Below are 113,753 nucleotides of genomic sequence, written 5' to 3'. Positions count from 1 at the left end.
ATCAACAGGGCTTTGTGGGTGGTCATGGGGGGCGTTCTCCTGGGGTCAAAGGTGCTTGAAGGATGTTGACCCTTGAGGAGATAAAAAAAGCCATCGGGTTTGCAATTTAATTGGCCAGGGGCGACGCCAGGCTGCTTTCCTGTAAGCGCGGGCAAGCCAGCGCCTACAGTTGGATCGCTAGATACCCATCAGCGCGCAATCAGCTTTTGTGCAACTTGCTCATCAACTGCGCCTCAGCCTGGGTCAAGCCGCACGACTGCGTCAGCTCATCCACGGTCGCGCCCATGCCGACCAGCTTCGCCGCCTGGGCAAAAGACAGGCTGGACGGATCGCGCTGTTCAATCTGCGCCAGCTTGTCCGGCAACGGCCCGAGGATCGCGCGCAGTTCATGCACCTCATCCCCGACCCGCACCGCACTTTGCTGGAAGTGATCGACGCGCTTGGCCAACTCGACCACGCGCCGATCACGCACGGCATCGCGTTCGGCCTGTTGCACCGCCCACTCGCGTTGCTGGCGCACATAGCGCAGCAAAAACGCCAACGTCCCGGCCCACAACAGGGCCAGGACGATCACCGCTGCTTCAAGGAACAATCAGATGTTCTCCAGATCCGACCATTCTTCTTCGCTCATCATTTTGTCCAGCTCGACCAGAATCAGCAGTTCGCCGTTCTTGTTGCAGACGCCCTGGATGAACTTGGCCGACTCTTCGTTACCCACGTTCGGCGCGGTTTCCACTTCCGATTGGCGCAGGTAAACCACTTCGGCCACGCTGTCGACCATGATCCCGACCACTTGCTTGTCGGCCTCGATGATGACGATGCGGGTGTTGTCGTTGACTTCGGTCGGTATCAGACCGAAACGCTGGCGGGTGTCGATCACCGTCACCACGTTGCCGCGCAGGTTGATGATGCCCAGCACGTAGCTTGGCGCACCCGGAACCGGAGCGATTTCGGTGTAGCGCAGCACTTCCTGCACGCGCATGACGTTGATGCCGTAGGACTCGTTGTCCAGTTTGAAGGTAACCCATTGCAGGATCGGATCATCCAAACCTTGTGCGGACGCTGACTTATTCATACCCCTGACCCCTTCAAATGCCGTTGGACACGGCGTGTGTGCTTCTTTGGCCGCACAACCGTGCGGCCGATCTTGTTCAATTAACTGCGTTGCTGGCCCGGCATCGACTTGACCGCACCGCTGGCGATCAACTCGGCCAGTTCGGCGACGTCGAGCAACGCGCACATGTGTTCGATCACGGTGCCCGCCAACCAAGGGCGCTGGCCCCGTTGGCTGCGCCATTTGATTTCATTCGGGTCCAGGCGCAACGAGCGGCTGACTTGATGCACGGCCAGCCCCCACTCGTAGCCTTGCACCGAAATCACGTATTGCAAGCCCTGGCGGAAATCATCGCGGTAGCGGTCGGGCATCACCCAGCGCGCGGTGTCCAGCACCTTGAGGTTGCCGGCCTGGCTGGGCAGGATGCCAAGGAACCACTCCGGTTGCCCGAACAGCGGTGTCAGCTCCTGGCCTTCCAGGGAATAGATCGAGCCCAGGCACACCAGCGGCACCGCCAGGGTCAACCCGGCGACGTCGAACAGCAGGCATTCGAACGGCTCGGCGGCCCACGCCGGGCGGCCGTCGCCGGTGACCGGCGGCGGCGTGATGCTCGGCGGCAGGTGGACTTCAACCACCGGCTCGACCACCACGGGTGCGACCGGCACAGGCGCAACCACTACAGGCGCAACCACGACCGGTGGACTCGGCACCATCACCTGCGCATCACGCGCCTGTTCTTCCAGCACCGCCAACTGGAATTCATCCAGTGTGCTTTGTGCGTCTACGGCGGGTTCGAGGACCAGCAGCGGTTCCGGCAGTTCTTCCTCGGTCGCGTCCTGCAGCAGGGCATCCAGGTAGGATTCCAGTGCCAGTTGCGGCCGCGTCTTGACCTTGAGTTCGACAGGACGGTTCATCACGCCACCTGCGCCACAAGCTGTTGCGACAGCAGGTGCTTGAGCAGCGCGCGGTACGCCAGCACGCCGCGACTTTTACCGTCGAACTGCGAAGGGGTCAGGCCGGCGCGGCTGGCGTCGCGCAGGCGCGTGTCCACCGGGATATAGCCTTGCCAGATGGTGTCCGGGTAGGCATCGCGCAGTACGCGCAAGGTGCCGAGGGACGCTTGGGTGCGGCGATCGAACAACGTCGGCACGATGCTGAACGGCAGCGCCTGTTTGCGTGAGCGGTTGATCATCGCCAGGGTGCTGACCATGCGTTCCAGGCCCTTGACCGCGAGGTGCTCGGTCTGCACCGGGATCACCAGCTGCTGGCTGGCCGCCAGGGCGTTGACCATCAGCACGCCGAGCAACGGCGGGCTGTCGATGATCGCGTAGTCGAAGTCCTGCCACAGTTGCGCCAGGGTCTTGGCGATCACCAGGCCCAGGCCGCTCTGCCCCGGCGACTGGCGCTCAAGGGTGGCCAGGGCGGTGCTCGACGGCAGCAGGGAAATGCTTTCATTGCTGGTGGGCAGCAGCAGTTGCCCGGGCAGATCGCTCGGCACGCTGCCCTTGTGCAGGAACAGGTCGTAGCAGCTGTGCTCCAGCGCGTCCGGGTCGTAGCCGAAATAGCTGGTCATCGAGCCGTGGGGGTCCAGGTCGACCACGACCACGCGCTTGCCCGCCTCGGCCAGCAAGCCGGCTAAGGCGATGGAGGTGGTGGTCTTGCCGACTCCACCTTTTTGATTGGCAACTGCCCAGACTCTCATTCGGTTGATTCCTCCCGGCGGGCACAGGCGCGACCGAGACAGTGCATAGGTTATTGAGCCGGTGACGGAGAATTGACGGAGCTTTGCCGTACCGGCGGCTTTGCAAGGGCCGGTGCAGTTTGTGTGCCAGCCCGCTTCAATGCCGCGTCCGGGGTTGCATTTGCCGTGCCGGTGCCGGTCAGGCTGCGGCGCACATCCAGGTTGCGCGAGACCACCAGCACCACCCGGCGGTTGCGGGCGCGGCCTTCCGCCGTGGCGTTATTGGCTACCGGCTGGAACTCGCCGTAGCCGACCGACGCCAGGCGACCGGGGTTCACGCCCTGCATCGCGAGCATCCGCACGATGCTGGCCGCCCGGGCCGACGACAGCTCCCAGTTGGTCGGGTACTGCGCGGTACTGATGGGGATATTGTCGGTAAAGCCTTCGACGTGGATCGGGTTTTCAAACGGCTTGAGGATCGCCGCCACCTTGTCGATGATGGTGAACGCCTGGTCGCTGGGCATGGCATCGGCGCTGGCGAACAGCAGGCTCGAATTGAGCTCGATCTCCACCCACAACTCATTGCCGCGCACGGTCATCTGGTTGGAGCTGATCAGGTCGCCGAACGCGGCGCTGATATCGTCGGCGATGCTTTTCAGCGGGTCGCCGGTGCCGCCCATGCCGGCGGAGGTCTCATCGCTGTCGTTGACCAGCGGCTTGGCCGGGGTCACGGTCTTGGGCCGCTCTTCGCCGATCGGGATCGGCTTGAGCGAACGATCGGCGTCGTTGAACACGCCGATCAGCGCTTGGGAAATGACTTTGTACTTGCCTTCGTTGATCGACGAGATGGAGTACATCACCACGAAAAACGCGAACAGCAAGGTGATGAAGTCCGCGTAGGACACCAGCCAGCGTTCATGGTTGACGTGTTCTTCAGGCTCGCGACGGCGACGGCTCACAGACGATTACCTCCGCAAAACGAATCACCTGCAGGAGCGAGCTTGCTCGCGAAAAATCCGAGAGCAACGCGTTCATCCAAAATGCCCGCGTCATCGGTGACGATTTTCGCGAACAAGCTCGCTCCTACACGTTTCATGTACATCAATCCATGAAGCCCTGGAGCTTCAATTCGATGGAGCGCGGGTTCTCGCCCTCGGCAATCGACAGGATGCCTTCGAGCAACATTTCACGGTAACGCGACTGGCGCAGGGCAATCGACTTGAGCTTGCTGGCCACCGGCAACAGCACCAGGTTGGCACTCGCCACACCGTAGATGGTGGCGACAAACGCCACGGCAATGCCGCTGCCCAGTTGCGACGGATCGGCGAGGTTGCCCATCACATGGATCAGGCCCATCACCGCGCCGATGATGCCGATGGTCGGCGCGTAGCCGCCCATGCTTTCAAAGACTTTGGCGGCGTTGATATCGCGGCTTTCCTGGGTGTAGAAATCCACTTCCAGGATGCTGCGGATCGCCTCCGGCTCGGCGCCGTCCACCAGCAATTGCAGGCCTTTGCGCGCGTAGCTGTCGGGCTCGGCATCGGCCACGCCTTCCAGGCCCAGCAGGCCTTCCTTGCGTGCGGTGAGGCTCCAGTTGACCACGCGGTCGATGCCGCCGGCCAGGTCGACGCGCGGCGGGAAAATAATCCAGATCAGGATCTGCATGGCACGCTTGAACGAACTCAAGGGCGACTGCAGCAATGCCGCGCCCACGGTGCCACCGATCACGATCAGCGCCGCCGGGCCGTTGGCCAGGGCGCCGAGGTGCCCGCCTTCGAGGTAGTTGCCGCCGATGATCGCGACAAACGCCATGGTGATACCGATCAGACTCAGTACATCCATCAGAGGCAGGCCTCCACCAAATGCCTGCCGATATCGTCCAGGCTGTAGATCGCGTCGGCCAGCTCAGCCTTGACGATGGCCATCGGCATGCCATAAATCACGCAACTGGCTTCGTCCTGGGCCCAGATCGCACTGCCGCCCTGCTTGAGCAGGCGCGCGCCTTCGCGACCGTCGGCGCCCATGCCGGTGAGCACCACCGCCAGAACTTTGTCGCCGTAGGACTTGGCTGCCGAACCGAAGGTGATATCCACGCAGGGTTTGTAGTTGAGGCGCTCATCGCCCGGCAGGATTTTGATCGCGCCACGGCCATCGACCATCATCTGCTTGCCCCCAGGCGCCAGCAGCGCCAGGCCAGGACGCAGGATGTCGCCATCCTCGGCTTCCTTGACGCTGATGCGGCACAGCTTGTCCAGGCGCTCGGCAAAGGCCTTGGTGAACGCGGCGGGCATGTGCTGGATCAGCACGATCGGCGCCGGGAAGTTGGCCGGCAGTTGGGTCAAGACCCGTTGCAGGGCAACCGGGCCGCCGGTCGAAGTACCAATGGCAACCAGCTTGTAGGCCTTGCGTTTCGGCGCCGGCGAATGGGCGCTTGGCGCAGGTGCTCGCGCGGGGGCCGCGGCAGGCCGGGCAACCGCTGCCGGCGCCGGGCGGCCGAACGCCGTGCTGGTGGGCGCCGCCGGAGCCGCGACCGGCGCAGGCGCCGGGGCGCTGAACAGGCTGCGACGGTTGCTGCGCGAAATGCTGTGGACCTTCTCGCACAGCATCTGCTTGACCTTCTCGGGGTTGCGCGAGATGTCTTCGAAATTCTTCGGCAGGAAGTCCACCGCACCGGCGTCCAGCGCATCCAGGGTGACCCGGGCGCCTTCGTGGGTCAGCGAGGAGAACATCAACACCGGGGTCGGACAGCGCTGCATGATGTGTCGGACTGCGGTGATGCCATCCATCATCGGCATCTCGTAGTCCATGGTGATCACGTCCGGCTTCAACGCAATGGCTTGATCAATCGCCTCTTTACCGTTGGTGGCCGTGCCGACCACCTGGATCGTTGGATCGGCGGAAAGAATTTCCGAGACGCGGCGGCGGAAGAAACCCGAATCGTCCACCACCAGGACCTTGACTACCATAAACACTCCGTTAGGCGGGGCAGGCAATACCGCCCTGCCCCACCAGAATCAAATACGCCGTGCGGCGTAACGCTTGAGCATGCTCGGAACATCGAGAATCAATGCGATACGACCGTCACCGGTGATGGTCGCACCCGACATGCCCGGGGTTCCCTGCAGCATTTTGCCCAAAGGCTTGATGACCACTTCTTCCTGGCCGACCAGTTGATCGACGACAAAGCCGATGCGCTGGGTGCCCACGGAGAGAATCACCACATGGCCTTCGCGCTGCTCTTCATGGGCGGCCGAGGCGACCAGCCAGCGCTTGAGGTAGAACAGTGGCAACGCCTTGTCGCGCACGATCACCACTTCCTGGCCGTCCACCACGTTGGTGCGCGACAGGTCGAGGTGGAAGATCTCGTTGACGTTGACCAGCGGGAAGGCGAAGGCCTGGTTGCCCAGCATCACCATCAGGGTCGGCATGATCGCCAGGGTCAACGGCACCTTGATGACGATCTTCGAGCCCAGGCCCTTGGTCGAGTAGATATTGATCGAACCGTTGAGCTGGCTGATCTTGGTTTTCACCACGTCCATGCCCACGCCACGGCCCGACACGTCGGAAATCTCGGTCTTGGTCGAGAAGCCCGGCGCGAAAATCAGGTTGTAGCACTCGGTCTCGGTCAAGCGGTCGGCGGCATCCTTGTCCATCACGCCACGCTTGACGGCGATACCGCGCAGGATCGCCGGGTCCATGCCTTTGCCGTCATCGGTGATCGACAGCAGGATATGGTCACCCTCTTGTTCCGCCGCCAGAATCACCTTGCCGTTACGGGACTTGCCCGCAGCTTCGCGTTCTTCCGGGGTTTCCACGCCGTGGTCGACGGCGTTGCGCACCAAGTGGACCAGCGGGTCGGCCAGGGCCTCGACAAGGTTTTTGTCGAGGTCGGTTTCTTCACCCACCAGTTCCAGGTTGATTTCTTTCTTGAGCTGGCGAGCCAGGTCACGAACCAGGCGCGGGAAGCGACCGAAGACTTTCTTGATCGGCTGCATCCGCGTCTTCATCACCGCGGTCTGCAGGTCGGCAGTGACCACGTCGAGGTTCGACACGGCCTTCTGCATGGCTTCGTCACCACTGTTCAGGCCCAGGCGCACCAGGCGGTTACGCACCAGCACCAGTTCGCCGACCATGTTCATGATGTCGTCCAGGCGCGCGGTATCCACACGCACCGTGGTTTCGGCTTCGCTGGCAGGCTTGTCGGCCGCGGCGGCGGCCGGGGCACGCGCGGCAGCGGCAGGAGCGGCGGCGGCCGGGGCCGGGGCCGGCTTGGCGGCAGCAGGTGCCGCGGCTTTGGCCGGTGCCGGTTTGGCCGCCACCGGGGCTGCCGTCGCCGCAGCGCCAGCGGCCACTTCGGCGAACTTGCCCTTGCCGTGCAATTCGTCGAGCAGGGCTTCGAATTCGTGATCGGAAATCAGCCCGTCGCCGGCAGGTGCGGCAGCGGCAGCAGCCGGTGCGGCAGCAGCCGGTGCGGCAGCAGTTGCGGCGACTTCCGGCAAGGCATCGGCCGCAAAGGAGCCCTTGCCATGCAACTGGTCGAGCAACGCTTCGAATTCGTCGTCGGTAATGTCGGTGCCGGCGGCGGCGGTGGCTGCCGGAACTTGCGAGGCACTCGCAGGTGCTTGCGCCTCAGCCGCAGGTGCAACGGCGTCGGCAGCGAACTGGCCCTTGCCGTGCAACTGATCGAGCAGGGATTCGAATTCTGCGTCGGTAATGTCTTCGCCGGTCGGCGCGGCGGGCGCGGCCACTGCAGCGACCGCTTGCGGCGCTTCGGCTTCGGCCTTGACCGCATTGAGGGAGTCGAGCAGTTGCTCGAACTCGCTGTCGGTGACATCCGCTTCGGCTTCGACCACAGGCTCCGGAGCCGCTTCCACCACCGGCGCGGCCGCGGTGTCGGCAGGTTCCGCCAGACGCGCCAGGGCGGCCAGCAGTTCCGGGGTGGCTGCGGTGATCGGGGCACGTTCGCGAACTTCGCTGAACATGCCGTTGACCGCATCCAGCGCTTCGAGAATCACGTCCATCAGCTCCGAATCAACGTGACGCTCACCCTTGCGCAGGATGTCGAACACGTTCTCGGCGATGTGGCAGCACTCCACCAGCTCATGGAGCTGGAGGAAGCCGGCGCCCCCTTTTACAGTGTGAAAACCGCGAAAAATTGCATTGAGCAGGTTCGCATCATCCGGTCGGCTTTCCAGCTCGACCAGTTGTTCGGACAGTTGCTCTAAAATTTCGCCGGCCTCTACAAGGAAATCCTGAAGGATTTCTTCATCGGCGCCGAAGCTCATGGGTGTGCTCCTTAGAAGCCTAAACTGGATAACAGGTCATCTACGTCATCCTGACCTGACATAACGTCTTCACGTTTATCGGCATGAATCTGCGGACCTTCACCCTTGGCGAGATGTTTTTGTGGATCTTTTTCCGAGAGGATCGCTTCGCGGTCATGTTCGATGCCGGCGAAACGATCGACTTGGCCTGCCATAAGCACCAATTTGAGCAAGTTGCTTTCCACTTCGGTGACCAATTGGGTCACGCGCTTGATCACCTGACCGGTGAGGTCCTGGTAATCCTGGGCGAGCAGAATGTCATTGAGGTTGCTGGACACCGTGTGGTTGTCCTGTTCGCTGCGCGACAGGAAACCCTCGACCCGACGGGCCAACTCACGAAACTCCTCAGCCCCCACTTCCCGACGCATGAAACGGCCCCAGTCAACGCTGAGCGCCTGGGCTTCATTGGCCATGCCGTTGACCAGGGGCGTGGCGTTTTCCACCAGGTCCATGGTGCGGTTGGCCGCCGCTTCAGTCAGCCTGACCACATAGGACAGGCGTTCAGTGGCATCGGTGATTTGCGAAATTTCTTCAGCCTGGGGCATGTGCGGGTCAATCTGAAAATTGACGATCGCACTGTGCAGCTCGCGCGTGAGCTTGCCCACTTCCTGATACAGGCCGCGGTCACGGGTCTGGTTAAGCTCATGGATTAACTGCACCGCGTCGCCGAACTGGCCTTTTTCAAGGCTCTCGACCAGTTGGTGAGCATGCTTTTTCAGGGTCGACTCAAAGTCCCCCTGTGACGTTTCTTTATGCTCCATAGCTCCCCCGCGATGGCATTAGCCGTGGATGCGTTCGAAGATTTTTTCGATCTTCTCTTTCAAGGCCAATGCAGTGAATGGCTTGACCACGTAGCCGTTGACCCCGGCCTGGGCGGCTTCGATGATCTGCTCACGCTTGGCTTCGGCGGTCACCATCAACACGGGAAGGCTGCGCAGTTTTTCATCGGCGCGCACATGGCGCAGCAAGTCGATACCGGTCATGCCGGGCATGTTCCAGTCGGTTACCAGAAAGTCGATGCTCCCGCTGTTGAGGATCGGAATCGCCGTAAGGCCGTCATCCGCCTCGACCGTGTTGGTGAACCCCAGGTCACGCAACAGGTTTTTTATGATCCGCCGCATCGTTGAGAAGTCATCAACGATGAGGATTTTCATGTTCTTGTCCAATTCGACCTCCAAGCAGTCTTAAAACGCGTCCAGCACCTGGACGCGCCATTTCAATCAACAGGCGTTACACAAAAAGGACTGCCCAGGGCACCACGAAACTCACCCGCGAAAACCAAGGGCCTCGCGGTAGTGTCTGCAGTGTCCCCACACTGCCTGTCAGCGCGCGCGCCACTCTCCCAGGCGTCCCCGCAAGCGGGCTGCGCACTGGCTGTGCAGCTGGCTGACACGCGATTCGCTGACCCCCAGGACCTCACCGATTTCCTTGAGGTTCAGCTCTTCGTCGTAGTACAGCGCCAACACCAGTCGCTCACGCTCCGGCAGATTGGCAATCGCGTCCGCCAGCGCCCCCTGAAAGCGTTCATCTTCCAAGTCGCGCGACGGTTCGAGATGAGCACTCGCGCCGTCCTCGTGCAGCCCTTCGTGTTCGCCGTCCTGCAACAGGTCGTCGAAACTGAACAGGCGGCTGCCCAAGGTATCGTTCAAAATCCCGTAATAATCGTCGAGACTCAATTGGAGTTCGGCCGCAACTTCGTGATCTTTAGCGTCGCGACCGGTTTTTGCTTCAATTGCACGAATTGCGTCACTGACCATGCGCGTATTGCGGTGTACCGAACGCGGCGCCCAATCCCCTTTACGCACTTCATCGAGCATCGCGCCACGGATACGGATACCCGCATACGTCTCGAAACTCGCACCCTTGCTCGCGTCGTATTTGGTCGATACTTCGAGCAGGCCGATCATGCCGGCCTGGATCAAGTCTTCGACCTGGACACTGGCGGGCAGGCGTGCCAGCAAGTGATAGGCAATGCGCTTGACCAACGGCGCATAGCGCTCGATCAATTCGCCCTGGCGGTCACGTGCCGAATTTTTGTAAAGGTTATAGCCGCTGGCTGTCATAGCACCGGTCCTGCGCTCGTCTGATGCACCAATCGCTCGACGAAAAACTCCAGATGCCCCCGAGGGTTGGCGGGCAACGGCCAGGTATCGACCTTCTGAGCAATAGCCTTGAACGCCAACGCGCATTTCGAACGAGGGAACGCTTCGTAGACCGCACGCTGCTTTTGCACGGCCTTGCGTACACACTCGTCATAGGGAACTGCGCCGACGTATTGTAAGGCGACATCAAGAAAGCGATCAGTGACCTTGGTCAACTTGGCGAACAGGTTGCGTCCTTCCTGCGGGCTCTGGGCCATGTTGGCCAGCACGCGGAAGCGGTTCATGCCGTAGTCGCGGTTGAGCAGTTTGATCAGGGCGTAGGCGTCGGTGATCGAGGTGGGTTCATCGCAGACCACCAGCAGGACTTCTTGCGCGGCGCGCACGAAGCTGACCACGGACTCGCCAATCCCGGCGGCGGTGTCGATCACCAGCACGTCGAGGTTGTCGCCGATATCGCTGAACGCCTGGATCAGGCCGGCATGCTGCGCAGGGCTCAAGTGGACCATGCTCTGGGTGCCCGAGGCGGCCGGCACGATGCGGATGCCTCCAGGGCCCTGCAGCAGCACATCGCGCAGCTCACAACGACCCTCGATCACATCGGCGAGGGTGTGTTTGGGCGTGAGCCCCAGCAATACGTCAACGTTCGCCAACCCAAGGTCAGCATCCAGCAGCATGACACGACGGCCAAGCTCTGCCAGGGCCAGGGACAAATTCACTGACACGTTAGTTTTCCCGACGCCACCTTTGCCGCCGGTCACCGCGATCACCTGTACGGGATGCATGCTGCCCATTTTAATTCTTTACCTTGTCTTGCTTAGACGCAGGCTACATGGCTTGGCCGCGTGAATCGCTTGCAGACCATCGATGTAGATACATTTCATGGTGTTCATGCTGCCTCAACCCACCCGCTTTGCCGGGTTGTGGTAAAGGTCAGCGAACATATCGGCCATCGCTTCCTCGCTAGGCTCTTCTTGCATTTGCACGCTGACGGCACGGCTGACCAGCTGATGACGGCGCGGCAGATGCAAATCATCCGGAATCCGCGGCCCGTCGGTCAGGTAGGCGACCGGAAGTTCATGACTGATAGCCAGGCTCAGCACCTCGCCCAGGCTCGCGGTTTCGTCGAGCTTGGTGAGGATGCATCCGGCCAGGCCGCAGCGCTTGTAGCTATGGTACGCAGCGGTAAGAACTTGTTTTTGGCTGGTGGTTGCAAGCACCAGGTAATTTTTTGCCTTGATGCCACGCCCGGCCAGGCTCTCCAGCTGCATGCGCAACGCCGGATCGCTGGCTTGCAGGCCGGCGGTATCGATCAGCACCACACGCTTGCGCAGCAACGGATCGAGGGCGTTGGCCAGGGACTGGCCCGGGTCGACATGGGTCACCGACACATTGAGGATGCGGCCCAGGGTCTTGAGTTGCTCCTGGGCACCGATGCGGTAGCTGTCCATGCTTACCAGCGCGATGTTCTGGGCGCCGTACTTGAGCACGTAGCGCGCCGCCAGCTTGGCCAGCGTGGTGGTCTTGCCCATGCCGGCAGGGCCGACCATGGCGATCACGCCGCCCTCTTCCAGGGGTTCGAGCTCCGGGGTGACGATCATCCGCGCCAGGTGGGCCAGCAACATGCGCCAGGCCTGGCGAGGTTCTTCGATTTCGGTGGTCAGCGCCAGCAGGTCGCGGGACAACGGGCCGGACAGACCGATGCGTTGCAGGCGACGCCACAGGTTGGCCTGTTGCGGCTTGCTGCCTTGCAGTTGGGTCCAGGCCAGCGAACCGAGCTGCACTTCCAGCAGCTCGCGCAGGCCGTTGAGCTCAAAGCGCATCGAGTCGAACACACGCTGGTCGACTGCAGCGGCCGGGGCAGGCGCGGCAGGACGCGGCGGTTCGATGAACGTCGGCTCGACCAGCGGCTCGGCGGCGGTCAGCGGCAGGCCGGCGAACAACTGGCGATTGGTGGTCGCATCGCTGTCGCCGCGCATGCTCAGTTCGGCCTGGGCCGAGACAATGCGCGAGGCCGTCTTGCGCAGCTCGTCTTCAAGCTCCATGTTCGGGACACGCGGGGCCAGCGCCGAAGGGGTGTAATCCAGGGCAGCCGTCAGCTCGACACCGCCGGCAATACGACGGTTACCGATAATCGCAGCGTCGGCGCCCAGTTCGTCACGTACCAGTTTCATGGCCTGACGCATATCGGCGGCGAAAAAACGCTTTACTTGCATAACCCACTACCTCAGCCGTTGGGCCCTACTGTCGCGACGATAGTCACTTGCTTGTTGTCAGGGATTTCCTGATAAGCCAAAACGTGCAAATTCGGCACTGCCAGGCGTCCAAACCGCGACAACATCGCCCGGACCGGGCCTGCCACCAGCAGAATCACCGGTTGGCCCTGCATTTCCTGACGCTGCGCTGCTTCGATCAACGAACGCTGCAGTTTTTCAGCCATGCTTGGCTCCAGCAGAACGCCCTCTTCCTGGCCCTGTCCTGCCTTCTGAATACTATTGAGCAATATTTGTTCCAACCTTGGCTCCAAGGTGATCACAGGCAGCTCAGACTCAATCCCTACAATGCTTTGTACGATAGCGCGGGATAATCCAACGCGCACGGCGGCCACCAACGCGGCAGTATCTTGACTCTTGGCGGCATTGTTGGCGATGGCCTCGGCGATGCTGCGAATGTCGCGCACCGGCACCTGTTCGGCCAGCAGCGCCTGCAGCACCTTGAGCAATTGCGACAGCGACAGCACGCCCGGCACCAGCTCTTCGGCGAGCTTGGGCGAGGCTTTGGCCAGCAAACCCATTAGTTGCTGGACTTCTTCGTGGCCGATCAACTCGTGGGAGTGCTTGTACAGAATCTGGTTGAGGTGCGTGGCGACCACGGTGCTGGCGTCCACCACGGTGTAGCCGAGGGACTGCGCCTGGCTGCGCTGGCTGACTTCGATCCAGACCGCTTCCAGACCAAAAGCCGGATCTTTGGCGGTTATACCGTTCAGCGTGCCGAACACCTGGCCCGGGTTGATCGCCAGCTCGCGGTCGGGGTAGATCTCCGCTTCGGCGAGGATCACGCCCATCAGGGTCAGGCGGTAGGCGCTGGGGGCCAGGTCGAGGTTGTCGCGGATATGCACAGTGGGCATCAGGAAGCCCAGGTCCTGGGACAACTTCTTGCGCACGCCCTTGATCCGCGCGAGCAATTGGCCGCCCTGGTTGCGGTCGACCAACGGGATCAGGCGGTAGCCGACTTCCAGGCCGATCATGTCGATCGGGGTCACATCGTCCCAGCCCAACTCCTTGGTTTCCTGGGCGCGGGCCGGCGACGGCAGCAGTTCCTGCTGGCGCGCGATTTCTTGCTGGGCCTTCACCTTGACCAAGTTCTGCTTTTTCCAGAACAGGTAGGCGCCACCGGCGGCCATCGCCGCCATGCTCAAGAACGAGACGTGGGGCATGCCAGGCACAATGCCCATGATCGCCATGATGCCCGCCGCCACGGCCAGCGCCTTGGGCGAGGCGAACATCTGCCGGCTGATCTGCTTGCCCATGTCTTCGGAGCCCGACGCACGGGTCACCATGATCGCCGCTGCTGTGGATAACAACAGTGATGGCAATTGCGCCACTAAACCGTCACCGATGGTCAGCAGGGCGTAGACCTTGCCCGCATCGCCGAAGGTCATGCCGTGCTGGAACATCCCGACCGCTATGCCGCCGATCAGGTTGATGAACAGAATCAACAGGCCGGCGATGGCGTCACCGCGCACGAATTTGCTGGCACCGTCCATGGAACCGTAGAACTCGGCCTCCTGGGCCACTTCCAGGCGGCGCGATTTGGCCTGGTTCTGGTCGATCAGGCCGGCGTTGAGGTCGGCGTCGATGGCCATCTGTTTGCCGGGCATGGCGTCGAGGGTAAAGCGCGCGCTCACCTCGGAAATCCGCCCGGCGCCCTTGGTCACCACCACGAAGTTGATGATCATCAGGATCGCGAACACCACGATACCGACCACGTAGTTACCGCCGATCACCACCTCGCCGAAGGCCTGGATCACCTTACCGGCGGCGGCGTGACCGTCCTGGCCGTGGAGCATGACCACGCGGGTCGACGCCACGTTCAACGCCAGCCGCAACAGCGTGGCGATCAGCAGAATGGTGGGAAACACCGCGAAATCCAGCGGCCGCAACGCATAGACGCAGACCAGCAGGACCACGACGGACAAGGCGATGTTGAAGGTGAAGAACACGTCGAGCAGGAACGGCGGCATCGGCAACATCATCATTGCCAGCATCACCAGCAACAACAACGGCACACCCAGATTGCCCCGCGAGAGGTCAGTCAGGGTGCTGCGGGCCGTGCTGAGCATTTGAGAGCGATCTACCACCGGTACTCCTCGCATCCTTGAAGCAAACTTTTGACGCCGGGAGGCGTCCTGGAGGCGCTATTGCAAGAAGCCTTCCAACTTTTGCTTGAGGTCACCGGATGAGGGAATTCATTTCAATTAAATATAGGCGTCCCCTTTTCACTTTTCGCCTCCGATCAGCCTCTCTGCCTGGATGGCCGAGTCCTGATGCCGGCCAGAAAAGACATTCGCTTGACTGGCTGGTGTGCGCTCAGTTTGAGGAGACTAGGCGCGGAGAGTGAACACCAGCGTATTAACTTGATAGTTTTCCGCGTACTTAAATATCAGCTTGGCGTTCGGATACACCGAGGGCTCAAGCTCATACGCATCCCACCCCCCTGTTTTTCTGTTTAGAGGGAGTTTTGTCGGACCCTTTGACTCTAAAGGAACACCGAAGGAGGCCTTTACGTCAGCCTGACTCATCGATAAAGCCAGCGGCAGTGGCAGTTTTCCACGATATACAGACTGCCCCTCTACAGCCTTAACAAGAGTGATATATAGAGTTTCCAGGCGTTTGGAGTCAGCTGAAAAACTCAACTCAACTCCATCCTCTGGTTCAATATCCAGCCAGTCCCTTCCCTTATAAAGCTCTTGTAGAGGCATATTGGGGATGACACCCTCTGAGACTAAGGATTCATAGGGGCGCCCCAGGCTTTTGATCCACAGTGCAATAGTTGTGGCGTCCATTAGTACCACCCTTGTTTCTGGTTGAGTTGATGTAATTGCTCTCGGGCCGCCTCAATTTCAGCTTCAGGATAGCCTTCATCCAGTAACCCGCTCTTGATCGCATCGACATTGCTATTAACAGCCGCCCGTAGGTCGGCGACATCTTTGGCTTGCTTGGCCCTGGTACTGCGCCCACCGTAAGTTTCACTATGCTTCTGGTGCACATGTGTCGGAATCGCGATGCCTGGAGCGTTCTTTAGATAATCCAACACCTGTTGACGCGGCATTTTGGCATCCAACTGAAGTAACGTTGCCTCCAGTACCTTTTGTGCAGGTATGTGGTCGATGTCCAGGCCATCTTTTCGACTCCGACTCATTAGATCGGCCGCGCGACCAACCTCCAACGGGCTAACCATAGGCTTGGCAAATACCAAGTACAGCGGCGACATACCCGAGTCAGCAGGAAACGTAATGATCGTGTCCTGCCAGGTAACATCCTCTGCATCCCGACCTGGGTAGTGACTGATTGCCGAATCTTGCCCCACCGCAACCGGATGAACGAACAAATTATCCAAGCGTTCCGGTGTACCCGGATACGGGCTCGGCGCACTGACCACCGGCCCGTTGTTCGGCGTCCAAGTGATGCTGATGCCATCTAGCACCGCGACCATCGCGCTCTTGTCCGCATTCCAACTGGCTTGCGCAACAGACACACGATCAGCGCCACTTTCAGGCTTGGTATGTATGCCGTAGACGCGTAGTTCACCTGATCCACCCTGGCGAAACTGAAACCGCACTCGCGTACTGGCCGAGCGCATACCTGCCAGTTGTTCCGGGGTGTAGAGCGTCGAATCACCCATATCCCTTGGCCAAAAAGCCAGCAGCACGAGGTTGAGTGCTGAATTGGCTCCGGCCAGTCCTCGTATGGCCCAGGCGCCCAGGTCGCTGCCGAGTGTTCCGGCGACCCTCCCGACAGCGCCCGCAGTGCCGGTCGAAGCCATGACGGCCGTGGTGCCAAAGTTTGTCGCGTGTTCAGGGCTGGTTCCTGCCGCCGTGGAACCGACCGGCACCGAAACGCATGACTTGGCGAACACACACGCATCAGCGGCACGATTCATTACGCCGGGGGTGGATAAGTTGGAAACGGGCGGGTTGGGGGTGTTTGGTCCGATCCAAGTGAAGGCGGTACGCTGGGGTTGTGTTTCGAACACCTGACACTTGAAGCGCTGGCAGGCGATCAGCTCCGGTGGCGGGTCGCATTTGCACAGACAGAGATCGCCCTCTAGCGCCGCTTGCTTGCCGCCCCAGTCTTCGTGCAGGTGAGGCCCAACGAGCGCGATGACGCCTTCAGTGCCGCATGCCGGACAAGCGACCCGGTCACCCTCCCTGGCGATCATTTGGCCGTTGAAGCTGGTGCGCTCCAGGCCACTGATCACTTCGCCGCCTGCTGTGGTCGTCGCGCCAGTGGTGATGTTGTAGCGCTTCACATCTGGCTCTCCACGCGACATCCAGGCTGTAGAAGACCAGGGAGGCCATCGTCGTCCGCGTACTCCACCACCTGATCCAGGTTTTGCAGGCTGCTGATCAGTGTGTTATCGGAGCTGTTCATGTCACTTCCTTTTTTTTGCGTGCAGAGGCCTCACACTCCATCGTGGTGTTGAGTCGTGCAGAGGGGATCGCGCCGGGAGTGGCGCCAGGAAGAGGCTGCTGAATGATGAAGGACCAAACAACTGACCGTTCGGCTAGGTGTTTGTAAAAACAGAAACTTCCGACAAGTGTTTGAGGTTGCTCCTAGGAAACTCGCTCTCTAGTCTCCGTACTTCGCTGCACACGCAGCGGGCGGGCGTCGCGGCCCATGTAAATTCAGGCGCAAAGTGCCATTGTCCGCTTTCAGTTGACGTTTTTTTATCGTCTACTGTGCGGCGCTATGGTGGCTGTGCGCGGGATACCTTCGGGTATGCCGGTTTCCTGATTCCGGTCCGCGAACCTGCGTACAGCTGCCACCCCATCGCATCGCGGCGATCAGTGGCAGCTCCACTTAAATCAGGAGCGTCACAATGGTTAAACCAACCCCAAATCCCCCGCGCGGCACCAATACCCCACCCACCGTGCTCATCGACGGCATCAGCACCGAAGACCTGCTGGTCAACCTCACCGAAACCCTGGCTCGCGCCCACGCCCTGACCTGCGACTTCGCCTTTAATCTGGAAGGATCACGGGCATCCAACCCAGTGATCGTTCCCGCCGGTGGGAACGATCAACTTTTGCTTCAAGGGGGCAGAGCGCTGAGGGGCGCGGCGAAGGGATGCTATCAGTGGCGATCTTTATACAGGACGCACATTCTCGGCCTGCGGGCCTTTTTGGCCCTGCGTCACGTCGTATTCCACTTTTTGATTTTCTTCCAAACTTTTGAAACCGGTGCCGGTGATTGCTGAATAGTGGACAAACACGTCCGTGCTGCCGTCGTCGGGAGAAATAAAACCAAACCCCTTCTCCGCGTTAAACCATTTCACAGTGCCCGTTGCCATGGCCGTTCTCCGTACACTTCAATTAAGAACTTACACAGGTGTCGTCAGATCAGTTGAATGTCGCATGCATAGATGCCCGCCGGTCGATGGATCATCCAAAACTGCACTTTCTGCCCCTCCGAAAGCAGGCATCCATCCGAACTGCACAGATCTACCAACACATCGTCTCCCCCACTATCCAACGCAATCGAACCCAATCCGGTCTGCTGGTCATAAGACTTAACCCGGCCTGTGAATAGCTGCATCGCCCCACTCCCGGCATTTTACTTCGCAGTACCTGAGGCAATAGAACCGCGAGAAGGCGAAAGTGACGACTGTCAAAGTTGACAGGTCAGGAAGGTTTACGACGAATGGCACGGTGCCAATTTGAACAGTTGGTCAGGAATCGCGCCGCAAATCCGGCGGAATCGGCAGGTCCTTGAGCGGATCGGGGCGCTTGCCTTTGCCCGCACGGTACTGGCGGATCTGGTAGACGTAGGCCAATACCTGGGCCACGGCCAGGTACAGCCCGGCGGGGATTTCCTGGTCGAGGTCGGTGGAGTAGAAGATCGACCGCGCCAGCTCCGGCGACTCCAGCAACAGGATGTCGTTGGCCACGGCGATTTCGCGGATTTTCAGCGCCGTGAAGTCGCTGCCCTTGGCCAGCAGCATCGGCGCGCCGCCCTTCTCCGGGTCGTACTTGAGAGCCACGGCGTAGTGGGTCGGGTTGGTGATCACCACGTCGGCGTCGGGCACCGAAGCCATCATCTTGCGCTGGGACATTTCGCGCTGCAGTTGGCGAATGCGCTGCTTGACCTCGGGGCGACCCTCCTGGTCCTTGTGTTCGTCGCGCACTTCCTGCTTGGTCATCAGCAGTTTCTTGTGGCTTTCCCACAGCTGGATCGGCGCATCCACGGCGGCGATCAGGATCAGCCCGGCGGCCATCCACAACGCACTCCAGCCCACCACTTGCACGCTGTGGATGATCGCCGACTCCAGCGGCTCATGGGCGATGCGCAGCAGGTCATCGATGTCGGAGGACAATACCACCAAGGCCACGAACAGAATCAGGATGAACTTGGCCAGGGCCTTGAGCAGTTCCACCAATGCCTTGGTGGAAAACATGCGCTTGAGCCCCGCCGCCGGGTTCATGCGGCTGAATTTTGGTGCCATGCTGCTCGCGGCGAACAGCCAGCCTCCAAGGGCGACGGGGCCGATCAGCGCGGCCAGGAGCAAGGTGATCAAAATCGGCTGCACCGCCAGGATCGCGATTTTCCCCGAATGCAGCAGGTACTGCCCCATGGCGCCGGGGCTGAGCAGCACTTCACGGGGCAAGCTGAAGTTGAGTTTCATCAACTCCATCAGGTCGAGCGCCAGGCCGCCGCCGTAGATCAGCAAGGCGCCGGCACCGGCCATCATCGTCGCGACGGTGTTGAGCTCTTTGGAGCGGGCAATCTCGCCCTTTTCCCGGGAGTCCTTTTTACGTTTCTCCGTGGGGTCTTCTGTTTTGTCCTGACCACTCTCGCTCTCGGCCATGGCTCAGCGCGCCCGTGCCAGATCACGTAAGAACTGCAAGGCGTCGCTCGCCAGCGGTTGATACTGATTGAGAATGTCGGCCATGCCGACCCAGAAAATCCCCATGCCCAACACCAGGGTCAACGGGAAACCGATAGAGAAGATATTCAACTGCGGCGCCGCGCGGGTCATCACCCCAAACGCGATGTTGACCACCAGCAGCGCGGTGATCGCCGGCAGCACCAGCAACAGCGAAGCGCCCAGCACCCAACTGAGGCGCCCCACCAGTTCCCAGAAGTGATTGACCACCAACCCCGAGCCGACCGGCAAGGTGGTGAAACTTTCGGTCAGCACCTCGAACACCACCAGATGGCCATTCATGGCCAGGAACATCAAAGTCACCAGCATGGTCAGGAACTGCCCGATCACCGCCGCCGACACGCCGTTGGTGGGGTCGACCATCGACGCAAAACCCATACCCATCTGGATCGAGATGATTTGCCCGGCGATCACGAATGCCTGGAAGAACAGTTGCAGAGAGAAACCCAGCAGCGAGCCGATCAGGATCTGCTCGGCAATCAGCATCAGCGCACTGAGGTCCAGCGCATTGACCGCAGGCATCGGCGGCAAGCCCGGCACCAGCACCACGGTGATCGCCACCGCGAAGTACAGGCGGATACGCCGTGGTACCAGGGTGGTACCAAACACCGGCATGCTCATCAGCACCGCCGTGACCCGGAACAGCGGCAAGATAAACGACGCCACCCAGGTGCTGATCTGGGTGTCGGTCAACGCCAGCAGCGATTGCATGCGGTCAGCCGATCAACTGCGGAATACTGCCGTACAGCTGCAGGATATATTCCATGAAGGTTTGCACCAGCCACGGGCCGGCGACAATCAACGTGACCAGCATCACCAACAGGCGCGGCAGGAAGCTCAGGGTTTGTTCGTTGATCTGGGTCGCAGCCTGGAACATCGCCACCAACAGGCCGACCAACAGGCTCGGCACCACCAGCACGGCAACCATCATCGTGGTCAGCCACAACGCTTCACGGAACAGGTCGACGGCAACTTCTGGGGTCATAGCCCTACACTCCGCCGAAACTGCTGGCCAACGTGCCGATGATCAGTGCCCAGCCGTCCACCAGCACAAACAGCATGATCTTGAACGGCAACGAGATGATCAGCGGCGACAGCATCATCATCCCCATGGCCATCAGCACGCTCGCCACCACCAGGTCGATGATCAGGAACGGGATAAAGATCATGAAACCGATCTGGAACGCCGTCTTCAGTTCCGAGGTGACGAACGCCGGCACCAGGATCGTCAGCGGCGCCTGGTCCGGCGTGGCGATGTCGGTGCGCTTGGACAGGCGCATGAACAGCTCAAGGTCGCTGGAGCGGGTCTGCGACAGCATGAAGTCTTTGATCGGGCCTTGGGCCTTGTCGATGGCGTCTTGCGCCGTGAGCTTTTCCGCGAGGTAAGGCTGCAGGGCTTGCTGGTTCACCTTGTCGAAGACCGGCGCCATGATGAACAGCGTCAAGAACAGCGCCATGCCCGTGAGGATCTGGTTCGATGGCGTCTGTTGCAGGCCCAGGGCCTGACGCAGGATCGAGAACACGATAATGATGCGGGTGAAGCTGGTCATCAGCATGACAAACGCCGGGATAAAACTCAGCGCCGTCATGATCAGCAGGATCTGCAGGCTGACCGAATACTCCTGGGCCCCGGCCGCATTGGTGCCGAGCGTAATCGCCGGGATCGACAACGGGTCGGCGGCGAACGCCAATGGCGCGGCCAGCCACAGCATGAGCGTCAATAAAACGCGCATTACTTCTTATCCTTCTGATCCTTGCCCAGCAACTCCATCAGGCGTTGGGCGAATTCTGGCGTGGCGGCTTGGGTCGGGGCGACGTTGACCGGGGTCTTGAGCACATGCAGCGGGGTGATGCGGCCGGGGGTGAGGCCCAGCAGGATCTGTTCCTCGCCCACCTGCACCAGCACCAGCCGATCACGCGGGCCGAGGGCGCGCGAGCCGATCATCTCGATGACCTGGGCGTTGCCCGGGCCAATGTTCTGCACCCGACGCATCAGCCAGGCCAGCACAAAAATCAGCCCGACCACCAGCAGCAGGCCCAGTACCAGTTGGGTCAACTGACCGCCGATACCGCTGCTCACCACCGGTGCCGCCGCCGCAGCCGCCTGCGCGACCGGCTCGGCCGCGAGGGCGCTCAATGGCAGCGCCAGCAACAGTCCCGCCATCGAATACTTCATGTCAGCGCAGCTTCTTGATGCGTTCGCTCGGGCTGATCACGTCGGTCAGGCGAATGCCGAACTTTTCGTTGACCACCACCACTTCGCCATGGGCGATCAGCGTGCCGTTGACCAGCACGTCCAGCGGCTCGCCGGCCAAGCGGTCAAGCTCGATCACCGAGCCCTGGTTGAGCTGCAGCAGGTTGCGGATGTTGATGTCGGTGCTGCCGACTTCCATGGAGATCGACACCGGGATGTCGAGAATCACGTCCAGGTTCGGGCCGTCGAGGCTCACCGGGTCGTTGTTCTTCGGCACGCTGCCGAATTCTTCCATGGGCAGGCGGTTACTGGCCGGCGCAGTAGAGGCATCGGCCGCCAGCAACGCGTCGATATCGTCCTGGCCGACATCGCCGGTTTCTTCCAGGGCCGCAGCCCATTCGTCGGCCAGGGCCTGGTCTTCGGCGGAAGTGTTTTCGTGTTCGGTAGCCATTACATGTCCTCGGCGGAGCAAACATTCATAAATAGGGGTGCATCAATACGGGTGACTCAACGCCGGTTGATCGGCTCCACCACTTGCAGCGCCAGGTTGCCCTTGTGGGAACCGAGCTTGACCTTGAACGACGGCACGCCGTTGGCGCGCATGATCAGTTCTTCCGGCAACTCGACGGGAATCACGTCGCCCGGTTGCATGTGCAAGATATCCCGCAGGCGCAACTGACGACGCGCCACGGTGGCGCTCAGCGGCACGTCGACGTCCAGCAGGTCTTCGCGCAGGGCCTTGACCCAGCGTTCATCCTGATCGTCGAGGTCGGACTGGAAGCCGGCATCGAGCATTTCGCGCACCGGCTCGATCATCGAGTACGGCATGGTCACGTGCAGGTCACCGCCACCGCCATCGAGTTCGATGTGGAACGTCGACACCACAATCGCTTCGCTGGGGCCGACGATGTTGGCCATGGCCGGGTTCACTTCCGAGTTGATGTACTCGAAGTTGACTTCCATGATCGCCTGCCAGGCTTCCTTCAAGTCGATGAAGGCCTGCTCCAGCACCATCCGCACCACCCGCAGTTCCGTGGGGGTGAATTCCCGGCCTTCGATCTTGGCGTGACGGCCGTCGCCGCCGAAGAAGTTGTCCACCAGCTTGAACACCAGTTTGGCGTCGAGGATGAACAACGCCGTGCCGCGCAATGGCTTGATCTTGACCAGGTTGAGGCTGGTAGGCACGTACAGCGAGTGTACGTATTCACCGAACTTCATCACCTGCACGCCGCCCACCGCCACGTCCGCCGAGCGGCGCAGCATGTTGAACATGCTGATGCGGGTGTAACGGGCGAAACGCTCGTTGATCATTTCCAGGGTCGGCATGCGTCCACGGACGATGCGATCCTGGCTGGTCAGGTCATAACTTTTGACGCTGCCGGGTTCGGCAGCCGTTTCGGTCTGTACCAGACCATCGTCCACGCCATGCAGCAGCGCATCGATTTCATCCTGGGACAGAAGGTCTTGCACGGCCATGTGGTGATCCTACTGCAATACGAAATTAGTGAAGAGCGCCTGCTCGACCACCACTTTGCCGAGCTCTTTCTGGGCCACTTCCTGCACGCTGGCAGTGACCTTCTGGCGCAGCATTTCCTGGCCCACCGGGGTGGCCAGGTTGTCGAAGCTTTGCGCGGAAAACAACATCACCAGGTTGTTGCGGATCACCGGCATATGCACCTTGAGCGCATCGAGGTCTGCCTGGTTACGCGCCAGCAAGGTGATGCTCACCTGCAGGTAGCGTTGACGACCGTTCTGGTTGAAGTTGGCGACAAAGGCCGGAAGCATCGGTTCGAAGATTGCCGGTTGCTTGACGTTACTGGCAGTTTCGGCGGCGGGCGCCGGTTTGCTCGCACTGCTGTGCATGATGTACCAAGTGCCGCCCACAGAGGCGCCGATGGCCAGGACCAGGGCCAGGACAATCAACAGGATAAGCTTGAGCTTACCCTTGCCTGCAGGTGCTTTTGCTGCGTCGTCGCTCTTCGCCATGCCAATAATCCGTCACTATTCGGGGATTCATAGATCTACGGAAAGGCAAGAGCAAGTGTTATGCCAGAGTTGTCAGGCAGCGCAGGACAGCGGCCATGCCACAGATCCATTGTGGGAGGGGGCTTGCCCCCGATAGCGGAGTTCCAGTCGACCGATCCGTTGACGGGCACACTGCCATCGGGGGCAAGCCCCCTCCCACCTTTGGATTGCGATCGACTCAGGCCAGGCTTAATGGTCGTGATCATCAGGGGCAAGCCCCCTCCCACACTCAGGCCGGTGTTGGCCCTGAATCAGGCGTAGTAGTCGACGGCGCTGGAGCCGATCACGGTGGACGTCACCGGCGCGACGGCCGCTGCCACGTCGGCGTGATCGGCAACGTCGCCGTTGTCACCCCGACCGCCACGGCCACTGATACCGTTCGCCTGGTTCTGTTGCTGTTGGCCCTGACCCTGGCCCTGCCAGCCGCGGGATTGGTCGGACACGTTGACGTCGACCTGCCCCATGCCCTGCTGGGCGAACATCTCGCGCAACCGGCCGGACTGGCTTTCCAGCGCGTCACGCACCACGGCGTGACCGCTCATGAACGTGACCTGGGCCTGCTGGTCCGCTGTCATGTTGACCTTGATATCCAGGCGCCCGAGTTCGGCCGGTTGCAGCTGGATCTCCGCCGACTTGAGGTTGGCGCTGGACAGGTACATCACGCGGTTGACGATTTCCTCGGTCCAGCCGCTCTGGTGCATGGCCAGCGGTGCGTTGGTCACCGGCGGCAACGCGTTGGCGGTTTTCGGCGTGGCGGCCTGGGTCAGCGCGGCCAGGCGGTTGGCGAAGTCATCGACACGGGTGTCGCTGCTGGCGCCCTTCAAATCCTTGAGGCCTTCTTCGATCAACCCGCCAAAGGTTTTGTCGCCACCCCGGTCGGTGCTGTCCTTGCTGGCTTGCTGATCCACCATGTTAGCCAGGCCCGTGGCGAAGTTCTGCGCGACAGTCGGCTGGTCCTGGGACGTCGGCGCGGCTTTCTGCGGCGTCTGGCTGCTGGCCGACACATGGCCGCCCTGCTCCATCGCCAGGCGTACCGCCGGCAAGGCGTCCAGAGGGTCGGCCGCGGGATCGAAGGCTGGCTTGGCCGCATCGGTCGCTGCCAACGGCGTCGTGACCAGCGGCTGGGCCTTGTCATCCTTGGCGGCGGCCGGGGCTGGCGTTTCCACCGGCACCGGCACAGCAACTGGCGTGACCGTGACAATCAACGCGGGGTCAACCACCGGCGCAACCGTCGGGTCTGCCGCAGGCTGCTGCGCCAGGGCGGGGTCGGCCGGCGGGGTTTGATCACTGCTGGCGCTGTCGGCCGGCTTGGCAGGCAAGGGTTTGCCGCTATCGGCAACCGCTGGCGTACCGGCGGCAGGTTTATCGTTGTTCGCGACAGGCTTATCGTTGCCGGCAACCGGCTTGGCACTCGCGTCGGCAGGCTTGTCGCGCGTGGGTTTGGCCGAGTTGTCGTCGGCCTTGGCCGAGGGCTTCGAACCTTGGCTGGCGAACACCTGAGCAAAGCCAGGGCCCTTATCCCGTGGCTCCGCAGCCGCCGCCGGTGGATTGGCGGCAGGCGCTTGAGGCTTGGCCGCGGAGGCAGCCTGAAGGAGCGAATTAGGGGCGACTGGCATAGGTAAGGTCTCCACTGCATGGGGATCGGGGATGCAGTATCAGGAGATAGAGCAAGAGTCGGGCCAGCTCCTATCGAAAAGCCGTCCCGCGCCTGAAATTAAAGCTGGAAGCGCTGGCGCTCCGACTCATACAGCGGCTTGACCAGCGCAAACTCATGATCGATCTGATCGACCAAGGCCCCCAGGTCCGCCGCCGCCTCGACGGACTCAACCTCCAGGCGCTGGCACAAGTGCGCCAACCGCACCGCCCCGAGGTTGCCACTGCTGCCCTTGAAACTATGGGCGATAAGCGCCAATGCCTTGGCATCGTCGCGCGCCTTGCGCAGCGCTTCGACGCGCTTTTGCGAATCATCGAGAAAGGTATCGAGCAACTTGGGGTACTCGCCTTCCATGACTTCCTGCAAACCCGATAACACGTCCGGGTCCAGATGAACCTCAACCACTTGTTCGCTCCTTGATCAAGAATCGGCGGATTATGCCAGAGCCTCCCAGCAAAACTCCACGCAGACGCTACGCCCGCCGTCGGACCAGCGTACATCGCTGCTCAGTTGCCGCACCAGGCTCAAGCCGCGACCGGACAGGCGGTCGACATCCAGCGGGCGCGCCAGTACCTGTTCCACATCGAACCCGGGGCCGCTGTCTTCGATGCGCAAGCTCATACTGCCGCCGGTAACGGTGGGCACCACCTGCACCTGCACGCGCACATAACCGCTGTTGAGCTGCATCAGCCGTTCGTTGCGCTCGCGGTAATACTGCGCGAACCCTTTGGCATCGCGCTTGAGCCGCGAGTCCAGGCCCAGCACGCCATGCTCGAGGGCGTTGGAATACAGCTCGGCCATCACGCTGTAGAGCGCCCCGCTCTGCTCGCGCAGGCCGTGGATCTCGAGCAGCAGTTGCAACAGATAGGGCAACGGGTTGTAACGCTTGAGGGTCTCGGCGCGGAATTCAAAACCCACCGACCAATCCAACGGGCACGACTGGCCGCTGTCGGCGTACAACGGCCCCGTCGCGCGCATCGACTGGCCGGCCTGCAGGGTGATTTCGACCATGCTCACATCATCCCGCACCTCACCGCGAAACGCCGCCAGAGCCTGCTCGATATCCTCGAACAGGCGGTCGGGCTCGCGATTGGCGGCAAACACCTGCTGCAAGCGCTCGGCGCCGAACAGCTGTTCGTTGGCGTCGGCGGTGTCCAGTACGCCGTCGGAGAGCAGAAACACGCGGTCGCCCAGGGCCATCGGCCAGACTTCGGTATGGTCCTCGAACGCCTGCGCCGACAGCACACCCAACGGCAAATGCCGTGACACCAACGGTGTCCGCTTGCCGGTGGCGACTTCATGTACATAGCCATCAGGCATGCCGCCATTCCAGACCTCCACCACGCGCCGCTGCGTGCTCAGGCACAACAGCGCGGCGCAGCAGAACATGTCCACCGGCAGGATGCGTTTGAGCTTGGCGTTCATCTCCCGCAGGATCTGCGTCAGCCCGTAGCCCTTGGCCGTCATGCCGTAGAACACTTCCGCCAACGGCATCGCGCCGACCGCCGCCGGCAGGCCATGCCCGGTGAAATCGCCGAGCAGCACATGCATATCACCCGCCGGCGTGTAGGCCGCCAACAACAAGTCACCGTTGAACAGCGCATACGGCGATTGCAGGTAACGGATGTTCGGCGCTGCGTTGATACAGCCGGAATGGGCAACCTTGTCGAACACCGCCTTGGCCACGCGTTGCTCATGCAGCAGGTAGTCGTGGTGCTTGGCGATCAGGTCGCGCTGCTGCAATACCGTGGCCTGCAGGCGGCGCAGGCGGTCCATCGCATTGATCTTGGCCGCGAGGATCAGCGGGTTGTAGGGCTTGGGCAAGAAGTCATCGCCACCGGCATCCAGGCATTCGGCCAGGGCTTCGCTTTGGCGCAGGGAGGTGAGGAAGATGATCGGCACCAGGGCTTCGCCCGCCAGTTGCTTGATCCGGCGCGCGGCCTCAAAGCCATCCATCACCGGCATCAGGGCGTCCATCAACACCAGTTGCGGGCGTTCGCGGGCGAACAGGTCGACCGCTTCCACACCGTTGCTGGCGGTGAGCACGTGGTGGCCCTGGCGCCGGATGATGGTCGACAGCAACAGCAAGTCGGTGGCGCTGTCTTCGGCGATCAGGACGGTCAGCGGTTCGAGGACCGGAGCCAGAGCGCTCAATTGATATCGAACAGTTTATCGAAGTTGGATATCGCGAGGATCTTGCGCACGTCGGAGCTGATGTTGATCACTTGGACTTCCGCATCATCGCCCCCGGCATGATCGCGCAGCAGCAGGAGCATGCCCAGGGCGGAACTGTCCATGTAGGTGGTTTCCTTCAGGTCGACCACGTACACGTCCGGCACCTTGTAGAAACGCTCGTAGGCCTCACGAAAGATCTGGTGGCTGCCGAAATCGAACCGGCCTTTGATTGCAATCGTCAACTTCGTCCCATCCAGGGATACTTCTGACACGACTGACATGTGACTGCTTCCTTGTCATGGGTCTAGATAGAAGGTGTAGCAGGCGAATGGGCTATGGGCAACACGGCGAATCAAATATGGGAGACAAGCCCCTTCCCACATTGAACAGCGGGCCTGGCGCTAGTAGGGATTCTGCCGCGGCAGGCGCTGGGACAGCTCGTCGAGCAGCTTCTGCTCGCGCTTATCCTCGATCGCCCGCGCTTCGTCGATGTAGCGCTGCACCAGCTTGCGCAAGCCTTCGACCCGGGCATACGCCTGCTGCCAGCTCTCGCGGGCCTTGTCGAGGTTGTTCTGGTGCCAGGCCAGGCTCTGGCGCTGCTGGCCGACGGCGGTCTCAAGTTGGTTGAGAAAGCCCTGGTAGCCCATCAGCCACTGGCCGGACACGCCTTTGGTGCCGCGCTCGATCCACTGCTGCTGGTACTCGCCGCGAAAGCGCTCCAGGTCGCCGAGCTTGCTTTCTGCCAGGCGCACCTGGCCCTGGAAGTAACCCAGGCGCTGGACCGCGGTTTTTTCGGCCTTTTCGGCCATGTCCACCACCGGGGCCAGGCGTGAGGAGCGGCTGCTGGCCATGGCTTAGCCGCCTGGCGCGGGGGCGAAGATGGACTGCAGGTGTGCTTCGCTTTCGCCCATGCTGATGTTGTCGTTGAGGCCCTGGCGCAGGTAGGTGACCAATTGCGGTTGCAGGGCAATCGCCAGGTCGGTCTCACGATCGCCACCGGCCACATAGGCGCCGACGCTGATCAGGTCGCGACTCTGCTGGTAACGCGACCACAGCTGCTTGAACTGCTGGGCGCGGGCCATGTGCTCGGGCGTGACCACCGATGGCATCACCCGGCTGATGGAGGCTTCGATGTCGATCGCCGGGTAGTGCCCCTCTTCCGCCAGGCGCCGCGACAGCACGATGTGACCGTCGAGCACGCCGCGCGCCGAGTCGGCGATCGGGTCCTGCTGGTCATCGCCTTCAGACAACACGGTGTAGAACGCAGTGATCGAGCCCCCGCCCGCCTCGGCATTACCGGCGCGCTCGACCAGCTTGGGCAGCTTGGCGAACACCGACGGCGGATACCCCTTGGTGGCCGGCGGCTCGCCAATGGCCAGGGCGATTTCCCGCTGGGCCTGGGCGAAACGCGTGAGGGAGTCCATCAGCAACAGGACGTTCTTGCCCTTATCGCGAAAATATTCGGCGATGCGCGTGCAGTACATGGCCGCGCGCAAACGCATCAGCGGCGCATCGTCCGCCGGGGAGGCCACCACCACCGAACGCTTGAGGCCTTCTTCACCGAGACTGTGCTCGATGAACTCCTTCACTTCCCGGCCCCGTTCGCCGATCAGCCCCACCACGATGATGTCGGCCTCGGTAAAGCGGGTCATCATGCCGAGCAACACCGACTTACCCACGCCGGTACCGGCGAACAGGCCCAGGCGCTGGCCGCGACCGACCGTCAATAAACCGTTGATGCTGCGAATGCCCACGTCCAGCGGCTGGCTGATCGGGTTGCGCTTGAGCGGGTTGATGGTGGGGCCGTCCATCGGCACCCAGTCTTCGGCCTTCATGCCGCCCTTGCCGTCCAGCGCGCGCCCGGCGCCGTCCAGCACGCGGCCGAGCATGCTCATGCCCATGGGCAGGCGGCCGGTATCGGCCAGCGGCACCACGCGGGCACCGGGGGCGATGCCCGCCAGGCTGCCAACGGGCATGAGGAAAATCTTGCTGCCGGAAAAGCCCATGACTTCGGCTTCGACCTGCACCGGGTGGTAGCTGTCGTCGTTGATCACCAGGCAGCGGCTGCCCATGGCGGCGCGCAGGCCTTCGGCTTCGAGGGTCAGGCCGACCATGCGCAGCAGGCGCCCTTCGAGAATCGGCTGGCCGGGCAACTCAGTGGCCTCGATATAACCGCCCAGGCGTTTGGCGAAGCTGGTGCGATCAAGGCGCATCGGCGGCGTCCAGGTCCACGCTCATGTCCGGTTCGGCCGGGTTCAGGAGCTGCTCGTGGACTTGATCCAGCAGCTGGGCCATGATCTGGCTGATGCGCGTTTCCACGGTGGCGTCGATGCGGCTGTATTCGGTCTCGACGCGGCAACCACCGGGCTGCAGATCGGCGTCTTCGACGATGCGCCAGGTTTCTTCATGGCGCTCGCGCAGGGCTTTGACCTGTTCGAAATCCTGCGGGTTGATGTGCAGCCGCACATTGCCGACGCCCAGGGGCAGCAGCTTGAGGGCTTCGCGCATGACGCTTTCGATCTGGCTGGAGTCCAGCACCAGCTCACGCTGGATCACCTGACGGGCGATGTGCTCGACCAGCCCGACCATGGCTTTTTCGATCTGCGAATCCTGCTCGGCGATGGGCTCGAACAGGCTGCCCATCAGGCGTTCGAGGCTGGCCAGCTTGACGCTCAAGGCGACCTCGGCTTCCTGGCGGACCTTGAGCGTGGCGCTGCGAAAACCATCTTTTTCGCCAGCGGCGAAGCCTTCGTTGTAGGCCTCCTGGCGGATGCTTTCCAACTCTTCCAGGGTCAGCGGCTGGACTTCCTCCAGCGGCACTTCTTCCATTTCCGCCGGCAGTTCTTCCACAGGCTCGGGTTCAGGCTCCGGCACATGCGGATCGAAGCTGGGCAACGACCAGATGTCGAACCCGCCCACGTCCCGCGCGCGAATCAGATCGCTGGGCGTCTCATCTTTGTTCGACATGCGAGGCGCCTTAAATCATTTCTTCGCCGCCCTTCCCGCCGAGAACGATTTCTCCGGCTTCGGCCATACGGCGGGCAATGGTGAGGATTTCCTTCTGGGCGGTTTCCACGTCGCTGACGCGCACCGGGCCTTTGGCTTCCAAGTCGTCGCGCAACAGTTCCGAGGCGCGCTTGGACATGTTCTTGAAGATCTTCTCCTTGACGCCCTCGTCCGAGCCCTTGAGGGCCAGTACCAGCACGTCGGAGGAGACTTCGCGCAACAGCGCCTGGATGCCGCGGTCGTCGACATCGGAGAGGTTGTTGAACACAAACATGAGGTCTTCGATCTGGCCGGACAGGGTGTCGTCGATCTCGCGGATCGAGTCCATCAACTGGCCTTCGACCGAGCTGTCGAGGAAGTTCATGATGTCGGCGGCGCGCTTGATACCACCCAAGGTGGTGCGCGAAGCATTCGAGTTGCCCGAGAACTGCTTCTCGAGAATCGTGTTGAGTTCTTTCAGGGCCGCCGGCTGCACGGTGTTCAGCGACGATACGCGCAGGATGATGTCCAGGCGCACTTTATGGTCGAAGTGGCCGAGCACTTCGCCAGCCTGGTCCGGGTCGAGGTACGCCACCACGATCGCCTGGATCTGCGGGTGCTCGTAGCGGATCACGTCGGCGACGGCGCGCGGTTCCATCCATTTGAGGCTGTCGAGGCCGCTGGTGTTGCCGCCCAGCAGGATGCGGTCGATCAGGCCGTTGGCTTTGTCTTCGCCGAGGGCCGAGGTGAGCATCTTGCGGATGTAGCTGTCGGAGCCGACACCCAGGCTGGTCTGGTCGCCGACGATCTCGACGAACTCGCTCATCACCTGTTCGACCTGCTCACGGTGAACGTTGCGCATTTGCGCCATGGCCACGCCGACCCGTTGAACCTCTTTGGGGCCCATGTGGCGCAGCACTTGGGCGGCGTCGGTTTCACCCAGGGACAGCAGCAGGACTGCGGCTTTGTCGACCTTGGTGAGTTTGGCAACAGCGGCTCGATTATCACTCATCTGCGTTAATCCACTCTTTCACGACCTGGGCCACACGGCCCGGGTCTTCTGCCACCAGACTCTTGATTGCGTTCAACTGAGCGTCATAGCCTTCGCTTGGGCTTGGCAACAGGATGCTTTGCGGGCCGCCGAGGCTGACGCGGTCGTTGGCCAGTTCGCCGTCCAGGCCGCCCATGCCACCCAACTCGACGTCGCCGCCAGCGAAGGCCGCCAGTTGTTTCTTGCCATTGCCGGTGATGTTGTTGAGCACCGGACGCAGTACGCCGAACACCAGCACCAGGATGAACAACACGCCCAGCACTTGCTTGACGATGTCCCAGAACCACGGCTGGGTGTAGAACGCCGCTTCGGCGATCACTTCGCCACGCTCGGCGGAGAACGGCATGTTGATCACGCTGACGCTGTCGCCACGGCTGGCGTCGAAACCGACGGCATCCTGCACCAGGCGGGTGAAGCGCGCCAATTCGTCGGCGCTCCACGGTGCGCGGGTGACGGCGCCGTCAGCGGCGTTGACCTTGACCTGGTCATCGACCACCACCGACACCGACAGGCGGTTGATCCGGCCCTGTTGCTGCTTGGTGTGGCTGATGGAACGGTCGAGTTCGAAGTTCTTGGTCGACTGGTTACGCTTGTCCGCCGGGTACGGAGCGAGCATCGGCTGGCCGGTGGCCGGGTCCATGATCTGTTGGCCGTTGGCGTCCAACAGTGGCTGGCCGGGAGCGATGGCGCCCGCGGTCGCGGCGGCGCCGCCGGTGGTTTGCGGTGCCGAGGCCGGGGCCGGCGGCTGGTTGCTCAGGGCACCCGGTACGCCTTGCGGGCCGTTGCTGGCGGTGCGTTGTTCGCTGGTGGACTGCTCGCTGCGCAGGGCCGGCTGGTCCGGGTTGAATTGCTCGGAGGTCGACTCGACAGCGCTGAAATCCACGTCGGCGGACACTTCAGCCTTGTAGCGGTCGTTGCCCAGCACCGGTTGCAGGATGTTGTGGACACGCTGGGTGAGCATGCTTTCCATGCGGCGGCTGTAGTCGAACTGCTTGCCGGCCTGGGTCAGCGCAGAATTTTCGGCCATGTCGGACAACAGGTTGCCCTTCTGGTCGACCACGGTGATTTGCGACTTGCTCAATTCGGGAACGCTGGTGGCCACCAGGTTGATGATCGCCAGCACCTGGCCAGGCTCCAGGGAGCGGCCGGAAAACAGTTCAACCAATACCGAGGCACTTGGCTTGCGCTCGTCGCGCACAAACACCGAACTCTTCGGAATCGCCAGGTGGACCCGCGCGCCCTTGACGTTATTGAGGCTGGAGATGGTGCGCGCCAGTTCGCCTTCCAGGCCACGACGGTAGCGGGTGGCTTCCATGAACTGGCTGGTACCCAGGCCCTGGTCCTTGTCGAGGATCTCGAAACCGATGTTGCTGTCGGACGGGGTCACGCCGGCGGCGGCCAGCTTCATGCGCGCCCGGGCGACGTCATCGGCCTTGACCAGCAGTGCCCCGGAGTTGGGCTCCACGGTGTAGGCGATGTCGGCGGCGGCCAGGGTTTCCATGATCTGCTTGGAGTCCATACCGGCCAGGCTGCCGTACAGCGGCCGGTAATCGGGTTGCTGCGACCACAGCACCACAGCAAAACCAATCGCCACGCTGGCCGCCAGGCCGACCATCAGGCCCACCTGACGCAGCATGGTCATTTCCGAGAGGTTTTCCAGGAACGACAGGCCAAACAGCGGCGGTTTGCCGTCTGTCTTGGCGGGTACGTTGTCCACGACTGCTTCTGCCATGACTTAAATCTCGTCCTTAAACCGGCATCTGCATGATGTCTTGATAAGCCTGGACCAGTTTGTTGCGCACCTGGGTCAAGGCTTGAAAGGACACACTGGCTTTCTGCGAAGCGACCATCACGTCGGTCAGGTCCACGCCGCTCTTGCCGATTTCGAACGCGGTCGCCAACTGGTTGGAGGCTTGCTGGGTGTCACTGACTTTGTTGATGGCCTGGCCGAGCATGTCGGCGAAACTGCTTTGGCCCAATTCCGGCGCTTGTGCGACGGATTTCGGTTGAGCCATGGCGTCCATTTGCATGGAGCGCATATCCAACATCAACCGATTGAACTCAATACCCTGGCTCATGACCTTCTCTCTCCGACGACCCGCAATTTTTTGACACTACGCAGCGGTTACTAGGGGTGGTAGCAACAAGGGTGCCAGCTCTGTATCAACCTGTAAGAAAAGGCGACAAAACTTGTCGGCCTTGTTACCGCTCAGATAGCAAACAGATAAGCTTCCACGTCCATCCCCGCATCCCGCATCTGCGCCAACTTGTAGCGCAGGGTGCGTGGGCTGATGCCCAGGCGCTCGGCCGCTTCTTTACGACGGCCGCGTTCGGCGCGCAGGGTGTCGATGATCATCTGGAATTCGCGGCGGCGCAGATCGTCGCCCAGGGCCCCGGCGGATTCGGCTTCGGCGACCAGCGGCGCGGGCGCCAGGCTCGGTAACGGCGCGGCGCCGCTGCCCATGGCCAGGCAGAAGTCCTGGGGCTGGATCAAGCCGCCCTGCTGCAGAATCAACGCGCGCTGAATGGCATTGTCCAGTTCCCGCACGTTGCCGGGCCAGGGGTAGCCGATCAGGCACGCCTGGGCTTCGGCCGACAGCCGCGCCTGGGCGTGCTTCATTTTTTTGACGTGGTTGTTCAGCAGGCGCTCGGCCAGCGGAATGATGTCCGCCGGACGTTCGCGCAGCGGGCGCCAGGCCAGGGGGAATACCGAGAGGCGGTAGAACAAGTCTTCACGAAAGCGCCCCGCCGCCACTTCACCCGCCAGGTCGCGGTTGGTGGTGGCGACCACGCGGATATCCAGCTGGATCGGCTTGCGCGCACCGACTCGCTCCACTTCACGCTCCTGCAGCACCCGCAGCAGTTTGGCTTGCAGACCCAGGGGCATTTCCGAAATTTCGTCGAGCAGGATGGTACCGCCGTCGGCCTGCTCGAACTTGCCCGCCTGGGCCGCGATGGCGCCGGTGAAGGAGCCCTTTTCGTGGCCGAACAGCGTGGCTTCGAGCATGTTGTCGGGGATCGCCGCGCAATTGATCGCGATAAAGGGCTGCTGGGCGCGCCCCGATTGCTGGTGGATATAGCGCGCCAGCACTTCCTTGCCGGTGCCCGACTCGCCGGAAATCAACACGGTGGAATCACTGCGCGCCACGCGGGCCGCGAGCTCCAGCAATTGTGCGCTGGCCGGCTCAAAAGCAATCGGGCCGTCTGCCTCGCCGGCTGGAATCACCCCCAGGGCATGCCGCGCCACCAGCTCGATCAACGCCTTGGGCTCGAACGGTTTGACCAGGTAATCCGCCGCGCCCTGGCGCATGGCATCCACTGCGCGCTCGACGGCGCCATGGGCGGTCATCAGCAGCACCGGCAACTGCGGCTGGCGTGCGCGCAGCAGCGCGAGCAACTGATGGCCGTCCATGCCAGGCATGTTCACGTCGCTGACCACCAGGCTGAAGGCCTCTTGCTCCACCGCCGCCAAGGCGTCCTCGGCAGAACCGACCGCCCGATAGTCATGGCCCGCCAGCAGCAGCGTGTCAGCCAATGCCTCACGCAGGGCACGATCGTCTTCCACCAACAGAACCTTGATAGCCATAGCCTTTTACTCCGCGCTTGCCGCGCATGAAAACAGCGGCAAGGTCATCAATGCACAAGTGCCACGCCCCAAGCGGGAACGCAGTTGCAATTCTCCCTGATGGGCGCGCGCCACGGCCTTGACCACCGTCAGGCCGAGGCCCGTACCGTTGGTCTTGGTGGTGAAAAACGGTTCGCCCAGGCGCTGCAGCACCTGCGGCTCGATACCGCTGCCGCTGTCGCTGATGCACAGGCGCAGGGTTTGCGCACGGGCGTACACATGTACCTTGAGCCGCGCACCGGGGCCGCTGGCCTGGGTCGCGTTTTCGATCAGGTTGAGCAGCGCGCCCACCAGGGTGTCGCGGTTGCACAGCAATTCGCCTTGGTGACTGTCGCACTGCCAGCGCACATTGGCGTCCTGCACATGGGTGGCGGCCGCCGCTTGCAACGCCTGCATCAGGCCGGACGGCGTGATGCGGTCGGTCAGCGGCAATTCGCCGCGGGCAAACACCAGCATGTCGCGCACCTGGTGCTCCAACTCATGCAAGCGCTCCTTGAGGCGTCCGGCAAAACGCTGGTGGGTGTCGGCGGGCAATTGCTCATCAGTCAAATGACTGGCGTAGATCAACGCTGCCGACAACGGCGTGCGGATCTGATGCGCCAAAGAAGCGACCATCCTACCCAGCGACGACAAGCGCTCATGGCGCGCCAGTTGGTCTTGCAGGTGACGGGTTTCAGTCAGGTCGTTGAGCAGCACCAGTTGACCGGGCTCCGCGTCCAGGGAGCGAGTGGCGATGGACAAGCGGCGCCCATCCTTGAGGGAGATTTCATGGCCGTCATCTTCACGCGGCGCGAAGCAGCGGCTGATCACATGGCGCCACAGTTCGCCCTCCAACGGCAGCCCGAGCAGGTCGCAGGCGGCCGGGTTGGCTTCGCGCACACGGCCCTGGTCGTCGATGACGATCACACCACCAGGCAACAGATCGAGCAGGTTCTGCAGACGGTTGGCCAGGCGCTCTTTCTCGGCCAGCTCTTCCATGCGCTGGGCACTGACCACCGCCAACTCGCCCTTGAGCTCGGAGACCCGCGCTTCCAGCAGGCTGTAGGAGTCGGTCAACTGGCTGGACATCTGACTGAACAGCGAGAACGCCTGCTCAAGGCCATGCCGGCTGAGCTGTTCGGCGGACGGGACAGGCCCCTGGAGTTCAGGGGCCGAAGGTAGTTGGGCGGCGTGGGGCATCATGCTCTCTCGCTTGGCTGACCGTCAGTTAAACGGAACGTTGCGAGGGCTGTAGCAATACCCGTGCCTAAAAAAATGCGCTTAGTTTTCAGTTAGTTGAAAAACAGGCGTCAATCATCTGCCTGTTCATCACCGTCTCGGCGGCTCATCCCGTACTTGCGCATCTTTTCCACCAGGGTGGTTCGACGGATACGCAGGCGCTCGGCCGCACGGGCGACGATGCCGTTGGCATCGTCCAGGGCTTGCTGGATCAACCCTTGCTCGAGGTTGCCGAGGTAGTCTTTGAGGTCCAGGCCTTCCGGCGGCAGCATCGCGTTGGCACCGAAGTCCGGGGTATGGCCGTTGAAGGCGATCCGCTCTTCCATGTCGCTGCGCAGGCTGTCCACCAGATGCTCGTCTTCTTCGTCGACGTAGCGGAATTTCTTCGGCAGCTCGACCACGCCGATCACACCGTAGGGATGCATGATCGCCATGCGCTCCACCAGGTTGGCCAGCTCGCGGACGTTGCCCGGCCAGCCGTGACGGCACAGGGACATGATCGCTGCCGAATTGAAGCGGATCGAACCGCGCTTTTCGTGCTCCATGCGCGAGATCAGTTCGTTCATCAGCAGCGGGATGTCTTCCACGCGCTCACGCAGCGGGGCCATCTCGATCGGGAACACGTTGAGGCGGTAATAGAGGTCTTCGCGGAAGCTGCCGACCTCGATCATGCTTTCGAGGTTCTTGTGGGTGGCCGCAATGATCCGCACGTCGACGCTCTGGGTCTTGTTGCTGCCCACGCGTTCGAAGGTGCGCTCCTGCAACACGCGCAACAGCTTGACCTGCATCGGCAGCGGCATGTCGCCGATTTCGTCGAGGAACAGGGTGCCGCCGTTGGCCAGCTCGAAACGCCCGGCACGGCTGGTGATCGCCCCGGTAAAGGCGCCCTTCTCGTGGCCGAACAGTTCGCTTTCGAGCAGCTCTGCCGGGATCGCCCCGCAATTGACCGGTACAAAGGGCCCGTCGCGGCGCTTGGAGTGATAGTGCAGGTTGCGCGCGACCACTTCCTTGCCGGTGCCCGACTCGCCGAGGATCAGCACGCTGGCGTCGGTATCGGCCACTTGCTGCATCATCTGGCGCACGTGCTGGATCGCCCGGCTGGTGCCGACGAGGCTGCGGAACAGGTTGGGTTCGCGGTGACGACCGCGCTCACGGGCCTGGTCGTACATCTCGCGATAGACCTGGGCGCGGTGCAGGGAGTCGAGCAATTTGCTGTAGCTGGGCGGCATTTCCAGGGCGGACAACACCCGGCGGCGCTGGTCTTCCGGCAGGTCGAGCGAAGAAATATCGCCCATCAGCAACACCGGAAGGAACTCATCCCAGGTTGACAGTGTCTTTAACAAGCCCAGAACTGCGCCAGGAGCGTTTACCGTCCCGATCAGCACACAAATGATTTCACGGCTCGAGGACAACGAGCTGACCGCCTGCTGCCAATCATGGCTACCGCAGGGCAGATTTTCTTCGCCAAGAAAATTTAAAATCACCGCTAAATCGCGGCGGCGGACGCTATCGTCATCAATCAGCAGAATTTTGGTTTCACGCCACATGCAATAGCAACTTCCCTAGTAAAACGCTCTGCCCAGAGTGCGGGCTATCTAGATGCCTGTAAGACTTCTTACCTTACTAGACGTCTGAAATCTGAAAACAGCACTAGTTAAGTCAAAAATGCTGGCACAGTCAAATATATGACGCGCCGTTCGGATTAACTGCGCCCGTTCAACCGAACAGATGGTAAACCTTTGACGCATTTTTCGCTTGGTTGATCTGCGACATCTCTTCGAAAATTGCCTGGCGCTCGCCCATCGTTACTTCAAGCAATTGCTGATACACCGCCAGCAGGCTCTCCAGCTTCTCCCGCAGCGCATCCTCGTCCACCGGCGCGTCGCTCAATACCTCATTAATCACCGCGCGGCAACCCAGATCCAACTCGCCAACCGCCTCCCAATTGCGTTCAGCCAGTGCGCCGATCAGAGCTTCGCGGGTTTCATCGATGCGTTGCAGTGCGTGGCTCATGATATTTACCTCAAGGCCTCAGGCCTTATTGTGGAGCGATGGCATCCCAGCCGGTCTTTACCGTAATCAGCAGGCGAGCGACTTCGTCGATCATCTCGACATCATTCACACGATTGGCCTCCACCAAACGGTTACTCATGTAATCATACAGTGCGTCCAACCGCTGCACGACAGCCGGATCTTCAGCCTTTTCCGGCTCAAGTCCGTCGCGCAGCCCTGAGATGATTTCGATCGCTTTGCCCAGCATCAGGCCCTTCTGGGCGATATCACCTCGGCTCAATGCGCCCTTGGCCTGTGCCATGCGGTCCAGACCGCCTTCCATCAACATCTGCACCAGACGGTGCGGGCTGGCTTCGGAGACCTGAGCATGGGAACTGACCTTTTGGTACTGGCGAAGGGCTCTCATCGGGTTCATGTTGCTACCTCGTTACTGGCGACAATCTAAATAGGTTTGCTTAACCAGTTATTCGACTGCGCTGCGAAATTCTTTAATCCAGACGTCAAGCGCCAGACCACCGGCGAACCTTTAGCGGGGCGCCGAAACGCCCCGCTTATCAGCTCGACTTCGGATTGTTCAGCGAGTTGAGCGTGGTCATGATGCTGGAGCTGCTGGAGTTGATCTGCGCGATCATGGTGTCCATCGCGGTGTACTTGGCCGTCAGGGATTTCTGCAAGGCATCCATACGCCGCGTCAGGTCATCCGTCTCTTTGGTCAAGTCAGTCAACTTGTTGTTGAGATCGGTGGCACGGGTCGCCAGGGTGCCCGTGGTGCCCACGTAGCTGTTGGTCGCCTTGTTCATGCGCGTGATCAAGCCAGTGTCGCCGGTGAACAGCTTGGCGATATCGCCTGCACCCTTGACCACCGCTTTGTTCCACGCTGTGTCGTCCAGGCTCAGCAGCCCGGTTTTCTGGTCGGTGGTGATGCCCATCTGCGCCAGACTGGTCATGGTGCCCGCACCGGAGCCGCTGGTCAGCTCGGAGCGCAGACTGTTCACCAATTGACGCATCGACGAATCACCCGTCAACGCACCGGCAGTGGTGGTGGACGCATCACCGGTGGCGGTGACTTTGGTCTGGGTATTAACGGCAGTCATCAGCGCGTTGTAGGCGGTGACGAAGGATTGCACCGAGGTTTTCAACGTGTCGGTGTTGCTCGCCACGGTGATGGTCGTCGGTTTGCTAGTGTCAACAGTGTCCAACAGATCCAAGGTCACGCCGCTGATTGCCGACGTAATCTTGTTGCTGGCGGATGACATCTGAACGTCATCGATGAAGTACTTGGCGTTGGTCGGCGCCGTGCCCTTGTCATACCCGGTGACCAGCTCCGAATCACCACTGAGGGTGATGTCGGTGCCTACGCCCATAGTGGACGAGGTCAGCACCAGGCGCGCGCCGTTGGAGTCACTCAGTACGTTGGCACTGATCCCTTTGGACGAGAGCTGCGTATTGATCGATTCGCGCACCTGTTGCAGGGTCGCACCGCCAGGAATCACCACGTCGTAGCTTTTATCCGACTGGTTGATCGTCAGCGTCTGGTCTTCGTCGGTGCTGTTGGCCTTGCCCGTCGCGCCGTCCGTATTCACTGCCGTGGTGACTTTCGAAGCGGTCGCCAGGTTAGAGACTCTCAACACGTACTTGCCGCTGGATGCGCCGTCACCCAGGGTGACCTTGGCGTTCTTCTCTTCCGAAGAAGACGCCGCAAGCCCGTTGAACGCGGAGGCATTGTTCAACTTGGTGATCGCCGACTGGTAGGCTTCCAGCGCCGTCTTGACCGAACCAACCGCCGACAACTGGACGGTAGCTTTTTTTTGCTCGCTGGTGATCTGCTGCTGTTTGGGTGCTTGTTCAGCCCCCACCAACGCCTTGACGATAGCCTGCGTGTCGTAGCCCGAACCTGGGCCGGAAATCGTTGAACTAGCCATTTGCCATTCTCCTTGTCCTGCAGCGGCTGATTTTTTGGCGCTTGTGCGCTCTGACCGCATTCAGAAACATGTTTCGTGCCAACTCAAGCCTTGCTATCAAACAACAGGCTGCTGGCATCGCTCAGGTTCTGCGCCAGCTTCAGCGCGGTCTCCGATGGAATTTGTCGAATCACTTCGCCACTGTCGGTGGCAATCACCTTGACCACCACCTTGCCAGTGCTGTCATCGATGGAAAAATCCAGGTTGCGCTGCGTAGCCTGCACAAACTCACGCATATCAGTTACCGCTTTTTCCAACGCCACGCGTTGCGGCTCCTCGGCCTTGGCCGGCTCACTAACGGCCGCAGGCTTGGCCTGAGGTGCAGATGCGCTGCTGGCCTGGGTGCTGCCAACCGGGTAAGACGTGTTCAGCTTGATGCTCATGTCCATGTCATCACCTCAAAACTGAAAAAACGGAAGGGCACGTCGTTAAACGCACCCTCCCGTTATTTAACCGCTGGCGCTATTACTGAAGCAGCTTCAGAACAGACGATGGCAGTTGGTTGGCCTGGGACAGGATCGCAGTGGAAGCCTGTTGCAGGGTTTGTTGCTTGGTCAGTTCAGCAGCTTCAGAAGCGAAGTCAGCGTCTTCTACGCGGCCTTTGGCAGCGGAGGAGTTCTGCGAAATGCTCTGCAGGTTGGCCACGGTGCTGGCGAAGCGGTTTTGTACGGCACCCAGCTGCGAACGCTGGCTGTCGATCTGCTGCATGGCGTCGTCCAGAGCCTGGATGGCCTGCTGCGAAGAAGCGGCAGTCAGAACGCTCAGGTCGGAAACGCTGGTTTCCATGGTGACGGCGGTTTTGGTGCCATTACCAGCAACAGTGGTCAGACCCAGTGCCGCAAGGCCAGTACCGGCGCTGCCGTCCTTGATGGTGATGTCTTTGTCAGCGAACAGGTTCAAGGTGCCGTCGGCGTTTTTGCTGGCCTGAACACCGGTGCTGGCGCTGTTGATCGAAGAAACGATCGCGTCAGAGGTGTCTCCCTTCTTGAACTTGACTTCAACGCCGTTCACATCGATCGAGGTATCAGCGGTCAGTTTGGCTTGAGTGGTACCAGCCGACAGACCCAGCTGCGACAGCGAACCAGACGAAGTGTTGGACAGCTTGATGTCATCACCGTTGCCCGAGGTCAGCTTGACACGGCCATCAGTGAAAGTAGCGGAAGCACCGTTAGCCGCGCCGCCAGCAGCGGTAGTCAGCTTGGTCAGAACGCTGGCCATGGTGTCATTCGCAGTCCAAGTCACGGCATTGCCATTGACCGAGATAGCACCGTCTGACTTGAGGTTGTCGTTGGAAGGAACGGTTGCCGGTGCGCCCAGCTTAAGCTTGGCCAAACCGTCTGTTGCGCCGACGACTGCCGAGGCACCCAGGACAATGGCGTTTTTCGAGGACAGAGTTACGATACCGGTAGCATCAGCAGTAGCAGTCACGCCGGTAGTTGCGGTTTGATTGTTGATCGCGGTCAGTGCAGCGGTAGCAGTAGCGACGCCGCCAGCTGTCACACCAAGGTTGATATCGACACCGTTGATGGTGAATGCGTCGGTAGCAACGGTAGCGGCTGCAGCACCAGTACCCGTCAGCTGTGCGCTATTGCCCAATACGGAACCGGTAGCGGTAGCAGCCAGACCCTTCATTGCAGCACCGTCTACAGCCGCTTCTTTGTAGTTACCCTTCAGCGCAGTCGAGCTGATGTCGGTCATACCGAACGAGATCGTCTCGTTGGCGTTGGCGCCGATCTGGAACGCTACGTTGCTGAACGAGCCGTCCAGCAGGTTACGACCACCGAAGGTAGTGGTACTGGCGATACGGTTCAGCTCGCCCACTTTAGCGGTAAATTCTTGCTGCAGGGAAACACGGTCAGCGTCGCTTTTATCACCGTTCGCCGCTTGCAGAGCGAGTTCACGCAGACGCTGCAGGGTGTTGGTGGATTCTTGCATCGCGCCTTCAGCAGTCTGGGCGATGGAAACACCGTTGTTGGCGTTGGCGATCGCAACGTTCAGGCCTTTGACCTGGTTGTTCAGACGGTTGGCGATCTGCATGCCGGCAGCGTCGTCTTTGGCGCTGTTGATTTTCAGGCCGGAGGACAGACGGTTCATCGACTGGCTCAGAGCGTCGGAAGCTTTGTTCAGGTTCTTCTGGACACCCAGGGAAGTGATGTTGGTGTTTACTGATAATGCCATGACAAAATCCTCGTTGATTGGATGCTTCGGCTTCCGGCCCTGGCAACCGCCGGGTGTGGCCTAGAGAACCTACGTAATAGTTATCGTCGTGGTAGCCGGTTGCTTGAGGAGTTTTTTGATTTTTTTTACTAGCACCGTGCCACTCCTTGTAATTCAAGGGCTTAGTCCGGCAAAAAGGCCTGATTTCATTGGTTTTTCTGGCGCCAAATAAAAAACGCCGATGATCGTTCGATCATCGGCGTCTTCATGCTTGAAGCGCGTGCAACCTATTCAGGTGTCACGGACGATAGAGAATCGCCGAGCCCCAGGACAGGCCCACCCCAAATCCGCTGATTGCCACGCGTTTCCAGGTGGAGTCCAGCGCGTGCTTTTCCAGCAGCAACGGAATGCTCGACGACACGGTGTTGCCGGTCTCGACCATGTCCTTGATGAACTTGTCCACTGGCGCATCTTCGAAACGCCGCGCCACGGCGTCGACGATCGCCGCACTGCCCTGGTGAATGCAGAAGGCATCGATGTCGTCGGCCTTGAGGTCCGACTCATCGAGCAGCGCATGCAAGTGCGCCGGCACTTTGAGCAAGGCGAAGTTGAACACCTGGCGGCCATTCATGAAGAACACGCCGTCGCTGACTTTCAAGTGCGGTGCGCCGGAGCCGTCGGTGCCGAACTTGGCCTTGCCGAGCAACCACGAGGCATCTTCACCCATCCAGGTCGCAGTGGCGGCATCGCCGAACAGCATGGTGGTGTTGCGGTCTTCCGGGTCGACGATCTTCGAATACGGATCGGCGGTGATCAGCAGGCCGTTCTTCAGGCCGGTGGCCTCCATGAAGCCCTTCATCGCGTAGATGCCATAGACGTAGCCGGAGCAACCCAGGGAAAGGTCAAAGGCGGCGACGTGAGTCGGCAGGCCGAGCTTGTCCTGGACGATGGCGGCGGTGTGGGGCAAGCCCTCTTCGTCGCCGTTCTGGGTGACGACGATCAGCGCGTCGATGGACTCACGCTTCAACTGCGGGTTGTTGGCAAACAATGCATTGACCGCTTCGACACACAGGTCGGAGGTCTCCTGCCCAGCTTCCTTGCGCGGCAGGAATGCCGACCCGATCTTGCCAATGATGAACTCTTCATCCTTGGCGAATTTGGCACCCTGGGCGTAATTATCGATCCCGTCGGCCGGCACGTAACTGGCGATGCTTTTTATGCCAATCATTGTGGCTTCCCAATACTAAATAGCTGGAGAACACCCCTCGGACGACGCCTGGAGTGCTGACAATAAAGGGGATAACCCCATGACAATTTCGCTGAAAGCCGCCCAGCAAGGACCCTGTGACGACTTATCCTTTTCATACGATACAGTGAAGATGCGCTTTATGACTCACAGGTCACTCAATTTTGTGCGGTTTGTGCAAAACCTTCAAAAAATTGCGAGCCAAAAATGACAACGGCCCAGCCTGTTTCCAGGGTGAGCCGCTGCGTGACCGCCAGCTGATTACATCTTATTGAACAGGCTCAACTGGGAAATTTTCACGAACGCCAGTTGCGATGCCTGCAACATGGTTTGCTGCAAACTCAGATTGATCGCGGCATCAGCGAAGTCAACGTTACCCAACGCGTTCATGGTCGTAGCATTCGCCAGGCTCAGACTGGTGTTCTCCTGAGTCTGGATATCCAGGCCGTTCAGACGTGCGCCAATGGAACCACGCACTTGGTCAACCTGGCCGTAGGCATTGGCCAGGTTGCCGATGGAGCGGGCGACCACATCCTTGAGTTCCTTCTGCGCAGCCGGATTACCGTCCGACGGTGCTTCAAGGGTTCTGCGCAAATGGCTGAGGGTGTCGAGCACGTTTTCGTTCTTGTTGCTGGTGGCTCCGATCGTAAACTGGTCGCCATCAGCCGGCGCCGGCGTGGTGGTCACGTCAAACGTCACGCCTGCGGCCGTAATCGAGGTATCGCCAACGGCCAAGGTGCCGTTGGCGATGGACTTGCTGTCCGCCGTGTACGGTTGTGCATAGACATCGTAGGCACCTGCCGCACCAAACTTGACGACCGCACCGGAGTTGGGAAAGGTGCTGGCGTAAGCCGTCTGGTTGGTCACCTGGCCGCCGCTCAATTGCGCCGTGGTCGGATTGCTTGGGGTACGCGAAACACTGAAGGTGTCCGGTTTGACCGACAGGCTGAACTCGCGATCCTTGACCAGTGCATCCGAGGGCGCACCCGGCGCCACGCCTTTGCCCAGGTCCAAGCCGATGTCGAACTTGACCCCGCGCAAGTTGATGGTCGAAGCACCTTCCTTGGTCGAGTCAAAAGTACCGTTGCCCGGAATCTCAGAGGTGATGTCGTTACCGGCGCTGTCGCTCACGGTGTACTGGGTGCTGCTGGTGAACGTCAGCTTATATGGCTGGCCATCGGCAAAGCTGCTGTTGTAGGTGGCCCCGGAAGCAACCAGACCCGCCGACACCGTCACCTTGTTGTCATCGACCGCAGGCGGCACAAGCACGCGCGTCGACTGGGTACGACCGGTGTTCGCCGAGCTTTCGAGCATGGTTTTCGCGGTATCCCCCATCGATATCGACAGGTTTTCCGCCACTTTCAGGCTCAAGGGCGTGTCATCACCCTGGTAACTGTAAGTGCCGTCATTGTTACGCAAGTAAGGCTGCGTATCGGTCTTGCTCCCGGAAAACAGGTAGTTACCGTTGGCATCCTTGGTATTGAGCAGGCCCAGCACCTGGTCTTCAATCGAACCAACCTCGGCGGCAATCGATTTGCGGTCGGCATCACTGATCCCGACATTACCGGCCTTCAGCGCCAACTCACTGGCCTTTTGCAAGGCAGTGTTAATATTTTCCAGTACGCTGTCTTCAGTGTTCAGCGAATTTTTCAACGTATCGATATTGCCATTGAACTGCCCCAGCATGTCTTTCTGCTGCTGCAGCATCAACAACCGCGCGGCCGCTACCGGATCATCCGCTGCCGTTTGCACGCGCACGCCGGAGCTTGCCTGGTCCTGCGCCTTGACCACACTGGAATAGTTATCCTGGTACTTGGCGGAGCTGGTCTCAAAATATTGCTGTGTAGAAATACGCATCGTCCCAGCCTCCTTTAAATGGCATTAATCAGTGTGGTAAAGGTCTCTTGCGCAACCTTGATGATCTGCGACGACGCGGTGTAGTACTGCTGAAACCTGATCATGTCGCCGGCCTCATCATCCAGGTTAACCCCGGACACCGAGTTGCGCGCTTCCTTGTTGGCACTGAGCAACGCGCCGGTGGCCGTTGTGTCGACGCCAGCCTGGCTCGCTTTGGAACCGACCTGCGACACGAGGCGACTGTTCGCCGCGACCAGACTCACGCCCGTGTTTCCGTCACCCATACCGACACTGGCCTTGGTCTGCAGGTCGAGCAGGGCCTGGGCGTTACGGCCGTCGGACTTACCACCACTGTTGAAGGCAAAGGTGGTGCTATCACCCTCAGCCGGAGAACCGTTGACCGTCGTGTCGAACTTGAAGCTCTTGCCCGGGATCGCAGCACCGGCGGCGTCACGCATCGGCACATCCACGGTGATCTTGTTGCCCTGCCCCGGAATGATGATGCCGGTGCCAATCGAATTGCCCTGCGCGTCATTCAGGGTATAAGGCTGAGTGCCATCGGCGGCCGCCTTGCCGAAGACCATTTTCACCGGCATCGAGTTCTCGATACCTGCACGCAACTGTGCGGTGTCGGCGCCGCCATGAATATCCAGGGGCGCGGTCAAGACGGGCTGGGTAAACGTCCCCGTGCCACTGTTGGTGCTGCTGCTGGTGCCCGCCAGCGGAGCGGCAAAGGCCAGCTTGTTCGCGTCGGTGAGCGCCACGCCGATACCGCTTGCGCCAGTGGCGGTCGGACTGACCTTGAAACTGTCGCCCAACGCCATCGGACCTTTGCCGTCCAGCGACAGGGTGAAACCATCGATCTGTGTCGGCGGCGTGGCGCTGAGATCAACGACCCCCATGGCCTTGCCATCCGAGCGCAGCACCGTCACCTTGTTGAGGTCGGCACTGTCGCTGAAGGTGACCTTGTAATCGAAAGTCGAGAGCTTGCTGCTGTCGCTGATCGATACATTCAGGTTACCTGAACCCGCACTATTCCCCGCAGTACCCTGGCTGCGCGAAGCGATGGCGACTGCGCTGTTGACATCCTTGAACAAGGACACACCAAAGTCACCGTTCAAATCCAGGCCTTGACCAAGCTGATTGTTAAAGGTGTCCGCAGTCGCGATGGCGATACGCCCCAGGTCATTGATCGCCGGCATCAAGGCATCATTGCGATACCGCAGCAGGCCACCGATGCTTCCGCCGCTGACCACTGACCCCAGGTCCATGGCGGTGCCGCTCACATTCAGTTGGATGGTGTACTGACTATTATCAGTGCTACTCGGCACTGCCGAAACAGTGTTGGTAACCCCCCCCTCGACCAGCGACTGGCCGCTGCCAGTGGTCACGCTGAACTGGCCGTTCTTCTCGGTGACCGTTACTCCAATCAACTCATTCAGCGAGCGAACCGCCTCGTTACGGGAGTCCAGCAGGTTGGCCGGCGCATTACCCGACGCGCCCTGAACCTGGAAGATCTGCTTGTTGAGCGCGGCAATCGATGAAGTCAGTTGATTGACCTGATCACTCATGGTGCTCAACTGGCTGTTGATGGTTTCTTTCTGCTGAGTCAGCTGGGTAGAGATGGAGTTGAAGCGATTGCTCAAGGTCTGTGCATTGCTGACCAACAGTTGCCGGGCGGAAAGATCGTTGGGGTTGGACGATGCCGTCTGCAGGGTCGCAAAAAAGGAGCTGAGCACCGACGACAGGCCAGTGCTTTTGTCCGACAGAACCTTATCCACGGCACCGATCTGGTCCTGATAAGCCTTGGCGTCATTATTCAGCGCAGTACTGTTCTGGTAAGCCGTGTCCAGGTACTCGTTGTACACGCGCCGCACATCCGCCAACGTCGTGCCACTGCCGATGAACACACCGCCGTACTGGTTCGAAGCGCTGGCGTTCTGAGTGGTCTGCTGACGCGAGTAGCCTGCGGTATTGGCGTTGGCGATGTTGTTACTTAAGACCGACAACGATCCTTGAGCGGCGTTGAGCCCCGACATCCCGATATTGAGCAAACTCATGGTTCAGACCTTATAAATGAGTGGTCGCGCCCGCGACAGCGTAGTTCTGGTAACTGTTCATCGTTTTTGCGATCTGCGAAATCTTGCTGGCGTAGTCCGGATCGGTGGCATACCCGGCTTTTTGCAACTCGCGCACAAACTGTTCCGGGTTGTCGGCTGACTTCACAACTTCTTTATAGCGATCATTGCTTTGCAACAACGTCACCAGGTCATGGAAGCTGTCCTGGTAGGAATCGTAGGAACGGAACTGCGCCGTTTCCTTGACCATCGCGCCATCGCGAAACTCGCTGGTGATCGCGCGGGCCTGGCCGCCCTGCCAGCTCTGGCCGGCCTTGATACCGAACAGGTTGTGGCTGCTGCTGCCGTCGTCGGCGCGCATCACCGACTTGCCCCAACCGGTTTCCAGGGCGGCCTGGGCCACCAGGTACTTCGGATCGACACCGATACGCGCCGCGGCGGCCTTGGCCATCGGCAACATGGTGGCGACAAATTCGTCCTGGGAACTGAAGGCTTTCTTCGCCGGGGCCAACGGCGGCTGGGCCACGGCGCGGCCGTAGACCTGCATGCGGCCGCTGGGCACGGCAAAACTGCGTGCGCTGCTGTTGATCACGTTGTCATCGGCGACGCTGTTACGCAGTGGCGCGCGATTGGCATCGATCGCGACCGGCGCGCTCGGCACGATGCCGGCGAGCAGTCGATCGGTCAGTTTGCTCGGCAAGGCGAGACGGCGCTGGTTCATCAGAGCCACGTCGTTGGTGTGAGCGCTGGCGCCTTCGGGGACTGCCACGCGGTAGGCCCACAGCGGGCGCTGGCCATTGGAGCGGCCCAGCGGCCCGGTCGCCTGGGTGCCGGCGGCGATTTCCGTCGGTACGTCGACTTTCTTCACCGGCTCAGCCGCCGCCGGGCCCTGCAAGGTGGCCGCCTGGGCGTCCACCGGCTTGTTCTTCTGCATCTGACGCATCAGCACGTCGGCCAGGCCGATACCCCCGCCTTCGCGGGACATCGAGACAGCCAACTGCTGGTCGTACATTTCCTGGTACTGCTTGGCGGCCGGAGTGTTCAGCGGATTGTCCTTGCCCAGGGCGTCGGTGGCCGAGCGCATCGACTTGAGCATCTCGCTGAGGAACAGCGACTCGAACTCCTGCGCCACTTTGCGCATGTTGCCGTCGCTGTTCTTGTCGGCGCCGACCTTGAGCTGGTTAAGCCGGTTCAGGTCGGAATAAGACCCCGAGTCCGCCGTGCTGCTGATCCCGCTGTTGCGCATATCCATGGCCATGGCCTCAGATCACAATCAGGTCGGCTTGCAAGGCGCCGGCCTGTTTCAATGCTTCGAGGATCGCCATCAAGTCGCCGGGCGCCGCGCCCACTTGGTTCACCGCGCGGACAATCTCGTCCAGGGTGGTGCCGGGGCCGAACTTGAACATTGGCTTGGCTTCTTGCTGGGCATTCACCCGCGAGCGCGGTACCACGGCGGTCTGGCCATTGGACAACGGCCCAGGCTGGCTGACGATCGGGTCTTCGGTAATGGTCACGGTCAGGCTGCCGTGGGTCACCGCGGCCGGCGACACTTTGACGTTCTGGCCGATCACGATAGTGCCGGTGCGCGAGTTGATAATGACTTTGGCCACCGCCTGGCCGGGGTCGACCTCGAGGTTTTCCAGGATCGACAGGTAATCCACGCGCTGGCTTGGGTCCAGCGGCGCGGTGACCCGGACCGAGCCACCGTCGATAGCCTGGGCGACGCCAGGGCCGAGCATGTCGTTGATCTTGTCGACCACACGCTTGGCGGTGGTGAAGTCGGAACGGTTGAGGTTCAGGGTCAGGCTGTTGCCCTGGTTGAAGCCGCTGGGCACGGTGCGTTCAACCGTGGCGCCGCCAGGGATGCGCCCGGCCGATGGCACGTTCACCGTAATCTTCGAACCGTCGCGGCCTTCAGCGTCAAACCCGCCCACCACCAGGTTGCCCTGGGCGATGGCGTAGACGTTGCCGTCAATACCTTTGAGCGGCGTCATCAACAGGGTACCGCCGCGCAGGCTTTTCGAGTTACCGATGGACGACACGGTAATGTCCACCACCTGACCCGGCTTGGAGAACGCCGGCAAGTCGGCACTGATGGACACAGCCGCGACGTTTTTCAGTTGCACGGTGCCCGAGCCCGACGGCACCTTGATGCCGAACTGCGAGAGCATGTTGTTGAAGGTCTGCAGGGTGAACGGGGTCTGGGTGGTCTGGTCACCCGTACCGTTAAGCCCGACCACCAGGCCGTAGCCGATCAACTGGTTAGAACGCACGCCGGAAATGCTGGCGATGTCTTTCAGGCGTTCAGCCTGGGCGACTGCGCTCAGGGACAGCAACAGTGCCGCCGCCATCAGCTGTTTGAATTTCAAAGTGGCCACCTAGAAAGGGAACAGCGGGCTAAGGAAGAAACGGTCGAACCAGCCCGGCTGACTCGCATCAGCAAACGAACCCGTACCCGAGTAGGTAATGCGCGCATCGGCAATACGCGTCGAAGGCACCGTGTTGTCGGTGGCAATGTCATCGGCACGGACCATGCCGGCGATGCGTACCAGCTCGTCACCACTGTTGAGGGTCATCCACTTCTCACCGCGCACGGCGATGATGCCGTTGGGCAATACATCGGCCACCGTCACGGTGATCGAACCGGTCAGGCTGTTGTTCTGTCCAGAGGAGCTCTTGCCGTTGGTGGCGCGGTCACCGCTGTAGCCTGCGCTCAAGCTCAAGTCACCGCTGCCCAAGGGGTTGTTGGTGTTCGGCACGGCACCAAACAACGAGGTCAGGCCAATACCGGTCTTGCTGGTCTTGCCCACCTGCGAGTTGGCGTTCTTGCTGGCCGTGGTCTTCTCGTTGAGGGTGATGGTGATGATGTCACCGACCCGGAACGCCTTGCGGTCGCTGTACAGGTTCTGTTCGAAACCGGCCTGGTAGATCGAGCCGTTATTGGCCGCCGCCGGCAGCGGTGTGCGTGGCAACACCGGCGCGTAGTACGGGTCATTGGGTTTTGGCGTCGGGGCAACACAGCCCGCGAGCACGGCAATCCCACTCAATGCCAGAACGGAAACATAGCGATTCATGACCCTAACCTCACGGTGTTGCAGGCGCCCTCAGGAGCGCCCCATAGACTTGATTACAGATTCTGCGTAACGAACGAAAGCATCTGGTCGGCGGTGGAAATCACCTTGGAGTTCATCTCGTAGGCGCGCTGAGTGGTGATCATGTTGACCATCTCTTCCACCGTGCTGACGTTGGAGGTTTCCAGGGTGCTTTGCAGCGTGGTGCCGAAGCCGTTCAAGCCCGGGGTGCCGATTTGCGGCGCGCCACTGGAGGCGGTTTCCAGGAACAGGTTGCCGCCGATGGCTTGCAGGCCGGCTGGGTTGATGAAGTCGGCGGTTTGCAGGTTGCCGATCACTTGCGACGCCGGGTTGCCCGCCACGGTGATGGACACGGTGCCATCGTTGCCGACGGTGAAGGTCTGGGCATTGGCCGGCACGATAATGGCCGGTTCCAGGGAGAAACCGTTGGACGTGACGATCTGGCCGTTGGAGTCCAGGTGGAAAGAACCATCACGAGAGTAGGACGTCGTCCCGTCTGGTTGCAGGATCTGGAAGAACCCTTTGCCGTTGATCGCCATATCCAGAGGCTGACCGGTTTGCTGCAGGTTACCGGCCGTGAAGTTCTTCTGGGTGCCGACAATCTTCACACCGGTACCCAATTGCAGGCCCGACGGCAGTTCGCTGTCCTGGGTCGACTGGGCGCCTGGCTGGCGCTTGATCTGATAGAGCAAGTCCTGGAACTCGGCGCGATCACGCTTGAAGCCCGTGGTCGAAACGTTCGCCAGGTTGTTGGAGATGGTGGTCAGGTTGGTGTCCTGGGCGGACAGACCTGTTTTGGCAACCCATAGAGCCGGAAGCATGCTGTTCTCCTTCGTGCGCCTGTTTGTTGGCGCTGCGCCGCAAAATTAGTATTCAGTGAAACCGCTATCAGCTCATCGCCAGAACGCGGGTCATGGCCTGGTCGTCTTCTTTAGCGCTGTTCATCATCTTGATGTGCAGCTCGAACTGCTTGGAAAGCGCCAGCACCGCGGTCATTTCTTCCACCGCATTGACGTTGCTCGCCTGCAGGAACCCCGAGGTCAGCTTGACGTTCGCGTCGGCCTGGGCCGGCTGGCCGTCCTTGGTATGGATGGTGCCGTCCAGGCCTTTGGTCATGTTCTTGAGATCGGGCTGGACCAGCTTGATCCGGTCCACTTCAGCCATCACCCGCGGGCCTTCACCCATTGCGCGGATGCTGACGGTGCCGTCGGCGCCTACTTCGATCTTCTGCTGCGGCGGCACGGCGATCGGACCACCGTTGCCCATGATCGGCATGCCATTGCCGGCCCGCAGCACGCCGAGCGCATCCACATTCATGCTGGCGCTGCGCACGTAGGCTTCGCCGCCATCGGGGGTTTGCACGGCCATCCAACCGTCACCACTGACCGCCACATCGAGGTCACGACCGGTTTCGATCATGGCACCCGGAGAGAAGTCGGTGGCAGGCCGCTCGGTCATGGCAAACGCCCGCGCCGGAAAGCTGTCACCGAACACCGGCATCGAGCGCGCCTGCTCAAGGTCACGCTGGAAGCCGTTGGTGGAAATGTTCGCCAGATTGTTGGCATGGGCCTTCTGCGCCAGAGCATTCTGGCTGGCGCCGGTCATTGCCACGTAAAGGTACTTGTCCACGCTCTATCCTCTTTCTGACGGACGTTTGCCGCCCACCGCTGTACTGATGAGGCTTAAGCAATTTGCGAACCAACTTTCAAAAAGTGCAGAAAGCCCAAGCGGGGCAAGGGTTTGCGGCAAGGCGTGAAAAAAGGCAGGCCCAGGCGGAGTCGAAAAAACGGCGGAGTTATGCCGCAGACGGCAACGGTTGGTGTCCCGCAGGCTTTTCCCGGCGCTCAAGCGCTACGCATGGGTGGAGCGCGGAGCACGCCGAACCGCTGAAACACTTGGCAAGCCACTGGGCACTTGCCCTCCCCGTTGGCCACCTCGAAACGACGGGGCCGAGGTTTTGTTGTCCGACCATTACAAGCGCCAAAAAAACCATATGCCTGACGGCCCCGTAAATGCGTGAGTACATATGTAGCTGGCTTGTTTTTTATAAAACCCCGACAAAGTCAACTCCAAACAAGAATAGTCCGATAGCTTTTTACATTTACTGATCAAAACCCACTTGGCGTTCAAATACAGCACCCGTAACTTCGGTGCGACGCAAAGCGGTCACGACTACTTTCCGATCATTCGCACCTTATCAACTTATTATTTTCCAAGGATACTGAAATGCCTGGTATTGATAATGTACCCCATACGCACATGACGACAACTTGGCAAAAACAATTTTCTTATAACGAAATTCTAGACCGGTTCGAGCCATTAAGCAGCCTATCACCCGAACAACGGCGCGAGTTGGAGATACACCCGGAGCTGAATCCTAACAATAAAGAGTACTGGGAAAGCCGAGCTGGGGAATACGATGCCGGGACACTGCCGCCCTGTTGCGACCTAGACCCGACGACCTCGGCGTTCCTGGAGCTGCTGGACAACATCCCCGGCAGGACCATCGAGACCGGCCTGGGCGTGTCCGCCAACGATGTACGCAGCGGCAAGTTTGGAGCGTTATCGCACAGCGCACTCAGGGAACTGGAAAAACTGGATAAGAACCAAAACTACCAATTGGTCTCCCGTGTTAAAGAGGAGAATGACTCAATGAGCGGATCATTGGCATGGTTCCCTGAAAACGGCGGCAGCCCCATTGAAATCGAAAGTTCTACAGAGGGAACGGTATTTCCGCCCAATGGCTCAGCGTTGCTTGAACATATCGACTTATCAATGCTTATACCCACCTATAACAACGAAGGGGTTTCTGCCAACGAACTGAGATCCGGAAAGTACGGGCGCCTTCCTCCGGAGACCAATCAGAGCCTTGAAAAACTGCAGAACCATAAAGACTACGCGCTGACCACACTCTTTTCCCCCCCGCCCAATGAAGCGCCTTATATGGCCTGGGTTGAGAAAGAAACAGATGACACCGTGCTCATCCATCAAGATCCAAGCTACGCGATGTATTGACGCCGCCGTGTCACCCCTCGCAGAAAAACCCTGGACATGGCGTCTATCGAGCAGCGTGTTCAGGGGTTTTGCCCTCTTTGCCCAAACCATAATCCCGCAACTTGTTGGCAATCGTTGTATGGGAAACGCCCAAGCGCTTGCCCAACTGCCGACTGCTGGGATGTTCGGCATACAGACTTTCCAGCACGGCCTTTTCAAACCGGCCGACGATGGCTTCCAGGCCGCCCTCCAGAGAGAAATCGCCAAGCGGCTGACGCACGCCATAGTCCGGCAGACGAATGTGTTCAGCCTTGACCGTCCCGCCCTCACACAGCGACACCGCCTGGAACAGGACGTTTTCCAGTTGCCGTACATTGCCCGGCCAGTGGTAATGGCTGAGCCGCTCCATGGCCGCCGAAGCCAGTTTGGGCAACGGGCAGCCGATCTGCCGGCTGGCTTGATCGAGGAAGTGTTCCACCAGCGGCGCCAGGCCATCGAGGCATTCGCGCAGCGGCGGGATATGCAGCGACAGCACGTTCAGGCGGTGATAAAGGTCCTGACGGAATTCGCCCCGCGCGCAGAGTTCCGAGAGGTCCACCTGGGTTGCGCAGATCACCCGCACATCCAGGTACACCTCTTCATCGCTGCCGACTCGGCGAAAGCCACCGTCCTGCAGGAACCGCAGCAACTTCACCTGCAGGCGCGCGCTCATTTCCCCGACGCCATCAAGAAATAGCGTACCGCCCGCCGTCAGCTCCAGCAGCCCCAGCTTGCCCTCGGCCCGTGCCCCTTCAAAAGCGCCGGGGCCGTAGCCGAACAGCTCGGTCTCGGCCATCGACTCCGGCAAGCCGGCACAATTGAGCGCCATCAACGGCGATTGGCCACGAGGGCTGGCCAAGTGACAGGCGCGGGCAAGCAGCTCCTTGCCGGTGCCCGTTTCGCCTTCTATTAAGAGCGGCGCATCCAGCGGCGCCATGCGTCGGGCCTCACGGACCACGGCAGCCATGACCTTGGAACTCTGGAAGATGCTGTCGAAGCCACGCAGCTCCTGCTTGCGCACATTGTAGATGCGCTCACCGACGCGGTCGGCACGGTGCAGGGTCAACACTGCGCCGGCCATGGCTTCGCTGTCGTCGTGTTCGGCGGATTGCAACGGCGCGATGTCCGCCAGGAATACGTCACCCTTGACCTTGACCCGCAGGCCATTGATCCGCGATTTGCTCGCGCGCACCAGTTCCGGCAAGTCGAAATCCTCGGCGTAGCGCGACAGCGGGATGCCCGGCACCTCGTCCACCCGCACCCCGAGCAACTGCGCGGCCGCGCGGTTAGCGGCGACGATCGAGCCGCCCATGTCGATGGACAGCACCGGAAACTCCAGGGCCCCGAGCAATGCATTGAGTTCCATGTGCCGACGTTCGCTGGGCATGAGCCCCACACGCTTTACGCCAAACACCCCGGCAATCGCCTCGAACTGCGGGCGCAAGGCCTGGAATTGCATGTTCACCAGATTCGGACAGAACAGGTAGATGGCATTGCCATGCTCACCGCCGACCTCGCCCTTGGCGACGTTGACGCCGTACTCCACCAACAGGTTGAGAATGTCCCGCAGGATGCCGATGCGGTTCTGGCAATGCACTTTGATACGCATGAAAAGGCCCGAAGAAGGGTAGGCGCCGCGTCTTTTTGTCGCTGGGCGCAGATAGTCGTCAAGATTATGTGACAGTCAGCCGTCTTTTCACAGCCCGACGCATCAATGAACGGCCAATCCGTAACGAATACTTTACGAATATCGGTAAACTTTCCTACAACACCCTTGCGCAGGCCGCTGGAATCTCACCCCAATCGGGTTATCAATACGTACATCGCAGGACATAACAAGAACGAATGCCTAGCAGGAGAGCCGTATGAAGCAGACGCACTACGTGGCCCGCGAGCCCGATGCGCAAGGTTTTATCCACTACCCGCCGGAAGAACACGCGGTGTGGAACACCCTGATCACACGCCAGTTGAAGGTGATCGAGGGCCGGGCCTGCCAGGAATACCTGGACGGCATCGACAAGCTCGGCCTGCCCCTGGACCGCATCCCGCAACTGAGCGAAATCAACACGGTGCTGGCCGAGACCACCGGCTGGCAAGTCGCCCGCGTGCCGGCGTTGATCCCCTTCCAGACGTTCTTTGAATTACTCGCCAACAAGCAGTTTCCGGTGGCGACTTTTATTCGCACCCGCGAAGAACTGGACTACCTGCAAGAGCCGGATATTTTCCACGAGATCTTCGGCCACTGCCCGCTGCTGACCAATCCCTGGTTCGCCGAATTCACCCACACCTACGGCAAGCTCGGCCTTGCGGCCACCAAAGAGCAGCGCGTGTACCTGGCGCGCCTGTACTGGATGACCATCGAGTTTGGCCTGGTGGATACGCCCGCAGGCCGGCGCATCTACGGTGGCGGTATTTTGTCGTCGCCCAAGGAAACGGTGTACAGCCTGTCGTCCGAACCCGAGCACCAGGCCTTCGACCCGCTGGAGGCGATGCGTACACCGTATCGCATCGACATCCTGCAACCGCTATATTTTGTCTTGCCCGAGCTCAAGCGCCTGTTCGATGTCGCCCAGGAAGACATCATGGGCATGGTCGAGCGCGGCATGCAGTTGGGTCTGCACGCACCGAAGTTCCCACCCAAACCCAAAGCGGCGTGAACCGTAGGTTTTGATACCAGGTGAATCTGTTCCCTGGCCCCGCGTTGCTTTAGGGTGACGCCACTGACGACCGTTTTCCAGACACTCGAATTCAGGACACCCCACATGACCACCTTGAACCAAGCCCACTGCGAAGCCTGCCGCGCCGATGCCCCGCAAGTCAGCGATGAAGAACTGCCGGTGCTGCTCAAGCAGATCCCCGACTGGAACATCGAAGTCCGCGATGGCGTCATGCAACTGGAAAAGGTTTTCCTGTTCAAGAACTTCAAGTTCGCCCTGGCCTTTACCAACGCCATGGGCGCCATCTCCGAAGCCGAAGGTCACCATCCTGGCCTGCTCACCGAGTGGGGCAAGGTCACGGTGACCTGGTGGAGCCACTCCATCAAAGGCCTGCACCGCAACGACTTCATCATGGCCGCGCGCACCGACGAAGTGGCCAAGGATGCCGAGGGCCGCAAATAATGCACTTCGATGCGATTGGCCGCGTGCCCGGCGACCCGATCCTCGGGCTGATGGACCTGTATGCCCAGGATGCCAACCCGAACAAGTTCGACCTCGGCGTGGGCGTGTACAAGGACGACCAGGGGCTGACACCGATCCTCCCTTCCGTGAAACTCGCCGAGCAGCGCCTGGTGGAGCAGCAAACCACCAAGACCTACATTGGCGGCCACGGCGACGCTGCGTTCGGCAGATTGATCAGCGAACTGGTGCTCGGCGCCGAGTCCACGCTGCTGCGCGCACACCGTGCCGGTGCGACCCAGACTCCAGGCGGCACCGGCGCCCTGCGCCTGAGCGCCGACTTTATCGCCCACAGCCTGCCCGGCCGCGGCGTATGGCTGAGCAACCCGACCTGGCCGATCCACGAAAGCATCTTCGCCAAGGCCGGGATCAAGGTCAGTCACTACCCTTACGTCGGCGCGGACAATCACCTGGATGTGAGCGCGATGCTGGCGACCTTGTCCACGGTGCCCGAGGGCGACGTGGTGCTGCTGCACGCCTGCTGCCATAACCCGACCGGTTTCGACCTGTCCCAGGCTGACTGGCGCCAGGTCCTGCAGATCGTGCGCGAGCGCCACCTGCTGCCGCTGATCGACTTCGCCTACCAGGGCTTTGGCGACGGCCTGGAGCAGGACGCCTGGGCGGTGCGCCTGTTCGCGAGCGAGCTGCCGGAAGTGTTGATCACCAGCTCCTGCTCGAAGAACTTCGGCCTGTATAGCGACCGCGTCGGCGCGCTGATCGTGTGTGCGGCGGATGCCGAAAAGCTGACGGATGTGCGCAGCCAGTTGGCGAATATCGCGCGCAACCTGTGGTCGACTCCGCCGGATCACGGCGCGGCAGTCGTCGCGACGATCCTCGGCGATGCCAAGCTGAAGGCACAGTGGAGCGACGAAGTCGAAGCCATGCGCTCGCGCATCGCACAGTTACGCGCCGGGCTGGTGGAGGCCCTCGCGCCACACGGGCTGGCCGAACGCTTTGCACATATCGGCGCACAGCGTGGGATGTTTTCCTATACCGGCTTGAGCGCCGAACAGGTCAAGCAACTGCGCGAGAAACACAGCGTGTATATGGTCAGTTCGGGGCGGGCCAACGTCGCGGGGATCGATGCGACGCGATTGACGCTGCTGGCGCAAGCCATTGCAGACGTTTCGCACACTTAACCGAAGAAATGCAAAGCCCAATGTGGGAGGGGACTTGCTCCCGATAGCAATGGATCAGTCGCCAAATACAGTGACTGACACTGCGCGATCGCGAGCAAGCCCGCTCCCACTTGTTGGGCCGAGCAAGGCCTTAACCCGCGACCATCTCCGATTTCAGCAGCGCCTCTTTGGCCTGCGCATCCGCCAATCGATACAACTCGATATGCCCATCCCAGTGCTCGATCAACGCCGAGCACGACTCCACCCAATCCCCGCAGTTGAGGTAATCCACCTCGCCCACCTTGCGAATCTCCGCATGGTGAATATGCCCGCACACCACCCCATGCAATTCGCGCCGGGTCACTTCATGGGCGATGGCTTCTTCGAAATCGCTGATAAAGCTCACCGCCGTCTTCACCTTGTGCTTCAGATACGCCGACAGCGACCAGTAACCGTAGCCATACCGCGCACGCCAGTGATTCAACCAACGGTTCAACGTCAGGGTGAACTCGTAGGCAGAGTCGCCGAGGAACGCCAGCCAGCGGTGATAACGCGTGATCACATCGAACTGGTCGCCGTGGATCACCAGGAGGTGGCGGCCATCGGCGGTGACATGGATGGCTTCGTCCACCAACTGGATGTTGCCCAGGATCAGCTTGGAGTAGCGGCGCAGGAACTCGTCGTGGTTGCCGGTGACATAGATCACCTCGGTGCCGCGCTTGGCCATGGTCAACAGGCGGCGGATCACGTTGGTATGGGCCTGGGGCCAATACATGCCGCCGCGCAGCTTCCAGCCGTCGATGATATCGCCCACCAGGTACACCTTATCGGCGTGGTAGCCCTTGAGGAATTGCGCCAAGTGTTCGGCCTGGCAATCCCGAGTGCCCAGATGTACATCGGAAATCCACAGGGTACGAACCCGTTGCTTGCGGCTGGGTGTAGCGAATTCGGCACGGGTCATGGGCATCCCTCGACGGTGTTTTTGCGAGCTTGCGCCCTGGCGATTAATAGCCCATGACAGCTGTGCGTCAGTCTGATGACAGCGCCTGCCGACGGCGAAGCGTTGTAGACTGGCAACCTGCTGCCCAGGAGACCGCGATGAGAGCGTCCCTCACGCTACGCCACTACATCGAAGCACCCATTGCCCACAGCCATGACCATGCGCAGTTGGTCTTCGGCCTGTCCGGGCACCTGGACCTTGAAGTGGAGGGGCGCGGCAGCCAGGTCCGCGAGAGCAGCGTGATGGTGTTGCCCTTCTCGGCCCACCACACCTGCGGCAGTCGCGATGGCAGCCGATGCCTGGTGCTGGACGTGCCCACCGAACACTGGGTGCTGCAATCGTTGGGCGAGCATGCCGATGCCAGCCGCCGCCTGCTCGACCAACCGGCGCGCCTGGCCCTGGATTCGCGGCAAAGCCAGTTGGTGCAATGGCTGGCGCACAGCCCGGTGGACGACCCGCTGATCGTCCAGCAAGGCGCGGTACTGCTGCTGGCCAGCCTCAATCATCCGCTGGCCCCCAGCGTGCCGGGCCGCCGCCTGCCCTACGCCGCGTTCAATGCACATATCGAACGGCACGCCGCCCACCCTCTGCAAGTCGCGGACCTGGCACGCCTCGCCGACCTGTCGGTGGCGCGCCTGCATGCCCGTTTCATCGCCGAGTGCGGGCAGACGCCCATGGACTTCATCCGCAGTCGCCGCCTGCATAAGGCCTTGGGCCTGTTAAGGGAAACGCCGTTGCCCATCGGCGAAATTGCCGAGCGCGTCGGCTATGCCTCGCAAAGCGCGTTTGCCGCTGCGATGCTGCGCGAATTCGGCGCCGCGCCCAGCGCGCTGCGGCGCACCACAAAATAGCGAGTCCTGCGCTAAAAATCGCCAGTCGGGCGACAGACACTCACGCCCCCAGCCTCTAGACTGCGCGCCTGTCACCCCGTTGGTTCAAGGATCGCAATGACTCCCCGCTCAGCCCTCGGCGCCCTGCATATCGGCGCATTGATGTTTGGCCTCACCGGCGTATTCGGCAAACTGGCGGCCGCCTCGCCGGCCATCATCGTGTTCGGCCGTGCCGCGTTTGCGGTGATTGCCCTGGCGATCTTTGCGCGGTTCGCCAGCAATGCGCCGTGGAAACAGCTGCAGATGCGCGACTGGCGCCGGCTGCTGATCAGCGGTGTATTGCTGGCGGCGCACTGGGTAACGTTCTTCATCGCGGTCAAGGTCGCCGGCGTGGCCGTCGCCACCCTGGGGTTTACCGCGTTCCCGGCGTTTACCGTGATCCTCGAAGGCTTGATCTTCCGCGAGCGCATCCGCGCCAACGAAGTGCTGCTGGTGGCCCTGGTCACGGTGGGCCTGGTGCTGGTGACACCGGACTTCAACCTCGCCAGCCAAGCCACGGGCGGCCTGCTCTGGGGCATCGCCTCGGGGTTGCTGTTCTCCCTGCTGTCACTGAATAACCGCGCCAGCTCCGGGCGGGTTCCAGCGGTACAGGCGGCGCTGTGCCAGAACGTGGTGGTCGCGCTGTGCCTGCTGCCCGTGGCGGCGCCGGGGCTGGCGGATGTGCGCGCGCTCGACTGGCTGTGGATCGGCCTGCTCGGTGTGTTCTGTACCGGCCTGGCCCACAGCCTGTTTGTCGCCAGCCTCGCGGTGATCAAGGCCCGCACCGCCTCGGTGGTGTTCGCCATGGAACCGGTCTACGGCATCACCGTCGCCTGGCTGCTGTTTGCCGAAACCCCGACCTTGCGCATGCTGCTGGGCGGCGCGCTGATCATCGTCGCCATCGTGCTTTCCGGCCTGCTGGGCAGCGCCAGCCAGGCCAAACAGCCGGCTGCAACGGCCTGATCTATACTCTGCCCATCCGCAACAGTGTGTCGTCGTCGACGGATAAAGACTTCTCGACGACAGCCAGGGTGTTTAACGGTGCTGCAAGCGAGTGGTCACGCCATTAACGCTATGCAGGAGTTGCATCATGGAAATTCTTATCAGCTTGCTGGTTCAGATCATCAGCGGTGCCGTCGGCGGTAATCTGGCGGGGATGACCAAGCAGAGCCTGGGCACCGGGCTCAATACCTTCCTCGGCGGTGTCGGCGGCCTGGTGCTGGGCCAGATCGTCTCGGCGCTGACGGGCACATCCGGCGGCGAAGCCATGGATGTGGCGACGGTCGGCAGCAACATCGTCGGCGGTGGCGTCGGCGGCCTGGTGCTGACGTGGGTCGTCGGTTTCATCAAGAGCAAGATGGCCGCCAAGTAGGGGCACATCGCCCGGTCACCGCCCCTGTGCGGCGGTGACCTTCACACCTTGCGATCGTTGTGCCCCAGGTCGCGCTGCGGGTCGATCTGGTCGCGCACGCGCTGCTTGAGCACCTTGGCCTCCGGAAAGCCGCCGTCAGCCTTGCGCTCCCAGATCTGCACACCGTCGCAGGTGATGCGAAAAGCGCCGCCGGTAGCCGGCTCCAGCGCCACTTTGCCCAGGTCGTCGGCAAAGGTACTCAACAGTTCCTGGGCCAACCACGCGGCGCGCAACAGCCACTGGCACTGGGTGCAATAGGTGATGACGATCTCGGGTTTGTTCGGCGACATAATTTGACAGGTTCCTGGCGTAACGGGCTGGGAGGGTCGGGTGGCTATAATACCGGCCTTTATCGTCCAGCCCTGAGATTCATGATGCGCCGCCTGTTGTCCTGCCTGTTGCTGTGCCTGCTGCCCCTTCTTGCCGAGGCGATTGAAACTCCACGCCCGAAAATCGGCCTGGTGCTGTCCGGCGGCGCCGCGCGCGGGCTGGCCCACATTGGCGTGCTCAAGGCCCTGGAGGAACAGGGGATTCATATCGATGCGATTGCCGGCACCAGCATGGGCGCGGTGATCGGCGGGTTGTACGCGTCGGGCTACAAGATCGATGAACTGGAAAAGCTCGCACTGGGTATCGATTGGCAGCAGGCACTCTCCGATGCGCCACCCCGGGAGGACGTACCGTTTCGCCGCAAGCAGGATGACCGGGACTTCCTGGTCAAGCAGAAACTCAGTTTCCGCGACGATGGCAGCCTCGGCCTGCCGCTGGGCGTCATCCAGGGCCAGAACCTCGCGCTGCTGCTGGAAAGCATGTTTGCCCACAGCAGCAACACGCGAAATTTCGACAAGCTGCCGATCCCCTTCCGCGCTGTCGCAACCGATATCACCACCGGCGAAAAAGTGGTGTTCAGCAAAGGCCACCTGCCCCAGGTGATCCGCGCCAGCATGTCGATCCCGGCCGTGTTCGCGCCAGTGGAACTCGACGGCCGGCTGCTGGTGGACGGCGGCATGACCGATAACATCCCGCTGGACGTGGCGCGGGAGATGGGCGTCGACATCGCCATCGTGGTGGACATCGGCACGCCGCTGCGCTCGCGCAAGCAACTGGCCACGGTGGTGGACGTGCTCAACCAGTCCATCACCCTGATGACCCGGCGCAATTCCGAAGAACAACTCAAGGCCCTGCACCCCAAGGATGTGCTGATCCAGCCGCCTCTGGCCGCCTACGGCGTCACCGACTTCGGCCGCGCCAAGGACATGATCGACGCCGGCTACCGCGCCACCCGCGCCCTCGATGTGCGCCTGGCCCACCTGCGCCCCGCCGAGCCGATCGACCCGGAACTGGTGGCCGCGCGCGCGCCGGGCGAACGGACCCCGATCATCACTGCGATCAGCGTGGAGAACGACTCGAAAGTCAGCGAAGACGTGATCCGCTACTACATCCGCCAAACCCTCGGCGAGCCGCTGAACCTGAGCCGCCTGCAAGTGGACATGGGCACCTTGTATGGCCTGGATTACTTTGAACAGGTGCAATACCGCGTGGTGAAAAAAGGCCACGACAACACCCTGGTGATCAGCGCACGCGGCAAACGCAGCGGCACCGACTACCTGCGCCTGGGCCTGAACCTGTCGGACGACATGCGTGGCGACAGCGCCTTCAACCTCGGCGCCAGCTACCGCATGAATGGCATCAACCGCCTCGGCGCGGAATGGCTGACGCGGGTGCAGATCGGCGATCGGCAAGAGCTGTACAGCGAGTTCTACCAACCGATGGACACCGGCTCGCGCTATTTCGTCGCCCCTTACCTCAAGGCCCAGGCGCAGAACGTCGAACTGATTCTGGACAACGACCCCATCTCCGAATACCGCCTGGAACGCTACGGTTTCGGCCTGAACGTCGGGCGCCAGATCGGCAACAGTGGCGAGCTGCGTTTCGGCGTCGGCGAAGCCTGGGGCAAGGCGGATGTACGCATCGGCGACCGCGACCTGCCAAGCATGAGCTTCAGCGAAGGCTTCTACGAACTGAAGTACTCCTTCGACTCCCTGGACAACGTGTACTTCCCCCACACCGGCGAAGACATCGGCCTGGCTTGGCGCGAATTCGAACCGGGGCTGGGGTCCGATCAACGCTACCGGCAATGGGAATTCAAGCTGGACAAGGCCATGAGCCACGGCCCGGACACACTCGTACTGGGCGGCCGTTACGGACGCACCATGGACAATACGGACGTGGTGATATCCAGCTTCCTACTGGGCGGCGCACGGCAGCTGTCGGGCTTCCGCCAGGACGCAATCTCGGGGCAGAACGTCAGCTTGATGCGCGCCGTGTACTACCGCCGCCTGACGCCGCGCTCGTACTTGCCGTTGGATTTCCCGCTGTACCTGGGCGCGTCGCTGGAACGCGGACGGGCGTGGAACAACGACAATGAGTTCGACAGCGGTTATATCAACGCCGCGAGTATTTTCCTGGGCTTCGACACACCGTTGGGGCCGCTGAATTTCAGCTACGGGTTCAATGACGACAATCAGCAGGCGGTGTACCTGAACCTCGGCCAGACCTTCTGAAACGCTGACCGTAAAAACCAAGATGGGAGCTGGCTGGCTTGCGATGGCGGTATTTCAGTCGCCAGATCAATTGACTGAATGTCCGTTATCGCAGGCAAGCCAACTCCCACCTATTCGATCTCTGTTGCGCCTGACGTCAGGACTTTTCCAGATTCGCCAGAATGTGCCCATGCACGCGCATGCACACCCGCAGGTCCTCTTCATTCACGCCCACGAACAACTCATGGCGCAATGCAGTGGCGATGGTTTCAATCTGCTCGATCAACGGTCGGGCGCTGTCACACAGCAGGATGCGCTTGGCGCGCCGGTCTTCCACCACCGCCTGGCGCTGCACCAGCCCTTGGCTTTCCAGGCTGTCGAGCAAGCGTGCCAGTGTCGGCCCTTCGACGCCGACACTTTGTGCCAACTCACGCTGCGTCGGCGCTTCTTCGAAACGCGCCAAGTGCAGCAGCACCAGCCAGCGTGCCTGAGACAAGCCCAGCCCCGCCAAACGGCGGTCCAGCTCAGCGCGCCAACCTCGGGACATTTGCGCTAACTGCATGCCAAAACGGTGTTGATCGGTTAACGGCATAAAAAACTCATGGTTTAGACTGAAAACAAAGTATGACTAATTATTAGTCAGCTAAGCATGAGCCATGTCAGTAGGCAAGCGCTCGTCTGTACTGATTCGTTTCATCGTCGCAATTGGCACACTAAATTTCGAACTCAGACTGCAACGCGGCACGCACACAGTACAAAACACCCTCGGGAACCCGCCCCGTGAACAACGGTGCAATCTCCGCAACTGGTGGCAGTTCGCCTTCACCGTCCAGGAAGGCATCCTGGATTTCACTGAGCAAATCTTCTGGCAAATCAAGGGCCTGCTCTAACGACAACTGTTGCTTACCGATGGATTCGGCCAGCAGCGTGTAGACGTTTTTTTCCGAGCATTGCAACTGGCCAGCGATCTGGATCGGGGTCATGCCGGCTCGCGCCAGGCTGATCAATTCGTGGCGAATATCGGCAATTTCCTTCGGCGCTTCGGCCTGGCCGCCGAGCACTTCGAGGAAGGCCTGACCATAACGTTCCAGCTTGCGCGCGCCCACGCCACTGACCCGGCCCATTTCGGCCAGGGTGGTCGGCTGCTCGCGCAACATCTCCAGCAAGGTCGAGTCGGGGAAAATAACGTAAGGCGGCACGCTGTGTTCCTGCGCCAGTTTGCGCCGCAGGGCGCGCAAGGCTTCCCACTGTTCACGCTCCTCGAAGCGCACCAGTTGGCTGGCCTGGCTGGTACTGCTCTTGGCAGTGGTCTGCGGCTTGAGGTCGCGGCGCAGTTCCAGGCTCACTTCCCCCTTGAGCAACGGCCGGCAACTGTCGTTCAGGCGCAGGCCGCCGTAGCCTTCGATGTCGATGTCCACCAGGCCGCGCGCGACCATCTGGCGGAACAGCGATCGCCATTCGCCTTCGGCACGGGCCTTGCCGACGCCGTAGACCGAGAGTTTCTCGTGGCCGAAGCTGCGCACCTTCTCGTTGTCCTTGCCCAGCAACACATCCACCAGATGGCCGACGCCATAACGCTGGCCGGTGCGGTAGATGGCGGACAAACCCTGGCGCGCCGGTTCAGTGGCATCCCAGGTTTGCACGCCGTCGACACAGTTGTCGCAATGGCCGCAGGGTTCGGGCATGTCTTCGTCGAAATACGCCAGCAAGGTCTGGCGGCGGCAACGCGTCTCTTCGCAGAGTGACAGCATGGCGTCGAGCTTGTGCTGTTCCAGGCGTTTGTGGCGCTCGTCACCTTCGGAGTTCTGCAGCATTTGCTTGAGCATCACCACGTCTTGCAGGCCGTAGACCATCCACGCATCGGCCGGCAGGCCATCACGCCCGGCGCGCCCGGTTTCCTGGTAATACGCCTCGAGGGACTTGGGTAGATCCATATGGGCCACGAAGCGCACGTTGGACTTGTCGATGCCCATGCCGAACGCGATGGTCGCCACCATGATCAGGCCTTCCTCGTTGAGGAAGCGCTTCTGATGATAGGCACGCAAATCGTTGGGCAAGCCTGCATGGTAGGGCAACGCCGGATAACCCTGCTCGCACAGGAAGGCGGCCACTTCGTCGACCTTCTTGCGCGACAGGCAATAGACGATGCCCGCATCGCTGCGCCGCTCGGACAGGAACGCCAGCAACTGCTTGCGCGGCTGCTCCTTGGGCACGATGCGATAGAAAATATTCGGCCGGTCAAAGCTCGACAGGAAGCGCTCGGCGTTCTGCAAATGCAGGCGCTCGACGATTTCTTCGCGAGTGCGCTTGTCGGCGGTGGCGGTCAGGGCGATACGCGGGACGTCGGGGAACAGTTCCGCCAACTGCCCCAATTGCAAATATTCGCGACGGAAATCATGCCCCCATTGCGATACGCAGTGCGCTTCATCGATGGCGAACAGGGCTATTTCCAGGCTCTGCAAGAAGGCCAGCATGCGCGGCTGCACCAGGCGCTCGGGGGCCAGGTAAAGCATTTTCACTTCGCCGCGCTTGATACGCGCGGCCAGGTCGCGCTGCTGTTCGGCGCTGAGCGTGGAGTTCAATGCGGCGGCAGCAACGCCGAGTTCCTCAAGGGTCGCCACCTGATCGTCCATCAGCGCGATCAACGGCGAGACCACCACGGCAAGGCCGTTACGCAGCAACGCCGGCACCTGGAAACACAACGACTTGCCACCGCCGGTCGGCATCAGGACGAGGGCATCACCGCCATTGGCCACGCGCTCAATGATCGCACCCTGGCGGCCACGAAAACTGTCGTAGCCGAAGATGTCCTTGAGGACGCGTTGAGCCTGCTCGAGCATGTAAAACTCCAAATATCGCCGAAATCCCTCCATACAGGCTGGCCGAAAAAGCGCGTATCTACGGAAAATAATCCGTAAGCGAAGTTTTCTCGGATTAGCGCTGGCCTGCAGGGGGCATCACAAAACGCGGCAGTATACCCGAGCGTCGGCCGGCAAAGGGCGCGGCTGACGAACAGCGGCCGCTATCTAAAACCGGCCAAATATGCAGTGTGGCTGGCCTGGGCGCTCAAGAAAGCCTAGAATTCAGCATCGTTTATTCCCAAGGTAGTCCTTCAATGTCCTTCGCTGAGCAACTAACCCGCCTGCAAGCCTTCCTCGACGCCGATGAGCTGCATGACGAGGCGCTGGACTACGTGGCCGCCCACGGCTACCTGACCGCCCTGTCGATTTCTTCCGACATCGTGCCGGACCGTGAGTGGATCGACGCCTTGTTCGCCGAAGAGCCTCATTACGCTGACGCCGCCCAGCGCGAAGAGATCGAAGCCACCCTGCTCGCCCTCAAGGCCCACATCGGTCGCCAACTGGCCTCCGACGAGGAATTCGAGCTGCCGTGCGACCTCGACCTGGGCGAAGAGCCGGACGACTCCGACCTGCGCGGCTGGTGCATCGGTTTCATGGAAGGTGTGTTCCTGCGCGAAGCCGCCTGGTTCGAAACCGCCGAAGAAGAAGTCAGCGAAATGCTGCTGCCGATCATGGTCGGTTCGGGCCTGTTCGACGACCAGCCGGAGTTCTCCGACATCGCCGCCGACGCCAATCTGATGGACGACATGATCGTACAGATCCCGGAAGCCCTGACCGCCCTGTACCTGCTGTGCAACGCACCCGACGAAAAACCGGCGCTCCTCAAGCCACGTCACCACTGAGTCGCACGCCCGTGATCGCCATGGGCAAGCGCTCGCCGCTCCTGCGTTACGCACTGCTGGCCATCGGCTGGCTGAGCGTAGCGCTGGGGGTGATCGGCATCTTCCTGCCGGTATTGCCCACCACCCCCTTCCTGCTTCTTGCCGCCGCCTGCTTCGCGCGCAGCTCCCCGCGTTTCTACGCCTGGCTGGTGGAACACCCGCGCCTGGGCCCATGGATTCGTGACTACCTGGACGGCAATGGCATCCCGCTCAAGGGTAAGGTCTACGCCATCGGCCTGATGTGGCTGAGTATCGGTTTTTCCTGCTACCTGGTGCCTCTGCCGTGGGCCCGCGGCTTCATGCTGACCAGCGCGGTGCTGGTGACGATCTACATCCTGCGCCAGAAAACCCTGCCGCCGCGCTGAGCCTCTTTAACACCGTGCCCTGCGACATTAGTGCTCACAAGACCTTGGTCGACACTGACTAATCCCCAGGCATCATGCGAGACTGTCCAACCGGGCCCGAAATGCCTGGGCGTGTTTCTGTCCGGAGTTACCATGACGCTGTCCAGCGGGCTGATCGCCGCCGTTGCCTTGGCCTATATGGCCATTATGTTTTCCATCGCCTTTTACGGTGACCGCCGCCATGCGCCGTTGCCACCGCGCATGCGTGCCTGGGTGTACAGCCTGTCGTTGGCCGTTTATTGCACCAGCTGGACCTTCTTCGGCGCCGTAGGCCAGGCGGCCGAACAACTGTGGGCGTTTATACCTATCTACCTGGGACCGGTGCTGTTGCTGGTATTCGCCCCCTGGGTCCTGCAAAAGATGATTCTGATCAGCAAGCAGGAAAACATCACTTCCATCGCTGACTTTATCGCCGCACGCTACGGCAAATCCCAGTCGTTGGCGGTGGTGGTCGCGCTGATCTGCATGGTCGGCGTGTTGCCTTACATCGCCCTGCAACTGAAGGGCATCGTACTCGGGGTGAACCTGCTGATCGGCGCCGGCGCGGATACCACCGGCACCCGCGCCCAGGACACGGCGCTGATCGTATCGCTGGTGCTGGCGCTGTTCACCATTGTCTTCGGTACGCGCAACCTCGACGCCACCGAACACCACCGCGGCATGGTGCTGGCGATTGCCTTCGAGTCGCTGGTCAAGCTGTTCGCGTTTCTCGCAGTCGGCGTGTTTGTGACCTACGGCCTCTACGACGGTTTCGACGACTTGTTCAGCCAGGCGATGTTGGCACCACGCCTGGAGGAATACTGGAACGAAACCGTCAACTGGCCAACGATGGTGGTACAGACCGGCGTCGCGATGATGGCGATCATCTGCCTGCCCCGGCAGTTTCACGTCACCGTCGTGGAAAACATCGACCCCCAGGATTTGCGCCTGGCCAAATGGGTTTTCCCTGCGTACCTGATCCTCGCCGCGCTGTTTGTCGTACCGATCGCCCTCGGCGGCAAAATGCTCTTGCCCGGCTCGGTGCTACCCGATTCCTACGTGATCAGCCTGCCCTTGGCTGAGGCCCATCCGATCCTCGCCCTACTGGCGTTCATTGGCGGCGCGTCAGCCGCCACCGGCATGGTGATTGTGGCGAGCATCGCGTTGTCGACCATGGTGTCCAACGACATGCTGCTGCCTTGGCTGTTGCGCCGCTCCAGCGCAGAACGGCCGTTTGAAGTATTCCGCCACTGGATGCTCTCGGTACGCCGCGTCAGCATTGTGCTCATCCTGCTGCTGGCGTATGTCAGCTACCGATTGCTCGGCTCCAGCGCGAGCCTGGCGACGATCGGCCAGATTGCCTTCGCCGCGGTGACCCAACTGGCACCTGCCATGCTCGGCGCGCTGTATTGGAAACCGGCGAATCGACGCGGCGTGTTTGCCGGCTTGGCGGCAGGCACGTTCCTGTGGTTCTACACCTTGGTCCTACCGGTTACCGCGAAAAGCCTGGGCTGGTCGCTCAGCCTTTTCCCCGGTCTGACCTGGTTGCATTCCCACCCGCTCGGCTTGCCCCTCACGTCGCTGACCCTGGGCACCGTGTTCTCCCTGGCGGGCAACTTCACACTGTTCGTCTGGGTTTCGATGCTTTCGCGTACCCGGGTGTCCGAACACTGGCAGGCCGGACGCTTCATCGGCCAGGAAACCAGCCAACGCGCCAGCACTCGCTCCATGTTGTCGGTCCAGATCAGCGACCTGCTGAGCCTGGCCGCGCGCTTTGTCGGCGAAGAACGCGCGCAGCAGAGTTTTATCCGCTTCGCCTATCGCCAGGGCAAAGGCTTCAACCCCAACCAGAATGCCGATAACGATTGGATCGCGCATACCGAACGCCTGCTGGCGGGTGTACTCGGCGCCTCCTCGACTCGCGCAGTCGTAAAGGCCGCGATTGAAGGTCGGGACATGCTGCTGGAGGACGTAGTACGGATCGCCGACGAAGCCTCCGAAGTGCTGCAATTCAATCGGGCCCTGCTACAAGGCGCCATCGAAAACATCACCCAAGGCATCAGCGTGGTGGATCAGTCTCTCAAGCTGGTGGCGTGGAACCGCCGTTACCTGGAGCTGTTCAACTACCCCGAGGGATTGATCAGCGTCGGCCGGCCGATTGCCGACATCATTCGCTATAACGCCGAGCGCGGCTTGTGCGGACCGGGCGAGGCCGAAGTGCATGTGGCGCGACGCCTGCACTGGATGCGCCAAGGCCGCGCGCACACCTCCGAACGCCTGTTCCCGAATGGACGGGTGATTGAACTGATCGGCAACCCGATGCCCGGCGGCGGTTTCGTCATGAGCTTCACCGACATCACCGCGTTCCGCGAGGCCGAACACGCACTGACCGAGGCGAACGAGGGCTTGGAACGACGGGTCACCGAGCGGACACACGAGCTGTCGCAGCTCAACGTGGCGCTCACCGATGCCAAGGGCGTGGCCGAGTCCGCGAACCAATCGAAGACGCGCTTTCTCGCAGCGGTCAGCCATGACCTGATGCAACCGCTGAACGCCGCACGCCTGTTCTCCGCCGCCCTCTCCCACCAGAACGACGGCCTGTCGAGCGAAGCCCGGCAACTGGTGCAACACCTCGACAGCTCGCTACGTTCCGCCGAAGACCTGATCAGCGACCTGCTGGACATCTCGCGCCTGGAAAACGGCAAGATCAACCCGCAACGCCAGCCGTTCGTGCTCAACGAACTGTTCGACACCCTCGGCGCCGAATTCAAGGCGCTCGCCCAGGAACAAGGCCTGCGCTTCCGCTTGCGCGGCAGTCATTTGCGCGTGGACAGTGACATCAAGTTGCTGCGCCGGATTTTGCAGAACTTTCTGACGAACGCGTTCCGCTATGCCGACGGCCCAGTGCTGCTGGGTGTACGCCGACACCAGGGCGAGTTGAGCCTGGAGGTCTGGGATCGCGGCCCCGGCATTCCGCTGGATAAACAGAAGGTGATTTTCGAGGAGTTCAAACGCCTGGACAGCCACCAGACGCGCGCCGAAAAGGGCCTCGGCCTGGGCCTGGCGATTGCCGATGGCCTGTGTCGCGTATTGGACCATCGCCTGAGCGTGCGCTCATGGCCGGGCAAGGGCAGCGTATTCAGCGTGCGCGTGCCGCTGGCTCGCAACCAGACCAGCACACCGATCAAGACCGCGCAGGAAACCGGTCTGCCCCTGAGCGGCGCGCGGGTGCTGTGTGTGGATAACGAAGAAAGCATCCTGATAGGCATGCGCAGCCTGCTGACGCGCTGGGGCTGCGAAGTATGGACCGCCACCGACCAGGCACAGTGCGCGGCGCTGCTGGCCGACGGCGTGCGCCCACAACTGGCGCTGGTGGATTACCACCTGGACCACGGCGAAACCGGCACGGAGTTGATGGGCTGGCTACGCACACAGTTGGCGGAGCCGATTCCCGGCGTGGTCATCAGCGCCGACGGTCGTCCGGAGATGGTGGCGCAAGTGCATGCGGCGGGGCTGGATTATCTGGCCAAACCGGTGAAGCCGGCGGCGTTGCGCGCCTTGCTCAGCCGGCATCTGCCCCTTTGATCAGCCACCTATTCGGGCAGGTGCGCCACCCCGTCGGAGTCGGTCATTGCCCGCTCCAGCAGGTCGGCGGGCAAGCTCTTGCTGGCGCGGGCGCCGAGCAACCTTAACTGTTCGGTGCGGCTGACCAGATTACCGCGACCATCTGTCAGCTTATTCCGCGCTGCGCTGTAAGCCTTATCCAATTGCTGCAGACGGTTGCCCACTTCATCCAGGTCCTGGATAAACAGCACGAACTTGTCGTACAGCCAGCCGGCGCGCTCAGCGATTTCCCGGGCGTTCTGGCTCTGGCGTTCCTGCTTCCACAGGCTGTCGATGACCCGCAGGGTGGCGAGCAAGGTGGTGGGGCTGACGATGACGATATGACGGTCGAAGGCTTCCTGGAACAGGTTGGGCTCAGCCTGCAAGGCCGCCGAAAAAGCGGCTTCAATCGGCACGAACAACAACACGAAATCCAGGCTGTGCAAGCCCTCCAGGCGTTTGTAGTCCTTACCGGCCAAGCCTTTGACGTGATTGCGCAGAGACAGCACATGCTGTTTGAGCGCCGCCTGGCCGATCACCTCGTCGTCCGCCGCCACGTACTGCTGATAGGCCGTCAGGCTGACCTTGGAGTCCACCACCACCTGCTTGTCACCGGGCAACATGATCAGCACGTCCGGCTGGAAGCGCTCACCGTCCGGACCTTTCAGGCTGACCTGGGTCTGGTACTCGCGGCCCTTCTCCAGGCCGGCGTGTTCCAGCACGCGCTCAAGGATCAGTTCACCCCAGTTGCCCTGGGTCTTCTGGCCTTTCAGCGCACGGGTCAAATTCGTGGCTTCGTCCGACAGACGCAGGTTCAGTTGCTGCAGGCGTTCAAGCTCCTTGCCCAGGGAAAAGCGCTCGCGGGCTTCATTCTGATAGCTTTCTTCGACACGTTTTTCGAAGGACTGGATGCGTTCTTTCAAGGGATCGAGCAACTGTCCGAGGCGCTCCTGACTGGTTTCGGCGAAGCGCTGTTCGCGCTCGTCGAAAATCTTCCCGGCCAGTTCGGCGAACTGCGCCCGCAATTCGTCCCGCGAGCCCTGCAGGTCGGCGAGGCGTTGCTGATGGCTGTCCTGTTGCTCGCGCAGCTCCGCACGCAAGGCCGCCGACAACGCGTCAAGGCGACGCAGTTCGGCTTCCTTGGCGCTGCGGTCGAGGTTCCAGGCGTGGGCGGCGTCGCGGGCATTGTCGCGATCGATCTGCAGCAATTCGACTTCGCGGCGCACGGCGGCCAGGTCTGCCTGCTTGGCGGCGTTGGCCTGGCTGAGGTCGCTGATTTCGTCACGGCTGGCGTCCAGTTGGGCCGCCAACCCTTCCTGGGCCAGTTGCGCGGTGGTCAGGCGCTCTTCAAGCAATTCCCAGCCAGCCATGCGCGCGGCCAGACGGCGCTGAAGCTGCCAGCACACGGCCAATAACGGCACTGCCGCGCCAGCAAGTCCCAGGGCAATACTGGTCCAGTCAAAAGCCATAGCCATGTCTGCCATCACCGAAAAAGAGCAAGGTTAACCAAGCAAGGGGGTTGAGGACAGCTCAGTCTTCGACCTGGCCCAATTCACGCTGGGCGCGGCGGTCACCGGCACGGGCAGCCAGGCGCAGCAGTTCGTGGCCGATGCGGCGGTCGCGGGCATTGTCGCATTCGCGGCACATCAATTGGCCGAGTCGGCTTTGCGCTGCGACCACGCCATCACGGGCCGGCTGTTTGAGCAAGCGCCCGGCAAAATGTTTGATGTTGGTGCTGTGACCGAGACGCGGGCTGTCGAGCAACCACAAGGCCACTTTCAAGGAGAAACGTTTGGGTGGGGTAACAACCGGAGGGGTGTCGGTAACAGAAGATGATACTGAGCGAAACTTCATAAAGCACTGCGGGACAGAACGGAAGGCGCGCCACTCTACTCTTTTTTTCGTACAGGTAAAGCCGAAAAAACCCTGCACGCCCGTGCTAGAGCAAGCGCTCGGGACAATCCACAGAAGCTGTGGATAACTCAGTGGACAACCCACCTTTAACTCGCGCAAAGCCCCATGGAATGGGGGCCGCAGTCAAACTGACGATTTTTTCACCAATAAAAAAAAGCGATATTTTTCATTGACTTAAATTTTCATTACAGGCAAATGGGGCCCGATGGAAACACTTGACAGAACGGTGACACATACCGTGAACAATGTGTACAAGTCCCTTTCCTCCGGTTATATCGCCACGGTTTTTTGATCCGGCACGGCTTGAACATGTTACCGGCACGGCCAGGCAGGGACTTTTCAAATTCAATGCGGGTCGCCACACTGCCGCACCTACAACGCAACCATGTACGGGTCGATGAAAGGAATTCTGTTATTCACCGTGTTGCTGCTGGCCATTTGCGCGACCTCCCTGGGAATCAACGCCGCTCTGCCTTCGCCGGACGGCGCATTGTTTGCGATCGCGATCCTGCTCTCCGCCGCGTTCACCGCCGCCAGCCTGTGCATTGAGTTGGGCGAGGGCCGGATCAATGACATGGGCGACGTCTTGAAAATGATCGAGACCGGCCAGTCCCTGCGCCTGACCCTGGCCGCGTATGCGCTGGGCTGCTCGCTGGCGGCAGCGGTCACGGTGCTGGTGTATCACGGGATGCTGGAGGGCTGACTGAAGTTTTTTTACCGATACGCTTCCATTCCCCGTTTCGATCCGTTACTATCCGCGGCGTTAGTACCAAGCTGAAAGTCAATTCTGGTCGAACAACTCCCCTGAACAACACGGGATCGACCACCTTGATGGTTTCCAGGTATCACTTGCGACGACACAGCCTTTGAACAAGCAAAGGGTGTCGCGAAGTCTCAATACTCTGACCGAACCAACCTGCCAATTGATCAGGATCTTCACCCCGGGCCCAGAACCTTAGCCCCTGTTGTGTTGCCTGCCCTCCTAAGTACCTACCTGCCAGCCCAAGCGCGCCTAAACTATTAGCGCTTCAAACTGGCTGCTTTGTTCCAGTCGGGTTCTTCGTTCGATCAATAGTGATCGACGTCACTGGAACGTTTTAACGTTGCGCGGTTCTTAACCGTGTCATTTGTAGGAACACCCATAATATGTCCACTCAAATCCATACTCAGGACGCCATTCGCGCCCTCACCAACGCTTTTGCACCAATGAACTGCCTGATCATGGCCGCTCGCAAAGGCTGCTTCAGCTTCACCCTGGTCAACGAACACGGCATCGCTCGTCACAGCGAACGCCTGTACCCCGATCAATACTCCAGCGCAGAGCCGCTGCAGGCCGTGATCGAGCGTACCCGTCAGGCACTGATTGCCTGATCGACCGAAGTCGCTGAAACCCAAAAACCCTGTTTAACAAGCAGGGTTTTTTATTGCCCGGTATTCAGGTTTTGAATATTTGCACTCAGCACGAATAGATATAAACGTTATAACTGAATAAAGAAGATGTTTTTAAAACAGTCCTTTACACCACGAATATGACACTACACTTCAACTCAAGCGGCATGATCCGCTTCCGACGGGCCTGAGATCCGATCCACCGCTGCCAAGCCCCCACCCGCTCAGGCTTCGTCGACCACTTTCACGGATAGAGGCGAGTATGGGTATCGCTGCCAGCGAATTGTGTCGTTATGTGATCAGGCCGACGCTTGTTTACCTCGGGCGCCACAACCAGACCGCTGAATCCCTGCTGCTGGGCATTGCCGCCAGCCAGTCGGAACTTGGCTCCGCCTTGCACGACCGTCGCGGCCACGGCCTCTACAGCATCTCCGACCAGCGTCACCGCGCCCTATGGGACACCTACCTGGCGCTGGACCCCGAACGCGCCAGCCTGGTACGCGGCCTGGCCAGCCAGCACGCCTTCCTTGGCGCGCCCCAGCTTGAGCTGACCGTCAACCTGCGTTATGCCACCGCCATCGCCTGGTTACTGGTGGAACAACAGCGCCCCGCCTTGCCCGAACCGGGTGACGTATTGGCCATGGCGCGTATCTGGAAAGAAATATTCCACCCTCAAGGCCGTCTTCGCGATTTCACCCACGCCTGGAAAACCTGTGTTTCATCCATGAATCAGGTGACCTGCTGATCGGGCAATTTACAAAATCCGGCAAAATGCGGCGATTTTGGTAGGATTGTCCTACAAAACAGCTCTATCTCCTGTGTTACAGCCTATAGCGCGATATGTAATTTGTTGATACTTTCCGCTGCGGTGATCACACGGAGTTCTAATAATGAAAAAAGTAATGCTCAAGACCACACTTAGCCTCGCCGTTGCCATGGCCTCTTCCTACGTCTTCGCAAGTGGCTTTGCCCTTAACGAACAAGACGTCGCCGGGATGGGTACGGGCTTCGCAGGACGCTCTTCTACTGCCGAAAACGCAAGCACTGTCTACGGTAACCCAGCCGGTATGGCTCGCCTGGAAGGCCAACAAATTACCGGCGGTTTCGCGGTGATCGATGCCTCCACCGATATCAAAGATGCCGGCGGCCGTTCCAGCGGGACCAACAAAGGCGACATGGTGCCTTTCACTGGCGTGCCTTTCGGCTTCTACACCAACAAACTCAACGATCAATGGTCTATCGGCTTCGGTGTTTATGCACCGTTCGGCCTGAAAACCGACTACGAAAGTGGTTTCCAGGGTCGCGGGTTTGGCAACAAGAGCGAAGTATCGGTCATCACCTTCCAACCGACTGTCAGCTACGCGTTCAATGATCGCGTTTCCATCGGTTTTGGTCCGACCATCAACCGTATCGACGGCACCCTGGAATCGCGGCCGAGCCTGGCTGGCCTGGGGATGCCAGGCGACAACAAAGTCAAAGTCAAAGGCGACGACACCGCCCTGGGCTTTAACGCCGGTATCCTGGTTCAAGCCACCGATACCACTCGCGTCGGCCTGACCTATCACTCGAAAGTGAAGTACAAACTCGAAGGCCACACCGACGTCACCAAAGCGTCCACGGTTCCATCGGGAGTGCTGGCCAATAACCGCTACGACGCCTCATTGAAAGTCGATACGCCTGAATCCTGGGACCTGTCGGTGACTCAAGACCTCAGCGACGCCTGGAAACTGTACGCGGGTGCGACCTGGACTCGTTGGAGTCGCTTGAAAGACATCATCATCAAAAACGAAGGTGTGACAGCGACTAACGGAGGCGCACTGGCACCTGCGCTTGTCGGCACTATCACTGAACCGCAGAACTGGCACGACACCTGGGCTTACGCCTTGGGTACCTCGTATCAGCTCACCAAGCAGGTGGTACTGCGTACCGGCCTGTCCTTCGACCAGTCGCCAACCAACAACACCGATCGTTCGCCGCGCATTCCTACCGGTGACCGGACCATCTTCAGTGTCGGTATGGGTTACGCAGTGATGGATAACATGACCGTTGACCTGGCTTACTCCTACCTCAAGGAAGAGTCGGTCAAAGTCAACAAATCCAACGCGCTGGGTTCCTACAGCTCCAAATATGAAAACAGCGCCAACGGTTTCGGCCTGGGCGTGACTTACAAGTTCTGACCTGCTCGCGCATAAAAAGCCCCGCTCTCCGGCAAAGGAGGCGGGGCTTTTCAATGGGTAACGATCAGGGTTTCGACGCCAACGCTGCCTCTACCGCCTTGAGCAAGTCCGGGCTGTCCGGCTTGGTCAGGCTGGAAAAATTGGCAATCACCTTGCCCTGGCGATCCACCACGTACTTGTAGAAATTCCACTTCGGCGCGCTGCTCTGCTGCGCCAGCACCTTGAACAGATGCACTGCGTCCGGCCCCTTGACCGCCTGCGGCTCGGTCATGGTGAAGGTGACGCCATAATTCACGTAGCAGACCTTGGCGGTTTCCTCGCCGGTCTTGGCTTCCTGCTTGAAGTCATCGGACGGCACACCAATCACTTCCAGCCCCTGGTCCTTATAACGCTGGTACAGAGCCTCAAGGCCTTTGAATTGCGGCGCAAAGCCGCAGAAGCTGGCGGTATTGACGATCACCAAAGGCTTGCCGGCAAAGCGCTGGCACAGGTCGATGGATTCCTTGGCGCGCAACTTGGGCAACTGCCCCTCCAGCAACGGCGGGCAACTGGCGGCCATCGCCGCACCGCTAAAAGCAGCCATCAGGACGGGTACTGCAAGCCAGCGCATCTGCATGTCGTGTGTCCTTCAAAATAGTCAGACCACGAACTTAACAGATCGACATACCCAGTTGCATCAACGCCAGCCCACCGCGCTGCCAGCCCCACCACGCCAGAAGCAGCAGCAGCGTTGCCACCGCTGCCCCAACGAACCAATACCCATTGGAACTCATGCCGCCTCCATCTGCGTCTGCAACCGCGCCACCGGCCGCTCGCGCACCGGCCAGTTCAGGGCGGCGGCGAGCAGGCTCAAGAGAATCGCCACTTGCCAGATCAAATCGTAGTTGCCGGTTCGATCATAGACCACCCCGCCCAACCAGCCACCGAGGAACGAACCGAGCTGGTGGAACAGGAACACGATCCCACCGAGCATCGAGAGGTTTCGCACACCAAACAGCGTGGCGACCGTGCCGTTGGTCAGCGGCACGGTGGACAGCCACAGGAAGCCCATCGCCATACCGAACAGGTAGGCCGTGACTTCAGTCACCGGCGCCCACAGGAACAGCACGATCACCACCGCGCGCAACAGATACAAAGCGGTCAGCAGGCGCGGCTTGGACATGCGCCCGCCAAGCCAGCCGGCGGTGTAGGTGCCGGCGATATTAAACAGGCCAATCAAGGCCAATACGGTGGTGCCGGTAGTCGCCGGCAAATGCTGATCGACCAGGTAGGCCGGCAGATGCACGCCGATAAACACCACTTGGAAACCGCAGACGAAAAAACCGAACGCCAGCAACCAGAACCCGGAGTGAGAACAGGCTTCCTTCAGTGCTTCACGCAAGGTTTGCTGGCCAGCCATCACAGGCAGCGGCCGATCCTTGAGCATGCTCACCAGCGGCAGAATCAGCGCCACCATCAAGCCCAACGCCAGCAGCGCCGCCGACCAGCCCAACCAACTGATCAAACCCAGGGTGCCCGGCACCATGGCGAACTGGCCGAAAGAACCGGCAGCGCTGGCAATGCCCATCGCGATGCTGCGTTTTTCCGGCGGCACCGCACGGCCGACCACGCCCAGGATCACCGAGAATGAAGTGCCGGACAGGCCGATACCAATCAACAAACCGGCGCTCAACGACAGTGACCAGGCCGAGTCGGACATGCCCATCAATACCAGGCCGACGGCGTACAACACCCCGCCAACCAGCACGGCCTTGCTCGCCCCAAAACGGTCGGCCAGGGCGCCGGTGAACGGCTGCGCCAGGCCCCAGATCAGGTTCTGCAGGGCGATAGCGAAGGCAAACGTCTCACGGCCCCAGCCGAACTCGGCGCTCATCGGTGCCAGGAACAGACCGAAGCCATGCCGTACACCCAGCGACAACGCCAGGATCAGCGCACTTCCCACAAGAATCCAGCCACTGGTGCGCCACATCGAGGTCATTTCTTATTCTCCATTTACGGGTATATACCCGCTTGTAGTCGGACAAACCCGCGCTCAGGCAAGTTCATCCAGCAAGGCCAACAGGGTTTCGCGTTTTTCCGCGCCCAGCCGATCAATCAATTTCTGCTGCGCCGCTTCCCACGCTGGCAACGCTGCGGCCAGTCGTTCTGCACCGGCTTCGGTCAACAGCACCAGGCGGTTGCGCAGATCGTCGCCTTCGACCAACCGCACCAGGCCTTCGCCTTCCAGCACGCGCAGGTTGCGCCCCAAGGTACTGCGATCCAGGCCCATGGCGTCGGCCAGGCTGGAAATGCTCGGTTGATCGAGACGCTGCAAATTGCACAGCAGAGAATACTGGGCGACGTTGATCCCGAAGCCGTCGAGAGCGCCGTCGTAATGCCTGCTGACGCCACGGGCGGCACGTCGCAGGTTGGTGCATAAACATTGGGAGGCAAGCATGGACCGTGTATATACCCGCGATTAAGGAAATGCAAGCAAGTGTTACAGCGCCAGCCCGACCACAACCGCCACTTCCAGCAGCTCCAGCAGGGCGCCAGCGGTGTCCCCGGTGGTGCCGCCGAGACGCCTGACCATCAGCTGACGCAAGCCGATAAAACACAGCGCCGCGAGCAGCACCGCGATCCCACCGCTGAAACCACCGATCAGCAGGCAGGCCAGGCCGCTGAGGATCAGCACCTGCTGGCCGACAATCCTTGGTAAGTGATCCGACAATGCCTGGCCCAATCCTCCGGCACGCACATAGCGCGTGGTGAGAAACAGCGCGAGCATCGACGCACGCCCGATCAGCGGCGCGAGGATCAGTGCCGCGCCGTTGTGCTGCTCGATCAGCGCCACCAAGGCGGTGAACTTGAGCAGCAATACCAGGCCGAGGGTGACCACGGCGATCGGCCCGCTGCGCGGGTCCTTCATGATGGTCAGGGTGCGTTCGCGATCGCCAAACCCACCGAGCCAGGCGTCGGCGCTGTCCGCCAGCCCGTCCAGGTGCAAGCCGCCGCTGAGCAACACCCAGGCCGTCAGTAACAACGCGGCGTGCAGCAACAACGGCGCGCCCGCCAACGCGAGGTTCAGGCCCCACAACAGCAGGCCGAACAACAGGCCCACCAGCGGATAAAACAGCAGTGAGCGCCCCAGTTCCTGCGGTTGCGGCATGCCCGGCAGACGAATCGGCAGGCTGCTCAGGAACTGCAGGGCGATCCAGAACGGCAGCATGTTCAGCACCCTTCCTTCAACGCACCGTCGGCCGCAACCTGCAGGCTGAACAGTGCGCCATGGGCGACTTCGACATTCAGCAACTGCGCTCGGGGTAAACCGCGCGCCCGGGCCAGCAGCAGACGCATCACGCCACCGTGGCTGATCAACAACACACGCTGTCCGGCATAAGCCTGATGCAAGCGTGAGACCGCGCCGAGAACCCGATCGGAAAAGTCGCTGACACGTTCACCGTCAGGTGGCGTGAAGCTATAGGGGTCGGCCCAGAACGCGCCCAGCCCGTCGGCGTCGGTATCCATCAACGCCGCCGCGCTCTGCCCTTCCCAGGCGCCGAAGTGCAATTCCTGCAGGGCCTTTTCCAGGCTCACCGGCACGTTGAGTGTTGCGCCCAGTTCTTGCGCGAACCGCGCACACCGCTGCAGCGGCGAACTGATCAATCGGTCCCATGGGCCCTGTCCGGCCACCGCAGCGCGCATCTGCGCCCAGCCGTTTTCAGTGAGCGCATCGTCAAGGCTGCCGCGCAGGCCACCGCCCAATTCGGTTTCGCCATGGCGCAACAGGTCCAGGTGCAAGGTCATGCCGGGCGGTCCGCCACGGCGGCTTCGGCGAATGTCGCCATCTGCCCGTGCAGCGCGCAGGCCAGGCGCAGCAGTGGCACCGCCAACGCCGCGCCGCTGCCTTCGCCGAGCCGCAGGCCGAGTTCGAGCAACGGTTGCGCGTCGAGGCAGTGCAGCACATGGCGATGGCCAGGCTCGGCGCCGCGATGGCCGAACACCAGCCACTCCCGGCACGCCGGGTTCAGCCGCGTGGCGACCAACGCGGCGACGCTGCAGATAAAGCCGTCCACCAGCACCACGATGCCGTCCTGGGCGCAGGCCAGATAGGCACCGACCAACGCCGCGATCTCCAACCCGCCGAGGTTGAACAGGGTGTGCAGCGCATCACCGCGTTGTGCGGCATGCACCGCCAGTGCGCGTTCGATGACAGCGACTTTGTGACTGACACCTTGGGCATCCAAGCCGGTACCCGGCCCGGTCAAATCACTCACCGGGCAATCAAGCAAGGCACACGCCAACGCGCTGGCGGCGGTGGTGTTGCCGATCCCCATCTCGCCGCCGATAAACAGCTGCGCGCCGCTCGCCAACGCACGGCGCGCGCTGTCGCGACCGGCCAGCAGCGCCAGCCGCCCTTGCGCCTCGGTCATCGCCGGGCCGTTGACGAAGTTGGCGGTGCCCGCTGCGATATTCAGGTGACGCACGCCGGGCAGGTTCAGCGACGGCGTCACCGTGCCGAGGTCGATCACTTCCAACTGCGCCGCCAGTTGCTGCGCCAATACGCTGATGGCCGCACCGCCGGCGACAAAGTTATGCAGCATCTGCCCGGTGACTGCCTGGGGATACGCCGACACACCTTCGGCCACCACGCCGTGGTCGCCGGCAAAGATGGCGATCCACACCTGCTCCATCGCCGGTTTGACCCGGCCTTGCAGGCCGGCCAACTGCACCGCCAACGCTTCCAGGCGGCCGAGGGAGCCGGCCGGCTTGGTCAATTGCTGTTGGCGCGCCAAGGCGTGTTGATACGCCGAAGCGTCGCTGGCCTTGCACGGATTGAGCCACCAGGTTTCCGTCATAACGCAGTACCTTTCAAAGTCAGGGGCAGGCCGGCAACGGTCAGGACAACGCGCTGACACCGTTCGGCCAAGGCTTGATGCAGCCAACCGGCTTCATCCACATAGCGGCGAGTCAATTCGCCCAGCGGCACGACACCCAAACCGGTCTCGTTGCTGACAAACAGGATTTCACCTGGCAATGAGGCCAGGCTTTCGAGCAATTGGTCACGCTCAAAAGCCAGGCGCTCGGGGTTATCGAGCAGCAGCAGATTGGTCAGCCAGAGCGTGAGGCAATCCACCAGCAGGCAGCGCTCAGGCGCGGCGTTTTCGCGCAGCACCCGTGCCAGTTCGATCGGTTCTTCGATCAGGCCCCAGTGATCCGGGCGGCGCTGGCGATGCAGGGCGACACGCTGGTTCATCTCACCGTCCAGCGGTTGGCTGGTGGCGATATAAATGACGGGCAACGCGCTGTCGCTGGCGAGTTTTTCCGCCAGGCGGCTCTTGCCGGAACGGGCGCCGCCGAGAATCAGTTGGAGCATGGGATGGCACCTCGGTATTCGAGCCGGGCTCGGTCAACGGTGGGAGCTGGCGTGCCAGCGATGCAGACACCTCGGTGTCTCAGGCAACCCCTCAAATCCCACACAACCTGCGCAACAGCGCGGTATCCAGATGCTGTTCCACCAGGTCGGCCAACCGTTCGATGTCGCGCTCGCGCAGGGCGTGGTAATCGACCTCCTGCACCGCCTGCACACCGGCCCAGCGCAACAAGGCGCTGCACGCGGCCGGGGGTTCGAACACACCGTGCAGATAAGTCCCGAGGATTTGCCCGTCGGCGCTCTGGGCGCCGTCATGTCGGCCATCGTCCAGATGCACAGCAGGACGTTCCAGAGCCGCGCCGGACGTCACGCCCGCATGGATCTCATACCCACTGACCTCGGCGTCCTCCAGCAACAGGCGCCCACGCACATTGCGCAACTGCTTCTCCTGCGCCAGCGTCGTACTGAACGCCAGCAGCCCCAGACCGTCACTGGAGCCGGCCGGCCCCTCGAGCCCGAGCGGGTCATGCACCTGCTCGCCGAGCATCTGCAACCCGCCGCAAATTCCCAGCACCTTGCCGCCGTAGCGCAAGTGCCGCGCCACCGCGGTGTCCCAGCCATTGGCGCGCAGGTACGCGAGGTCACTGCGCACGCTTTTCGAGCCCGGCAGAATAATCAGGTCGGCGGCGGGAATCGGCTGGCCCGGGCCGATGAACTGCAAGTCCACCTGGGGATGCAGGCGCAGCGGGTCAAAGTCGGTGTGGTTGCTGATGCGCGGCAACACCGGCACGACCACCTTGAGCACCTCGGCCGCCTTGTCGATCTGACGCTGGTCGATGCCGTCTTCGGCCTCCAGGTGCAGGTCCATCACGTAGGGCAATACGCCGACCACCGGTTTGCCGGTGCGCGCTTCCAGCCAATCCAGGCCCGGCTGCAACAAGGCGATATCGCCGCGAAAACGGTTGATGATGAAGCCTTTGACCCGCGCCTGTTCGGTCGGCGAAAGCAATTCAAGGGTGCCCACCAGATGCGCGAACACGCCGCCGCGATTGATGTCGGCGATCAGCAGCACCGGGCAATCCACGGCCTCGGCGAAGCCCATGTTGGCGATGTCATTGGCGCGCAGGTTGATCTCCGCCGGGGAGCCTGCGCCTTCCACCATCACCACCGGGTAGGCGTCGCTCAAACGCGTGTGGGACGCCAGCACCGCCTGCATCGCGATGGCTTTGTAGTCGTGATAGGCCACTGCGTTCATGCTGGTCACGGCGCGGCCATGGATGATCACTTGGGCGCCGGTGTCACTGTTGGGTTTGAGCAGCACCGGGTTCATGTCGGTGTGCGGCGCCAGGTTGGCGGCCTGCGCCTGCACCGCCTGGGCGCGGCCGATTTCGCCGCCTTCGGCCGTCACCGCGCTGTTGAGCGCCATGTTCTGCGGCTTGAACGGCACCACCGCCACGCCCTGGCGCACCAGCCAGCGGCACAAGGCGGTGACCAGGGTGCTTTTACCGGCATCGGACGTCGTGCCTTGCACCATCAGCGTACTCATACCGCGTCCTTGTAGGCGATCAGGGCCTGTTCCAGGCGCTGCCAATCGGCGTCGGTGTCGGGCAGGCCGAAACGCAGGCTGCTGTCGTGAACAAACAGGCGCAGCAGAATGCCGCGCTGGGCCATGAAGTTGTGCATGCGTTCGGCGTGAGGGGTGATCAGCCATTGAAACAGGGCGCAGCCGCCCTGGGGTTGGAAGCCTTGGCGCTCGAGCAAATCGAACAAGCGCTGGCCGGCTTCCAGGCAACGGTTGCGTTGCCGGGTGTGCCCGGCGGTATCGCGCAGACACGCTTGACCGATCACCCGCGTCGGCCCGCTGACCGCCCACGGCCCGACCTGTTCGGCCAACAGTTTGAGCAACTTGCGCTCCGCCAGCACAAACCCCAGGCGCACACCGGCCAGGCCGAAGAACTTGCCGAACGAACGCAGCACGATCAGGCCGACCTGATGGGCCTGGCTGGCCAGGCTCAGGTGCGGCGTGACGTCCATGAACGCTTCGTCCACCACCAGCCAACCGCCGCGCTGGGCCAGCCGCGCATGCCAGTCGAGCAGCCGTTGCGGGGTCAGGCTCAGGCCCGTGGGGTTATTCGGGTTGACCACCACCAGCACGTCCAGGCTGTCGAGAAAGAAGTCGACCTCCTGCTCCTGCACTTCGCGCACCACGTAGCCGGCGCGACGCCAGGCCTCGGCGTGCTCGGCATAGCAAGGTGACAGCACGCCGACCTTGCCGCCCCGGCGCAAGCGCGGTAGCAGTTGGATCGCCGCCTGGGAACCCGGCACCGGCAATAAATGCGCGGTGCTGTAGTATTCGCTGGCGGCTTGCTCCAGACCGTCGTCGGTTTCCGGCAGACGCGCCCAGGCGCGCAACGGAATCTCGGGGACCGGCCACGGCCAGGGCGCCAGGCCGCTGGACAGGTCGAGCCATTCGGCCTCGGCAATCCCATATTCAATCGCCGCCTTACGCAGCCGGCCACCGTGCTCAAGCATACAATTGCCCCCCGACGCATAGGATCAGCAGCCACAACCATACGCCGCGCTGCACCAGTTGCCAGCCGCGGTCGATGGCGTCCGCATCCGCCGCCGGGCCTTCGCCCAGTGGCGGACGCTGGTGCAGCTCACCGTGATAGATCGCGGCACCGCCCAACTCGACGCCCAAGGCACCTGCCCCCGCCGCCATCACCGGACCGGCGTTGGGGCTGTCCCAGGTCGGGCCCTGACGGCGCCAGCATTTGATGGCCAGCCTGGTTTTACCGAGTACGGCGTAGGTCAACGCCACCAGGCGTGCCGGAATATAGTTCAGTACATCGTCGATCCTGGCCGCCGCCCATCCGAAACGCTCGAAGCGTTCGTTGCGATAGCCCCACATGGCGTCGAGGGTGTTGCTCAAGCGGTACAGCACCACGCCCGGCACCCCCGCGACGACAAACCAGAACAGTGCGGCAAACACCGCGTCGCTGCCGTTTTCCAGCACCGATTCGGTGGCGGCACGAGCGACTTCAGTGCGATCCAGTTCACTGGTCTGGCGACTCACCAGGTAACTCACGCGCCGCCGGGCTTCGTCCAGGTCATCGCGGCGCAGGGCCTGGGCCACCGGGATCACGTGCTCGCCGAGACTGCGCATGCCGAGGGCACAGTACAACGCGAGGATCTCCAGCACCCAGCCGATATAAGGCGCCCACGACAACGCGGTGGCCAACAGCGTCAACGGCACCACCGCAATAAACCAGGCGGTCACGCCGTGGCTGCGCCAGCCACGGCCACCGCTGTTGAAACGCTGCTCGATGCGCGCGGCGAAGTTGCCGAACGCCACCAGCGGATGCCAGCGCCTGGGCTCGCCCAGCAGCGCATCCAGCGCCACCGCAGCGACACACAGCAAGGCCACACTCATTGACGCACTCCCCAGGTATTTTCATACAACATGTCACTCAGCGGGCGCGGTTCCGCCCAGCCTTCGAGCTGCAACATCGGTGCCGGATAGAACGCCTCGACCGGCCCCAGGCACAATACCGCCAAGGGTTTCGCACCGGGCGGCAAGCCCAGCAGGTCGGCCAGGGCCTGCGGTTCGAACAGCGACACCCAGCCCATGCCCAGGCCTTCGACCCGCGCGGCCAGCCACAGATTCTGGATCGCGCAGGACAGCGAGGCCATGTCCATTTCCGGCAAGGTACGCCGGCCGAAGATATGTCGCTCGCGCTCATCCATCAGCGCCGCCACCAGCACTTCGGCGCAGTCGTGGATGCCTTCGACCTTGAGCTTCATGAACGTATCGGAACGCTCGCCCAAGGCCTCGGCGGTGCGTATGCGTTCTTCCTCCACCAACTGTTGAATCCGCCCACGCAATGGGCGATCGCTGATGCGGATAAAACGCCACGGCTGCATCAAGCCGACGCTCGGCGCCTGGTGTGCGGCCTGGAGCAAGCGCTGCAGCAGTTCGGGAGCCACGTCACCGCCGCTGAAGTGACGCATGTCACGGCGTTCGGCGATGGCACGGTAGACGGCGTCGCGCTCGGCCTGGGGGAAAGCGTTGTCGGTCATGAGCCTATCGCGGGCAAGCCCGCTCCCACCGTGGATTCGTGCTGTTGCGCAGCGTGCGGTGCGACTCGCTCGGGCGCAAACAGCGCGGCAACGGCCCGGGGGTTGGAGGGGAAGTAAAAGTGAACGTAGGAAGCGGTCAGCCGCCCCTGTCGATACACCGCCTCGGCCCCGCGCCCACCATTGGGGCTCACGCCACGGGCAATGGGCACCCAGTCGGTGCTGGTCAGCGAGTGGTGATAGGTGTGCCCACGCAACACGCCTTCGGGCAATTCGACGCTTTGCAGAGCCAGCGCCGCGAGCTTCTTTTGCATCACCGCAGCGCCCTGCAACAGGCCGACCAGTCCGGCGCGGAGGCCGTCGACATCGGTGAGCGAGTCCAGCAGATAGAGCATGCCGCCACACTCGGCGAGCAGCGGTTTGCCGGCAGCGTGATGGGCACGGATCGCCTCCAGCATCGCGGTGTTTTCCGACAGTGCCTGGTGATGCAATTCCGGGTAACCACCGGGCAGATAGAGACTGTCGGCGTCTGGCAATTGGCGATCATGGATCGGCGAGAAGAAGCTCAACTCGGCGCCCATCGCCCGCAGCAGATCGAGGCTGGCACCGTAAGTGAAGGCGAAGGCTTCGTCACGCGCGACGGCGATCCGCACGCCAGCCAGCAACGGTTCGGTGCGGGTTACCGGCGGTGCGGCAAAGGTGACCGGCGGCGGCAACGCAACCTCGCAACTGCTGCCCAACGCTTGGGCGGCGGCGTCCAGGCGCAGGTCGAGGTCATTCAGTTCGCTGGCTTGCACCAGGCCCAGGTGGCGGCTGGGCAATTCGATAGCGGTCTCGCGGGACAGCGCGCCATACCAGCGCAGGCCTTCGGTGAGGCTGCCTTCGAGCAATTGCGCATGGCGCAGGGTGCCGACGCGGTTGGCCAGCACGCCGGCGAACGGCAAGTCCGGCTGATAGCGTGCCAGGCCGAGGGCCAGGGCGCCGAAGGTCTGCGCCATGGCCGTGCCATCGATCACGCCGAGCACCGGCACACCGAAGTGCCGCGCCAGGTCGGCGCTGGAAGGTGTGCCGTCGAACAGCCCCATCACGCCTTCGATCAGGATCAGGTCCGCCTCCCCCGCTGCTTCCCACAGTAAGCGGCGACTTTCCTGCTCGCCCACCATCCACATGTCCAATTGATACACCGGCGCACCGCTGGCGCGCTCGTGGATCATCGGGTCGAGGAAGTCCGGGCCGCATTTGAACACACGCACCTTGCGCCCCAGGTTGCGGTGCAAGCGCGCCAGCGCGGCGGTGACCGTGGTTTTGCCCTGGCCGGACGCCGGTGCGGCGATCAAGACAGCCGGGCAATGGCGGGGCTGATTCAAAGTTCGACGCCTTTCTGTGCCTTGATACCGGCCTGGAACGCATGCTTGAGCATGCCCATGTCGGTGACGGTGTCGCCCATTTCGATCAGTTCAGGCTTGGCGCCACGGCCGGTGACTACCACGTGCTGCATCGGCGGGCGGGCCTGAAGGTCGCTGAGGACCTGATCGAGGTCGAGGTAGCCGTGCTTGAGCGCGATGTTCAGCTCATCCAGCACCACCAGGCCGATGCTCGGGTCTTGCAGCAATTGGCGGGACACCGCCCAGGCGGCCTCGGCGGCCGCGATGTCGCGCTGGCGGTCCTGGGTTTCCCAGGTAAAGCCCTCGCCCATTACATGGAAACGCACTTGCTCGGGGAAACGGCGGAAGAATAGCTCTTCGCCGGTGCTGTTGCGCCCCTTGATGAACTGCACCACGCCACACTGCATGCCGTGGCCCATGGCGCGGGCCAGCATGCCAAACGCCGAGCTACTCTTGCCTTTGCCGTTGCCGGTCAACACCAGCAGCAAGCCGCATTCGTTCGGGGAATTGGCGATGCGTTCATCGATCACGGCTTTTTTGCGCAGCATGCGCGCCAGATGGCGTTCGTCGCGCTCGGGGGAATCGGTCATGGCAGCTCTCCGTTGGGGCTGGACAAAAAACGGCGGGCAGGAAAAAACAACAACAGACAGCCAAGCATCGCCCACCGTGATGCTGTTGGATGATCCAGGCCGGTCTCCGGGCTCATGAGTGGCGCGCTAGAGCGCACGCCGACGGCGCGCCTTCCCATATCGCGGGCGATACAGTGGCAAACAGCACCGTCTTGACTCATTTACCGTTGCGGGGGCAGCGCCGGAATCGCGGCAGCACTGTGTACAAGTGCGCTCACTCACCGGCTTCCCTGTTTCACTCAGTCGACCCGTGGGTCACAGAGCACCTGGAACAAGCGGCGAAGGTTAGTGGGTTGGGGGTGGAGCGTCAATTAAAGCTGGCCTTGCACTTGAACCATCGCCGCATCGGGCGCCTCTACCCTTACAGGCATCCAGGAGAAAACCATGCATAAAACAAGACTCGCCTTACTGATCATGCTCGCGGGCACCCTCGCCGCCTGCGGCGAAAGCTCGACCCTGAAGGTATCCGACGGCACCGGGCCCTCGCCGCAATTGCCGGAGCCGAACAAGACCCTGATCCCCACCGTGAACATCGCCCCGGCCATCGGCTGGCCGGCGGGCACCCAGCCCACGGCCGCCGCCGGCACCCAGGTGGCGGCGTTCGCCGAAGGCCTGGACCACCCGCGCTGGCTGTATGTACTGCCCAATGGCGATGTGCTGGTGGCGGAAACCAACGCGCCGCCCAAGCCAGACGACGCCAAAGGCTTGCGGGGTTGGGTGATGCAGAAAGTCATGGGCCGCGCCGGTGCCGGCGTGCCGAGCCCGAATCGCATCACCCTGCTGCGCGATGCCGACCATGACGGGGTCGCGGAGACCCGCACCGTGTTCCTGGAAAACCTCAACTCGCCCTTCGGCATGACGCTGGTGGGCAATGACCTGTACGTGGCCGATTCGGACAAGCTGTTGCGCTTTCCCTATCAGACCGGCGAAACCGCGATCAAGGCCGCCGGCAGCAAGGTCATCGACCTGCCAGCGGGCAGCATCAACCATCACTGGACGAAAAACGTGGTGGCCAGCAAGGACGGCAGCAAGTTGTATGTGAGCGTCGGTTCCAACAGCAACGTCGCCGAGAACGGCCTGGAAGCGGAACAAGGCCGCGCGGCGATCTGGGAAGTCGACCGCGCCAGCGGCCAGCACCGTCTCTTCGCCTCCGGCCTGCGCAACCCGAACGGCATGGCCTGGGAACCGCAGAGCGGCAAGCTGTGGACGGCAGTGAACGAGCGCGACGAGATCGGCAGCGACCTGGTGCCGGACTACATCACCTCGGTCCAGGATGGCGCCTTTTATGGCTGGCCCTTCAGCTATTACGGGCAGCACATGGATGTACGCGTCACACCGCAGAACCCGGACCTGGTGGCCAAAGCCATTGCGCCGGACTACGCCGTAGGCCCACATACCGCCTCGCTGGGCCTGACCTTCGCCGAGGGCAGCAAACTCCCTGCGCCCTTTATCAACGGTGCGTTTATCGGCCAGCACGGCTCGTGGAACCGCAAGCCGCACAGCGGCTACAAGGTGATCTTCGTACCGTTCGAGGGCGGCAAGCCGAAGGGGCCGCCAGTGGACGTGCTGACCGGGTTCCTCAACAGCGAAGAACAAGCCATGGGACGACCGGTTGGCGTGGTCATCGACAAGCAGGGCGACTTGCTGGTGGCGGACGATGTGGGGAATAAGGTGTGGCGGGTTTCTGCGGCTAAGTAACCATTACAAATGTGGGAGGGGCGGTGCGACGATTCGACTTGCCCACGATAGCGGTGGGTCAGTCACTGAATGCATGGACTGACACGCCCTCATCGGGAGCAAGCTCCCTCCCACATTTGGATCCTGCTTTGGCTTAGGGGTTGCGGGCCAAGTGCTCAGCCGGCAACACGCGCTTGGCGCTCAGGTAGGCGTTCTGCCAGTAGGCTTTGGACAAGGTGTCCAGCTTCACCGTACCGCCCGTCTGCGGCGCATGCACAAAGCGCCCTTCGCCGACATAGATCCCGGCATGGCTGACCTGCGAGCCGCCACCCGTGGCGAAGAACAGCAGGTCACCGGTTTGCAGGTTCTGTGCGCTGACGTCCTGGGCGCGCATCACGATCAGTTCGCGCGTGGTGCGCGGCAGGGAGATGCCCGCGGCATCACGGTAGACAAACCCGATCAACCCGCTGCAATCGAAACCGGAGTCCGGCGTATTGCCGCCCCAACGATAAGGCGTACCGACCAGGCCCAGCGCGCGGAACAGCACGTCTTCAGCGACCGGCGAACTCTGGCTGGAATAGTTGAACACTGGTTTAGGCTTGGCCGCTACGGGCGCAGGCTGCGGGCGGCTTGCGCAGGCGCTGAGCAGCGCGGCGCAAACAATAAGAATCAGGCGGGCCGAGGTCGACATGTGCAGAACAATCCTGGTCTGGATGCGGCTTTCGCTGCCGAACGCTGAAAACCAGAACGCGCAAGCATGGCTTGCGCGAACGGATTACAACAATGTCCAGAGATTCTAGCGCTTACACGTCAAACTTCAAGTATCACTTTAACTTTACTTGCTAGCGGTAATCGTCGTCGGGGCCATGGCGAGTGCGCGCTTGGCTTCGATGAAGGTTTTGCTCCAGTAGCTGTCGCCCAGGCTGTCGACTCGAACACCACCGCTGCGGCGGCTGCTGGAGTGGATAAACTGGTTATCGCCCAGGTAGATACCGGCGTGACTGACGCGACCGCGGCCACTGGTACTGAAGAAAAGCAGATCCCCAGGCTTGAGGTTGTTACGCGCGACCAACGGTGCATTCACGTTGATCATTTCGCGGGTGGAGCGTGGCAGGTTCATGCCAGCTTCTTCGCGAAACAGGTAACCGATAAAACCGCTGCAATCAAAACCGGCTTCAGAGGTACCGCCGAAACGGTAACGGGTACCGATCAGGGACATGCCGCGTTCGAGGATGCTGTCGGCCAGAACGGGAAGCTGATAAGGCTTGTTGCCAGCGAAGGCGGCCAGTTCTTTTTCGGTTGCCAGCTCTTCCTCATAAACAGTGGAAGACTGCGCAGCAACGAATTTTGCCTGATTTTTATACTGTTGATTGTGCTGCTCGGCCACTTGTTGAGGGTGGGAGGCGCAACCAAACAACAGAGCGACAAGTGCGAGAGGCACGAGGGGTGCGAAGCGATTTAGCATGGGCACGACCGTGGCTGATGTGTAAAGAAGTCGAGACTATGCCTTCTATCACATCGATTTGCAAATTCAATCGTGATCCATGTGACTTACTGTTTGCGTTATGACATCTAAGCCCTTAATACCCTTTGCGCGTGTTTTGCGTGGTCAAGCCGGCCAAAACGCAGGTTTCTTGGCGCCTGAAATTTGCCGAAGGCCCCGAAACACAAGGGCTGGCTACCAGCCGAGGGTTTCCTTGAGGAAGGGAATCGTCAGCTTGCGCTGGGCCTGCAAAGAGGCCTGATCGAGCTGCTCGAGCAAATCGAACAATGCGCTCATGCTGCGGGTGCCGCGGGTGAGGATAAAGTGCCCGACCTCGTCGGTGAGGTGCAGGCCGCGACGGGATGCACGCAATTGCAGGGCACGCAATTTGTCCTCGTCGGACAGCGGGCGCATCTGGAAGATCAGCGCCAGGGTCAGGCGCGACTTGAGGTCGGCCAGCTTGACCGGCAACTCACGGGGCGAGGTCGAAGCCGCGATCAACAGGCGGCGCCCGCTGTCGCGCAGGCGGTTGAACAGATGAAACAGCGCCTCTTCCCAATCCGCCTTGCCGGCGACGGCCTGCAGATCGTCCAGGCACACCAGTTCGTATTGTTCGAGGTTGTCGAAAATCCCGATCCCGCGGTCCATCAACTCCGCCAACGGCAGGTAAACCGCCGGTTCGCCCATCTGCTCGAAGCGCAGGCACGCGGCCTGCAACAGGTGGGTGCGCCCCACGCCTTGCTTGCCCCACAGGTAGATCAGGCTTTCAGTCCACCCGGCGTCGGCTTCGCAGAGCCGCTCGACATAGCCGAGTGCTGCGGCGTTGGCGCCTGGGTAGTAATTGATAAAGGTGGCGTCGTCACGCAGACGCACACCTAAGGGCAGCTGAATCGGTTTCATGCTGACTGAACGGCTCCGATCGAACCGTTAGTGGCCTCTGTGAAAAGTTTGCAAAGTTTATACCCGTGACGCCGGGCGCACAATGCAGCAGACCATAAGCAAAATCAAAGGTTTGCGTTAACTTGTTGGATTTACGCAAATTGTTTGACGCCACAGCGCCAGAAACAACAAACCCGGCCTGGGCCGGGTTTGTGACACTGCGATTACAAATCGGGGTCTTCAACGCCCCCGTACATATCCGAATCCTTGTACAGATCGTGGACATGACGCACCAGCACCATGATCACCGCCGCCACCGGCAGCGCGAGCAGGATGCCGGTAAAGCCGAACAACTCACCGCCAGCCAGGATCGCAAAGATCACTGCGACCGGGTGCAGGCCGATGCGATCACCCACCAGCAACGGGGTCAGCACCATGCCTTCGAGGGCCTGGCCGACCATGAACACCGCGACAATCCCGAGCATCGGGTACAGATCACCGCCAAACTGGAACAGCCCGGCCACCAGCGCCGCACCGATACCGATCACAAAGCCCATGTACGGCACGATTGCGGCCAGACCGGCAATCAAACCGATCAACAGGCCCAGCTCCAGGCCGATCGCCATCAAGCCGGCGGCATAGATAATCCCCAGGGCCAGCATCACCAGCAGTTGGCCGCGCACGAACGCCCCCAAGACCTCATGACACTCCCCGGCCAGGGACACGATGCGCGCTTCACGGTCACGCGGCAGCAGGCTGCGGATCTTGGCCATCATGATGTCCCAGTCCCGCAACAGGTAGAACGCCACCACCGGGATCAACACCAGATTGGTCAGCCAGCCGATCAGCGCCAGGCTGGATGCCGTGGCCTGGCTGAGAACCACACCGACGATGTCGGTGGTCTGGCCCATATGCTCGCTGATCGCAGCCTTGACCTTGTCGAACTTCCAGAAGCCATCCGCCAGCCCCAGCTTGGCCTGGGCCCACGGCATCGCCGTGTGCTGCAGCCAGTCGAGCATCTGCGGCGCCAGTTCATACAAACGGAACAACTGCTTGGCCAGCATCGGCACCAGCACCAGCACCAACGCCGTGATGATCAGCGTAAACAGCGCAAACACCGTGACCACACCCAAAGTCCGCGACAGGCCGGCTTTCTCCAGGCGATCCACCACGGGGTCGAACAGATAGGCGAGCAACAGCGCGACCAGGAACGGCGTCAGGATCGAATGCAGCAAGAACACAAAAACGCACAGCAGGACGATCCCGCCAAGCCACACCCAACGACGCGTATCCGCCATACACCACTCCATCTTTTATCGGCTGCTATATAAAGCAGAACATTTACCAGCGAAAACGCAGTTGCGCCTGCGGCTCAGGGGCGGCGACCGGCTGCGTGCCGTCCACTGGCGGTTGCGCAGCCAGTGCTTCACCCGCGGGAATCTCCTGCAACCTGGCCAGGCTCAGTTGAGTACGCAACTGATCGGCGCTGCCATTGACGCGATACACAATACGATTGCCATCCACGCGCTGCGGCTGGCCGCCAAACGGCTCGAGCAAGTGGCCCAACGCGGCGTAGCGCTCCAGGGTCATGCCCTGCACTTCGAGCAATTGCTCGGTGCTCGCGCCCGGCTTGACCACAAAGCGCGGCGCCAGTTTCTGGCTGACCGCCAGCATCACGGCATCGGCCACGGCGGCGGTGTCGGCGCCTTGCGCGGTGCCCTGCTCGCTCTTGTCGCCCAACCACAGGCGCCATTTGGCCTGCCATTGGCTGCCCTCCTGGCGCGCATGCACTGCAAGCATCGCATCGGCGCCGTAGCGTTCCGAGGCTGCACGCAACGGCGTGGCGTCCGCGCTTTCGAGGTTGGGCGCGGTGGCGACCACCTGTTCATCCAAATCCCCCAACGGCAGGCGCAGCGGCAAGCCGCGATGTTGCGCCGCACGGCGCAGCGCCTGCGCGACGGTCTGGCCATCCCCGACCAGGTTGCTGCCGTCGGTGGAGTCATTCAGCCACCAACCCAGGATCGACGGCCGATTGCTGCCCCAGATCGACAAGCCGGCCTCACGCAAGGCGCGATCGGTGCTGACGGGGTCGAAATCCACTTGCAGGCTTTCCGGCGGGCCGGCGTCGTAGCCGTATTGCGTGATGATTTGTTGCGGGTCCTTGCGCACCGCCGCCAGGCCGGGGCCTTCGGCGGCCTTGGCGTCGCCAGTGAGGCGGATCACCAGGGTCTGTACGGCGCGCTGGGTCGCCTGGTCGCGTTCTTGCGGTGACTGGCTGCTGACCGGCTCCAGTACTTGATAAAGGCCATTGAGGGTTTCGGCATGACTCGCCAGGCTGACCAACGACAAGCAGCCTACAAAAAACACATTACACAGACGCATGGAAGATTCCCGAACGACAAAATTAGCGGCTGGAACAGACCGCGTGATCTCGGTTTGCCAAGGCTGTGACCACAGCGATCGGTAAAACATTCACGGGGTCTCGGTAAGTTTTCCTACTGTCATAACGATAGCGGGTTCAAGGCTATACCTTAATACGGAGCTGGGCAGACCCGATTAGCATTTTTTTAACCGGCTTTTTTATCTATGTGGCTCTGCCCGTCGGCCCGAGGATGGCCGCTGACCCTCAAGCCTGATAAAATCGCGCGCCTTCGCAGACCGTCAATGGCTGGGCCTTTTCACAAGAGCCCTTGCCCAATCGGTCGTTACCCCTGAATCCCCCCTAAAGGCCTGGATCATGAGCAAGCAACCCTCCCTGAGCTACAAGGACGCCGGTGTAGACATCGACGCCGGTGAAGCATTGGTCGAACGCATCAAGAGCGTCGCCAAGCGCACTGCGCGCCCCGAAGTCATGGGTGGCCTGGGCGGTTTTGGCGCCCTCTGTGAAATCCCGGCCGGCTACAAACAGCCCGTGCTGGTTTCCGGCACCGACGGCGTGGGCACCAAACTGCGCCTGGCCCTGAACCTGAACAAACACGACAGCATCGGCATCGACCTGGTCGCCATGTGCGTCAACGACCTGGTAGTGTGCGGCGCCGAGCCGTTGTTCTTCCTGGACTACTACGCCACCGGCAAGCTCAACGTCGAAACCGCGACCCAAGTGGTCACCGGCATCGGCGCCGGCTGCGAATTGTCGGGTTGCTCCCTGGTCGGCGGCGAAACCGCTGAAATGCCAGGCATGTACGAAGGCGAAGACTACGACCTGGCCGGCTTCTGCGTCGGCGTGGTCGAAAAAGCCGAGATCATCGACGGCTCCAAAGTGGCTGCCGGCGACGCCCTGCTCGCCCTGCCGTCGTCCGGCCCGCACTCCAACGGCTACTCGCTGATCCGCAAGATCATCGAAGTGTCCGGCGCCGACATCGAGAACATCCAGCTCGACGGCAAGCCACTGACCGACCTGCTGATGGCGCCGACACGCATCTACGTCAAGCCACTGCTCAAGCTGATCAAGGACACCGGCGCGGTCAAAGCCATGGCCCACATCACCGGCGGCGGCCTGCTGGACAACATCCCGCGCGTCCTGCCCAAAGGCGCCCAGGCGATTGTCGACGTGGCCAGCTGGCAGCGTCCTGCGGTATTCGACTGGCTGCAAGAGAAAGGCAACGTCAACGAAACCGAAATGCACCGCGTGCTGAACTGCGGCGTGGGCATGGTGATCTGCGTGGCGCAAGAGCACGTGGAAAGCGCGTTGAACGTGCTGCGCGAAGCCGGCGAACAGCCTTGGGTCATCGGCCAGATCGCCGCTGCCGCCGAAGGCGCGGCTCAGGTTGAACTGAAGAACCTTAAGGCGCACTGATGTCTGCAACCTGTGATGTCGTGGTGCTGCTCTCCGGCACCGGCAGTAACTTGCAGGCCCTGATCGACAGCACGCGCACCGGCGACAGCCCGGCGCGCATCGCTGCGGTGATCTCCAACCGCAGCGACGCCTATGGCCTGCAACGCGCCAGGGAGGCAGGCATTGCCACGCGCACCCTGGATCACAAGGCTTTCGAAGGTCGCGAGGCCTTCGACAGCGCCCTGGTCGAACTGATCGACGCCTTCAACCCCAAACTCGTGGTACTGGCCGGCTTCATGCGTATCCTCAGCGCTGATTTCGTGCGGCACTACGCTGGGCGGCTGTTGAATATCCACCCTTCCCTGCTGCCCAAGTACAAAGGCATGCACACCCATCAGCGCGCCCTCGACGCGGGCGACAGCGAGCATGGCTGCAGCGTGCATTTTGTCACCGAGGAACTCGACGGCGGGCCTCTGGTCGTACAGGCAGTGGTTCCGGTAGAGTCTGACGACTCGGCGCAGACGCTTGCGCAACGGGTTCATACACAGGAACACAGGATTTACCCGCTGGCTGTTCGCTGGTTTGCCGAGGGGCGGTTGATTCTTGGTAAACAGGGTGCATTATTGGACGGTCAGTTACTCGCGGCCAGCGGCCACTTGATTCGAACCTAGGAGATTTTATGCGTCGCGCCTTGCTCTTCGCTTTTGCGCTGTTCGCCTTGCCTGCGGTGCAAGCAGCAGATTTACATCCTTTCTCCGCCAGCTACACCGCCGACTGGAAACAGTTGCCCATGAGCGGTTCGGCCGAGCGTAGCCTGACCCACAATGGCGATGGCACCTGGACCTTGAACTTCAAGGCTTCCATGATGATTGCCAGCCTCACCGAAACCAGCGTAATCCAATTCGACAAGGACGCCCTGCAGCCGAAGAGCTACACCTTCGAACGCGGCGGCCTGGGCAAGGCGAAAAGGGTCAACCTGGACTTCGACCAAACCGCCAAGAAAGTCACCGGCTTTGAAAACAAAGACCCGGTCAACGTTGCCCTGCAAAGCGGCATGCTCGACAAGTCGACCTACCAGTTGGCGCTGCAGCGCGATGTCGCGGCCGGCAAGAAGAGCATGAGCTACAACGTGGTTGAAGGCACCGACGTCGACACCTACGACTTTCGCGTGATCGGCCCGGAAAAGGTCCAGACCAAAGCCGGCTCTATCGACGCGATCAAGGTCGAGCGCGTGCGTGACCCGACCCAAAGCAAGCGCATCACCCAGATGTGGTTTGCCAAGGACTGGGGCGGCATCCTGGTTGCCCTGCGTCAGGTGGAAACCGACGGCAAGGAATACAACATCATGCTGCAAGACGGTACGGTTGACGGTAAGTCTGTCAAAGGTAGCTGATTGCGCGGATGAGTCGAAGAAGAGCCTCGCACCACGCGGGGCTTTTTTTCGTCTGGATGTTGGGGAGTCAACGCCTGAGCCCGACGAGAACATGAAGCTTTTGTCATAAAACTCCGACGCCTGCGACGCAATGTCGCGGTTTACGGGGCCTGCGCGACTGTTACAAGTTATGCAAAGGACTGTTGCATAAACGATCGGTTTACCTAGCAAGCTAACAAAACATATAACAAAAGCCTGCGACGACTTGCCGCAGATCCACCAGAGACTGGAGCAAGCAAATGACTGTAAAAGTGACTGAACGCGACGATGAACATATGTCCCACGAAGCCTTGGGCCATGGGATTCACATCTGGGATGTACACCAACAGGACCTGCTGGTCGGCATGTTTCACAACGAGAGCGACGCTCATAATTATAAAAACGAGCTCGAACACCTTGAGATGAAACGCCAGGCACAAAGCTCCTGAAACGCTGAAATCAAGTAGACGCCAGCCCACGCAACGAGGCTATCTACACACGACAAACCCCGCCAACGAGCGGGGTTTGTCGCTTTCAACCGCGACCGTTTTCTTCTGAACCTCGACGCGTGTATTGAAAAATATACAGTTCACGCCGCGTCGGCCCACCGCCTGCACGCCAGCGGTAATCCGCTGAAGTAGCCTGATCCAGACACCTCCCCACTCTTTGACAGCGCTCTTTGGCCAGGCCGAATCGCACGCGAGCCCCTTCTCCCGCCCCTCCTGAATAAGCCTTTCAGAAAAAAGTAACAACAAATAGACAATTAGTAATGATTCTCTATACCATTCAGCCGCTTTTCATTCCGGTCCACGTATAGGGAATTCCACTAGATGCACGGGCAAAGTCGCACCCCGGAACAATCGTTGCTTGAACGCTGGGGCGAAGCACTCGCTACCCCGCCATTTCAAACTAACCACATCACTCTCGACGCTCTGATCAACACCCTGGCACCCGCTGCCGAGCGTAGCTTCCAACGCCTGATCCAAGCACTGTTTCGTGAAGGCCTGCTGGACCCCAGCACCCGCACCTACGACGAGCGAGGTCAATGCTGGCTGGTGCTGCCTGACCAGAGCCGCCTGCGTTTCGATCACCTGCTCCCCGGTCGCATGGCCAGCTGGGACCTGCGTGGCCGAGTGACGCTGCTGCGCGATGATCATCCTGACCTGAATATTCAATTCCCGTCGCAGTTATTGACGCTGCTCAACCGCCGCCTCGAATCACCTGCCGACCCGGAAGTCTTGGGCCGCCTCAACACAGAAATCGACGACAGCTTTGTCAACGATACGCTGTGCCTTGCCTTCCATGAGCAATGGACACTCAGGCTCCATGCGGCAATGGACCCGTCGCACCAGAGCAACCTGTTGAGCCACCTCAAGCATGACCCCAGTGTGACCAACCCGACTTCCACGCTTGAACAATGGGGCACGCTGGGCCATCCCTGGCACCCCAACTACAAGACCAAACTGGGTTTGAATACCGACCAGGTCATCGATTTCTCGCCTGAATTCGAAGCCCGCTTTCCGGTTTTCCTGTGCGCGTTGCATCGCCAGTTCGCCCATGTCGAAATGCTGGCTGGCACCGCCGATTACTGGCAATGGTGGCAACATCATTTCCCCCAAGCCGCTCGGCAACTGACCGCGCAACTGACCGCGCAGGGCCTTGAAGCCGGCGATTATCTGCCGTTGCCGGCTCACCCTTGGCAGGCGCGCCAAGAATTACCGCAATTGTTCGCCAACGAAATTGGCGACCGGTTGTTGGTACTGACCGATATCGTGGCGTTTACCGCCCACCCGACCATGTCGTTCAGGACCGTGCTACCTGAAGGCCGATGTGACGCACCGATGGTGAAGCTTCCGGTTTCATTGCGCCTGACCAGTGTACAGCGGACTGTTTCACCGCGTTCTGCGCGCATGGGCCCGCGGATCAGCCACCTACTGCTGGCGATCCTGGAACGTGAGCCGGCGATCCAGCAGATCCTCAGCATCATCCCCGAGCGGATCGGCGTGCATTTCAAGCCGCAACCGGCCAATGATGAACACTCCCGCCACTTGGCCGTCCTGTACCGCGACGCCCCCCAGAGCCTGCTCCAGCCGGGCGAAATGGCCGTGCCAGTCGGCAGCCTGTTCGCCGTCGACCAGCACGGGCAGCCACTGCTGCGCCAATGGGTACGACTGAGCCAGGGCAAGGACGACGAGGACGCCCTGCTCGCCTTCTTTCGGGACTACGCCTCGATTGCCGTACCGGCACTGCTGGGCATGTATCTGCGTTATGGCGTGGCCTTCGAGGCTCATCAGCAGAACTCCTTCATGGTCATGGCCGCGGACGGGCGCCTGAGCCGCCTGCTACTGCGTGATTTCGGTGACATCCGGATCGACCGCAAGACCTTGCACGCCCATGGCCTGGATATCGAATTGCACGACCCTAAAATGACCCTGTACGACGACGCCGGCTTCGTGCGCGACAAGCTGCTGCACACCGTATTCATGTGCCACTTGGGCGAACTGGTGCTGCTCAGCGCACGCCACTTCGACATCCCCCAAGCGCGGCTCTGGAATGAACTGTCGACGCAGGTCAGCCAGTGCTTCGACGACTTGCGCAGCGAGGTCGACCCCCAACGCTGGAAGACCGAACGCGAAGCCTTACTGGAGCAGGACTGGCCCGCCAAGTCGTTTATGCGCATGCGTCTGCTGGAGAGCCATGCCGATATCGTCGGGCGTTTGCCTAACCCACTGAGCGCCGCCGCCAATGCCGGCTAACAACAGCGCACTGCGGCTGCTGGTGGTGATTCAGTTGGTGTCGATGGGCGCCATGGAGATGAGCGGCCCTTTCTGGCCGCTGCAAATCCAGAAGCTGCTCGGCGTCGCCAATGCCCAGTACACCGGCCTGCTGTCCTCGCTGGTGTATGCCGGGCCGATGATGGCGGCAATGATCCTGACGCCCATGTGGGGGCGACTGGGTGACCGCACCGGGCACAAGCCCATGATCATTCGGGCGTTGCTGGCGTTGGCGGTATGCCAGGGCCTGGCCGCCGTTACCTTCGACCCTTGGCTGCTGGTGGCAATCAGGGTTGCACAAGGGGCGCTGGCCGGGTTTATCGCAGCGGCGCAAGCCTATGCGCTGGCCTGCTGCGGCGACGGCGGGCGTGGGCACATTCTGGCTCGACTGCAATCGGCGACTGCCGTGGGCTCGCTGGCCGGACCGGTGTTGGGTGGGTGGTTGATGGATGTCTCGGGCTTCGCACTGCTGTGCTACAGCGCCACCGCAGTGTGCGTGTTGTGCGCGGTGATCAGCCTGTTCTTGCCCAACGACACGCCCCAATCACGCCCAACACACAACGCAAAACCAAGCGCCCTGCCCGAAGGCTGGCTCGGTGCAATGCTGGGGATCATCGTTTTGATCCAGGCAGCCAAGATGATGCCCCAGCCGTTTTATGCCTTGTACGTCGCCGACGTGTTACACGCCCCCGCGTGGCTGATCGGCGCCAGCTATGCCGCCAGCGCACTGACTCTGGCGCTGTCCGCGCCGCTATGGGGGCGCCTGTTCGACCGGCATCAACCGGCTCACACGTTGCGCGTCGTCGAATGGGTCACGTGGTCCTGCGCCTTGACGCTGGCATTTACGGCGCTGGCCAGCGAATGGCTCGGATTCCTCGCCAGCCGGCTGTTATGGGGCGTTTGGCAGGGTGCGTTGCTGCCGGTCGCCTACACGTTGATCGCCAACACCGTTGTGCCCAGCCAGCAGGGCTTTGCCCTGGGCCTGGGCAACAGCGCCGCCAAAGCCGGCGCGCTGTGTGGTGTGCTGATGGGCGGCATCGGCATGGGAGTCGTGGGTCTGGCGCACAGCTTCTGGCTGGTTGCACTCACATATGCATTGGCCGCCCTGGGCATCCGCACCATCCGTTCGTTCACCCGAACACCTGAGACATCCAGTTTTTCTGTCAATACTTCTAATAACTGAAAGGCAAGGTCATGAAAAAAACACAACTGGCAGTTCTGCTGCCACTTCTAGGGTCGATTAGCGCGCCTGCCTGGGCCGATGAGATCGAAGGGACTCACGCCGCGCCCATCAACCTGCAACTACAGGCAACGGTAGTGTCGGCCACGCGCAGTGAAACCAGCATCGCGGCGATCCCAGGCTCGGTGCAGGTGATCAGCGAAGATCAGATCCGCCAGCAAGCAGGTGCCGGCCGCCGGGTCGCAGACATCCTCGGGCAACTGGTACCGGGCATCTCCCCCTCCAGCGGCGGCATGAGCAACTTCGGCCAGACACTTCGCGGACGCAACACCCTGATCCTGATCGATGGGGTGTCCCAGAACGCCACGCGCGACAACTTCCGCCAGCTCAACAGCGTCGCGCCGGAAAGTATCGAGCGTATCGAAGTCATTTCCGGCGCCAGCAGTGTCTACGGGGCGGGCGCGTCAGGCGGCATCATCAACATCATCACGAAGCGCAACAAAGGTGAAGACCTGGCGTTGAGCAGCAAGATCGGCATGACCACCGGGAACAACTTCAGCCATAAAGGTTTCTCCTACGAAGCGTTCCAAAGCGCCACGGGCCGCAACGGCCCAGTGGATTGGTATCTGTCGGCCAACACCGTGCAACGCAACGACCTGTTCGCCGGCAACGGCAAGCGCATCCCCCAGGACACGTCCCAGGGCAGCAACATGGACACCGACACCTACGACCTGCAGGGTCGCTTCGGCTACAAGCTGGATGACGACAAGAAAATCAATCTGTCGCTGCAAGACTACAAGGACGAGCAAGACACCCGTTACACCAAGAATCCCCGCATCACCAATACCGCAGTCGCTGTAAAAGGCCTGGACCTGGTCGATCAACCGTACACCCACAACCAGGCAGTGAACCTCAACTACGCCGATCAGGATTTCTACGGCCAGGGCTTGCAGGTCGAAAGTTATTGGCGGCGTGCCGACGCGTTGTTCTTCCCCGACCTGTCCCGGGGCCGCGCAGGCGTGTCCGACAACAACAGCGTGCAAGAGGTGTACGGCCTGCGAGCGGCCATCGACACGCAAATGCCGAACATCGGCGCGGCGACCGGCAACCTGGTCTGGGGTGCCGACTACGATCATGAAACCTCGCGTCAGCGTGGCGACCAATACCGGGTCAACGGCCTCACCTACACCAAGACCGGTACCACATTCGAAATGGGACCGGACATCCAGACCACCACCAAAGCCATCTTTGGCCAGTTGTCCTACGACATCGATGATTGGACCTTGCGTGGCGGCGTACGCCGCGAGTGGATCGAAAGCGACATTGCCGACAGCATCGCTTACGGCGAAATCGTCCAGACCGGTAAGCGCGCGACACTGCCAGGCGGCACGCTCAAATACGATGACACCCTCTACAACCTCGGGGCTGTGTATCACCTGAGCGAAAACCAGGATGTATTCTTCAACTTCAGCCAGGGCTTTTCCCTGCCGGACATCCAGCGCTTCCTGCGTGACGTCAACAGCACCTACGACATTCAAAAACTCAATGCCCAGGCCCTGAAGGTCGACAGTTACGAGCTGGGCTGGCGGGGTAATTGGGACAAGTGGCTGGCTAACGTCACCGCGTATGAAAACACCTCGGATGTCACTCAGTTCTACGATGCCAATGATCGTGTATTGCGCCTGGTGAACCAGAAAGAGCGTGTGCGCGGTATCGAAACCAGCCTGACGTACAACGTCACCGACCAATGGTCGGTGGGCGGTACTTATGCTTATGCCAAAGGCGAAACCCGCCAGAACGGCCAATGGATCGACTTGCCGGCGACACGTATCTCCCCCGCCAAGACGACCGCTTTTGTCGGCTATGACCACGGCGACTATAGCCTGCGCTTGCAAGGCATGCGCCTGGCCAACTACGACGCTGCGTTCAAAGACAACAACGGCCGCGATATCCAGGGTTACACGCTGGTCGACCTGCTGGGTTCAGTCCGGCTGCCGGTAGGTCGCCTGGAAGGTGCGGTCTACAACCTCAGTAACCGCAACTACCAGAACATGTTTGCCCAGGCCAACGCCCGCGCGCCCTACCCGAACGCCGAGGGTCGCACCTTCAGCATGAGTTACGCCGTGGATTGGTAACCGCCTGACACTGCCGGCCAAAACAACAAACCCCGCCTTTTGAGCGGGGTTTGTTGTTTTACAGCCTTACCACATCAGATCATCCGGGATCTGGTAGGCGGCGTAAGGATCATCCTCATCCGGCACCTGGCTTTCGGTGAGGATATTGAGCTGGACGATACGCTCCGGTGCGCGCTCCTGGATCTTCAGCGCCGCTTCGCGCGGGATCACCTCGTAACCGCCGGCGTGATGCACGATCGCCAGAGAGCCGTTGCTCAGCTTGTTGCGCATCAGCGTGTTGACCGACAGGCGCTTGACCTTCTTGTCATCCACGAAGTTGTAGTAGTCCTCGGTGGTCAGCTTGGGCAGGCGCGAGGTCTCGATCAGTTGCTTGACCTGGGCCGTGCGGGCCTTGGCCTCGGCTTTCTCCTGCTGCTGGCGGTTCAGCTCCTGATCGCGCTTGACCTTCTCGGCCATGGCTTCCTGGGCCAGGCGTGCCTGGGTGTCATCGGCCTCGGCCTGGCCTTTGTGGACCAGACGTTGATGTTTCTGTTTCTCTTTGCCGACCTGCTTGGCCTGCTTTTGGTTGACCAGACCTGCTTTGAGCAACTGGTCGCGAAGGGAAAGGCTCATGGTGCTTACTCACTTAGGCAACTGCTCAACCGCAGCTGGACACGTTCTTTTCCTGGCGTTTGGCTTCGCCCCACAGGGCGTCCAACTCTTCGAGGGTGCAATCTTCCATGGATTGACGCGTATCGCGCAATGCCTGTTCGATAAATCGGAAACGTCGCTCGAATTTGGCATTGGCACCGCGCAAGGCGGTTTCCGGGTCGACCTTGAGGTGACGGGCCAGGTTGACCGCGGCAAACAGCAGGTCACCGACCTCATCGGCGATGGCCACTGCATCGTTATCGGCCATGGCTTCGAGTACTTCATCCAGCTCTTCGCGCACGTTATCCACCACCGGCAACGCAGCGGGCCAGTCGAAACCGACCTGGCTGGCGCGCTTCTGCAATTTGGCGGCACGGGACAGCGACGGCAAGGCGGTGGGCACATCGTCGAGCAGGGACAGTTGCTCGGGGGCGTCGGACTTTTCCGCGCGCTCCTCGGCCTTGATCTGCTCCCAACGCGTCTTGACCTGCTCTTCGCTCAACTGCGGGATATCCAGCGGCGCGTACAGATCGCCGGTGGGGAACACATGGGGATGACGTCGAATCAGCTTGCGGGTAATGCTGTCGATCACCCCGGCAAACTCGAAGCGCCCTTCTTCCTGTGCCAGCTGACTGTAATACACCACCTGGAACAACAGGTCGCCCAACTCGCCTTGCAGGTGATCGAAGTCGCCGCGCTCGATGGCGTCGGCGACTTCGTAGGCCTCTTCCAGGGTGTGCGGGACGATGCTCGCGTAGGTTTGCTTGATGTCCCACGGGCACCCGTATTGCGGGTCGCGCAGGCGATTCATCAGGTGCAGCAGGTCTTCAAGTGAATACATCTTTCTATTCCCGATCAGGTATGAACACCGCCGATCAACTGTGGGAGGGGGCTTGCCCCCGATTGCGGTGGATCAACCAAGAATCTGGTACCTGACACTCCGCTTTCGGGGGCAAGCCCCCTCCCACATTCAGCCTGCATTCATCCAGATGCTCATGGGGTACGGTTGCGCCGCGTCTCGATGATGTTCGGCAACTGGGAAATCCGCCCCAGCAACCGCCCCAACGCGTCCAGCCCCGGAATCTCGATGGTCAGGGACATCAACGCGGTGTTGCTTGATGTCCCACGGGCACCCGTATTGCGGGTCGCGCAGGCGATTCATCAGGTGCAGCAGGTCTTCAAGTGAATACATCTTTCTATTTCCGATCAGGTATGAACACCGCCGATCAACTGTGGGAGGGGGCTTGCCCCCGATTGCGGTGGATCAACCAAGAATCTGGTACCTGACACTCCGCTTTCGGGGGCAAGCCCCCTCCCACCTTTCAGACTGTGTTCATCCAGATGCTCATGGGGTACGGTTGCGCCGCGTCTCGATGATGTTCGGCAACTGGGAATTCCGCCCCAGCAACCGCCCCAACGCGCCCAGCCCCGGAATCTCGATGGTCAGGGACATCAACGCGGTGTTGTCCTCCTGTTTGCTTGATGTCCCACGGGCACCCGTATTGCGGGTCGCGCAGGCGATTCATCAGGTGCAGCAGGTCTTCAAGTGAATACATCTTTCTATTCCCGATCAGGTATGAACACCGCCGATCAACTGTGGGAGGGGGCTTGCCCCCGATTGCGGTGGATCAACCAAGAATCTGGTACCTGACACTCCGCTTTCGGGGGCAAGCCCCCTCCCACCTTTCAGACTGTGTTCATCCAGATGCTCATGGGGTACGGTTGCGCCGCGTCTCGATGATGTTCGGCAACTGGGAAATCCGCCCCAGCAACCGCCCCAACGCGTCCAGCCCCGGAATCTCGATGGTCTGGGACATCAACGCGGTGTTGCTTGATGTCCCACGGGCACCCGTATTGCGGGTCGCGCAGGCGATTCATCAGGTGCAGCAGGTCTTCAAGTGAATACATCATTCTATTTCCGATCAGGTATGAACACCGCCGATCAACTGTGGGAGGGGGCTTGCCCCCGATTGCGGTGGATCAACCAAGAATCTGGTACCTGACACTCCGCTTTCGGGGGCAAGCCCCCTCCCACATTCAGCCTGTGTTCATCCAGATGCTCATGGGGTACGGTTGCGCCGCGTCTCGATGATGTTCGGCAACTGGGAAATCCGCCCCAGCAACCGCCCCAACGCGTCCAGCCCCGGAATCTCGATGGTCAGGGACATCAACGCGGTGTTGTCCTCCTGTTTGCTTGATGTCCCACGGGCACCCGTATTGCGGGTCGCGCAGGCGATTCATCAGGTGCAGCAGGTCTTCAAGTGAATACATCATTCTATTCCCGATCAGGTATGAACACCGCCGATCAACTGTGGGAGGGGGCTTGCCCCCGATTGCGGTGGATCAACCAAGAATCTGGTACCTGACACTCCGCTATCGGGGCAAGCCCCCTCCCACCTTTCAGACTGTGTTCATCCAGATGCTCATGGGGTACGGTTGCGCCGCGTCTCGATGATGTTCGGCAACTGGGAAATCCGCCCCAGCAACCGCCCCAACGCGTCCAGCCCCGGAATCTCGATGGTCAGGGACATCAACGCGGTGTTGTCCTCCTTGTTCGAGCGGGTGTTGACGGCCAGCACGTTGATCCGCTCGTTGAGCAGCACTTGCGACACGTCGCGCAGCAGACCGGAACGGTCGTAGGCACGGATGATGATGTCCACCGGATAGGTGAGCACCGGCACCGGGCCCCAGCTGACCTGGATGATTCGCTCCGGCTCGCGCCCGCCCAGTTGCAGCACCGAGGCGCAGTCCTGGCGGTGAATGCTCACGCCACGGCCCTGGGTGATGTAGCCGACGATGGCGTCGCCCGGCAGCGGCTGGCAGCAACCGGCCATTTGCGTCATCAGGTTGCCGACGCCCTGGATCTGGATATCGCCACGCTTGCCGGGCTTGTAGCCGGTGGCTTTGCGCGGGATCAGCTCCAGCTGTTCGTTGCCGCGCTCCGGCTCCACCAGTTGCTGGGCCAGGTTGACCAGTTGCGCCAGGCGCAGGTCGCCGGCACCGAGGGCGGCGAACATGTCTTCGGCGATCTTCATGTTGGCCTTTTCGGCCAGCTTGTCGAAGTCCACCTGAGGCAGGCCCAGGCGCGCCAGTTCGCGTTCGAGCAGGCTTTTGCCGGCGGCGACGTTCTGGTCGCGCGCCTGCAGCTTGAACCAGTGGACGATCTTCGCCCGCGCCCGCGAGGTGGTGATGTAGCCCAGGTTCGGGTTCAGCCAGTCGCGGCTCGGCGTGCCGTGCTTGCTGGTGATGATCTCGACCTGCTCGCCGGTCTGCAGGCTGTAGTTGAGCGGCACAATGCGCCCGTTGATCTTGGCGCCCCGGCAGTTGTGGCCGATCTCGGTGTGTACGCGGTAGGCGAAGTCCAGCGGCGTGGCGCCCTTCGGCAGGTCGATGGCGTGGCCGTCGGGGGTGAAGATGTAGACCCGGTCCGGCTCGATATCCACCCGCAGTTGTTCGGCCAGGCCGCCGATGTCGCCGAGTTCTTCGTGCCATTCCAGCACTTGGCGCAGCCAGGAGATCTTCTCTTCGTATTGGTTGGACCCGGCCTTGACGTCGGTGCCCTTGTAGCGCCAGTGCGCGCACACCCCCAGCTCCGCCTCTTCGTGCATGGCGTGGGTGCGGATCTGCACTTCCAACACCTTGCCCTCGGGGCCGATCACTGCAGTGTGCAGCGAGCGATAGCCGTTTTCCTTGGGGTTGGCGATGTAGTCGTCGAACTCCTTGGGGATGTGCCGCCACAGGGTGTGGACGATACCGAGCGCGGTGTAGCAGTCGCGCATTTCCGGCACCAGCACGCGCACGGCGCGCACGTCGTAGATCTGGCTGAAGGCCAGGCCCTTGCGCTGCATTTTGCGCCAGATCGAATAGATGTGCTTGGCACGGCCGCTGATGTCGGCGTCGACGCCGGTAGCCTGCAACTCGGCGCGCAGCTGGCCCATCACGTCGGTGATGAAACGCTCGCGGTCGAGCCGGCGCTCATGCAGCAGCGTGGCGATCTGTTTGTATTGGTCGGGTTCGAGGTAGCGGAAGGACAAGTCCTCCAGCTCCCATTTGATATGACCGATGCCCAGGCGATGCGCCAGCGGTGCGTAGATGTCGAAGACTTCGCGGGCCACGCGGTTGCGCTTTTCGTCGTCGGCGGTTTTCACCGCACGGATCGCGCAGGTGCGTTCGGCCAGCTTGATCAAGGCGACGCGCACGTCGTCGACCATCGCCACCAGCATCTTGCGCAGGTTTTCCACCTGGCCCTGGGTGCCCAGCACCATGGACTGGCGCGGGCTGAGGCTGGCGCTGATGGCGGCCATGCGCAGCACGCCGTCGATCAGCTTGGCCACCACGGAGCCGAAGCGCTGGCCCACGGTGGCCAACGGGATATGCCCTTCACGCACGCCGCGATAGAGCACGGCAGCGATCAGCGAATCCTGGTCGAGCTTGAGATCGGCGAGGATCTCAGCGATTTCCAAGCCGGTGCGAAAGCTCGAAGTGCCTTCGGCCCACAGGTTCTTGGCCGCATTGTCTTGCTGTTCAGACTCACGAGCGAACTCGCAGGCTGCTTTCAAGGCTTCACGGTCCAGTGCCGGGTCGACACTGATGGCATGATCCAGCCATGCCTCGAGATTGATACTGCCGTCGGTGTTGATCGGCTGGTGTGCTCTCACCTGTACCATCTTGCTTACCTTCCCTACGACGCACCTTCGATGCGCCAAAAATCATCGCTGACCTGCTTTATCACTAAAGCTCACACACTCCCTGGCAGGTCACGGCCCAGGAGAATGCAGGCCAGTCGGATTAAACGGGCATCCTAGCCCGCCTCAAATAACGCCATCGCCTCGACATGCGCGGTTTGCGGAAACATGTCGAGGATCCCGGCACGTTTTAGCCGGTAACCCTGCTTGACCAACTCAACCGTGTCCCGCGCCAGCGTCGCCGGATTGCAGGACACGTACACCAGGCGCTTGGCCCCCAGGCTGGCGAGCTTGCGCACAACCTCCAGGGCACCGTCGCGAGGTGGGTCCAAGAGTACCGCAGAAAAGCCCTGTTTGGCCCATTCCGCGTCAGTCAACGACTGGGACAAATCAGCCTGAAAAAACTGCACATTATGCAAATTATTGCTGACGGCATTCAGCGCCGCACGCTCGACCATGGCCTGCACGCCTTCCACCGCGACCACTTCGCGCACCTGGCGCGCAAGTGGCAGGGCGAAGTTGCCCAGCCCGCAAAACAGGTCCAGCACGCGCTCATCGGCTTGCGGCGCCAGCCATTCGAGGGCCTGGGCCACCATCGCCGCGTTGACCCCGGCGTTGACCTGGACAAAATCGCCCGGCCGATACGCCAGCTCCAGAGCCCACGGCTCCAACCGATAACCCAGGGCCTGGTCAGGCTCGACCGGCTCCGGCTGGCCCTCGCCATGCAGCCACAACTGGGCCTCATGGAAGGCGCAGAATTCTTTGAGGATCAGCAGATCGGCGTCGGACAACGGCGCCATATGGCGCAGCAATACGGCGATGGACGACCCGCTGAACAGCTCCACATGCCCCAATGCCTGCGGTTTGCTCAAGCGCCGCAACATGTTGGGCAAGCGCTGCATGATCGGTTGCAAGGCCTGTACCAGCACCGGGCAATCGTCGATGGCGACGATGTCCTGGCTGGCCACGGCGCGAAAGCCCACTTCCAGGGTCTTGGCCTTGGCGTCCCAGCGCACCGCCACGCGGGCGCGACGCCGATAGCCCAGCTCCGGGCCACTCAACGGTGCCGCCCACGCCTGCGGTTCGACCCCTGCCACACGCGACAGTTGCTCGGCGAGCATGCGCTGTTTCAGGGCAAGTTGTTCAGCATGGGGCAGGTGCTGCACGCTGCAACCGCCGCAACGACCGAAGTGCGCGCACGGCGCCGGGCGCCGCAGTTCGCTGGGCTTGAACACACGCTCGGTGCGCGCCTCGACCACTTTGCCGTGGGCGCCCAATACCCGCGCTTCGACCTCTTCACCGGCCAGCGCACCGTTGACGAACCAGGTGCGGCCTTCAAAGAACACGATGCCACGGCCGTCATTGGCCAGGCGCTCGATGGTCAGGCGTTGCTTCTTGCCCACCGGAATCTGTGGGGTGCGGCTGCCGCCCGTCGGCTGGAAGCGCAGGCCTCTCTCGTGCTTGGCCATCAGTTGGGTTCGTCGAAAATGCCGGTCGACAAGTAACGGTCGCCACGGTCACAGATGATCGCGACGATCACCGCGTTTTCCACTTCCTTGGACAATCGCAACATGCCGGCCACGGCGCCGCCGGAGGACACACCGCAGAAGATGCCTTCTTCACGGGCCAGGCGGCGCGTGGTGTCTTCGGCTTCACGCTGGGCCATGTCGATGATGCGATCCACGCGCGTGGCGTTGTAGATCTTCGGCAAATACTCTTCGGGCCAGCGGCGAATCCCGGGGATCGACGCGCCTTCCATCGGTTGCAGGCCGACGATCTGGATCGCCGGGTTCTGCTCCTTGAGGTAGCGCGAGTTGCCCATGATGGTGCCGGTGGTGCCCATGGAGCTGACGAAATGAGTAATCGTGCCCTGGGTCTGGCGCCAGATTTCCGGGCCGGTGGTGGTGTAGTGCGCCTCGGGATTGTCGCCGTTGGCGAACTGGTCCAGCACCTGGCCACGGCCTTCGGCGGCCATGCGCTCGGCGAGGTCGCGGGCGCCTTCCATGCCTTCTTCCTGGCTGACCAGGACCAATTCGGCACCGTAGGCGGTCATCGCGGCCTTGCGCTCGGCGCTGCCATTGTCGGGCATGATCAGCACCATCTTGTAACCCTTGATCGCCGCGGCCATGGCCAGGGCGATCCCGGTGTTACCGGAGGTGGCTTCGATCAGGGTGTCGCCCGGCTTGATCTGCCCGCGCAGCTCGGCGCGCGTGATCATCGACAGCGCCGGACGGTCCTTGACGGAACCGGCCGGGTTGTTCCCTTCGAGCTTGAGCAACAGGGTATTGCTGGTTTCACCCGCCATGCGTTGCAAGCGGACCAGGGGCGTGTTGCCGACGCAATCGGCGATTGTAGGGTACTGCAAGGTCATGGCGTATTCGCAATCCAGACTGCGGGGCGAACATCATACCGGGAAAGCCTGGCGCGCCATATCACGCAAAGTGCGGTGCTTATGGCTTAAAGGCATAAGCACGCAATCAGCCGGTCACGAAGCGAGTCCATTCCTCGCGCGTCAGTTGCTCAATCAATTGCTCCTCGTCGTGCGCCCTCAAGGCTTGCACCTTACGCACCAGCAGCAGGTACGCGCCTTCGCTCATCTCCGCGCTTTCGACTTGCGCCTGCGCACGCTCCATTTCTCGATCGTATTGCCCAAGGCGCGCGTCGAACCGCAATCGGTATTTACGCGCCAGAAACTGCCGCCAGTATTCTGCTTGCACCAATAAAGCCGGCCAGTCGAACTGAGCTTCGGCGGCCACGATCATTCCGTGCATCCTGGTGATTGAGTTCGCATTGGGGCCACCCAGTGTCCTGGCCAAACGCTCTTCGAATCCAAGGGGTAAATCCAGGCTGTGCGCCAACGCAATGCGGCTGGCAAGGATCATGCTGCTCACCACATCCCACGTTTGATGGCGGTCGAAACGCAACACCATCTCATCGATGGCCTGCAACCGTTTCAGGGCTCGAAAGTAATTCAAGAGTGGCGCCGCATCACCGTCCGTGTCGCGGGCGAGCAGTTCGATCGGCAGGAACTCAAGCTCCAGCGCATTGAGTGATAACAGCCAGCCATCCACCCCGCGATTGAGCTCGAAGCGGTGCTGAAACAGGATCACGGCCAACTGCTCGTTATGGGTTGCACTCTCGATCAACTGCCACACGCGGCGCGTCAGGTCTTCTCGCAGCGCCCGAAAGCCGGTGGCGATGAGCGACGGATAGGCCGCGATACATGCCAGCAGCTCAAAAAAGCGATCAGACATCGGGCGTTGCTGCAGTTGCGCCCAAAGTGCCTGGTAGTGGGGAACCTCAGCGAAAGGCAGCACCGCCAACCATGTGTCGGGGCGTGTGGATGCCGCTGCGGGCTGGGCGCCCAGGCCAAAATCGATATCCGCCTGCCCCGGCCACTCACGGTAGCGGCGCATCATTTGCAGGGAGCCCTGTGAAAGAGGGTTGCCTTGCAAATTCATCGCTCGATGAACATTCGGGTAAATGAACAAATCGAGGCTGGTCAAGATCGATATTCGATTGTCACGCAAATCAAAGACCTCCAGTGATCGCAAGATGGCGGCGCCAAGGGGCAGGCTTTCAATTTGCGTATTGCGCAGGTTAAGCACGCGCAACTTCTTCAACCCATGCAGCTTCAAGCGCTGCCCCAGTCTCAGTGGGTTTACCGATAAATCCAGTGTCACCAGGCTGGTCATTTCAGCGAGCAGTATTACGTCCCCCAGTTGAAGCTTGAGCTGATTATTCGAGAGGTTGAGCAGCGATAAATAGCCCAGCTGTGCCAACCCGACGGGAAGGCGCTGCAGATGATTGCCGTTGAAAAATACCCAGCGAAGCTGCGGAAAACACCTGAAAAAACTGGTTGGAATGGTTTCCAGCCGATTGTTTTTCAGGCTCAACAGTTTTACATGACCGAAATAGGCGCCCAGCGGCGGCAAATCATTTAATGCCAAGTCATCCAGGTTGAGTTCATACGGTACCCCGCGAACGGAGTCTTCTTTAGCCCAGCAGCGCTGAATGCGCGCCGCCGCCTCACGTTGTGCGGGCAAGTCCTCGGGCTTCCCCAGCAGGCACCATCGCTCAAGGTTGGCATTCAAGACGGCGCGCTCTCTGAACATGAAGTCGATCGCGCTTTCCCGCTCTCGGACGGAATCACTCAGGCCCTGGAGCAGCGCGAAGGCCTGCTCATCGGTTTTCGCCGGAAACAGCTGCCGCAGCTTGGCGACGTGTTCACGGTCCACCGGCCCCCAATGATCACCGCCGCTCAACGGGTAACCCATGCGCCCATCCGCCAGGCGCCGTGGCGGGACGTACCAGGGGCGTCGCTGTGGGTCGAACAGGCTGAGGGCGCGTTGCGAACGCTGTTCGATCTCCCGGCGCAGCGCATCGTGGGTGTAGTGCAGCGCTTCACGTTCAGTCGACGGTAATGCGTCCAACAGCACCGCCAGGAACGCCCCGGGACGCCCGGTCGGTTGCCGTTCACCGTTCGCTTGAAGAATGTAGGCCTGATAATCCACGTCGACCGCTTCCAGTATCCGTCTGAGCGCGCCGTCGACCGGGCCGATGCTATCGATCAGGCGACCGCGCTCCCACACCTCGACCCGCAGGTGGTTCGGCCATCCGTCGATGTCCGGCAATGTATGCAGGATCAGTCTCGAGGTGTCTTCACTC

At 61.3% G+C, this 113,753-nt stretch carries 109 protein-coding genes, 6 pseudogenes and 1 riboswitch (2 of these 116 cut by a window edge); of the genes and pseudogenes, 24 read left to right on the top strand and 91 right to left on the bottom strand.

Going from position 1 to position 113,753, the window contains the following annotated elements:
- From yegS to C5F70_RS30935, 19 genes are all read right to left on the bottom strand, one after another.
- Positions 1-26 carry the start of a lipid kinase YegS gene (yegS, locus tag C5F70_RS03250; protein ID WP_046382530.1) on the bottom strand. The gene continues 895 nt to the left of window position 1, outside the view, so only the first 26 of its 921 coding nucleotides appear in the window; it begins with the start codon at positions 24-26; its stop codon lies beyond the left edge, outside the window.
- 173 nt (positions 27-199) lie between these two features.
- Complete coding sequence (locus tag C5F70_RS03245; protein ID WP_046484827.1) at positions 200-592, bottom strand: DUF2802 domain-containing protein; 393 nt, start codon at positions 590-592, stop codon at positions 200-202.
- The gene (locus C5F70_RS03240; protein WP_017849392.1) at positions 593-1,075 is read right to left on the bottom strand and encodes a chemotaxis protein CheW; all 483 of its coding nucleotides are present in this window, start codon (positions 1,073-1,075) and stop codon (positions 593-595) included.
- 80 nt (positions 1,076-1,155) lie between these two features.
- The gene (locus tag C5F70_RS03235) at positions 1,156-1,968 is read right to left on the bottom strand and encodes a CheW domain-containing protein (RefSeq protein WP_017849391.1); all 813 of its coding nucleotides are present in this window, start codon (positions 1,966-1,968) and stop codon (positions 1,156-1,158) included.
- On the bottom strand, positions 1,968-2,756 hold the full coding sequence (locus C5F70_RS03230) for a ParA family protein (RefSeq protein WP_017849390.1): 789 nt from the start codon (positions 2,754-2,756) through the stop codon (positions 1,968-1,970). Before C5F70_RS03230 ends, C5F70_RS03235 begins: the two co-directional genes overlap by 1 nt.
- Positions 2,757-2,806: 50 nt before the next feature.
- Positions 2,807-3,694 (bottom strand): flagellar motor protein MotD, encoded by an 888-nt coding sequence (motD, locus tag C5F70_RS03225; protein WP_017849389.1) that lies wholly within the window; start codon positions 3,692-3,694, stop codon positions 2,807-2,809.
- The gene (locus tag C5F70_RS30470; RefSeq protein WP_158683834.1) at positions 3,691-3,831 is read right to left on the bottom strand and encodes a hypothetical protein; all 141 of its coding nucleotides are present in this window, start codon (positions 3,829-3,831) and stop codon (positions 3,691-3,693) included. The genes motD and C5F70_RS30470 overlap by 4 nt, the downstream gene beginning before the upstream one ends.
- 5 nt (positions 3,832-3,836) lie before the next feature.
- Entirely contained in the window at positions 3,837-4,577 is a 741-nt protein-coding gene (locus tag C5F70_RS03220; RefSeq protein WP_017849387.1) for a flagellar motor protein, read from the bottom strand.
- Positions 4,577-5,701 carry a chemotaxis response regulator protein-glutamate methylesterase gene (locus C5F70_RS03215; RefSeq protein ID WP_017849386.1) on the bottom strand — a complete coding sequence of 375 codons (1,125 nt, stop codon included), beginning with the start codon at positions 5,699-5,701 and terminating at the stop codon, positions 4,577-4,579. Before C5F70_RS03215 ends, C5F70_RS03220 begins: the two co-directional genes overlap by 1 nt.
- 48 nt (positions 5,702-5,749) lie before the next feature.
- Positions 5,750-8,020 carry a chemotaxis protein CheA gene (locus tag C5F70_RS03210; RefSeq protein WP_104902712.1) on the bottom strand — a complete coding sequence of 757 codons (2,271 nt, stop codon included), beginning with the start codon at positions 8,018-8,020 and terminating at the stop codon, positions 5,750-5,752.
- An 11-nt stretch (positions 8,021-8,031) separates the two neighbouring features.
- The gene (locus tag C5F70_RS03205; protein WP_017845401.1) at positions 8,032-8,820 is read right to left on the bottom strand and encodes a protein phosphatase CheZ; all 789 of its coding nucleotides are present in this window, start codon (positions 8,818-8,820) and stop codon (positions 8,032-8,034) included.
- An 18-nt stretch (positions 8,821-8,838) separates the two neighbouring features.
- Positions 8,839-9,213, bottom strand: a complete 375-nt coding sequence (locus C5F70_RS03200) for a chemotaxis response regulator CheY (protein WP_003192908.1) — start codon at positions 9,211-9,213, stop codon at positions 8,839-8,841.
- A 168-nt stretch (positions 9,214-9,381) separates the two neighbouring features.
- Positions 9,382-10,122: an RNA polymerase sigma factor FliA gene (fliA, locus tag C5F70_RS03195; protein WP_017845400.1), complete on the bottom strand. Its 741-nt coding sequence runs from the start codon at positions 10,120-10,122 to the stop codon at positions 9,382-9,384.
- Positions 10,119-10,952, bottom strand: a complete 834-nt coding sequence (gene fleN / locus C5F70_RS03190; protein WP_003192912.1) for a flagellar synthesis regulator FleN — start codon at positions 10,950-10,952, stop codon at positions 10,119-10,121. Before fleN ends, fliA begins: the two co-directional genes overlap by 4 nt.
- A gap of 105 nt (positions 10,953-11,057) precedes the next feature.
- Positions 11,058-12,374, bottom strand: a complete 1,317-nt coding sequence (gene flhF / locus C5F70_RS03185) for a flagellar biosynthesis protein FlhF (protein ID WP_017845399.1) — start codon at positions 12,372-12,374, stop codon at positions 11,058-11,060.
- A gap of 11 nt (positions 12,375-12,385) precedes the next feature.
- Positions 12,386-14,500, bottom strand: coding sequence for a flagellar biosynthesis protein FlhA (gene flhA / locus C5F70_RS03180; RefSeq protein WP_017845398.1), 2,115 nt, complete (start codon positions 14,498-14,500; stop codon positions 12,386-12,388).
- 261 nt (positions 14,501-14,761) lie between these two features.
- Positions 14,762-15,223, bottom strand: coding sequence for a DUF6392 family protein (locus C5F70_RS03175; protein ID WP_017845397.1), 462 nt, complete (start codon positions 15,221-15,223; stop codon positions 14,762-14,764).
- The gene (locus C5F70_RS03170) at positions 15,223-16,689 is read right to left on the bottom strand and encodes an S-type pyocin domain-containing protein (protein ID WP_104902711.1); all 1,467 of its coding nucleotides are present in this window, start codon (positions 16,687-16,689) and stop codon (positions 15,223-15,225) included. Before C5F70_RS03170 ends, C5F70_RS03175 begins: the two co-directional genes overlap by 1 nt.
- Entirely contained in the window at positions 16,686-16,811 is a 126-nt protein-coding gene (locus tag C5F70_RS30935) for a hypothetical protein (protein ID WP_256588352.1), read from the bottom strand. The genes C5F70_RS03170 and C5F70_RS30935 overlap by 4 nt, the downstream gene beginning before the upstream one ends.
- Positions 16,812-17,259: 448 nt before the next feature.
- On the opposite strand from C5F70_RS30935, the pseudogene C5F70_RS31420 reads away from it, so the two are divergent.
- Positions 17,260-17,421 (top strand): annotated as a pseudogene (locus tag C5F70_RS31420) (DUF6124 family protein); the annotation flags it as partial.
- 105 nt (positions 17,422-17,526) lie between these two features.
- Here the strand turns inward: C5F70_RS31420 and C5F70_RS03165 are convergent.
- The 35 genes from C5F70_RS03165 to C5F70_RS02990 all read right to left on the bottom strand — a co-directional run bounded on the left by C5F70_RS03165 (position 17,527) and on the right by C5F70_RS02990 (position 52,283).
- Complete coding sequence (locus C5F70_RS03165) at positions 17,527-17,730, bottom strand: cold-shock protein (protein ID WP_017845394.1); 204 nt, start codon at positions 17,728-17,730, stop codon at positions 17,527-17,529.
- Between the two features lie 378 nt (positions 17,731-18,108).
- On the bottom strand, positions 18,109-19,245 hold the full coding sequence (gene flhB / locus C5F70_RS03155; RefSeq protein WP_017845392.1) for a flagellar biosynthesis protein FlhB: 1,137 nt from the start codon (positions 19,243-19,245) through the stop codon (positions 18,109-18,111).
- A gap of 3 nt (positions 19,246-19,248) precedes the next feature.
- On the bottom strand, positions 19,249-20,034 hold the full coding sequence (gene fliR, locus C5F70_RS03150; RefSeq protein ID WP_017845391.1) for a flagellar biosynthetic protein FliR: 786 nt from the start codon (positions 20,032-20,034) through the stop codon (positions 19,249-19,251).
- A gap of 4 nt (positions 20,035-20,038) precedes the next feature.
- Positions 20,039-20,308 (bottom strand): flagellar biosynthesis protein FliQ, encoded by a 270-nt coding sequence (fliQ, locus tag C5F70_RS03145; RefSeq protein WP_003175300.1) that lies wholly within the window; start codon positions 20,306-20,308, stop codon positions 20,039-20,041.
- Between the two features lie 4 nt (positions 20,309-20,312).
- Positions 20,313-21,056: a flagellar type III secretion system pore protein FliP gene (fliP, locus tag C5F70_RS03140; RefSeq protein ID WP_017845390.1), complete on the bottom strand. Its 744-nt coding sequence runs from the start codon at positions 21,054-21,056 to the stop codon at positions 20,313-20,315.
- Positions 21,056-21,499, bottom strand: coding sequence for a flagellar biosynthetic protein FliO (gene fliO / locus C5F70_RS03135; protein ID WP_026139822.1), 444 nt, complete (start codon positions 21,497-21,499; stop codon positions 21,056-21,058). The genes fliP and fliO overlap by 1 nt, the downstream gene beginning before the upstream one ends.
- Before the next feature lies 1 nt (position 21,500).
- Entirely contained in the window at positions 21,501-21,968 is a 468-nt protein-coding gene (gene fliN / locus C5F70_RS03130) for a flagellar motor switch protein FliN (RefSeq protein WP_017845388.1), read from the bottom strand.
- A 56-nt stretch (positions 21,969-22,024) separates the two neighbouring features.
- Complete coding sequence (fliM, locus tag C5F70_RS03125) at positions 22,025-22,993, bottom strand: flagellar motor switch protein FliM (RefSeq protein ID WP_017845387.1); 969 nt, start codon at positions 22,991-22,993, stop codon at positions 22,025-22,027.
- A gap of 9 nt (positions 22,994-23,002) precedes the next feature.
- On the bottom strand, positions 23,003-23,503 hold the full coding sequence (gene fliL / locus C5F70_RS03120) for a flagellar basal body-associated protein FliL (RefSeq protein ID WP_017845386.1): 501 nt from the start codon (positions 23,501-23,503) through the stop codon (positions 23,003-23,005).
- A 290-nt stretch (positions 23,504-23,793) separates the two neighbouring features.
- On the bottom strand, positions 23,794-25,158 hold the full coding sequence (locus tag C5F70_RS03115; RefSeq protein ID WP_104902710.1) for a flagellar hook-length control protein FliK: 1,365 nt from the start codon (positions 25,156-25,158) through the stop codon (positions 23,794-23,796).
- A 98-nt stretch (positions 25,159-25,256) separates the two neighbouring features.
- Positions 25,257-25,601, bottom strand: coding sequence for an Hpt domain-containing protein (locus tag C5F70_RS03110; RefSeq protein ID WP_017845384.1), 345 nt, complete (start codon positions 25,599-25,601; stop codon positions 25,257-25,259).
- Positions 25,602-25,631: 30 nt separating this feature from the next.
- The gene (locus C5F70_RS03105) at positions 25,632-27,350 is read right to left on the bottom strand and encodes a fused response regulator/phosphatase (RefSeq protein WP_104902709.1); all 1,719 of its coding nucleotides are present in this window, start codon (positions 27,348-27,350) and stop codon (positions 25,632-25,634) included.
- Positions 27,347-27,652, bottom strand: coding sequence for an STAS domain-containing protein (locus tag C5F70_RS03100; protein WP_017845382.1), 306 nt, complete (start codon positions 27,650-27,652; stop codon positions 27,347-27,349). The genes C5F70_RS03105 and C5F70_RS03100 overlap by 4 nt, the downstream gene beginning before the upstream one ends.
- Before the next feature lie 120 nt (positions 27,653-27,772).
- Positions 27,773-28,222 carry a flagellar export protein FliJ gene (fliJ, locus tag C5F70_RS03095; protein ID WP_017845381.1) on the bottom strand — a complete coding sequence of 150 codons (450 nt, stop codon included), beginning with the start codon at positions 28,220-28,222 and terminating at the stop codon, positions 27,773-27,775.
- A gap of 3 nt (positions 28,223-28,225) precedes the next feature.
- A complete protein-coding gene (gene fliI, locus C5F70_RS03090; RefSeq protein ID WP_104902708.1) occupies positions 28,226-29,584 on the bottom strand; it encodes a flagellar protein export ATPase FliI in 1,359 nt (452 codons plus the stop codon).
- A complete protein-coding gene (gene fliH, locus C5F70_RS03085) occupies positions 29,574-30,338 on the bottom strand; it encodes a flagellar assembly protein FliH (RefSeq protein WP_017845379.1) in 765 nt (254 codons plus the stop codon). The genes fliI and fliH overlap by 11 nt, the downstream gene beginning before the upstream one ends.
- A 10-nt stretch (positions 30,339-30,348) precedes the next feature.
- Positions 30,349-31,368 (bottom strand): flagellar motor switch protein FliG, encoded by a 1,020-nt coding sequence (fliG, locus tag C5F70_RS03080; protein WP_010563975.1) that lies wholly within the window; start codon positions 31,366-31,368, stop codon positions 30,349-30,351.
- On the bottom strand, positions 31,361-33,139 hold the full coding sequence (gene fliF, locus C5F70_RS03075; protein ID WP_017845378.1) for a flagellar basal-body MS-ring/collar protein FliF: 1,779 nt from the start codon (positions 33,137-33,139) through the stop codon (positions 31,361-31,363). The genes fliG and fliF overlap by 8 nt, the downstream gene beginning before the upstream one ends.
- 16 nt (positions 33,140-33,155) lie before the next feature.
- Entirely contained in the window at positions 33,156-33,485 is a 330-nt protein-coding gene (gene fliE / locus C5F70_RS03070; RefSeq protein ID WP_046382518.1) for a flagellar hook-basal body complex protein FliE, read from the bottom strand.
- Between the two features lie 131 nt (positions 33,486-33,616).
- Positions 33,617-34,993, bottom strand: a complete 1,377-nt coding sequence (locus tag C5F70_RS03065; protein WP_046488262.1) for a sigma-54 dependent transcriptional regulator — start codon at positions 34,991-34,993, stop codon at positions 33,617-33,619.
- 6 nt (positions 34,994-34,999) lie between these two features.
- On the bottom strand, positions 35,000-36,211 hold the full coding sequence (locus C5F70_RS03060; protein ID WP_032804228.1) for a PAS domain-containing sensor histidine kinase: 1,212 nt from the start codon (positions 36,209-36,211) through the stop codon (positions 35,000-35,002).
- Between the two features lie 110 nt (positions 36,212-36,321).
- Positions 36,322-37,797: a sigma-54 dependent transcriptional regulator gene (locus C5F70_RS03055; RefSeq protein WP_017845374.1), complete on the bottom strand. Its 1,476-nt coding sequence runs from the start codon at positions 37,795-37,797 to the stop codon at positions 36,322-36,324.
- A 169-nt stretch (positions 37,798-37,966) separates the two neighbouring features.
- Positions 37,967-38,263, bottom strand: a complete 297-nt coding sequence (gene fliT / locus C5F70_RS03050) for a flagellar protein FliT (RefSeq protein ID WP_017845373.1) — start codon at positions 38,261-38,263, stop codon at positions 37,967-37,969.
- 25 nt (positions 38,264-38,288) lie between these two features.
- A complete protein-coding gene (gene fliS, locus C5F70_RS03045) occupies positions 38,289-38,678 on the bottom strand; it encodes a flagellar export chaperone FliS (RefSeq protein ID WP_017845372.1) in 390 nt (129 codons plus the stop codon).
- Between the two features lie 139 nt (positions 38,679-38,817).
- A complete protein-coding gene (fliD, locus tag C5F70_RS03040; protein WP_104902707.1) occupies positions 38,818-40,185 on the bottom strand; it encodes a flagellar filament capping protein FliD in 1,368 nt (455 codons plus the stop codon).
- 83 nt (positions 40,186-40,268) lie between these two features.
- On the bottom strand, positions 40,269-40,613 hold the full coding sequence (locus tag C5F70_RS03035; RefSeq protein WP_104902706.1) for a flagellar protein FlaG: 345 nt from the start codon (positions 40,611-40,613) through the stop codon (positions 40,269-40,271).
- A 76-nt stretch (positions 40,614-40,689) separates the two neighbouring features.
- Positions 40,690-42,402, bottom strand: a complete 1,713-nt coding sequence (locus C5F70_RS03030; protein WP_104902705.1) for a flagellin — start codon at positions 42,400-42,402, stop codon at positions 40,690-40,692.
- Between the two features lie 277 nt (positions 42,403-42,679).
- Positions 42,680-43,609 carry a ketoacyl-ACP synthase III gene (locus tag C5F70_RS03025; protein WP_017845368.1) on the bottom strand — a complete coding sequence of 310 codons (930 nt, stop codon included), beginning with the start codon at positions 43,607-43,609 and terminating at the stop codon, positions 42,680-42,682.
- Positions 43,610-43,888: 279 nt separating this feature from the next.
- Positions 43,889-45,484: a flagellar hook-associated protein 3 gene (locus C5F70_RS03020; protein ID WP_104902704.1), complete on the bottom strand. Its 1,596-nt coding sequence runs from the start codon at positions 45,482-45,484 to the stop codon at positions 43,889-43,891.
- A gap of 14 nt (positions 45,485-45,498) precedes the next feature.
- On the bottom strand, positions 45,499-47,544 hold the full coding sequence (gene flgK / locus C5F70_RS03015; protein ID WP_017845366.1) for a flagellar hook-associated protein FlgK: 2,046 nt from the start codon (positions 47,542-47,544) through the stop codon (positions 45,499-45,501).
- Positions 47,545-47,554: 10 nt separating this feature from the next.
- On the bottom strand, positions 47,555-48,820 hold the full coding sequence (flgJ, locus tag C5F70_RS03010) for a flagellar assembly peptidoglycan hydrolase FlgJ (protein ID WP_046488279.1): 1,266 nt from the start codon (positions 48,818-48,820) through the stop codon (positions 47,555-47,557).
- Positions 48,821-48,824: 4 nt separating this feature from the next.
- Positions 48,825-49,913 (bottom strand): flagellar basal body P-ring protein FlgI, encoded by a 1,089-nt coding sequence (locus tag C5F70_RS03005; protein WP_162231513.1) that lies wholly within the window; start codon positions 49,911-49,913, stop codon positions 48,825-48,827.
- Between the two features lie 27 nt (positions 49,914-49,940).
- Complete coding sequence (flgH, locus tag C5F70_RS03000) at positions 49,941-50,636, bottom strand: flagellar basal body L-ring protein FlgH (RefSeq protein ID WP_017845363.1); 696 nt, start codon at positions 50,634-50,636, stop codon at positions 49,941-49,943.
- 53 nt (positions 50,637-50,689) lie between these two features.
- Positions 50,690-51,475: a flagellar basal-body rod protein FlgG gene (flgG, locus tag C5F70_RS02995; protein WP_017845362.1), complete on the bottom strand. Its 786-nt coding sequence runs from the start codon at positions 51,473-51,475 to the stop codon at positions 50,690-50,692.
- 67 nt (positions 51,476-51,542) lie between these two features.
- Entirely contained in the window at positions 51,543-52,283 is a 741-nt protein-coding gene (locus C5F70_RS02990) for a flagellar basal body rod protein FlgF (RefSeq protein ID WP_026139820.1), read from the bottom strand.
- A 597-nt stretch (positions 52,284-52,880) separates the two neighbouring features.
- Here C5F70_RS02990 and C5F70_RS02985 point away from each other — a divergent pair.
- Positions 52,881-53,669 carry a hypothetical protein gene (locus tag C5F70_RS02985; protein WP_104902703.1) on the top strand — a complete coding sequence of 263 codons (789 nt, stop codon included), beginning with the start codon at positions 52,881-52,883 and terminating at the stop codon, positions 53,667-53,669.
- Positions 53,670-53,712: 43 nt separating this feature from the next.
- Here the strand turns inward: C5F70_RS02985 and C5F70_RS02980 are convergent, their stop codons facing one another.
- Entirely contained in the window at positions 53,713-55,296 is a 1,584-nt protein-coding gene (locus tag C5F70_RS02980; RefSeq protein WP_102618106.1) for a sigma-54-dependent transcriptional regulator, read from the bottom strand.
- A 256-nt stretch (positions 55,297-55,552) separates the two neighbouring features.
- Between C5F70_RS02980 and phhA the strand changes: the two genes are divergently transcribed.
- From phhA to C5F70_RS02965, 3 genes are all read left to right on the top strand, one after another.
- Positions 55,553-56,344: a phenylalanine 4-monooxygenase gene (gene phhA / locus C5F70_RS02975; protein WP_046382503.1), complete on the top strand. Its 792-nt coding sequence runs from the start codon at positions 55,553-55,555 to the stop codon at positions 56,342-56,344.
- Between the two features lie 105 nt (positions 56,345-56,449).
- Entirely contained in the window at positions 56,450-56,806 is a 357-nt protein-coding gene (locus C5F70_RS02970) for a 4a-hydroxytetrahydrobiopterin dehydratase (RefSeq protein ID WP_017845357.1), read from the top strand.
- A complete protein-coding gene (locus tag C5F70_RS02965) occupies positions 56,806-58,002 on the top strand; it encodes an amino acid aminotransferase (RefSeq protein WP_017845356.1) in 1,197 nt (398 codons plus the stop codon). Before C5F70_RS02970 ends, C5F70_RS02965 begins: the two co-directional genes overlap by 1 nt.
- A gap of 130 nt (positions 58,003-58,132) precedes the next feature.
- Here C5F70_RS02965 and C5F70_RS02960 read toward each other — a convergent pair whose 3' ends face one another.
- Positions 58,133-58,942: a UDP-2,3-diacylglucosamine diphosphatase gene (locus tag C5F70_RS02960; RefSeq protein ID WP_017845355.1), complete on the bottom strand. Its 810-nt coding sequence runs from the start codon at positions 58,940-58,942 to the stop codon at positions 58,133-58,135.
- A 137-nt stretch (positions 58,943-59,079) separates the two neighbouring features.
- On the opposite strand from C5F70_RS02960, the gene C5F70_RS02955 reads away from it, so the two are divergent.
- The 3 genes from C5F70_RS02955 (at position 59,080) to C5F70_RS02945 (ending at position 61,222) form a co-directional block, all read left to right on the top strand.
- A complete protein-coding gene (locus C5F70_RS02955) occupies positions 59,080-59,832 on the top strand; it encodes an AraC family transcriptional regulator (protein WP_017845354.1) in 753 nt (250 codons plus the stop codon).
- 96 nt (positions 59,833-59,928) lie between these two features.
- Positions 59,929-60,813: a DMT family transporter gene (locus C5F70_RS02950; protein WP_017845353.1), complete on the top strand. Its 885-nt coding sequence runs from the start codon at positions 59,929-59,931 to the stop codon at positions 60,811-60,813.
- A gap of 127 nt (positions 60,814-60,940) precedes the next feature.
- The gene (locus tag C5F70_RS02945) at positions 60,941-61,222 is read left to right on the top strand and encodes a hypothetical protein (RefSeq protein ID WP_017845352.1); all 282 of its coding nucleotides are present in this window, start codon (positions 60,941-60,943) and stop codon (positions 61,220-61,222) included.
- Positions 61,223-61,263: 41 nt separating this feature from the next.
- Here C5F70_RS02945 and C5F70_RS02940 read toward each other — a convergent pair whose 3' ends face one another.
- Positions 61,264-61,551 carry a SelT/SelW/SelH family protein gene (locus tag C5F70_RS02940; RefSeq protein ID WP_046382498.1) on the bottom strand — a complete coding sequence of 96 codons (288 nt, stop codon included), beginning with the start codon at positions 61,549-61,551 and terminating at the stop codon, positions 61,264-61,266.
- An 84-nt stretch (positions 61,552-61,635) separates the two neighbouring features.
- On the opposite strand from C5F70_RS02940, the gene C5F70_RS02935 reads away from it, so the two are divergent.
- Positions 61,636-63,825: a patatin-like phospholipase family protein gene (locus C5F70_RS02935; protein ID WP_104902702.1), complete on the top strand. Its 2,190-nt coding sequence runs from the start codon at positions 61,636-61,638 to the stop codon at positions 63,823-63,825.
- A gap of 136 nt (positions 63,826-63,961) precedes the next feature.
- Here the strand turns inward: C5F70_RS02935 and C5F70_RS02930 are convergent, their stop codons facing one another.
- Both C5F70_RS02930 and recQ read right to left on the bottom strand, forming a co-directional pair.
- Positions 63,962-64,396 (bottom strand): MarR family transcriptional regulator, encoded by a 435-nt coding sequence (locus C5F70_RS02930; RefSeq protein WP_017845349.1) that lies wholly within the window; start codon positions 64,394-64,396, stop codon positions 63,962-63,964.
- 121 nt (positions 64,397-64,517) lie between these two features.
- A complete protein-coding gene (gene recQ, locus C5F70_RS02925) occupies positions 64,518-66,644 on the bottom strand; it encodes a DNA helicase RecQ (RefSeq protein WP_104902701.1) in 2,127 nt (708 codons plus the stop codon).
- A 275-nt stretch (positions 66,645-66,919) separates the two neighbouring features.
- Here recQ and C5F70_RS02920 point away from each other — a divergent pair, with 275 nt between their 5' ends.
- The 3 genes from C5F70_RS02920 to C5F70_RS02910 all read left to right on the top strand — a co-directional run bounded on the left by C5F70_RS02920 (position 66,920) and on the right by C5F70_RS02910 (position 71,514).
- Positions 66,920-67,507: a YecA family protein gene (locus tag C5F70_RS02920; protein ID WP_017845347.1), complete on the top strand. Its 588-nt coding sequence runs from the start codon at positions 66,920-66,922 to the stop codon at positions 67,505-67,507.
- 20 nt (positions 67,508-67,527) lie between these two features.
- Entirely contained in the window at positions 67,528-67,911 is a 384-nt protein-coding gene (locus tag C5F70_RS02915) for a YbaN family protein (RefSeq protein ID WP_026139819.1), read from the top strand.
- Between the two features lie 132 nt (positions 67,912-68,043).
- The gene (locus C5F70_RS02910; protein WP_017845345.1) at positions 68,044-71,514 is read left to right on the top strand and encodes a PAS domain-containing hybrid sensor histidine kinase/response regulator; all 3,471 of its coding nucleotides are present in this window, start codon (positions 68,044-68,046) and stop codon (positions 71,512-71,514) included.
- Positions 71,515-71,522: 8 nt separating this feature from the next.
- On the opposite strand, the gene rmuC is transcribed toward C5F70_RS02910, so the two are convergent.
- Positions 71,523-72,887 carry a DNA recombination protein RmuC gene (rmuC, locus tag C5F70_RS02905; protein WP_164887036.1) on the bottom strand — a complete coding sequence of 455 codons (1,365 nt, stop codon included), beginning with the start codon at positions 72,885-72,887 and terminating at the stop codon, positions 71,523-71,525.
- A gap of 175 nt (positions 72,888-73,062) precedes the next feature.
- Positions 73,063-73,386: a hypothetical protein gene (locus C5F70_RS02900; RefSeq protein WP_032804218.1), complete on the bottom strand. Its 324-nt coding sequence runs from the start codon at positions 73,384-73,386 to the stop codon at positions 73,063-73,065.
- 457 nt (positions 73,387-73,843) lie between these two features.
- Here C5F70_RS02900 and C5F70_RS02895 point away from each other — a divergent pair, with 457 nt between their 5' ends.
- The 4 genes from C5F70_RS02895 to C5F70_RS02875 all read left to right on the top strand — a co-directional run bounded on the left by C5F70_RS02895 (position 73,844) and on the right by C5F70_RS02875 (position 77,012).
- Complete coding sequence (locus tag C5F70_RS02895; protein ID WP_102618102.1) at positions 73,844-74,149, top strand: hypothetical protein; 306 nt, start codon at positions 73,844-73,846, stop codon at positions 74,147-74,149.
- Positions 74,150-74,592: 443 nt separating this feature from the next.
- Positions 74,593-74,817 (top strand): hypothetical protein, encoded by a 225-nt coding sequence (locus C5F70_RS02885; RefSeq protein ID WP_017845341.1) that lies wholly within the window; start codon positions 74,593-74,595, stop codon positions 74,815-74,817.
- Positions 74,818-75,097: 280 nt separating this feature from the next.
- Positions 75,098-75,580, top strand: a complete 483-nt coding sequence (locus tag C5F70_RS02880; protein WP_017845340.1) for a hypothetical protein — start codon at positions 75,098-75,100, stop codon at positions 75,578-75,580.
- Positions 75,581-75,725: 145 nt separating this feature from the next.
- A complete protein-coding gene (locus C5F70_RS02875; protein WP_104902700.1) occupies positions 75,726-77,012 on the top strand; it encodes an OmpP1/FadL family transporter in 1,287 nt (428 codons plus the stop codon).
- A gap of 64 nt (positions 77,013-77,076) precedes the next feature.
- Here the strand turns inward: C5F70_RS02875 and C5F70_RS02870 are convergent, their stop codons facing one another.
- The 14 genes from C5F70_RS02870 to cobO all read right to left on the bottom strand — a co-directional run bounded on the left by C5F70_RS02870 (position 77,077) and on the right by cobO (position 88,417).
- On the bottom strand, positions 77,077-77,628 hold the full coding sequence (locus tag C5F70_RS02870; RefSeq protein ID WP_017845338.1) for a glutathione peroxidase: 552 nt from the start codon (positions 77,626-77,628) through the stop codon (positions 77,077-77,079).
- 34 nt (positions 77,629-77,662) lie between these two features.
- Entirely contained in the window at positions 77,663-77,785 is a 123-nt protein-coding gene (locus C5F70_RS30930) for a hypothetical protein (protein WP_256588351.1), read from the bottom strand.
- Positions 77,782-78,981: an MFS transporter gene (locus tag C5F70_RS02865; RefSeq protein ID WP_162231515.1), complete on the bottom strand. Its 1,200-nt coding sequence runs from the start codon at positions 78,979-78,981 to the stop codon at positions 77,782-77,784. Before C5F70_RS02865 ends, C5F70_RS30930 begins: the two co-directional genes overlap by 4 nt.
- Positions 78,982-79,044: 63 nt before the next feature.
- On the bottom strand, positions 79,045-79,449 hold the full coding sequence (locus C5F70_RS02860) for a MarR family winged helix-turn-helix transcriptional regulator (protein WP_017845335.1): 405 nt from the start codon (positions 79,447-79,449) through the stop codon (positions 79,045-79,047).
- A gap of 42 nt (positions 79,450-79,491) precedes the next feature.
- A complete protein-coding gene (locus C5F70_RS02855; RefSeq protein WP_017845334.1) occupies positions 79,492-80,220 on the bottom strand; it encodes an adenosylcobinamide-GDP ribazoletransferase in 729 nt (242 codons plus the stop codon).
- Between the two features lie 2 nt (positions 80,221-80,222).
- Positions 80,223-80,798, bottom strand: coding sequence for an alpha-ribazole phosphatase family protein (cobC, locus tag C5F70_RS02850; protein ID WP_104902699.1), 576 nt, complete (start codon positions 80,796-80,798; stop codon positions 80,223-80,225).
- Positions 80,795-81,850 carry a nicotinate-nucleotide--dimethylbenzimidazole phosphoribosyltransferase gene (gene cobT, locus C5F70_RS02845; RefSeq protein ID WP_104902698.1) on the bottom strand — a complete coding sequence of 352 codons (1,056 nt, stop codon included), beginning with the start codon at positions 81,848-81,850 and terminating at the stop codon, positions 80,795-80,797. Before cobT ends, cobC begins: the two co-directional genes overlap by 4 nt.
- Positions 81,847-82,368 (bottom strand): bifunctional adenosylcobinamide kinase/adenosylcobinamide-phosphate guanylyltransferase, encoded by a 522-nt coding sequence (gene cobU, locus C5F70_RS02840; RefSeq protein WP_017845331.1) that lies wholly within the window; start codon positions 82,366-82,368, stop codon positions 81,847-81,849. Before cobU ends, cobT begins: the two co-directional genes overlap by 4 nt.
- 91 nt (positions 82,369-82,459) lie before the next feature.
- Complete coding sequence (locus C5F70_RS02835) at positions 82,460-83,911, bottom strand: cobyric acid synthase (protein ID WP_104902697.1); 1,452 nt, start codon at positions 83,909-83,911, stop codon at positions 82,460-82,462.
- On the bottom strand, positions 83,908-84,897 hold the full coding sequence (cobD, locus tag C5F70_RS02830) for a threonine-phosphate decarboxylase CobD (protein WP_104902696.1): 990 nt from the start codon (positions 84,895-84,897) through the stop codon (positions 83,908-83,910). Before cobD ends, C5F70_RS02835 begins: the two co-directional genes overlap by 4 nt.
- Positions 84,890-85,798, bottom strand: coding sequence for an adenosylcobinamide-phosphate synthase CbiB (gene cbiB, locus C5F70_RS02825; RefSeq protein WP_046382488.1), 909 nt, complete (start codon positions 85,796-85,798; stop codon positions 84,890-84,892). The genes cobD and cbiB overlap by 8 nt, the downstream gene beginning before the upstream one ends.
- On the bottom strand, positions 85,795-86,445 hold the full coding sequence (gene bluB, locus C5F70_RS02820; RefSeq protein WP_046382487.1) for a 5,6-dimethylbenzimidazole synthase: 651 nt from the start codon (positions 86,443-86,445) through the stop codon (positions 85,795-85,797). The genes cbiB and bluB overlap by 4 nt, the downstream gene beginning before the upstream one ends.
- Positions 86,442-87,809 (bottom strand): cobyrinate a,c-diamide synthase, encoded by a 1,368-nt coding sequence (locus C5F70_RS02815; protein ID WP_104902695.1) that lies wholly within the window; start codon positions 87,807-87,809, stop codon positions 86,442-86,444. The genes bluB and C5F70_RS02815 overlap by 4 nt, the downstream gene beginning before the upstream one ends.
- Positions 87,806-88,417 (bottom strand): cob(I)yrinic acid a,c-diamide adenosyltransferase, encoded by a 612-nt coding sequence (gene cobO, locus C5F70_RS02810; RefSeq protein WP_046382485.1) that lies wholly within the window; start codon positions 88,415-88,417, stop codon positions 87,806-87,808. The genes C5F70_RS02815 and cobO overlap by 4 nt, the downstream gene beginning before the upstream one ends.
- A 79-nt stretch (positions 88,418-88,496) precedes the next feature.
- A riboswitch (cobalamin riboswitch) is annotated at positions 88,497-88,741 on the bottom strand.
- Between the two features lie 99 nt (positions 88,742-88,840).
- On the opposite strand from cobO, the gene C5F70_RS02805 reads away from it, so the two are divergent.
- Complete coding sequence (locus C5F70_RS02805; RefSeq protein ID WP_104902694.1) at positions 88,841-90,154, top strand: sorbosone dehydrogenase family protein; 1,314 nt, start codon at positions 88,841-88,843, stop codon at positions 90,152-90,154.
- A gap of 133 nt (positions 90,155-90,287) precedes the next feature.
- Here the strand turns inward: C5F70_RS02805 and C5F70_RS02800 are convergent, their stop codons facing one another.
- From C5F70_RS02800 to C5F70_RS02780, 5 genes are all read right to left on the bottom strand, one after another.
- The gene (locus C5F70_RS02800; RefSeq protein ID WP_017845323.1) at positions 90,288-90,824 is read right to left on the bottom strand and encodes a C40 family peptidase; all 537 of its coding nucleotides are present in this window, start codon (positions 90,822-90,824) and stop codon (positions 90,288-90,290) included.
- A gap of 144 nt (positions 90,825-90,968) precedes the next feature.
- Positions 90,969-91,598 carry a C40 family peptidase gene (locus C5F70_RS02795; RefSeq protein WP_046382483.1) on the bottom strand — a complete coding sequence of 210 codons (630 nt, stop codon included), beginning with the start codon at positions 91,596-91,598 and terminating at the stop codon, positions 90,969-90,971.
- A gap of 213 nt (positions 91,599-91,811) precedes the next feature.
- Positions 91,812-92,516 carry a DnaA regulatory inactivator Hda gene (hda, locus tag C5F70_RS02790; protein ID WP_017845321.1) on the bottom strand — a complete coding sequence of 235 codons (705 nt, stop codon included), beginning with the start codon at positions 92,514-92,516 and terminating at the stop codon, positions 91,812-91,814.
- A gap of 203 nt (positions 92,517-92,719) precedes the next feature.
- Positions 92,720-93,793: an AI-2E family transporter gene (locus C5F70_RS02785; RefSeq protein WP_046488315.1), complete on the bottom strand. Its 1,074-nt coding sequence runs from the start codon at positions 93,791-93,793 to the stop codon at positions 92,720-92,722.
- A 43-nt stretch (positions 93,794-93,836) separates the two neighbouring features.
- Positions 93,837-94,877 (bottom strand): DUF2066 domain-containing protein, encoded by a 1,041-nt coding sequence (locus C5F70_RS02780; protein ID WP_104902693.1) that lies wholly within the window; start codon positions 94,875-94,877, stop codon positions 93,837-93,839.
- 355 nt (positions 94,878-95,232) lie between these two features.
- Between C5F70_RS02780 and purM the strand changes: the two genes are divergently transcribed.
- From purM to C5F70_RS02740, 7 genes are all read left to right on the top strand, one after another.
- Positions 95,233-96,291, top strand: a complete 1,059-nt coding sequence (purM, locus tag C5F70_RS02775) for a phosphoribosylformylglycinamidine cyclo-ligase (RefSeq protein WP_017845318.1) — start codon at positions 95,233-95,235, stop codon at positions 96,289-96,291.
- Positions 96,291-96,941, top strand: a complete 651-nt coding sequence (gene purN / locus C5F70_RS02770; RefSeq protein ID WP_017845317.1) for a phosphoribosylglycinamide formyltransferase — start codon at positions 96,291-96,293, stop codon at positions 96,939-96,941. The genes purM and purN overlap by 1 nt, the downstream gene beginning before the upstream one ends.
- Positions 96,942-96,949: 8 nt before the next feature.
- Positions 96,950-97,663 (top strand): DUF3108 domain-containing protein, encoded by a 714-nt coding sequence (locus tag C5F70_RS02765; RefSeq protein ID WP_017845316.1) that lies wholly within the window; start codon positions 96,950-96,952, stop codon positions 97,661-97,663.
- 278 nt (positions 97,664-97,941) lie between these two features.
- A complete protein-coding gene (locus C5F70_RS02760; RefSeq protein ID WP_104902692.1) occupies positions 97,942-98,130 on the top strand; it encodes a hypothetical protein in 189 nt (62 codons plus the stop codon).
- Positions 98,131-98,511: 381 nt separating this feature from the next.
- The gene (locus C5F70_RS02750) at positions 98,512-100,437 is read left to right on the top strand and encodes an IucA/IucC family siderophore biosynthesis protein (protein WP_017845313.1); all 1,926 of its coding nucleotides are present in this window, start codon (positions 98,512-98,514) and stop codon (positions 100,435-100,437) included.
- Positions 100,427-101,638, top strand: a complete 1,212-nt coding sequence (locus C5F70_RS02745) for an MFS transporter (RefSeq protein WP_102618093.1) — start codon at positions 100,427-100,429, stop codon at positions 101,636-101,638. The genes C5F70_RS02750 and C5F70_RS02745 overlap by 11 nt, the downstream gene beginning before the upstream one ends.
- A gap of 11 nt (positions 101,639-101,649) precedes the next feature.
- Complete coding sequence (locus C5F70_RS02740; RefSeq protein ID WP_104902691.1) at positions 101,650-103,770, top strand: TonB-dependent receptor; 2,121 nt, start codon at positions 101,650-101,652, stop codon at positions 103,768-103,770.
- 66 nt (positions 103,771-103,836) lie between these two features.
- On the opposite strand, the gene C5F70_RS02735 is transcribed toward C5F70_RS02740, so the two are convergent.
- From C5F70_RS02735 to C5F70_RS02690, 11 genes and pseudogenes are all read right to left on the bottom strand, one after another.
- The gene (locus tag C5F70_RS02735) at positions 103,837-104,382 is read right to left on the bottom strand and encodes a DUF2058 domain-containing protein (RefSeq protein WP_017845310.1); all 546 of its coding nucleotides are present in this window, start codon (positions 104,380-104,382) and stop codon (positions 103,837-103,839) included.
- 25 nt (positions 104,383-104,407) lie between these two features.
- Positions 104,408-105,241 (bottom strand): nucleoside triphosphate pyrophosphohydrolase, encoded by an 834-nt coding sequence (mazG, locus tag C5F70_RS02730; protein ID WP_017845309.1) that lies wholly within the window; start codon positions 105,239-105,241, stop codon positions 104,408-104,410.
- A 152-nt stretch (positions 105,242-105,393) separates the two neighbouring features.
- Positions 105,394-105,513, bottom strand: a pseudogene (locus C5F70_RS31415) (hypothetical protein); the annotation flags it as partial.
- Positions 105,514-105,745: 232 nt separating this feature from the next.
- A pseudogene (locus C5F70_RS31410) lies at positions 105,746-105,880 on the bottom strand (hypothetical protein); the annotation flags it as partial.
- Positions 105,873-105,956, bottom strand: a pseudogene (locus tag C5F70_RS02720) (nucleoside triphosphate pyrophosphohydrolase); the annotation flags it as partial. The pseudogenes C5F70_RS02720 and C5F70_RS31410, both read right to left, overlap by 8 nt.
- 504 nt (positions 105,957-106,460) lie before the next feature.
- Positions 106,461-106,595 (bottom strand): annotated as a pseudogene (locus C5F70_RS31405) (hypothetical protein); the annotation flags it as partial.
- A pseudogene (locus C5F70_RS02710) lies at positions 106,588-106,671 on the bottom strand (nucleoside triphosphate pyrophosphohydrolase); the annotation flags it as partial. The pseudogenes C5F70_RS02710 and C5F70_RS31405, both read right to left, overlap by 8 nt.
- A 152-nt stretch (positions 106,672-106,823) precedes the next feature.
- Positions 106,824-109,067 carry a GTP diphosphokinase gene (relA, locus tag C5F70_RS02705; RefSeq protein ID WP_017845308.1) on the bottom strand — a complete coding sequence of 748 codons (2,244 nt, stop codon included), beginning with the start codon at positions 109,065-109,067 and terminating at the stop codon, positions 106,824-106,826.
- Between the two features lie 134 nt (positions 109,068-109,201).
- Positions 109,202-110,554: a 23S rRNA (uracil(1939)-C(5))-methyltransferase RlmD gene (gene rlmD, locus C5F70_RS02700; protein ID WP_046382479.1), complete on the bottom strand. Its 1,353-nt coding sequence runs from the start codon at positions 110,552-110,554 to the stop codon at positions 109,202-109,204.
- Positions 110,554-111,456 (bottom strand): cysteine synthase CysM, encoded by a 903-nt coding sequence (cysM, locus tag C5F70_RS02695; protein ID WP_017845306.1) that lies wholly within the window; start codon positions 111,454-111,456, stop codon positions 110,554-110,556. The genes rlmD and cysM overlap by 1 nt, the downstream gene beginning before the upstream one ends.
- Positions 111,457-111,562: 106 nt before the next feature.
- Positions 111,563-113,753, bottom strand: partial view of an NEL-type E3 ubiquitin ligase domain-containing protein gene (locus C5F70_RS02690; RefSeq protein ID WP_104902688.1) — the final stretch only. It continues 3,680 nt past the right edge of the window; 2,191 of the gene's 5,871 nt are visible here — the last part of the coding sequence; its start codon lies off the right edge, out of view — the gene reads right to left on this strand; its stop codon occupies positions 111,563-111,565.

Source organism: Pseudomonas sp. LH1G9 (assembly GCF_002949975.1).
Taxonomy (GTDB): domain Bacteria; phylum Pseudomonadota; class Gammaproteobacteria; order Pseudomonadales; family Pseudomonadaceae; genus Aquipseudomonas; species Aquipseudomonas veronii.
The sequence above is the reverse complement of the archived record's forward strand: the minus strand, read 5'-3'. Positions and strand labels throughout refer to the sequence as shown.

Bases quoted from the DNA above. Each gene is read 5' to 3' on its own strand.
- recQ (WP_104902701.1), bottom strand. From the start codon at position 66,644: ATGCTCGAGCAGGCTCAACGCGTCCTCAAGGACATCTTCGGCTACGAC.
- cysM (WP_017845306.1), bottom strand. From the start codon at position 111,456: ATGACCTTGCAGTACCCTACAATCGCCGATTGCGTCGGCAACACGCCC.
- C5F70_RS03065 (WP_046488262.1), bottom strand. From the start codon at position 34,993: ATGGCTATCAAGGTTCTGTTGGTGGAAGACGATCGTGCCCTGCGTGAG.
- fliR (WP_017845391.1), bottom strand. From the start codon at position 20,034: ATGCAATCGCTGCTGGCGTTGACCGACACCCAGATCAGCACCTGGGTG.
- C5F70_RS02920 (WP_017845347.1), top strand. From the start codon at position 66,920: ATGTCCTTCGCTGAGCAACTAACCCGCCTGCAAGCCTTCCTCGACGCC.
- C5F70_RS02875 (WP_104902700.1), top strand. From the start codon at position 75,726: ATGAAAAAAGTAATGCTCAAGACCACACTTAGCCTCGCCGTTGCCATG.
- C5F70_RS03215 (WP_017849386.1), bottom strand. From the start codon at position 5,701: ATGGTAGTCAAGGTCCTGGTGGTGGACGATTCGGGTTTCTTCCGCCGC.
- fliD (WP_104902707.1), bottom strand. From the start codon at position 40,185: ATGGCTAGTTCAACGATTTCCGGCCCAGGTTCGGGCTACGACACGCAG.
- C5F70_RS02895 (WP_102618102.1), top strand. From the start codon at position 73,844: ATGAAAGGAATTCTGTTATTCACCGTGTTGCTGCTGGCCATTTGCGCG.
- C5F70_RS02955 (WP_017845354.1), top strand. From the start codon at position 59,080: ATGAGAGCGTCCCTCACGCTACGCCACTACATCGAAGCACCCATTGCC.
- C5F70_RS02985 (WP_104902703.1), top strand. From the start codon at position 52,881: ATGCCTGGTATTGATAATGTACCCCATACGCACATGACGACAACTTGG.
- fliO (WP_026139822.1), bottom strand. From the start codon at position 21,499: ATGAAGTATTCGATGGCGGGACTGTTGCTGGCGCTGCCATTGAGCGCC.
- C5F70_RS30935 (WP_256588352.1), bottom strand. From the start codon at position 16,811: ATGAACAGCTCCGATAACACACTGATCAGCAGCCTGCAAAACCTGGAT.
- flgG (WP_017845362.1), bottom strand. From the start codon at position 51,475: ATGCTTCCGGCTCTATGGGTTGCCAAAACAGGTCTGTCCGCCCAGGAC.
- C5F70_RS03220 (WP_017849387.1), bottom strand. From the start codon at position 4,577: ATGGATGTACTGAGTCTGATCGGTATCACCATGGCGTTTGTCGCGATC.
- fliG (WP_010563975.1), bottom strand. From the start codon at position 31,368: ATGAGTGATAATCGAGCCGCTGTTGCCAAACTCACCAAGGTCGACAAA.
- C5F70_RS02965 (WP_017845356.1), top strand. From the start codon at position 56,806: ATGCACTTCGATGCGATTGGCCGCGTGCCCGGCGACCCGATCCTCGGG.
- C5F70_RS02780 (WP_104902693.1), bottom strand. From the start codon at position 94,877: ATGCGTCTGTGTAATGTGTTTTTTGTAGGCTGCTTGTCGTTGGTCAGC.
- fliF (WP_017845378.1), bottom strand. From the start codon at position 33,139: ATGGCAGAAGCAGTCGTGGACAACGTACCCGCCAAGACAGACGGCAAA.
- C5F70_RS02945 (WP_017845352.1), top strand. From the start codon at position 60,941: ATGGAAATTCTTATCAGCTTGCTGGTTCAGATCATCAGCGGTGCCGTC.
- C5F70_RS03030 (WP_104902705.1), bottom strand. From the start codon at position 42,402: ATGGCATTATCAGTAAACACCAACATCACTTCCCTGGGTGTCCAGAAG.
- C5F70_RS30930 (WP_256588351.1), bottom strand. From the start codon at position 77,785: ATGAGTTCCAATGGGTATTGGTTCGTTGGGGCAGCGGTGGCAACGCTG.
- C5F70_RS02950 (WP_017845353.1), top strand. From the start codon at position 59,929: ATGACTCCCCGCTCAGCCCTCGGCGCCCTGCATATCGGCGCATTGATG.
- fliS (WP_017845372.1), bottom strand. From the start codon at position 38,678: ATGAACCCGATGAGAGCCCTTCGCCAGTACCAAAAGGTCAGTTCCCAT.
- C5F70_RS02795 (WP_046382483.1), bottom strand. From the start codon at position 91,598: ATGCTAAATCGCTTCGCACCCCTCGTGCCTCTCGCACTTGTCGCTCTG.
- relA (WP_017845308.1), bottom strand. From the start codon at position 109,067: ATGGTACAGGTGAGAGCACACCAGCCGATCAACACCGACGGCAGTATC.
- C5F70_RS03230 (WP_017849390.1), bottom strand. From the start codon at position 2,756: ATGAGAGTCTGGGCAGTTGCCAATCAAAAAGGTGGAGTCGGCAAGACC.
- flgJ (WP_046488279.1), bottom strand. From the start codon at position 48,820: ATGGCCATGGATATGCGCAACAGCGGGATCAGCAGCACGGCGGACTCG.
- C5F70_RS02935 (WP_104902702.1), top strand. From the start codon at position 61,636: ATGCGCCGCCTGTTGTCCTGCCTGTTGCTGTGCCTGCTGCCCCTTCTT.
- purM (WP_017845318.1), top strand. From the start codon at position 95,233: ATGAGCAAGCAACCCTCCCTGAGCTACAAGGACGCCGGTGTAGACATC.
- C5F70_RS02805 (WP_104902694.1), top strand. From the start codon at position 88,841: ATGCATAAAACAAGACTCGCCTTACTGATCATGCTCGCGGGCACCCTC.
- C5F70_RS02800 (WP_017845323.1), bottom strand. From the start codon at position 90,824: ATGTCGACCTCGGCCCGCCTGATTCTTATTGTTTGCGCCGCGCTGCTC.
- C5F70_RS02880 (WP_017845340.1), top strand. From the start codon at position 75,098: ATGGGTATCGCTGCCAGCGAATTGTGTCGTTATGTGATCAGGCCGACG.
- C5F70_RS03175 (WP_017845397.1), bottom strand. From the start codon at position 15,223: ATGGACGCCACAACTATTGCACTGTGGATCAAAAGCCTGGGGCGCCCC.
- purN (WP_017845317.1), top strand. From the start codon at position 96,291: ATGTCTGCAACCTGTGATGTCGTGGTGCTGCTCTCCGGCACCGGCAGT.
- fliA (WP_017845400.1), bottom strand. From the start codon at position 10,122: ATGACAGCCAGCGGCTATAACCTTTACAAAAATTCGGCACGTGACCGC.
- C5F70_RS03060 (WP_032804228.1), bottom strand. From the start codon at position 36,211: ATGCCCCACGCCGCCCAACTACCTTCGGCCCCTGAACTCCAGGGGCCT.
- C5F70_RS02910 (WP_017845345.1), top strand. From the start codon at position 68,044: ATGACGCTGTCCAGCGGGCTGATCGCCGCCGTTGCCTTGGCCTATATG.
- C5F70_RS02760 (WP_104902692.1), top strand. From the start codon at position 97,942: ATGACTGTAAAAGTGACTGAACGCGACGATGAACATATGTCCCACGAA.
- C5F70_RS03115 (WP_104902710.1), bottom strand. From the start codon at position 25,158: ATGCCAGTCGCCCCTAATTCGCTCCTTCAGGCTGCCTCCGCGGCCAAG.
- C5F70_RS02970 (WP_017845357.1), top strand. From the start codon at position 56,450: ATGACCACCTTGAACCAAGCCCACTGCGAAGCCTGCCGCGCCGATGCC.
- cbiB (WP_046382488.1), bottom strand. From the start codon at position 85,798: ATGAGTGTGGCCTTGCTGTGTGTCGCTGCGGTGGCGCTGGATGCGCTG.
- C5F70_RS03210 (WP_104902712.1), bottom strand. From the start codon at position 8,020: ATGAGCTTCGGCGCCGATGAAGAAATCCTTCAGGATTTCCTTGTAGAG.
- fliP (WP_017845390.1), bottom strand. From the start codon at position 21,056: ATGCGCGTTTTATTGACGCTCATGCTGTGGCTGGCCGCGCCATTGGCG.
- C5F70_RS02860 (WP_017845335.1), bottom strand. From the start codon at position 79,449: ATGCTTGCCTCCCAATGTTTATGCACCAACCTGCGACGTGCCGCCCGT.
- C5F70_RS03025 (WP_017845368.1), bottom strand. From the start codon at position 43,609: ATGATTGGCATAAAAAGCATCGCCAGTTACGTGCCGGCCGACGGGATC.
- fleN (WP_003192912.1), bottom strand. From the start codon at position 10,952: ATGGGCAGCATGCATCCCGTACAGGTGATCGCGGTGACCGGCGGCAAA.
- C5F70_RS02750 (WP_017845313.1), top strand. From the start codon at position 98,512: ATGCACGGGCAAAGTCGCACCCCGGAACAATCGTTGCTTGAACGCTGG.
- fliQ (WP_003175300.1), bottom strand. From the start codon at position 20,308: ATGACCCCAGAAGTTGCCGTCGACCTGTTCCGTGAAGCGTTGTGGCTG.
- flhB (WP_017845392.1), bottom strand. From the start codon at position 19,245: ATGGCCGAGAGCGAGAGTGGTCAGGACAAAACAGAAGACCCCACGGAG.
- cobT (WP_104902698.1), bottom strand. From the start codon at position 81,850: ATGACGGAAACCTGGTGGCTCAATCCGTGCAAGGCCAGCGACGCTTCG.
- C5F70_RS02960 (WP_017845355.1), bottom strand. From the start codon at position 58,942: ATGACCCGTGCCGAATTCGCTACACCCAGCCGCAAGCAACGGGTTCGT.
- mazG (WP_017845309.1), bottom strand. From the start codon at position 105,241: ATGTATTCACTTGAAGACCTGCTGCACCTGATGAATCGCCTGCGCGAC.
- C5F70_RS02745 (WP_102618093.1), top strand. From the start codon at position 100,427: ATGCCGGCTAACAACAGCGCACTGCGGCTGCTGGTGGTGATTCAGTTG.
- fliM (WP_017845387.1), bottom strand. From the start codon at position 22,993: ATGGCCGTGCAAGACCTTCTGTCCCAGGATGAAATCGATGCGCTGCTG.
- rlmD (WP_046382479.1), bottom strand. From the start codon at position 110,554: ATGGCCAAGCACGAGAGAGGCCTGCGCTTCCAGCCGACGGGCGGCAGC.
- C5F70_RS03240 (WP_017849392.1), bottom strand. From the start codon at position 1,075: ATGAATAAGTCAGCGTCCGCACAAGGTTTGGATGATCCGATCCTGCAA.
- C5F70_RS03205 (WP_017845401.1), bottom strand. From the start codon at position 8,820: ATGGAGCATAAAGAAACGTCACAGGGGGACTTTGAGTCGACCCTGAAA.
- C5F70_RS02740 (WP_104902691.1), top strand. From the start codon at position 101,650: ATGAAAAAAACACAACTGGCAGTTCTGCTGCCACTTCTAGGGTCGATT.
- C5F70_RS03100 (WP_017845382.1), bottom strand. From the start codon at position 27,652: ATGTCAGTCGTGTCAGAAGTATCCCTGGATGGGACGAAGTTGACGATT.
- flhF (WP_017845399.1), bottom strand. From the start codon at position 12,374: ATGCAAGTAAAGCGTTTTTTCGCCGCCGATATGCGTCAGGCCATGAAA.
- C5F70_RS02785 (WP_046488315.1), bottom strand. From the start codon at position 93,793: ATGGCGGATACGCGTCGTTGGGTGTGGCTTGGCGGGATCGTCCTGCTG.
- phhA (WP_046382503.1), top strand. From the start codon at position 55,553: ATGAAGCAGACGCACTACGTGGCCCGCGAGCCCGATGCGCAAGGTTTT.
- fliN (WP_017845388.1), bottom strand. From the start codon at position 21,968: ATGGCTACCGAACACGAAAACACTTCCGCCGAAGACCAGGCCCTGGCC.
- fliJ (WP_017845381.1), bottom strand. From the start codon at position 28,222: ATGGCCAGCAGCCGCTCCTCACGCCTGGCCCCGGTGGTGGACATGGCC.
- flgH (WP_017845363.1), bottom strand. From the start codon at position 50,636: ATGAATCGCTATGTTTCCGTTCTGGCATTGAGTGGGATTGCCGTGCTC.
- fliI (WP_104902708.1), bottom strand. From the start codon at position 29,584: ATGCGCCTTGATCGCACCAGCTTCGCCAAACGCCTGGGCGGTTATATC.
- C5F70_RS02735 (WP_017845310.1), bottom strand. From the start codon at position 104,382: ATGAGCCTTTCCCTTCGCGACCAGTTGCTCAAAGCAGGTCTGGTCAAC.
- C5F70_RS02835 (WP_104902697.1), bottom strand. From the start codon at position 83,911: ATGAGTACGCTGATGGTGCAAGGCACGACGTCCGATGCCGGTAAAAGC.
- C5F70_RS30470 (WP_158683834.1), bottom strand. From the start codon at position 3,831: ATGAAACGTGTAGGAGCGAGCTTGTTCGCGAAAATCGTCACCGATGAC.
- fliH (WP_017845379.1), bottom strand. From the start codon at position 30,338: ATGTCGAACAAAGATGAGACGCCCAGCGATCTGATTCGCGCGCGGGAC.
- flhA (WP_017845398.1), bottom strand. From the start codon at position 14,500: ATGCTCAGCACGGCCCGCAGCACCCTGACTGACCTCTCGCGGGGCAAT.
- C5F70_RS02855 (WP_017845334.1), bottom strand. From the start codon at position 80,220: ATGCTGCCGTTCTGGATCGCCCTGCAGTTCCTGAGCAGCCTGCCGATT.
- C5F70_RS03020 (WP_104902704.1), bottom strand. From the start codon at position 45,484: ATGCGTATTTCTACACAGCAATATTTTGAGACCAGCTCCGCCAAGTAC.
- fliE (WP_046382518.1), bottom strand. From the start codon at position 33,485: ATGAGCCAGGGTATTGAGTTCAATCGGTTGATGTTGGATATGCGCTCC.
- C5F70_RS02940 (WP_046382498.1), bottom strand. From the start codon at position 61,551: ATGTCGCCGAACAAACCCGAGATCGTCATCACCTATTGCACCCAGTGC.
- C5F70_RS02870 (WP_017845338.1), bottom strand. From the start codon at position 77,628: ATGCAGATGCGCTGGCTTGCAGTACCCGTCCTGATGGCTGCTTTTAGC.
- C5F70_RS03035 (WP_104902706.1), bottom strand. From the start codon at position 40,613: ATGGACATGAGCATCAAGCTGAACACGTCTTACCCGGTTGGCAGCACC.
- cobU (WP_017845331.1), bottom strand. From the start codon at position 82,368: ATGCTCCAACTGATTCTCGGCGGCGCCCGTTCCGGCAAGAGCCGCCTG.
- cobC (WP_104902699.1), bottom strand. From the start codon at position 80,798: ATGACCTTGCACCTGGACCTGTTGCGCCATGGCGAAACCGAATTGGGC.
- C5F70_RS02765 (WP_017845316.1), top strand. From the start codon at position 96,950: ATGCGTCGCGCCTTGCTCTTCGCTTTTGCGCTGTTCGCCTTGCCTGCG.
- hda (WP_017845321.1), bottom strand. From the start codon at position 92,516: ATGAAACCGATTCAGCTGCCCTTAGGTGTGCGTCTGCGTGACGACGCC.
- C5F70_RS03005 (WP_162231513.1), bottom strand. From the start codon at position 49,913: ATGGCGGCGGCACTGTTGCTGTCCCTGAGCGCAGTCGCCCAGGCTGAA.
- C5F70_RS03055 (WP_017845374.1), bottom strand. From the start codon at position 37,797: ATGTGGCGTGAAACCAAAATTCTGCTGATTGATGACGATAGCGTCCGC.
- C5F70_RS02930 (WP_017845349.1), bottom strand. From the start codon at position 64,396: ATGCCGTTAACCGATCAACACCGTTTTGGCATGCAGTTAGCGCAAATG.
- fliT (WP_017845373.1), bottom strand. From the start codon at position 38,263: ATGAGCCACGCACTGCAACGCATCGATGAAACCCGCGAAGCTCTGATC.
- C5F70_RS02900 (WP_032804218.1), bottom strand. From the start codon at position 73,386: ATGAAGTTTCGCTCAGTATCATCTTCTGTTACCGACACCCCTCCGGTT.
- C5F70_RS02885 (WP_017845341.1), top strand. From the start codon at position 74,593: ATGTCCACTCAAATCCATACTCAGGACGCCATTCGCGCCCTCACCAAC.
- cobD (WP_104902696.1), bottom strand. From the start codon at position 84,897: ATGCTTGAGCACGGTGGCCGGCTGCGTAAGGCGGCGATTGAATATGGG.
- C5F70_RS03165 (WP_017845394.1), bottom strand. From the start codon at position 17,730: ATGGCAACGGGCACTGTGAAATGGTTTAACGCGGAGAAGGGGTTTGGT.
- C5F70_RS03235 (WP_017849391.1), bottom strand. From the start codon at position 1,968: ATGAACCGTCCTGTCGAACTCAAGGTCAAGACGCGGCCGCAACTGGCA.
- C5F70_RS02865 (WP_162231515.1), bottom strand. From the start codon at position 78,981: ATGTGGCGCACCAGTGGCTGGATTCTTGTGGGAAGTGCGCTGATCCTG.
- cobO (WP_046382485.1), bottom strand. From the start codon at position 88,417: ATGACCGATTCCCCCGAGCGCGACGAACGCCATCTGGCGCGCATGCTG.
- bluB (WP_046382487.1), bottom strand. From the start codon at position 86,445: ATGACCGACAACGCTTTCCCCCAGGCCGAGCGCGACGCCGTCTACCGT.
- C5F70_RS02915 (WP_026139819.1), top strand. From the start codon at position 67,528: ATGGGCAAGCGCTCGCCGCTCCTGCGTTACGCACTGCTGGCCATCGGC.
- C5F70_RS03200 (WP_003192908.1), bottom strand. From the start codon at position 9,213: ATGAAAATCCTCATCGTTGATGACTTCTCAACGATGCGGCGGATCATA.
- flgK (WP_017845366.1), bottom strand. From the start codon at position 47,544: ATGAGTTTGCTCAATATCGGGATGTCGGGGCTCAACGCCGCTCAAGGA.
- C5F70_RS02980 (WP_102618106.1), bottom strand. From the start codon at position 55,296: ATGCGTATCAAAGTGCATTGCCAGAACCGCATCGGCATCCTGCGGGAC.
- fliL (WP_017845386.1), bottom strand. From the start codon at position 23,503: ATGGCGAAGAGCGACGACGCAGCAAAAGCACCTGCAGGCAAGGGTAAG.